This is a genomic window from Pseudophaeobacter sp. A-200-2, from assembly GCF_041008815.1.
In the GTDB taxonomy this organism is placed as follows: Bacteria; Pseudomonadota; Alphaproteobacteria; order Rhodobacterales; family Rhodobacteraceae; genus Phycobacter; species Phycobacter gallaeciensis_A.
Genome location: NZ_JAXGFU010000006.1, coordinates 171,390 through 277,761 on the forward strand (window position 1 = coordinate 171,390; position 106,372 = coordinate 277,761).

The following is a 106,372-nucleotide window of genomic DNA, read 5'->3' on the forward strand; positions in this document are numbered from 1 at the left end:
CCCTTCTGGGGGCCACGCTTCTATTGGCCGCCGACATGATCGCGCGGGTGATCATCACCCCGGCAGAGCTACCCATCGGGATCGTCACCGCCGTCCTTGGCGCGCCGGTCTTCCTGTGGATCCTTCTGAAACGCCGCGCGGGCCTTGGCCTTTGATCGGATAAATACATGCAAGCCTTTGAGATCACCGTAAAGCTGGGACAGCGCACCATCCTGCACGGGGTGGATTTTGCCGCTGAACCGGGACGCGTCACCGCCATCGTCGGCCCCAATGGCTCGGGCAAGACCACGCTTCTGCGCGCCATGACCGGCGAGATCGCCCATACGGGCCGGGTGCTGCTCAATGGGCAGGACACCACCACACTGAAACCCTGGGAGCTGGCGGCCATCCGCGCGGTGCAGCCGCAAAGCACCAGCATCGCCTTTCCCTTTACCGTGTTGGAGATCGTGCGGCTCGGCCTGAGCGCCGGTCTGTCGGCGGGCGAAACCGAGCTGCCGATGCAGGCGCTGGAGGCGGTGGATCTCGGCGGGTTTGCCGGGCGATATTATCAGGACCTGTCGGGGGGCGAGCAGCAGCGGGTGCAGCTGGCCCGCGTTCTGACGCAGGTCTGGCAGCCGGTGGTCGATGGCACCCCGCGCTGGCTGATCCTGGATGAACCGGTGGCGAGCCTTGATATCGGCCATCAGTTCACGGTGATGGATCTGGCGCGGCGCTATGCGGCGGCGGGCGGCGGCGTGGTTGCGGTGATGCATGATCTGAACCTCACCGCCATGTTCGCCGATCACGTGGTGCTAATGCAGGCGGGCCGCATCGCTGCCAAAGGTTCCCCGACAGAGGTGCTGACGGACCAGGCGCTCGCCGAGGTCTATGGCTGCCCGGTGCCGGTCAATACCACCCCGCCGGGCGGCATGCCCTTCCTGCTGCCACAGGCGCGAAAGGCGCCGGTTTTCGCCTGAGAGCAAGGCCCTGCCAAAATCAGGTCAGACCGAAACCCCCTCCAGCAGGGCGTCACGCTCGACCGCGCCCTTGCGGCCCTCCAGCACCACTTCACCCCGGCGCAGGACCACGAAGCGGTCGGCCAGCTCATAGGCGAAATCGAAGAACTGCTCGACCAGGATGATCGCCATGTCGCCCTGCGTGCGCAGGAGTTTGATGACCTCGCCGATCTGCTTGATGATATTGGGCTGGATACCCTCAGTCGGTTCGTCCAGCACCAAAAGCTTGGGCTTGGTGATCAGGGCGCGGGCAATGGCCAGCTGCTGTTGCTGCCCGCCGGACAGATCGCCACCGCGCCGGGCGAGGAAATCCTTCAGGATCGGGAACAGCTCGTAAATGTGGTCAGGGATGAAATGCTCTTCCTTCGGCAGGCAGGCAAATCCCGTCTCAAGGTTCTCCTTCACCGTCAAGAGCGGGAAGATATCGCGCCCCTGCGGTACATAGGCGATGCCCGCACGCGCCAGTTGATGCGCAGGCACCACGCCGATTTCCTGCCCGTCAAACGTCATGGTGCCGCCCGACCGCGGGTGGGTGCCGGTGACCGCCTTCATCAGGCTGGTCTTGCCGACGCCATTGCAGCCCATCACGCAGGTGACCTCGCCCAGATCGGCCTGCATGGAAATGCCATTCAGGATGCGGCTGCGGCCATAGTGGAGGGTGATATCTTTCAGATCCAGCATCGCTCAGCGCCCCAGATAAACATCGATGACTTCGGGATCGGAGGTCACGTGATCCAATCCCCCTTCTGCCAGCACCGCGCCCTCGTGCAGCACCGTGACCTTGCAATTGAGGCGCCGCACGAACTCCATATCGTGTTCGACGACGACCACCGCGCGGGTCTTGGCCGCCTCCACCAGCAGGTCGGTGGTATGTTCGCGTTCCTCCGGCGTCATGCCCGCCGCAGGTTCATCCACCAACAATAGCCGCGGCTCCTGCGCCAGAAGCATGCCGATCTCGAGCCACTGCTTCTGGCCGTGGGACAGCTCTCCGGCGATCCGGTCCAGTTGGTCCGCAAGGCCAACCTCTGCCGCCAGTTCCTCGACCCGCGCAGTGTCGGCGTCTGAGGCGCGAAACAGCAGCACCGCGATCACCCAGCGGTCCTTTTTCAGGGCCATCATCAGGTTGTCGCGTACCGACTGGTCCTCGAACACCGTGGGTTTCTGGAACTTGCGCCCGATCCCCTGCCGCGCGATCTGCGCCTCGTCCATGTCGAGGAGGGACAGGGATTTTTCGCCCCAGATCACTCGGCCCTCGTCTGGGCGTGTCTTGCCGGTGACGATATCCATGAAGGTGGTCTTGCCCGCGCCATTGGGTCCGATCACCGCGCGCAGCTCGGCCTCGGCGATCTGGAACGACAGGTTGTTGATCGCCTTGAACCCGTCGAAGCTGACGGAGACGCCGGAAACTTCGAGAAGCGTGCTCATGTCCGGTCCTTTCGCTGCAAGAGGTCAAAGAGGCCACCGATGCCTTTCGGCGCAAACAGCGTCACCAGGACGAAGGAGAGACCCAGGATCACCTGCCACCAGTCCACCCATTTGATGGTGTAGAACCCCAGCGGGATGTCAGGCGCCTGCCCGCCGGTGAACCATGTGGACACAAGCGAAACAAAGGCCGCGCCGATTACCGCGCCATAAAGCCGCCCGCGCCCGCCGATTGCGACCCAGACCGCCAGATAGATTGAGGCAACGGGGGCCATTTCCGCCGGGTTGATGATGCCCGCCTGCGGATAATAAAGCGCGCCCGCGATGGCGGCGATGCAGGCGGTGAGGGTAAAGACCGCCAGTTTGAAGGTCTCGACCGGGTAGCCAAGGAAGCGCACGCGGGCCTCGTTGTCGCGGATGCCGCGAATGACCGATCCGAACTTGCCCGACACAACCCAGGCCGCCAGCAGGTAGCCAAGACCCAAGGCAAGCGCCGAAGCCCAGAAGAACCACATCGAGACCTCTGCCTGCGGTGCCTCGACACCCGGCAGGTTTTGCAGGCCCGACAGACCGTTGTTGCCGCGCAGGCCGGAATCGTTCTGAAAGAGGTAAAGCGCCAAGGCCAGCGTCATTGCCTGCGTCAGGATCGAGAGATAGACGCCCGTGACCCGGCTGCGGAAGGCGAGCCAGCCAAAGATGGCCGCCAGAATGCCCGGCACCAGCACCACCAGCATCAGTTGTAGCACCAGACTGTCAGCAAACATCCAGACCATGGGGAATTCGCTGCTGCCGACCACGCCGAAGATCTGGCTGCCGATGCCATCGACCACCTCGGCCTCGGTCGGGGGGATGTCGCCCTGCGCCAATGCCTCGGTGACGATCAGGCGGGTACGCTCATACATTAGCCACATGCCGATCATGTAGCCGCCCAGCCCGAAAAAGGCGAAATGGCCCAGCGACAGGATGCCCGTGTAACCCCAGATCAAGTCCATCGCGATGGCAATCAGGCAGAGGCACAGCGTCTTGCCCAGCGTTTTCACAAAACTTGTGGGGATCAGCCCGGCCCCCGGCCCCTCGGCAAACACAGTCACCAAGAGGGTGAACAGCGCGAGGGTAGACAGGAAGACCAGAACGGATGGGTTCTTTGCAATGAATGACTGTCGCATGGGTCAATCCCCCGCCGCGCGGCCCTTGAGGGCGATGATCCCTCGTGGGCGGAACTGAATGAAGATGATGATGAAGATGATCATGTAGGTCTGCGCCGCCAGCGTGTTCGACGGGTTCAGCCACTCGATCCCCTTTTGCAGGGAGCCGATCATCGCCGCCCCGGCCAGGGTGCCGAAGATATTGCCGACACCGCCCACGACCACGGTCATGAAGCTTTGCACGATGTAATCCTGCCCAAGTTCCGACGTGACCTTGGCGAACAACCCAATGGCGACACCCGCGATCCCGGCAATGCCCGATCCCAGACCAAAGGTCAGCATGTTCACCCGTCCCGGATTGATCCCCATCGACGACGCCATGCGCGGGTTCTGCGTCACCGCGCGGGTCTCAAGCCCCAGCCGCGTGCGCCGCATGATGAAGAGGAACAGCGCCAGAAAGATCATCGCCAGCACGAAGATCGCGATGCGGATATAGCTGATCGACACCACGTCGTTGATCATCCAGGCCCCATCTAGCCAGCCGGGTGCCGTCAGCGGGCGGGCCTGCGTGCCAAAGATGTTCTTGGCAAGCTGCTGCAGCGCGATGGAGATCCCGAAGGTCGCCAGCAGGGTCTCAAGCGGGCGGTTATAGAGATGTCGGATCACCAGCCGCTCCATCGCGACACCGGCGGCAAATGTCACCGCAAAAGCCAGCGGGATGGCGACAAGGATCGAAACCGTATGATTGGGAATGATCTGCTGCACCACATAGCCCGTGTAGGCGCCCATCATGATGAACTCGCCATGGGCCATGTTGATGACCCCCATCAGGCCAAATGTGATGGCAAGGCCGATAGCCGCAAGGAAATAGATCGAGGCGAGCGAGATAGCATCAAGCCCCAGATCCACCGCCTGGTTGAGCGCAACCTTGGTGCCGATCGTCTCCAGCGCCTGTTCGGCGGCATCGGTCACGGCGGCAGAGGGCTCGGCGTAGGTTTCGAAGAACACATAATGGCTGAGAGCGATGGTAATCGCCTCTTCGCCCACGAAAGGGTCCACCTTCCCGTCCGAGGCGAGGCTGTCATATACCTTTTGCCGGATCATCTCGTTTGAAAGCTGCGCCAGCGGCACGCCCGCGACGCGTCCACCCTCGATATGCTCGGCGAGGGTCTGGCGCAGGGCATCGGCAGTGGTGCGCGCGGGCACGTGGCCAGCGGTAACCAGCATGTCATAGGCTTCATTGCGGGATATACCATCTTCGTCGGGCGTCAGGGTGCGGGCGATATTGCGGTCCTCGGGCAACCCCTCGGCAACCTCCACAGTAACCGCCACCAGCGGATTGAGGGCGGCGCGCACATCGACGCTGAGATCGTTCGAGACACCTTTGATCGCGTCGATCCGCTCTGCCTCATCGGCACCATAGGCGATGGTCAAAAGCCGCTCCAGCCGGGTTTTGCGGGCCTTCAGCGCCGGATCCTCCTCCCCCGGGATTGAGGCGCGCAGCGGCGCCAGCAGATCGGCGCCGGGGGCGCGTTCGATGGCCAGCAGCCCCTCGGCGCGGGTGGCAGGGTCAGGGTCGCTCAGTTGGAACTGCACCAGAGCGGTGGCGATCAGCGCCCGCACGCCGCTGTTGGGTTTCAGCTGTTTCAATTCTTTCTTGGGATATTCTCCGGCAAGAGTGCCGTCATCCGGGCTGCTGAGGGCATAGGTCCGTTTGGCGACTTCCTCGCCCACAAAGAACAGACCGTCCTCCTTGCGCTGCCAGATGTCCTTGTTCTGCCAGGCCTCCAGAAACCCGCGGGCCTGCGGCAGGCCACTGTCGGCAATCGCGGTGATCACCGGTCCGATGGAGGTGCGGGAACTTTTCTCGATCAGCGCCCGGTTTTCCTGCAGCAGCTGCTGCAGCGGCCCGTCCCCCGCCGGGGTCTGGGCAAGGGCGATCTGACACGCGCAGAACAGCGCGAGGCACGCAAGGAATAGTCGTTTCATATCGTTGAGATCCGCTCTGAAAGATCCGCCTTGCGTGACCCACATGGGCAGGCCGCGCGGCGCGTCTGCCGAGGCGGGAACCCAACAAGGGCCCCCGCCGCGACTCTGTCTTCAAGGGTAAGAAGATCAGTAGTTCGAAAGCGTCTGAACGCAGGTCTCGGTTTCGGTGTTGTACATACCGCAGCCAAGATCCTTCCAGTCGGACTTCAGAACCGCCGATTCCGGCAGGAAGTCGGTCCATGCATCGCCCGGCACCGGATCGGTGGCGGAGATGATATCGAACTGGCCGTCCTCCTGGATTTCACCGATCAGCACCGGCTTGGCCAGGTGGTGGTTCGGCAGCATCACGGCGGTGCCGCCGGTCAGGTTCGGGAATTCCTGCCCGTACATGGCGGCGCGCACGGCATCGACATCAGCGCTGCCTGCTTCGGTCACGGCGTTCGCCCACATGTTAAAGCCGATATAATGCGCTTCCATCGGGTCATTGGTGACGCGCTCTTCGCCCATCAGCTCTTTCCACTTGGCGACGAAGGCTTCGTTGGCCTCGGTGTCTGCCGACTGGAAGTAGTTCCAGGCCGCCAGGTGACCGACCAGGTTCGAGGTATCGAGACCCGAGAGTTCTTCCTCACCGACCGAGAAGGCCACGACCGGGATGTCATCGGCGGAAATGCCTGCCGCTGCCAGTTCCTTGTAGAAGCCGATGTTGGCGTCACCGTTGATGGTGGAGATCACACCGACCTTCTTACCGTCGGCGCCAAGCGCCACCACGTCGGCGACGATCTTGGACCAGTCGGAATGACCAAAGGGCGTGTAGTTCACGAAGATATCGCTGTCAGCGATGCCTTTGCCCTTGAGATAGCTTTCAAGGATGTTGTTGGTCGTGCGCGGGTAGACATAGTCGGTGCCCAGCAGCGCGAATTTCTCGACGCCCAGTTCCTCAAGGAAATAATCCGTGGCCGGGATCGCCTGCTGGTTCGGCGCAGCGCCGGTGTAGAAGACGTTCTTGGAGCTTTCCTCGCCCTCGTACTGGACGGGGTAGAACAGCAGGCCGTTCAGCTCTTCGATGACGGGCAGGACGGATTTCCGGCTCACGGAGGTCCAGTTGCCAAAAATCACGTCCACATCATGCACGGTCAGCAGCTCGCGCGCCTTTTCGGCAAACAGCGGCCAGTCGGAAGCGGGGTCAACAACGACCGCTTCCAGTTCGCAGCCCAGAAGTCCGCCTTTTTCGTTTTGATCGGCCACCAGCATCAGCATGGTGTCCTTCAGCGTGGTTTCGGAAATCGCCATGGTGCCGGACAGCGAGTGCAGAACGCCCACCTTGATGGTGCAATCCTCAGCAAGACCGGCGCTTGCGCTCAGGCCCAGTGCCAGCACGCTGGCCGCAGTTTTATTCAAGAAACTCATACTTCCCTCCAGACAGGGTCAGGCCCGTGCCATCTCTTCCCTTGCGAAAGAAGGGCGGCAGCACTAGGTCAGCCCCGCAACTGTTGTTGCAAATCGTGTGGCGGTCTAACCGAGGTCCAATTCGTATGGCCGCCACACTCCCACAGCCGATGCAGGTCTTGCGCCTCGGCCTCACTCAGGTTTCTGCACCGCGGCAAACTTGGCAAACGCTAGCCGCGGCGCATCCCTGCGGAATCCCCAAATGCACAAAAAGCAGGCGACCTTTTGCGGTATCGCCCATTTTTTGATCCTGAATGCTGGCGCTCCGCCCTTTTAGCGCCTGCAAAATGGTCATTGCGCCCGGCAAAGCGCACTCTTTGGGGCAGACGACAGCGTTCCGCCATGCGTCAGGGAGTGTCAAAGATCACCGAGGCCGCCATCATATCGCGCCAGACCGCCACCCCGGTTCCGACCGCACAGCCGCGCGCCGTGGGCCGCGCGCGGGTCTCGGTCCACCACAAGGACGGCGCGGTGCGCCTGAAGGATCTGCATCAGGCGGGCGCGATGAAGCTGCTGTTTCCGCAGGGCCGCCCGCACCCCGAGGCGGTGATGGTCAATACGGCGGGGGGAATCACCGGCGGTGATCGGTTTTCGGTTGCGGCCGCCGCGCTGGACAACAGCCGCCTGACGGTCACCACCCAGGCCGCCGAACGCGCCTATCGCGCCCAGCCCGGCGAGGTTGGACGCATGGAGACCCGGCTTGAGGTCGCCGCAGGCGCCCGCCTCAACTGGCTGCCGCAGGAAACCATCCTGTTCAACGGCAGCCGCTTTGCCCGCCGCCTGCGCGTGGATCTGGCCGCTGATGCGCGCTTTTTGATGGTCGAACCCGTGGTGTTTGGCCGTCTCGCCATGGGTGAGGCGCTGACCTCGGCCCGGTTCAGCGACCGGGTAGAGATCCGCCGCGACGGTCAGATGATCTATTATGACGGGGTCGAGCTGCGCGATGACATCGCCGCCACTCTGGACCGCCCTGCCGTGGCCGGGGGCGCCCGCGCAATGGCAGCGCTGGTCCTGGCCCATCCCCGCGCCGAAAGCTGGCTGGAGCCGCTGCGCGCGATGCTGCCGGGCACCGGCGGCGTGTCGCTGCTGGCCAAGGATCTGCTGGTCCTGCGGCTGCTGGCAGCGGATGGCTTCGACCTGCGCCAAACCCTTGTTCCCATTCTGGACCGCTTGCTGCCCGATGGCCTGCCGCGTGCCTGGAGACTGTGACAGAGAGACTGTGAGCCGATGAACCTGACCCCCCGTGAAAAAGACAAGCTGCTGGTAGCCATGGCCGCCGAAGTTGCCCGCAAGCGCCTGGCGCGCGGCGTCAAGCTGAACCACCCCGAAGCCATCGCCCTGATCACCGATGCGGTGGTCGAAGGGGCCCGCGACGGGCGCCCGGTCGCCGAGATGATGGAGGCCGGCGCCGCCGTCGTCTCACGCGATCAATGCATGGAGGGCGTGCCCGAGATGATCCACGAGGTTCAGGTCGAAGCAACCTTTCCCGATGGCACCAAGCTGGTGACCGTCCACAACCCGATCCGATAACACCCGACAGGAGAAACAGCATGAAACACCTGCCCGCTCTCGCATCCGCCATCGCGCTCACCGCTGGTCCGGCTCTGGCCCATGGCGGGGCACACCTGCATCCGCACGGCTCGGAAAGCTGGCTGCCCGTGATCCTGGCCGCACTCACCGTTGGCGGCGCTGCGGCGCTGGCCTACGTGCGGTCGCGCAAATGATCCCCGGTGAGCTGTTTCCTGCGGCGGGGGAGCTGACCCTGAACGATGGCACCGAAGCGGTGACGCTGATGGTTGCCAATACCGGGGACCGCCCGGTGCAGGTCGGCAGCCACTACCATTTCGCCGAAACCAATCCGGCGCTGGACTTTGACCGTACCGCGGCCCGGGGCATGCGTCTGGATATCGCTGCCGGCACCGCCGTGCGGTTCGAACCGGGCCAGCGCCGCGATGTGGCACTGATCCCGATCAGCGGCGCCCGCCGGATCTATGGTTTCAACCAAGAGATCATGGGGGATCTGTGATGCAGGAGGAAGGGCCTCGGCTGATCCTGGGTGGGCGCTGCTTCACCCGCCTATTCCCGCTCCCGCGCGTCACATCGCAGGTCTCGCGCTGTCCGAAACGTCGCAAACGCGCCCTCCCGTGGGGAGGGTCGGGCGCGGCCCGGCCTTGCGACCGGGCAGTCCCGTCAGCTCCTGAGATACGAGATTAACCGAGTCACCGCAGCGCGTGACCACCCGACCGGATAGGAACACCCATCATGCCCGCAAAACTTTCTCGCGCCGATTATGCCGCCATGTATGGCCCCACCACAGGGGACCGGCTGCGGCTGGCAGATACCGACCTGATCATCGAGGTAGAGCGTGACCTGATCACCGAAAGCGCGGGCGAAAATGCCCCGCGCTATGGGGAAGAGGTGAAATTCGGCGGCGGCAAGGTGATCCGCGACGGCATGGGACAATCCCAGGCCACCCGCGCGGCGGGCGCCGTGGACACGGTGATCACCAATGCGCTGATCGTCGATCACACCGGCATCTACAAGGCCGACGTCGGCCTGCGGGACGGGCGTATTCACAAGATCGGCAAGGCCGGCAATCCGGACACCCAGCCCGGCGTCGATATCATCGTCGGCCCCGGCACCGAGGTGATCGCGGGCGAAGGGCGGATCCTGACGGCGGGCGGTTTTGACAGCCACATCCATTACATCTGCCCGCAGCAGATCGAGGACGCGCTGCATTCCGGCCTCACCACCATGCTCGGCGGCGGCACCGGGCCGGCCCACGGGACATTGGCCACCACCTGCACCCCCGGTGCCTGGCACCTTGGCCGCATGATGCAGGCCGCAGATGCCTTTCCGATGAACCTGGCCTTTGCGGGCAAGGGCAACGCCTCGCAGCCCGCGGCGCTGGAAGAACAGGTGCTGGCCGGGGCCTGCGCGCTGAAACTGCACGAGGACTGGGGCACCACGCCGGCCGCCATCGATTGCTGCCTTGGCGTGGCAGACGCCATGGATGTGCAGGTGATGATCCACACCGATACGCTGAACGAATCCGGTTTCGTCGAACATACCGTCGCCGCCATGAAGGGCCGTACGATCCACGCCTTCCACACTGAAGGCGCCGGGGGAGGCCATGCGCCGGATATCATCAAGATCTGCGGCGAAGAGCATGTGCTGCCCTCTTCGACCAATCCGACGCGACCCTTCACCGTCAATACCATCGAAGAACACCTCGACATGCTGATGGTCTGTCACCACCTCGACAAATCCATCCCCGAAGACGTCGCCTTTGCCGAAAGCCGCATCCGCCGCGAGACTATCGCCGCCGAGGATATCCTGCACGACATGGGCGCCTTTTCGATCATCGCCTCCGACAGCCAGGCCATGGGCCGGGTGGGCGAGGTGCTGATCCGCACCTGGCAGACCGCCGACAAGATGAAGAAACAGCGCGGCCGCCTGCCCGAGGAGACCGGCGACAACGATAATTTCCGCGTCCGCCGCTATATCGCCAAATACACCATCAACCCGGCCATCGCCCATGGGATCAGCCACGAAATCGGCAGCATCGAGGAAGGCAAGCGCGCCGATCTGGTGCTGTGGAACCCCGCCTTTTTCGGCGTGAAACCCGAGATGGTGCTGATGGCGGGCACCATCGTCTGCGCCCAGATGGGCGATCCCAATGCCTCGATCCCGACCCCGCAGCCGGTCTATTCACGGCCCATGTGGGGCGCCTATGGGCGGTCAGTGGAAAACTCCGCCGTGACCTTTGTCTCTGAAGCCGCCCAGGCCAGCGGGCTGCGCGAAAAGCTGGGACTGGCAAAGCAGACCGTCGCCGTCACCGGCACCCGCGATATCGGCAAATCCGATCTGCGGCTCAACGCGGCCACGCCAAAGATCGAGGTGAACCCGGAGACCTACGAAGTGCGCGCCGACGGCGAATTGCTGACCTGCGCCCCCGCAACCGAGCTGCCGATGGCACAACGCTACTTTTTGTACTAAGGAGCGCAAAAAATGAGCATTTTCAGAACGTTGCACAGAGCGCATGGCAGCCATTCCAACTGGGGCCTAGCTAGGTCAGCATTCATGCCCTACCTTGGGTGTCACTGGGAGGAGATCACAACTCAAAAAGGAGTGACCTCCAATGGCATATGCCGCACAACACACCACCGCCTCCGCCAGCGGGAAATCCGTTCTGGCGATTCTGGCAGCACCCTTCGTCGCCTTTGGTCGCGTGATGATCGCGCTGGGCGAAGCCAACACCCGCAGCCAGAAAGTTCAGCGCCTGATGGCCATGAGCGATGCCGAGCTGGCAGAGCGTGGCCTGACCCGCGACAAGATCGTTCATCACGTCTTCTCGGACGTCTACTACATCTGATTCCCGGCACCGCCGGTCTCCAATCGCCGCGCCGGGGGCTGTCATGACCGCCCCCGCGCAGCTGCCCAGCCTGATCGCCCGCCAGTATCACGGTCACAGCCATCAGCCAGAGCCCCGGGACCGGGTGGTTCTGGATTACGAGGCACGGTTCCTGCGCCGCAAGGTTCTGAGCACCGAAACCGGTGCCCGGCTGCTGGTGGACCTGCCGCAGACGACCTCGCTGGATCACGGCGGGGTTCTGATTCTCGAAGACGGCGGAGAGATCGCCGTCACCGCCGCCCCCGAGGCGCTGCTGGAAGTGACAGCAGGCAACACGAGCGGCGCGGAATTGGTCCGGCTTGCCTGGCATATCGGCAACCGCCACACCCCCTGTCAGATCCAGCCCGAGCGCCTGCTGATTCAGCGCGATCACGTCATCCGCGCCATGCTGGAACGCCTTGGCGCCAATGTGCGCGAGGTTGAAGAGCCCTTCACGCCCGAAGGCGGCGCCTATGGGCACGGGCGCACCCATTCTCACGATCACGGTCATACGCATGATCATGGACATTCCCACGATCACAGCCACGGGCATGAGCATGATCACGGGCACAGCCATTCCCATGGCCACGATCACGCAGGCGGGCAGTCCCATGAGCATTGAACCCGGCGCCGTCCTTCTGATGCAGTGGCTCTCCCCGGCCTACCCGGTGGGCGCTTTTGCCTATTCGCACGGGCTGGAGGCCGCCTGCACCACCGGACAGGTTACCGATGGGACCGGACTGGCGGACTGGCTGGGCGATCTGCTGCTCTACGGCAGCGGGCGCAGCGATCCGATCATTCTATCAGCTGCTTACCGCGCAGCGGATGATGTGGCCCTGTCCGAAGTGGACATGCAGGCGCGGGCCTTTGCCCCGTCGCGCGAACGCCTGGCCGAAAGCCTCAATCAGGGGCGTGCCTTTTGCCAGACCACATCCGGTGTCTGGGGCGATACCCTGCCTGACCTCACCTATCCCAGCGCCATTGGCCGTGCGGCGCGCCTGCACGGGCTGTCGCTGGACCTGACGGCGCATATGTTCGTGCATGCCTTTGTCTCGAACCTTGTGGCGGCCGGGCAGCGGCTGTTGCCAGTGGGCCAGCTACAAGGCCAGCAGATCCTGACGGATCTCGGCCCGCTGATCCGGGAGGCCGCACAAAACGCCTGCGAGACGGATCTGGCGGCGCTGGCCGGGGCCAGCTTCGCCTCGGATATCGCCTCGATGACCCATGAAACCCAATACTCAAGGATCTTCCGCTCATGAGCAGTTTCAACGGACCTTTGCGCGTTGGTATCGGCGGCCCGGTCGGCGCGGGAAAAACCACGCTGACGGCGCAGCTGGCGCGCGCGCTGTCGCCGCATCACTCGATCGGGGTGATCACCAATGACATCTACACGCAGGAAGACGCCGAGGCACTGATGCGCATGCAGGTGCTGCCGCAGGACCGGGTGATCGGCGTCGAAACCGGCGGTTGCCCACATACGGCGATCCGCGAGGATGCCTCGATCAACTTGGCCGCCGTCGCCGAAATGCAAGAGCGCCACGCGGATCTGGAGATCGTGCTGATCGAGAGCGGCGGCGACAATCTGTCGGCGACCTTCAGCCCCGAGCTGGCCGATGTGACGCTTTATGTGATCGATGTGGCCGCAGGCGAGGAAATCCCTCGCAAGGGCGGCCCCGCCATCACCCGCTCGGACCTCTTGGTGATCAACAAGACCGACCTTGCGCCCTATGTGGGGGCCTCGCTTGAGGTGATGGAGCGGGACGCCGCGCGGATGCGGGGGGCGTTGCCCTTCGTCTTTGCCAGCCTGCGCCATGACAAGGGCGTGGCGGATATCGTCGCGCATCTGTGCAGCATCGGCGGCGTCCAGTCACCGCTGCTGTTGCAAGAAACCGCATGATCCGGGCGCGCAGGACAGAAGCTCCCGCGCCTGACCTCGCCTTTGAAAAAGGCGCGTTCCGTCTTGGGCCGGGCGCCGCGCTTTTGCGCGGCGCCCGGCCCAACTGCGAGGAGGTATTCAAAAATACCCCGCAGCAGGCGGGAGCATCCGCCGCGCCACCTGCAACACAAAGAGACCGATCCGATCTGCCGAATTGACGCAGCCACGGTGGCCTGAGATAACCCGTCCAAACCTATTGCGTGCGGACATATTTACGACTATCAACGTTAGCGCTAACGATTTGTACAATTCGCATATCCGGGACCGCGCCAAGAACAAGATCAGACTCTAATCAGACCACTTGCAAGGAACCTGTTGGAATGAGTGATATCTGGGCACAGCTGGCCCGACACAGAGCCGAAACCGCCAATACGCCGTTGCTGTCGCTGTTCGATGACGCGGGCCGGTTCGATGCTTTCTCTGCCGACAGTGATGACCTTCTCCTCGACTATTCCAAAACCTCGCTGGACCAAACGGCCCTGTCCCTGCTGATCGATCTCGCAAAGGAAACCGGTCTGCCGGATCATATCGACGCCATGTTCCGCGGCGAGCGGATCAACGCGACCGAGGGCCGGGCAGTTCTGCACACCGCCCTGCGCGCACCCACGGATCAGCAGATCCTGGTGGATGGCATAGATGTGGTGCCTCAGGTGCAGGACACTCTGCGCCGGATGGAAGCCTTTGCCGGAGCGCTGCGCAGCGGCGAGACGAAAACCGCGACGGGCGCGGCCTTTACCGATGTGGTCAATATCGGCATTGGGGGCTCCGACCTTGGCCCGGTGATGGCGACGCTGGCCCTTGCGCCTTATCACGATGGACCGCGCTGCCATTTCGTCTCCAACGTCGATGGCGCCCATATTGCCGATACGCTGAAGGATCTCGATCCTGAAACGACGCTGATCGTCATCGCCTCCAAGACCTTCACCACCACCGAAACCATGGCCAATGCCGAAACCGCGCTCAGATGGCTGCGCGCGGCACTGGGGGATGGCGCCACCGCGCATCTGGCGGCGGTCTCCTCGGCGCAGGACAAGACCGCCGCCTTCGGCATCCCGCCCGAGCGTGTGTTTGGCTTTGCCGATTGGGTTGGCGGGCGCTACTCCATGTGGGGACCGGTCGGCCTGCCGATCCTGATCGCCGTCGGCCCTGACAATTTCCGCGCCCTTCTGAGCGGCGCCGCAGCCATGGATGCGCATTTTCAGACTGCCCCGCTGACGCAAAACCTGCCGGTCCTGCTGGGGCTGATCGGGATCTGGCACAACAATATCTGCGGCTATGACAGCCGCGCGGTGCTGCCCTATGACCAGCGCCTGTCGCGCCTGCCCGCCTACCTTCAGCAGCTCGACATGGAAAGCAACGGCAAGGGTGTGACCCTTGATGGCGAACCGCTGACCCGCCATTCTGGCCCCGTGGTCTGGGGCGAGCCGGGCACTAACGGCCAGCATGCTTTCTATCAGCTACTGCATCAGGGCACCCGCGTGGTGCCTGCGGAATTCCTGATCGCCGCCGAGGGGCACGAGCCCGAGCTTGCCCATCAGCACCGGATGCTGGTGGCCAATTGCTTGGCCCAGTCCGAGGCGCTGATGCGCGGCCGCAGCCCGGAGGAAGCGCGCCAACTGGCCGCCGAACGTGGCTTCGAAGGCGCCGAGCTCAAACGGATGACAGCGCATCTGACCTTTCCCGGCAACCGCCCGTCGGTCACCATCGCTTACCCCCGGCTGACGCCCTTTGTGCTGGGGCAGATCATCGCCCTCTTTGAACACCGGGTCTTCACCGAAGGTGCGATCTGGGGGATCAACTCCTTTGATCAATGGGGCGTGGAACTGGGCAAGGAACTGGCGCTCAGCCTGATGCCGATTCTCGACGGCGCCGCCCCCACCGGCAAGGACGGCTCGACCCGGGGCTTGCTGGCAAAACTGACCTGAAGACCGGTCCGACATCAACCTGACCCGCTGCAAGGATCTGACAGACACATGGTTTCCCGCGTTATCCCCGTTCAGCCGTTCGACCTGGTCCTGTTTGGTGCCACCGGAGATCTGGCCCGCCGCAAGATCCTGCCGAGCCTGTTTCACCGCTTCCAGATCGGCCAGTTCAGCGACGATACCCGCATCATCGGCTCTTCGCGCGCCGATCTGGACCGGCCCGAGTTTCAAGAGCTGACCGCCGCCGCGATCCGCGAATTTGGCCAGCCCGGCGAGACCAACGAGGCGGATATCGCCGCCTTTATCAAGCTTCTGGATTATGTCGCGGTGGATGCGCGCGGCGATGGCGGCTGGGCCGAACTGGGCCAGCACCTGCGCGCTGATGTCACCCGCGCCTTCTACCTGTCGGTCGCCCCCAGCCTATTCACCGATATCGCAGACCGGCTCAGCGCAAGCGGCATGGTCACAGCCGAGAGCCGCATCGTGCTGGAAAAACCCTTTGGTCACGATCTGGCCTCAGCGCGGGAGCTGAACCAGGCGCTGCGGGCGCATTTCCAGGAAGATCAGATCTACAGGATCGACCATTATCTGGGCAAGGAAACCGTGCAGAACCTGATGGCCCTGCGCTTTGCCAACTCCCTGTTCGAACCGCTATGGAATTCCTCCCATATCGACCACGTGCAGATCACCGTCGCCGAAAGCATCGGGGTCGAGGGGCGCGGTGAATATTACGACAGGTCCGGCGCCATGCGGGACATGGTGCAGAACCACCTGATGCAGCTGCTGTGCCTCACCGCCATGGAGCCGCCAGCGCGCTTCACCCCGAACGCGGTGCGCGACGAGAAGGTCAAGGTGATCGAGGCGCTGGACCCGGTGGCCCCGGATGATATCGCCCGCGGCCAGTATCGCGGCCGCAACGGCGACAGCTACCGCGAGCATGCGGGAAATCCCGGCAGCACCACCGAAAGCTTCATCGCGATGAAGGTGCAGGTGGCGAACTGGCGTTGGGCCGGAACGCCCTTTTACCTGCGCACCGGCAAATGCCTGCGCGAACGGGTCTCCGAAATCGCTGTCTATTTCCGCGACCCGCCGCATAATATCTTCGAAGGCGCCGCAGGGGTGCACGGCAACGTGCTGGTGATCCGCCTGCAACCGGATGAAGGCATCACCCTGCGCACCACCATCAAGGATCCCGGCCCCGGCGGCATGCGCCTGACCGGCGCCAACCTCGATATGACCTTTGCCGACAGCCTGCCCGATGCGGGCCGCCCGCAGGACGCTTATGAGCGGCTGATCATGGATGTGATCCGCGGCAACCAGACCCTGTTCATGCGCGGGGACGAGGTCGAAGCTGCCTGGGCCTGGGCCGATCCAATCATCGCCAGCTGGGCCGACAGCGAAACCGCACCGCAGCGCTATGATCAGGGCGGCTCCGGCCCCGAGGATTCGCTGCTTCTGATGCACCGGGACGGGCGCCGATGGCGCAGCATCGGAGATTGACGCCCCTGCCCTCCACCGCCCCACAGCCCGCCCCGCGCAAGCCATTCGAAAGGCATCTGACATGAGCTTGAACCAGACACTCAAAGAGGTCACCGAACGGATCATCGCCCGCAGTGCGGAGACCCGCAGCGCCTATCTGGCGCGGATGCGCGCGGCACAAGGCAAGGGTCCGGCGCGGGCACATCTGTCCTGTTCCGGTCAGGCCCATGCCTATGCGGCGACCGGTTCGGATCAGGGCACGCTGGCCAGTGGCAGCGCCGGACATCTCGGGATCGTCACCGCCTATAACGACATGCTCTCGGCGCATCAGCCGTTTGAAACCTACCCCACGCTGATCCGCGATGCGGTCCGCGCCAGCGGGGGCACCGCGCAGGTCGCGGGCGGCGTGCCTGCCATGTGCGATGGCGTCACCCAGGGCGAGGCAGGCATGGAGCTGAGCCTGTTTTCCCGCGACACCATTGCGCTCGCGACCGGCGTCGCGCTGAGCCACAATGTGTTTGATGCGGCGGTCTATCTTGGCGTCTGCGACAAGATCGTGCCGGGTCTGGTGATCGGCGCACAGACATTCGGCCATCTTCCTGCAGTGTTCCTGCCTGCCGGGCCAATGACCAGCGGGCTGGCGAATGACGACAAGGCCAAGATCCGCCAGAAGTACGCCGCCGGAGAGATCGGCCGCGATGAACTTCTGAAGGCCGAGATGGCCGCCTACCACGGCCCCGGCACCTGCACCTTCTACGGCACCGCCAACACCAACCAAATGCTGATGGAATTCATGGGGCTACACCTGCCCGGATCCTCCTTCGTCAATCCTGGCACCCCCCTGCGCGAGGCGCTGACGGTGGAGGGCGCAAAACGGGCGCTTTCGCTCAGCGCGCTTGGCAACAATTATACGCCGGTCTGCGATGTGCTGGACGAAAAGGCCTATGCCAACGGCATCGTCGGGCTGATGGCCACCGGCGGATCGACCAACCTTCTGATCCACCTGATCGCCATGGCCCGCGCCGGGGGCGTGATCCTTGACTGGCAGGACTTTGCGGATCTGTCGGACGTGGTGCCGCTCCTGGCGCGGGTCTATCCCAACGGTCTGGCCGACGTGAACCATTTCCACGCTGCGGGCGGGCTTGGCTATATGATCGGGGAGCTCTTGAACGCGGGTTTCCTGCATCCCGACACCAAGACCATCGCGGGCACCGGGCTGGAACACTACACGCAGGAACCCTTCCTGACCGAGGATGGCCTGACCTTCCGCCCCGGCACCACAACATCGCTGAATGACGCGATCCTGCGCCCGGCACAGGCTCCGTTCCAGCAGACCGGCGGGCTGAAGCGTCTGACCGGCAGCCTGGGCACAGCAGTGATCAAGGTCTCCGCCGTGGCCGAGGAACACCACGTGATCGAGGCCCCCGCTCGCGTCTTCCACGATCAGGAGGAGGCCAAGGCCGCCTTCAAGGCAGGCGAGTTCACCGGCGATGTGATCGTCGTTGTGCGCTTCCAGGGCCCCAAGGCAAACGGCATGCCGGAGCTGCACAGCCTGACGCCCATGTTGGGCATTCTGCAGGGCAAGGGGCACAAGGTGGCGCTGGTCACCGACGGGCGCATGTCCGGGGCTTCGGGCAAGGTGCCCGCCGCCATCCACGTGGTGCCTGAGGCGCTGGACGGCGGCCCCATCGCCAAGATCAGGGACGGCGATATGCTGCGGCTCGATGCCACCACAGGCACGCTCGACGTGCTCACCCCCGGCGCGCTGGACCGCGAGGCCGCTACGGCGGATCTCTCCGCCTATCAGCACGGCACCGGGCGCGAGCTGTTTTCCCTGTTCCGCCAGGCCGTCACATCCGCCGATACCGGCGCCAGCGTTTTCGGAGACTGATCCCATGTCGATTTCACCAAAGGCAGCCAGCGCCCGCACCCGCGAGATCTGCCAGATGGCACCTATCGTTCCGGTTCTGGTGGTGCATGACGCCGCCCACGCGCGCCCGCTGGCCGAGGCGCTGGTGGCAGGCGGGCTGCCCGCGCTGGAAGTCACCCTGCGCACCCCGGCGGCCCTTGATGTCATCCGCGAGATGGCAAAGGTGCCCGGTGGCGTGGTCGGCGCAGGCACATTGGTCACCCCCGATGACGTTGCAGCAGCGGTCGAGGCTGGCGCGCAATTTGGCGTCTCGCCCGGCGCCACCGATCAGCTTCTGGACGCCTGTGAGGCCGCAGGCCTGCCGATGCTGCCCGGCGCCGCCACCGCCTCCGAAGCGATGCGCCTGCTGGAGCGCGGCTATGACATGCTGAAATTCTTCCCCGCCGAAGCCTCGGGCGGGGCGCCCGCGCTGAAAGCCATCGGCGCGCCGCTACCGCAGATCTCGTTCTGCCCCACCGGCGGCGTCAGCCCCGGCAATGCCCGCACCTACCTGTCGCTGCCCAATGTGGTCTGCGCCGGGGGCAGCTGGGTCGCCCCGGCAGACCTGATCGAGGCGGGCGACTGGGCCGGAATCACCGAACTGGCCCGCGCCGCGCGGCAACTGGCAGGCTGAGCTCCAGAACACCCACCGACAAAACAAGGAACCGAGAGCACCGGCCTTGACAGCCGGGGCCCGTTCCACGATGTATCGCAACCAATTCAGAATTGGTTGCGACCCTCATCTTGCCATATGATGACGGGCGCGCGGCCGGACTTCCGACAGCACCCGCCCTGTAGCGTTCACCACCAGAAAGACGATCTCTCATGTTTGAACTCGAAACCCTCCTCCCTCTGGTCGCCGTTGCAGCCGGCTCTGGCATCATCGGTGGTGTCCTTGCCGGCCTTCTTGGCGTTGGCGGCGGCATCGTCATCGTGCCCGCGCTTTACTTCGCCCTGTCGCTGACCGGGATGGAACCCGCGCTGACCATGCAGGTGGCGGTGGGCACCTCGCTGTCGACCATCGTCTTTACCTCGCTGTCCTCCGGCTATGGCCACTACAAGAAAGGCGCCATCGACATGGCGTTGCTGCGGCTCTGGGCACCGTCGATCCTTGTGGGCGTGGTTATCGGCGGCGTGCTGGGCGGTATCGTTTCGGGGCAGGTGCTGATCGCGGTCTTTGCCACCGTGGCCGTCATCGTCGCGCTCGACATGATCCTGCGCAAGGCACAGGACAGCGACACGCCGCGCAGTTTTTCCAAACCGGTCTGGGCCGCGCTTGGCGTTGTGGCCGGGTCGATTTCGGCGATGATGGGTATCGGCGGCGGCACAGTTTGCGTACCGATGCTGAACTTCCTTGGCTATGACATCCGCAAGGCCGTGGGCACCTCTGCCGCAATCGGCTTTATCATCGGGGTGCCGGGCGCGCTGATCTACATGGCGACCGGTTTCGGCTCCGAAGGTCTGCCGCCCTTCTCGCTCGGTTATGTGAACCTTCTGCTTGCGGCGGTGATCATCCCGCTCAGCACGACCTTTGCCCGGGTTGGCGTCAAACTGGCCCATAGCATCCCGCGCCGGGCGCTGCGCCTGTCCTTTGGGGTGTTCCTACTGATTACCTCCGCCCGGATGTTCAAAGACCTGTTTCTGGGTTGATCCGAGGCTGAACAGAGGCTGATCCTGCCATGACACCGCCCCCTGCCCCGCCTTCGGATACCGAGATCGCCGCGCGTCTGCGCCGAGAGATCGCCGAAGGCGCGCCGCTGAAAGATGGCCGCCTACCGCCCGAACGGGAGCTGGCACAGTGCCACGGCATCAGCCGGGCGCGGCTGCGGCGGGTGCTCGATCTACTGGCCGCCGATGGCACGATCTTCCGGCGCCGGGGACAGGGCACATTTGTGCTGCCGCCCCCGGCCACCGATGCCGCACGCCTGAAACCGCTGGCGCGGCGAGTGACTCCGGCCGAGGTGATCGAGGTGCGCCAGTCACTGGAACCCCGCCTTGCGGCGCTGGCCGCGACCCGCGCCACCCCGCAGGAGCGCGCGCAATTCGCCCAGATCGCCGCGGCCACCCAATCGGCAGAAGATCAGAGCAGCTATGATGCGGCAGATGATATCTTTCACTACAAGATCGCGGAAATGGCCCATAACGCGCTGTTCCTGACCATGTACGAGGCGATCCGCAGCGTACGCCAGGAGGCCAGCTGGATCCGCCCGCGGGCCGAAACCTATTCTGGCGCGGTATTCGAGATGCTGGCGCAGCAACACCAGGCGCTGGCCACCGCGATCATCGAAAGCGATGCACCGCGCGCGGCAGAAGCAATGAAGACCCACCTGCACAGCGTATCAGAAACCCTGTCGCGGGCCGATCCGGCACCCTGATCCGGGGCGTTTATCCAGCCTTTGCCAGCGCCGGACCAGCACCGCGCCAGCCCGGCAGCGTCTGATCCAGATATGCGGTCACTTCGGTCAACCCTGCAGCATCCAGCGCCACCTGCATCTGGCGCAAGACGCGGGGCAGGAAGTGCAGGTAGCCGGGTTTACCGTCGCGCTGATGCAGGCGCAGGAACACACCGGCAATACGGGTATGGCGCTGCGCCCCCAGCAGGTGATAGCGCCGGGTGATCGCATCAGCGCCCCCGGCGGCCTCCGGCGCGGCGGCAATGTAGCGTTCAAGCATTGCCTGCTCCAGCCCCGGTTCCAGATCGCGGCGCGCATCCTGCAACAGCGATACAAGATCGTATTCCGCAGGACCGGTCACGCCGTCCTGAAAATCCAGCAGTCCGCAGCGGCGCACTCCGTCGCGTTCGCTGAGCTCCATCAGGTTGTCGACGTGAAAATCGCGCAGCACCAATGTGCGCGGACCAGACAGCGACAGGGTCAGCGGCTCCCGCCACAGATCGTGGAACTCCGCGTCGAACGCCTCCGGGTCGATGTCCGGGCGCAGCGTCGGCGCGAACCAGTGGGAGAAGATCGACAATTCCTCCAGCAAGGTCGCCAGATCATACGCTGGCACCTGCACCGATGCGGCCTGCGGATGATGGTGCAGGTGCAACAGAGCATCCACCGCGAGGGCATAGAGCATGCTCTCGTCTCGCCCGGCAGCCAGCTGCACGCTATAGGTCTGGGTACCGAAATCTTCGATCAGGGCCAGGCCGGTGTCCGGATCGGCGCCATAGACCTGAGGCGCGCTCAGGCCCAGTTCTGTCAGATGCTGCGCGAGAGACACGAAACCGGCAAACCCCGCCGGATCACTCGGATCCTGCATCAGCATCCTGCCGCGCCCCTCCAGCCGCATATACCGCCGCGCCGAAGCATCGCCGGGCAAGGGCAGCAGGGTTGCATCCGCCTCTCCCTGCTTGGCCAGAAAGTCGGCGATGGTGGGATCCTGCTGAACGGAGGCAGAGGGCGGGGAAGACATCATAGGCAGGGCACCTGGCAGCAACAAAGGACGTGGGCCACAGGTCTGGAGGATTTTCGCCGCCCCGTCCAGCCATGCCGCCCGGTATGCGCGGTCAGCCCCTAGCCCTGTTTCACAAGCCCGTTCACAAAGCGCCGCACCAGCGGCGCCACCACCAGCACCACGCAGAAGGCCACAGGCCAGCTATAGAGCCAGGAGGTCAGCCAGGTATCAAAGGCCTGCGCGCTGAAACCGCGCGTCCTGAGCGTTGCCACCATAATCACGATGCCCGACATGATCCCGGACAACAGGAAGCCAAACAGAACAGGCGCGAAACGGGCGGGCAGCATGGAAGACTCCTTGTTCACATTCCGGCAGGAATATGTGGCAGCGAGCAACCAATTGCCAGACCGGGGCGCGGGATCGTAATCCCGCGTGAACGTACCTGGAGAATTCTGGTCAAAAAACGCTCAGAGCATCCAGCCGAGACTGTCTTCGGTGCGCAGCGTCGAAGGGGTGTATTCCGCGCTGACCCAGCCCTTGTAGCCGCTGTCGTCGATGGCTGCGAAAAGCTCTTCGAAGTCGACGGGACCGGTACCCGGCTCACAGCGCCCGGGTGCGGCGCCGATCTGCACGTGCACCACATGCTCCTTGAAGGTCTCCCAGACCTTCAGCGCATCGCCGTGGATCATCTGGGCGTGATAGGCATCGTACTGCAGCCCCACGTTCGGCCGGTTCACCGCCTGCAGAACCTCGGCCGCCAGATTATAGTCGTTCAGGAAGTAGTTCGGCTGGTCCCCGACATTCAGCGGTTCGATGGTGAACTGCTGCGTCGGCGCGCGATCCGCGGCCCACTGCAGGTTCTGGATAAAGGTCTGTTTCGCCAGATCCCCCGTCGCATAACCGGCCATGATGTGAATGGCGCCGGGGCGCAGGATCTCGGCGTAGCGCAGCACCCGGCGGATATCGCGCTGATACCGTTCCCCGCCGCCCGGCAGCGCCGCATAGCCGGGCATACCGCCAGTGTAATTCGGCGGCGGCGCGTTCATCAGCAACAGTTCCAGCCCGTTCGACACCAGCGCCCGCTGGGTTTCCTTGGCCGCCAGTTCATAGGGAAACAGGATCTCAACCGCGTCGAACCCGGCCCGAGCCGCCGCTGCGAACCGTTCAAGATAGGGCAACTCAGCAAAGAGCATTGAGATATTCGCGGCAAACCTTGGCATCGGAGCTCCTGTCGTTTGCCGCAGATTTAAGGCCTCGCAGACTCGGCGCCAAGGGCGGGAAAACGGTGCATTAAACGCAACCGCCACAATATTGCCACAAAATCGACTCTATTTTACCCAAAATGCCAGAACCTGCTAACGATAGCTTAATTCGCTCCCTGCGACGCGCCGGAAAGGCGGGAGTTCTGGGGCGGTTTCAGCCTTGATCCAGCTCTGCCGACGGGATGACCGGGAAGAATTCGCCAGATGACCACAGGCCGAACCACCCGTCATGATGGCTACCCAGTTCGACCAGCCGGTAAAAGCTCTTGCGATCGATCAGCGCCTCAAGCCCGGCCCGGATCATCACGTAAGGCGACGGCTCGCCAGTCTCTGGATCCTGCACCACCCGGATCGGATGGTCCGGCCCGGCCACGGCGCTGTCGCCGACATGAGTGGTAAAGGTCAGCACCTGATCCTCTCCCGCGCCGGAGGCTTCGAAATCGACTGCCACGAAAGGCGCATCATCCACGGTGATTCCGACCTTTTCGACCGGCGTCACCAGGAAATACTTGTCGCCTTCGCGTTTCAGGATTGATGAAAACAACCGCACCAGCTCAAACCTGCCGATGGGAGTGCCAAGGTAGAACCACGTCCCGTCCCGGGCGATGCGCATGTCCAGATCGCCGCAAAACGGCGGGTTCCACAGGTGGACCGGCGGCAATCCCTTGCCTTTCTTGGCCGCAGTGGCTGCGGCTGCTATGCCGTCGGCTGTCGGTGTCACGATGTTTTGTCCGCTCATTGTTTTTGCCATTTCCGTTGGGCGAGATACACTAAGACCATATATGCGCCGTGAAAGGAAAGTCATGTCCGAACCCGATGATCTGCTGGCCGACATCGAAGCGCTCGAAGCCAAGCTGCAACAGGCGCGGGAGTCGATCACCCGCCGTTTTATCGGCCAGGAGCGGGTCGTGGACCTGACCCTTGCCACTCTTTTGTGCGGCGGTCACGGGCTGCTCGTCGGACTGCCCGGCCTCGGCAAGACCCGGCTGGTAGAAACCCTGTCGACGGTGATGGGGCTGGATGGCAACCGGATTCAGTTCACCCCTGACCTGATGCCGGCGGATATCCTTGGCTCTGAGGTGCTGGACACCGCCGCCGATGGCAGCCGCGCCTTCCGTTTCGTGCCGGGGCCGGTGTTCTGTCAGCTCTTGATGGCGGATGAGATCAACCGTGCCAGCCCCCGGACCCAATCGGCGCTGCTGCAGGCGATGCAGGAACGCACGGTGACCGTCGCGGGTGAAGACCGGCCGCTTGGTACGCCCTTTCACGTGCTGGCCACCCAGAACCCGATCGAGCAGGAAGGCACCTACCCCCTGCCCGAAGCGCAGCTGGACCGGTTCCTGTTCCAGATCGACGTGCAATACCCCGACCGCAAGACCGAGCGGGACATCCTGCTGGCCACCACTGGTGCAAGCGAGGCCGAGGCGCATCAGGTCTTTACCGCCGATGAGTTGATCGCCGCCCAAAACCTGCTGCGGCGCATGCCGGTGGGCGACTCGGTGGTCGAGATGATCCTGGACCTGGTCCGCGCCTTCCGCCCCGAAGAACCGGGCGCCTCGCAGCGCGTCGTCGATACGGTCGCCTGGGGTCCGGGGCCGCGCGCGGCGCAGGCCCTGATGCTGGCGGTGCGCGCCCGCGCCCTGCTGCAGGCCCGGCTGGCGCCCAATGCCGAGGATGTGATCGATATGGCCCGGCCGGTTCTGACCCACCGGATGCAGCTCAACTTCTCGGCCCGCGCGCGGGGTGACAGCCTGGCCGATCTGATCGACAGCACCGCTGCCGAGCTGACCCGCACCGGAGCCGCCGCGTGACCCAACCCGCCGCCTCTGACGCGTCTTCTCCCGTCGCCCCGGCCGCAGATCTGCGCCACCGGGCCGAAGGGGAGGCCAGCGCCCTGCCGCCGCTTCTGGTCGATGCGCAGATGCTGGCAGGTGCTGTCCTTTTGGGGGAACACGGGCGGCGGCGCGCCGGAACTGGCGATGATTTCTGGCAATACCGTCCCCTGCAACAGGGCGACAGCCGCCGCATGATCGACCATCGGCGTTCGGCCCGGGGTGATGTGCAATTCGTGCGCGAACGGGAATGGCAGATCGCCCAGACGGTGCATGTCTGGACCGATCTTGGCGCCTCGATGCGGTTTTCCTCCAGCCCCGAATTGCCGCAAAAGATCGACCGCGCGCGCCTGCTGGCGCTGGCGGTGTCGGTCCTGATGCTACGCGGCGGCGAACGCGTGGGCCTCACTGGCGGTAGATTGCCCCCGCGCAGCGGCAAGGCCCAGATCCTCCGTCTGGCCGAGATGCTGAGCCGCGAGGACGACGCCGATTACGCACCGCCCGAGCACCGCGCCATGGTGCCCCATGCCCGCGCCCTGTTCATCTCGGATTTCCTTGGCCCCTTTGACGAATTGCAGCTGGCACTGAGCAAGGCCGCCGACCGCGGCGTGCGCGGGGTGCTGTTGCAGGTTCTGGATCCAAACGAGGAAAGCTTTCCCTTTGCCGGGCGTACCCGGTTTCACAGCATGACCGGCGGGCTGGTGCATGAAACGCTGAAGGCCTCGGCTCTGCGTGATCGCTATCTGGACCGCATGGCCGAACGGCGAGACGCGCTGGAAGCGCTGTGCCGCACCGCAGGCTGGCGGCTGGGTCTGCATCACACAGGTGACAGCGCCCAGGCTGCTCTGATGTGGCTCTATCACGCGCTGGAAAGGTCCTCCGCATGACCCTGATTGCCGGTATCGGATTTGCCTATCCCTGGCTGCTGCTGGGCCTGCTGGCTCTGCCGATCCTGTGGCTGTTGCTGCGCGCTGTGCCGCCTGCACCGCGGCGGCAGGCCTTTCCCGCCGTGACCTTGCTTTTGGGCCTTGGCGATGACGAAAGCCTGTCCGACCGCACCCCATGGTGGCTGCTGCTGCTGCGGATGCTGGCGCTGGCGGCAGCGATCATCGGTCTGGCCGGTCCGGTGCTGAACCCGGAAGAGCGCGACAGCGGCAGCGGACCGCTGCTGGTGGTGCTGGATGCCACCTGGGCCGGGGCTGATGGCTGGGAGGAGACCCGCGATCAAATCACCGCGCGGCTGGAGGAAGCCGGGCGCAGCGACCGCACCGTCGCCGTCCTGCGGCTGAGCGATCCGCAACCGCTACAGTTCCTTGCCGCCAGCGACTGGGCTCGGCAGGTCGCCGGCCTCACCCCCAATCCCTGGCAACCGGCCCCGGATCAGGTGGATCAGGCACTCACGCATATTGCCGAAGCCACAGAAGGCTTTGACACGCTCTGGTTCAGCGACGGATTGGACTATCCCGGGCGGGAGCAGCTGACCGAGGCGCTGGCGGCCCGCGGCGCCCTGCAGGTGCTGGAGCAGCCCGGCGCCGCCTTTGCGCTGGCACCGCCCAGCTATGCCGATGGCGCGCTGGAACTGACGGTGGAGCGTAGCCTGCCCGGCCCGGCACGGGATATGCTAGTGCAGGCCCGGGGCCGCGATCCCGGCGGCACCCTGCGCAGCCTCGCTCAGGCCACCGCCCGTTTCGATGCAGGCGTCACAAACGCCAGCGTCCGCCTATCCTTGCCGTCCGAGTTGCGCGCCCGGATTACCCGGTTTGAACTGGCAGGCCAGCGCAGCGCCGGAGCCGTGGCCCTGGCCGATGACGGGTTGCGCCGCCGCGAGGTCGCGCTGATCGCCTCGGAAAGCGAAGACGAGGGCCTCGCGCTGCTGTCGCCGCTGCACTACCTCCGTCAGGCACTGGCGCCCACGGCGGACCTGCTGGAAGGCGCGCTCAGCGATCTGCTGCCCGCCAACCCCGATGTGATCATCCTCGCCGATGTCGCCCGCCTGCCCCCGGCGCAGGAACAAGCGGTGATCGACTGGGTCGAGGAAGGCGGGCTGCTGGTGCGCTTCGCCGGCCCCCGGCTGGCCGCCAGCGATACCGCCCGCAGCGAGGAAGAACCGTTGATGCCGGTGCGCCTGCGGCTTGGCGGACGCAGCATCGGCGGCGCCATGAGCTGGGGTGAGCCAAAGACGCTGGCGCCTTTCGAGGATGACTCTCCCTTTGCCGGGCTGCGCACGCCAGAGGAGGTCACCGTCTCAGCGCAGGTGGTAGCCCAGCCCGACCCCTCCCTTGCCGACCGGGTGATCGCCGCCCTTGGCGATGGCACCCCGCTGGTCACCCGCAAGCCGCTGGGACAGGGGCAGGTGGTGCTTTTCCATGTCACCGCCAATGCCGAATGGAGCAGCCTGCCGCTCTCTGGCCTGTTCGTGCAGATGCTGGAACGGCTAGCGGTCTCCTCCGCCGTCGGCACGCCCGAGGCAACCAGCCTGGAAGGTACCGTCTGGCGGCCCGTTTCCGTGCTGGATGGATTTGGCCGCAGCCGCGAGGCAGGCACCCTGCCCGGCGTGCAGGGTCCCGATCTGGTCGCCGCCCCGGCAGGCCCGGCTCTGCAACCCGGCCTGTATGATGGCGGCAATCAGACCCTCGCACGCAACGTTCTGCGCGCGGGCGACAGCCTGACGGCGGCGTCCTGGCCTGCCTCGGTTCCGGTTTCCGGCTACAGCGCGGCGCAGGAGCGCCCGCTTGGCGGCGCCTTGCTGGGGCTTGCCCTTGTGCTGCTGGCGCTTGATGTTCTTGCGACCCTGCTGGTCTCTGGCCAGTTGGCGCAACTGCGGCGCAGCACCGCCCTCGTACCCTTGCTCGCAACAGCAGCTCTGGCACTTGGCGCCCTGTCGCCACGCCCGGCCCTGGCGCAGGAAAGTGGCGCCGCCGATCCGGTCGCGCTTGCGGCCGAGCTGACCCTGGCGCATGTGCTCAGCGGCAATGCAGAGGTAGACCGGATCGCCCGGGCCGGTCTGCAGGGCCTGTCGGACACGCTGTTCTTCCGCACCTCGGTCGAGCCATCAACGCCCGCAAGCGTCGATCTGGAACGGGACGAGCTGGCGTTCTTCCCGCTGCTTTACTGGCCGGTGACGGCGGATCAGAAAATGCCCTCGGCCGCGGCCTATACAAGACTCAACGCCTACCTGCGCAGCGGTGGTATGATCCTTTTTGACACCCGCGATTCCGATCTGGCTGCCGTCGGCGCCACCAGCCCCGAAGCGCGCCGCCTGCAACAGCTGGCGCTGGGGCTGGATATTCCGCCGCTGGAGCCGCTGCCGCCGGACCACGTGCTGACCCGCACTTTCTACCTGCTACAGGACTTCCCCGGCCGCCATCCGCGCGGGCCGCTTTGGGTCGAAGCCGCGCCGCCCGATGCAGAGCAAGACGAAGGCATCCCCTTCCGCACGCTTAACGACGGGGTGACGCCGGTGGTGATCGGCGGCAACGATTGGGCCTCGGCCTGGGCGGTGGACAGCAATGGCCGCCCACTGCGCCCGGTCGGGCGCGGCTATGCCGGTGAGCGTCAGCGTGAGTTGTCGCTGCGCTTTGGCGTCAATCTGGTGATGCATGTGCTGACCGGCAATTACAAATCCGATCAGGTCCATGTTCCGGCGCTGCTGGAACGGCTGGGGCAATAGGGGCCACGACGATGACGCAGACGATCCTGTTCGACCCGCTGCTGCCCTGGCCCGTGATCTGGGCGCTCACCGCCGTGACGGTGCTGGGCCTAGCGCTGGCCATCTGGGCGCGGATGCGCGGCTGGCTGCTGCGCGCGGGCGCCGCCCTTGGCCTGCTGGCAATGCTCGCTGGGCCAGTGGTGCAGAACGAAAACACCGCCCCCTTAAGCGATATCGTGGTGGTGGTCGCCGATAAAACCGCCAGCCAGAGCCTGCCTGCCCGGCCCGAGCAGATGGCCGAGGCCGAAGAAGAGCTGAGACAGGCGCTAGAGGCCCGCCCCAATACCGAAACGCGCTGGATCACCCTGCCGGATGCCGCCGATGACAGCGGCACCGCCCTGATGCAGGCGGTTTCCGATGCGCTGGCCGATGCACCGCGTGGCCGGATCGCCGGGATCATCGCCCTGTCGGACGGTCAGATCCACGATGCCGATCAGGCCCCCGACCTGCCTGCGCCGCTGCACCTGTTGCTGACCGGCAAAGACAGCGACTGGGACCGCCGCCTTGTGGTGCGCAACGCGCCCGCCTTTGGCATCATCGGAGAACCCGTCACCCTGACGCTGCGGATCGAGGATCAGGGCGCCGCGCCCGACGCCGCCGCAACCGCGCCGCTGGAAATTGCGATCGATGGGGCCGAACCGAAACGGTTTACCCTGCCGGTCGGTGTCGATTTCGAACTGCCCATCGCCCTGCCGCATGGCGGGCGCAACGTGATCGAATTCTCGGTACCCGAAGCTGCCGGAGAGCTGACCGCCCGCAACAACACGGCGCTGATCCAGATCAACGGCGTGCGGGACCGCCTGCGCGTGTTGCTGGTGTCCGGAGAACCGCACCCCGGCGGGCGCACATGGCGCAACCTGCTGAAATCGGATAGCTCGGTGGACCTGGTGCATTTCACCATTCTGCGCCCGCCGGAAAAACAGGACGGGGTGCCGGTGGATGAGCTGAGCCTCATCGCCTTTCCCACGCGCGAATTGTTTCTGGAGAAGATCGACGATTTCGACCTGATCATATTTGAGCGCTACAAACGACGCGGCATCTTGCCTGCGATTTATCTCGACAATGTGGCCGATTACGTGGCCAAGGGCGGCGCCGTTCTGATCGCGGCGGGGCCGGATTTCGCCAGCGCCGCCAGCATCTACCGCAGCCCCCTGTCGGCGGTCCTGCCCGCCAGCCCCACGGCGCGGGTCTTTGAACAGCCCTATCTGCCCCAGGTCACCGATCTTGGCGCCCGCCACCCTGTCACCTCGGGACTGAAACGGGAGAGCACAGACGGGACGTGGGGCCGCTGGCTGCGCCAGATCGATCTGCAGGAACCGCAGGGACATGTTCTGATGGAGGGGGTCGAGGACCGGCCGCTGCTGGTGTTGAACCGCGAAGGCGAGGGACGCGTGGCGCTGTTGGCCTCGGATCATGCCTGGCTCTGGAGCCGGGGCTATGAAGGCGGCGGGCCGCAGCTGGAACTGCTGCGCCGCCTGGCCCACTGGATGATGAAAGAGCCGGAGCTGGAGGAAGAGGTTCTGACCGCCGAGGCCACCGGCCAGAAGATGCAGATCACCCGGCGCACGCTGCAGGACAGCATCGGCGCCGTCACCATCACCGCGCCGGATGGGTCCGAGACGGTACTGGACCTGCAGGAACGGGCCCCCGGTGTCTGGCAGGGCAGCTATACGGGCGCCGAGATCGGCCTGTACCACCTCAGCGAAGGCGACGCCTCAGCCGTCATCGGGCTGGGTCCGGCGGCGCCCCGGGAGTTCGGCGAAACCGTCGCCACCGGCGAGGTGCTGCGCCCGGTGGTCGCCACAGCGCGGGGCGGTATCCTGCGGCTGGAGGACGGTCTGCCGCGTCTGCGCGATGTGCGCGAGGGGCGCCCGGCCGCCGGACGTGGCTGGATCGGTCTGACCCCGCGCGAGGCCTATGAAACCCTGTCGGTGTCACAGCATCCATTGCTGCCTGCCTGGCTGGTGCTGCTGGTTATTGCCGCGCTGATCACCGCGGGCTGGCTGCGCGAGGGACGCGGATGACCCGGGCCGCAGATCTGCTATCAGTCGATTTCGATCGCGGCCCGGGCCGAGCGGCCCGCCGCATCGACCACCACAAGATCGGAAAAACCAAGGCCGGGACTGGGGATTTCGAACTCCCGCGCCTGCTGCCCCTGCAGCACCGGTTTTCCATCCGCCAGCACCACGAAAGGCGCAGTGCCGCCGCGCAATTTAACCTGCAGCCCGCCGCCCTCCAGCGCCAGCCGGGCGCCATTCGGGGGGAACAGCATCTGCGGCGCATTCTCTGCCGGTTCGAATACCGCGTCCCGTGCCCGGAAGCGGCGCAGCGGCGCGGGCAATTCCGCCGCCGACAGGATCAGGGTCGCGGCGGGCGGCGGTGGCAGCGCGTCAAAATCGGGTTTTAGCAGACCAAAGGCCTCGAACAGCACCGGCGCTGCCAGATCACCGCCAAAGGCCCCCGGCACTGGCGTGCCATCCGCCCGGCCCATCCAGACGCCGATCACATGGCGTCCGTCCCAGCCCAGCGCCCAGGCATCGCGGTGACCATAGGACGTGCCGGTCTTATAGGCCAGAACACCGGCCCGTGCCCCGGGTGGCGGCGCCAGCCCACGCAGCACATCGCCCAGCTGCCAGGCCGCCACGTCCGATATCATCCGGGGGCGATCCTGCTGCGACGCCCCCCGCAGCACCCGCAGCGCCGGTCCCTGCCCGCCCGCGGCCAGCCCGGTATAGATCTGCACCAAATCCTGCAACGAGGTGCCAAGCCCGCCAAGGCTGATCGCCAGCCCCGGTTTGCCAGCGCCGGGCAATCGGGGGCTGGCACCACCCCGGCGCAGGGCCGCCATCAGATGTGCCGCCCCCAGCTCGCGGGTCAGCTTTACCACCGGGATATTCAGGGACAGCTGCAACGCCTCGCGCACCCGCAGATCGCCACGAAAGACTCCATCAAAATTCTGCGGCGCGTAGCCGTCGAAATCCACCGGACCGTCATGGATCAGTGTCTCGGGGTGCACCAGCCCGCGATCAAAGGCCAGCCCGTAGACCAGCGGTTTCAGCGTCGAGCCTGGAGAGCGCAGCGCCTGTGTCATATCGACAAATCCCTGCCGCCCCTGATCGGCGTACCCGGGGGATCCGACCGAGGCGAGCACCTCTCCGCTCTGGTGGTCCACTACCATCAGCGCCGCCGAGAGCCGCGCGCCGCTGCGCCGCGCCGCCGCCTGTACCAGCTGCTCCATCCGCTGTTGCAGATCGGCCTGCACCGTCAGGGACAGGCGCCGGGCGCCGGGATTTGCGGACAGGGTGCGGTCAGCCAGATGCGGTGCCAGCCGGGGCATCGCAGCCATCTGCCGGGGCAGGCGTGCCTTGGTTGCGATCTCGGCGCTTTCGCTGTCCAGAACACCATCAGCAACCATCCGCGACAGCACCTGCGCGCGTGCTTGTCGCGCGGCCTCGGGCGCCCGATCCGGGCGGCGGCTTTCCGGGGATTGCGGCAGCGCCACCAGCAACGCCGCCTCTGCTGCAGTCAACCTTCGCGGTTCCTTGCCCAGCCAGACGTAACTGGCGGCCCGCAGCCCTTCGATATTGCCGCCATAGGGCGCATGGGTAAGATAGAGCGTCAGGATCTCAGCCTTGCTGAGGCGTCGCTCCAGCGCCAAGGCCACCCGGATCTGCCGCAGCTTGCCGGACCAGCGCCCGGTCGAGCCATCCTCCAGCAGACGCGCCAGCTGCATCGTCAGCGTCGAGCCGCCCGAAACCACCCGGCCATGCCACAGCGCCTGCCCACCCGCACGCATCAGTGCCAGAACATCCACCCCCGGATGCGACCAGAATCGGCGGTCCTCATAGGCGATCAGCATCTCGGTGAACCGGGGATCCACCTGATCGAGCTGCAGCGCCATGCGCCAGATGCCATCCCCAACCGGGTAGACCCGCAGCAGGCGGTCCTCGCGGTCCATTACCTCGACCGAGGTTTCGGCAAGGGTCAGGGGCAACTCGGTATCGGCGACCCAATCGTCGAACAGACGCCAGCCGATGCCCAGCAGCAGTGCAAGCGCGGCAACGGCCCACAGCCCCCGCCGCCAGAAGGTCGGACCACGGGCATATTCACCGCGCGCTGACCGAGTGGTAAGCGCGCGCAAGTATGCCCGCCAACTGCCGGTCACCGGATCTGCACGCGGCCTGCGGCGGTGCGGGCGCGGTAGGCCGGACGGTACATATCCTCGACCGAAGCTGCCGGGTGATGGAAGCTGCCCGGCGTCACAGCCCGCGTGACATAGGCCAGCGTCACGGTTTCGGTGCCGCCGATATCTACCGCTGCCAAGAAGCGGTCAGAGCGGAACTCTGCATGGGTTGCCTGATCCAGCTTCAGCCAATCGAGATCGCGCAGATCGCCAGAACGCAGCAGGTTCGGATTGTCGATCTCAAACCCCGCCGGAAGAGGATCATCCACCATCAGCCGGGCACCGGTGCCTTCATGCGGCACCACGCTCAGCACGGTCACGAAACGCGCCCCGGTTTCAAAGCTCAGCTCCGCGATCGGTTCGCCCTCCAGCGTGTAATAGCTGCGGTTCAGCGTGTAGCCATAGCCGCCCGCCTCGGGAGCGACTACGGGCACGCCAAGGGTTGTCAGGGTGATCTCGGTGCTGCGTCCCGAAGCTGCTGAAATGGATTTCCCCATGCCTGCCGCGCTGCCATCCAGCACCTCGACGAAAGGCCCGGCAACGCTTTGACCGTTGACCAGCAGACCGCTGTCTTCGGGGCTGGAGACCAGCGCCTGCGCCGCCAGCAGGGTCCATGCGGCCTCCTGCGTGGACATTCGGCTGCCATCCTCGGTCACCCGGGCCATCAGGTATTCCTGACTGACCGCTGCACTTCCGGCCTCACTTGCCAGCGCCAGGACCGCGGCGGCATCGCGGCGATGGGTGCCGTAGTCGACCCGCCAGACCGGGGTTTCCGCGCCGCTGCGGCCCAGCATCTGCGCCGCCCGCCCGAACATGCGGTCGGCGCGGGGCTGATCGCCATAGGCCGCCAGCGCAGCGCCCAGCTGCGCCGCCGCCAGCGGGGTGGCAAAATCGCCTGCCTTCACATCCGCATAGTAGCGCAGATCGCCCATGGCGGCGGCGCCTTCGCGGGCCAGCACCATCAGCGCATAGGCAATGTCCTCGCCTCCATTGTCGAAATTGGGGGCGTAGTTGATCCGGTTGCGCAGATTGTCCATCGCCTGGGCAAAGGCCTGATCGGGCACCGCATAGCCCTGCGCCCGGGCGCGGGACAGGAAATCGCTGGCATAGGCATCAAGCCAGAAATCACCGCTTTCGGCGCGCCACAGGCCAAAGGCACCGTTACTGGCCTGCCGCGTCAGCACCTTGCGGATCGCCGCATCAATGCGCGCCTTCACAGCCGGTCCATTGCCCAGCCCCGCCGCCTCGGCCACCGAAGAGAGATAGAGCAGCGGCATCGCCGTCGAGGTCACCTGCTCGGTGCAGCCATAGGGGTAGCGATCCAGCTGCGCCAGAAGACCGGGCACGTCGAACTTGGCCAGAGGCCCGGCAGAAAGCACCGCCCGCGCCGAGCCGGGCCGCAGCCCGGCAAAGACGTCGGCGCTGAACTGGAAACTGTCGCCGCCCGATAGCCGGAAGCGTCGGGTCTGCGCCACGACGGGATCATTGGCCCGCACCGGCATTCGCAGCCGCTGCACCAACGGCAGCCCAGCGGGCGTCGTAAGGGTCAGCTCGATCTCGGGATCGCCCACAGCCTGCGCCGACAGCGGCAATTCAAGCACCGCCTTGCCCTGCTCGGTCAGCGTCACCGCGCCCGGCAGGGGGCCAAGCTCCAGCCCCGTGCCGATGGCACGCGCCGACAGGGCCATCTCGCCCGCCGGTCCATCCGCATGCACGATTTCAATCCGGGCGCGACTGCTATCGCCCGGCGCAAGGAAACGCGGCACGGTCGCGGTCACCACCACCGGATCACGCACCAGCATGTCTGCCTCGGCCTGTCCCACGGCACGCGGCGACCAGGCCACTGCCATCAGCCGCACGGTGCCGTTGAAGGCAGGCAGATCGATTGGGAACAGCGCCTCGCCATTGGCGTCCAGCTGCAAGGGGCCAGAGAAGACCGCCACAAGATCCTGCGTCGGCGGTGGCGATTGCATGCGCATGCCGTTATCCGCATCACCGCCCGACCGCACCTGCCCCATCGCGCCATTTCCGGGATCAATCAGACGCCCGTAAAGATCGCGAAGCTCCATCCCCAGCCGCCGCTGGCCGTGATAATGGGCGGCGGGATCGGGGCTTTTGAAACCGGTGAGGTTGAGAATGCCGAGATCAACAGCAGCAACCGTCAGCCAGACCTCTTCGCCCGCTGCGGCGCCATCAACCCGAACCCGGGCCGTTTCGGTGCCGCGCGGGCGGGCGACCTCGGGGACGTCGATGTCAACCGACAGCTCCTGCCCCGGCTGAGTCACGCTGGCATGCGCCAGACCCAGCGCCCGCGCGGGTGTCCGGCTGGCCTTGCCCGTGACGGGCTGCAGCACGGTTGCCGTCACATAGGCGCCGCTGCCCCAGGCTTCGGTCACTGTGAGGGGGATCGTGCTTTCGCCTGCGGGCACTTCGACGGCCATGCGGTCAATCAGATGGTTGGACACCACCGAGATCAGCGCCGTTCCCCCAGCCCGGGGTACGATACGCAGGCGGGCGGTGTCACCGGGCTGATAACTTTCCGCATCCAGCGACAGCTCCAGCCGGTCCGGGGTCGCGGCGCTATCCGCCGGGGCATACCAGCCCGCGTAGAAATCCAGCGCCGCCGTCACCGGCGTGCCATCCAGACGTTCGATGACCAGCTCATAACGGCCCCACTCCACCGGCTCGGACAGGTTCACCGGTTCCTGCCCCAGCGTTGTCTCGCCGGTGGCGATGCGGGTGCGGCGGGTGGTCGGCTCCCAGTTCCAGTTGCCGTAAAGCTGATACCACTGATAGCGCGTTTCGACCCGGTTCAGGGTCCATTTCACCTGCATAGACAGGGGTGTGAGGTCAGGGTTGAGGGCGATCACCTCGAACCCGGCTTCGCTGCCCTCGCCCACCACATCATCGAACAGGGGACGAATGCCGATCACCGGAGTTGCGGGCCGCACCGGCAAGGTCAGCTCGCGCTCGACCGGGCGGGCGGCGCCATCCATGACGCGGGTCACGATGGTCGCCTGCATCGGTTTGCCTTCGGATGCCGCCGCTGGCAGCGACACCACGACCGAGGCCTGCCCCGCCGCATCCGTTTTATCGCCGCCAAAGTAAGAGCGCTGCGGGCTGCCGGGCGCATCATAGCGGCCAAAGCGATACCCCGGCCACTCCGCAACCGTATCGCTGGCGCTGAGCCGCAGATCGCCGTCGATAGTCAGCCCTGACCCCGGCGCGCCGAACAGGTAGCGGGCCGAGATATCAAGCTGCGCCGCCTCGCCCGGCACCAGTGCCGCAGCATTCGCGACAGTCTGGGTGAAGTCGATGCGTTCGGGCAGGAAATCCTCGACCAGGAGCTGCCGGGTGGCCAGCGCAGGGGCCTTGGGATCCGTTTTCAGGTCCAGACGCCAGGTGCCGCGCGGCGCAGACTGACCGATCGGTAAGTTGAACACATGCCCCCCGGCCTGTCCGCCGTCTGATACCTGACGGCTGTACTCCACCCCATCGGGGCGGTGCAGGATTGCGGTCAGCGGCAGGTCGGTAATGGCGCGGGCACCACTATCGCGCGTCAGGGCGGTGACATGGATCACCTCCCCCGCCCTATAGGCACCGCGATCCGTTGCCAGGAAGACATCCACCGGCCCCGGCGCGGGACGACCTTCGACCCCGCGATCCGACAGATCGAACGCTGCATCCTTCAGAGATAGAAAGGAAAAATCTTCTTCCCCCTGCTGCGCCATGACCATTGCCGGGGCAGCGGCGCCGCGCCCGCGCGACAGGCCTGGATCAAACCGGACATAGCCAGTGGCATCGGTCCGCGCCGTGGCTAGAACCGCGTTTGCATTTGAAATCAGCGTCACTTCGACATCCGCACGCGGCTTGGCGTCGGTGAGACCCTGCACCTGAACATGCAGCCCGTCCGCGCCGGACATGGTGCTGAGGCCCAAGTCCGTCAGCACAAACCACTGGGTCGCGCCGGGGTCCTCATACGGGTCGGCGCCGGGCACACGGGCCGTCAGCGCATAAACCCCTACCGGCCGGTCAGCCAACACATCGACAAGCGGAATCCGGGTGGTCATATCCTGGTTCAGCGCATCCTGAACGCTGGCCGTACCGGTCCAGACCTCCTGCCCGATGTCCGAGGCAAAGTATTCATCCTGCCAATGGGACAGCGGGCGGCCGAAATAACCTTCCTGCAAGGTGCGCAGCAGGTTGCGGTCGCTGACCTGCCGCAGTTGCAGCGCGACTTCGCGAAGGTTCACGGTCTCCACCGGCAGCGCCACCTGATCAGATTTCGCCAGTACATAGGCCCGGCCCGGGAAACGGACCGATGGGGTGCGGTCGCGCACGTAATGGGTCAGTTCGACCTCTTTGCTCAGGACCTCACCACTGGCCGCAGGCAGACCGCGCCGCAAAGCGATTCGGTAACGCTCGCCATGTTCGGCGCCATCGAGGCAAAGCTGACGGCCACTGGCTTCGGCAGCCAGTTCCGCCCCGGCCCCTTTGACGTAATCGCCATAATCCACACCGCTGCGAGCCAGATCTTCGGAGAACTCCACGCAGATACGCGGCGTGGCGCTGTCGCTTTCTACCGTGCTGTCGGTGACGCGGAAGCCATATTTTCCGATAGCCTCATCCAGCAGCGCCGCAGTGTCGGCACGGGGCGCAAGATCCTGCGCCAGACGCAGCACCGAAATCATGTCGCGGCCACGCCCCAGACTTTCCAGCGCCCGCCCGGCCGTCACCAAAGCCTCGGCCTGCAAAGGCGCAGCCTCGGCCCGCAGGTATCCGTTCAACGCCGCAGCCAGCGCCTGCTGACGTTTGGCGTTCTTGTTCTGCTTGCTCTGGTCTGCGATTCGCAGCCACAGGGCGGAAACCTCGGTCCACAGGGCCGGATCATCGTTCACAGCGACTGCCGCGCTGAGCCAGCCAAGCGCGCTTTGTACCCCGCCTGACCGCGCCTGACCGCGCCCGGCGCGGATCATATCTTCCAGGGTTTCACCGCGGGATGGGTAGCGCAGACCAATCTCCCGGGCCTGCCGTAATGCCGCCTGCAGATCGGCGGGGCGCAGACGATCCAGCCGCCCTGCCCGTTCGGAGGCCGCCGCCTGCTGCGCCGCAGATATTGGGCGTTTCAGCGCCGAAATCGCACCGGTGTAGGGCGTGGCCTCTTTCATTTCGGACTTTGGAAAACAGGCGTTTGCCTTGTTGTTATAGGAAAATCCGGCACAGGCCTGCTGCGCGCTGCAGGCCCTTTGGCAGGCGTTCAAATCCGTATCGAAAAGGGCCTGCAGATCGGATCCGTAATAGTCAGTATCCGCAAAGGACTGGTACCGCACCTGTGGCAAAACGCGATCCGGCCCCGCCTGCACCGACGCTGCAAAAAAACCGAGAAATGAAAGCAAAACAATAAGAAACCGATCCAACATGGCACCCTCCGAACTGAGGTTAAGCTTGCACGCACTTAACGCCATAGCAAGGTTTCCCGTCGTAACACCAATCATGGCCAATTTGCCGCCCGAGTTCAGGCTCGGAGTAAACACGCCATTTAATTGAGGATGGAGCTAGCAGGGATGAACCTTGCCGAGAAACTCGCTGAGGAACGCCGGGCACGCCTGGCGGCAGAGCGGCTGCTTGAACTGAAGCAGGCCGAGCTGACCGCAGCGAATCGCAAACTCGGGCGTCACGCGCTGGCTCTGACCCGGCAGATCGGCGTGACCCAGGCCGAAGTCGCCAACGTACGCGACGAAAACGCCAAGGTGAAATCCGACCTCAGCATGGCCAACGAAAAGATCGAAAAGGCCGAACGTCGGCTGTGGCATTCGATCCAGGCCTTTCAGGACGGCTTTGCCTTCTTTGATTCCGACAGCAAGCTGATCGGCGCCAACACTGCCTATCTGAACATCTTTGACGGGCTGGAGGAAATCACCCCCGGAGTCTCCTATGTGCGGATCCTTCAGATCCTGACAGACGAAGGTCTGGTCAATACCGAAGAGCTCAAGCCGGATCACTGGCGGTCGATGATGACCGATCGCTGGATGTCCCTGAAACCAGAACCCATCGTGATCCGGATGTGGGACGACCGTTATCTGCGGCTGTTCGATCAGCGCGGACAGGGCGGCGATGTGGTCAGCCTTGCGCTCGATATCACCTCCTCGGTCCGTTACGAGGAAGAGCTGCGGGCCGCCCGCGAACGCGCCGAATCCGCCAACCGCGCCAAATCCGCCTTCCTCGCCAATATGTCCCACGAGATCCGTACGCCGATGAATGGCGTCATCGGCATGGCCGAACTTCTCAGCGACACCGAGCTGAGCGAGGAGCAGCGTCTTTACGCCAATACGATCAAGAACTCAGGCGAGGCGCTGTTGGTCATCATCAACGACGTGCTCGATTATTCCAAGATCGAAGCGGACAAGCTGGCACTGCACCCCGAGGCCTTTGACCTGGAGCGCAGCATCCACGAGGTGGTCATGCTGCTGCAACCCACGGCCCGGGACAAAGGCCTGGCGATGCTGGTGGATTACGACATCTTCCTACCGACCCGTTTCATCGGAGACCCCGGCCGTATTCGTCAGGTTCTGACCAACCTGGCCGGCAATGCGCTCAAGTTCACCAAGGAAGGTCATGTCACCCTCCGGGTCACCGGTGTAACCAACCCGGACGAGAACCTGTGCTGGATTCATGTCACCATCGAAGACACCGGCATCGGCATTCCTGCGGAGAAGATCGAGCACATCTTTGGCGAGTTCAACCAGGTCGAGGATGAGCGCAACCGCAAATTCGAAGGCACCGGTCTGGGCCTTGCCATCTCCAAACGTCTGATCGGCATGATGCGCGGCGAGATCTGGGTCGAAAGCGAGGAAGGCCAGGGATCCTGTTTCGGTTTCCGCCTGCCGCTTCCGATTCCGCAAGGGGCGCATACCTCGGTTCCCGAGATGACACCCGGCCTGAAGCGGATCCTGCTGGTCGACGATCTGCAGCTCAACTGCGAAATTCTGCAACGCCAGCTGAAACTGCGCGGCATCGATGTGACCACCGCCCATACCATCGCTGACGCCATGGATGCGATGGCCGCGGACATCGATCTGGTGATCTGTGAACATGGCCTGCCTAGCGGTGGCGGCGTGCAACTGGCCCGTGATCTGCGCAACGGCAAATGGAACGACGTGCCCCTCCTACTGCTCAGCTCCAACCCGCACACGGTGCAGGACGCCGACGTAGAAGAGCTGAAGCTATATATTCTGCAAAAGCCCACGCCGCGGGATGAGCTGTTTGAAAAGCTAAACGAGATCGCGGCCGCCCTGCCTGGAGCGCAGCCTGCAGCGCCGGACGCGGAACCGGGTGCCGCCCCCGGGGAGTTGACCCTGGAAGAGGCCTATGCCGCCGACAACGCCAAGGTGGTGTCCCCCGACGGTGAAGGTGCTGTTCTGGACCAATCCGAAGATCTGGCCTCGGCCCCCCGGCAGATGCGGGTTCTGGCAGCCGAGGACAACAAGACCAACCAGCTGGTGTTCCGCAAGATGGTCAAACATATCAATATCGACCTGCGCTTTGCCAATAACGGGGTCGAGGCCGTTGCGGCCTATCAGGACTTCGAACCGGACCTGATCTTCATGGATATTTCCATGCCGGTGATGGATGGCAAGCAGGCCACCATGGAAATCCGCAAGATCGAAGAGGAAACAGGCCGTCACGTGCCCATCGTCGCCCTGACTGCGCATGCCATGGCTGGCGATTCCGAAGGCATCCTGGCGGCGGGCCTGGATCATTATCTGACCAAACCTCTGCGCAAGGCGCTGATCCTCGAACGTATCGGTGAATACGCCCCGCAGGATGCCCAGCCGATCGATCTAAGCCCAGCCGCCTGATCCACCTCCACGACAGCGCCATGCAGATACCTTGTAGCTGCGAACGGCTCTGGGGCGGCACAAATGGGGCGGGCGGAGCTCAGCCGCGCAGGAACACCGGCTTGTCCGGCTCCGACAGCTCCGGTTTGTAGACGTAACCTCCGGTGTCGAAATCCTTAAACGCCTCGGCATCGTTCAAACGGTGCTGGATGATATAGCGCGCCATCGCACCGCGGGCCCGTTTGGCATAAAAACTGACGACCTTTGGCGTGTCGTTCTTCATCTCCATGAAGACAGGCGTGATCACCTTCGGCTTCAGCGCTTTCAGATCCACCGCGCCGAAATACTCCTGGCTGGCGCAGTTCACCAGAATATCGCTGCCTGTTTCTTCGGCCTGGCGGTTCAGGGCTTCGGCGATCTGGCTGCCCCAGTATTCATAAAGGTTTTTGCCGCGTTCGTTTTTCAGCCGCGATCCCATCTCTAGCCGGTAGGGCTGCATCCCGTCCATCGGCCGCAGCACCCCGTACAGCCCCGACAGAATGCGGAAATGATCCTGGGCCCAGGCCATTTCCTCGGCATCGAGCGAGGCGGCCTCAAGCCCCTGATAGGTATCGCCAGCAAAAGCCAGCGCGGCAGGGCGCAGGCTATCGGTGGCCGGGTTTTCCTCAAAGCTACGGAAGCGGTCGTAGTTCAGCTTGGCCAGATCCTCGCTGATATGCATCAGCTTCATCAGCTCGGCCACCGACAGCTCCCGCGCCACGGCGTTGAGACGCACCGCGTCCTCCTGAAAGGCAGGCGCGGTCATTTCCATGTCGCGCTCTTCCCAGTCCAGTTTTTTCGCAGGGGAAACCACTACCAGCATCTGTCATCCTCGCTCTGTTCTGGGCCAGACTTAGCCCGCGCCGCGCAAGACGTCCAGAAACGCCGCCGCGAAACGTTCCGCGCGGCGCTCCCCCAGAAGCCGCTCCAGCCCCGCCTCATCGCCCGGGCGCATCTGGGCCACCTTGGCCAACAGCGAGGCCGAGCAGCTGAGCGGTTTCAGCGTGCCGCATTCCCCCCGCGCCAGCTGCCCCTGCGCCTCCAGCAATGCATCATAGAGCGACCCCGCCCCGTCCCGTGTCGCCAGTTTGCGCCGCTGCGGGTGCATCTGTTCCACTGCGCCGGTGATCACGCTCAGGAAGTCATCGCCATAGCGGTCCAGTTTTTTGGCGCCGACGCCGCTGATGCGTGCCATCTGATCCAGCGTTTCGGGCCGCTGCTCGGCCATCTCGATCAGGGTGCGATCCGGGAAAATCACATAGGCAGGCACCTTCTGCGCCTCGGCCAGCGCCCGGCGCTTTGCCTTCAGCGCCGACAAGAGCGGTGCGTCCTCATCCGAGACCAGCGCCTTCACTGCCGGACGCCTGTCAGCAGTCTTGATGGTATCCTTGCGCAACTCGATCCCGGCCTCGCCGCGCAGCACCGGCAGGGCCGCATCCGTCATGCGAAGCGCGCCGTGTCGCTCGGGGTCCGGGCGCACCAGATCGTGCCCCATCATCTGCCGGAACACCGCCTGCCACTGGCCCTTGGCGTATTCCTTGCCGCAGCCAAAGACCGACAGCTCATCATGGCGTTTGGCCCGCACCCGGTCGGTTTCGGTCCCGCGCAGGATGTCGATCAGATGCCCAGCGCCATAGGTTTCCTGCGTGCGCAGGATCGCCGACAGCGCCTTGCGCACCGCCGTGGTGCCGTCAAAGACCTCCACCGGATTGTCGCAAAGATCGCAGTTGCCGCAGGGCTCTGCCGTTTCGCCGAAATAGGACAGAAGGTTCTGACGGCGGCATTTCAGCGCCTCGGCCAGCCCCAGCAGGGCGTTCAGCCGCGCATGATCCGCAGCGCGGCGTTCCGGCGGCGCCATGCCTTCATCGATCTGGCTGCGGCGCAGGCGGATGTCCTCGGGCCCGAACAGGGTCAGGGTTTCCGCAGGCGCGCCATCGCGGCCCGCGCGGCCGATTTCCTGATAATAGGCCTCGATGCTTTTGGGTAGATCCGCATGGGCGACCCAGCGGATGTCGGGCTTGTCGATGCCCATGCCAAAGGCCACCGTCGCCACCACGATCAACCCGTCCTCGCGGGCAAAGCGGGTTTCCACGATGCGCCGGTCCTCGGCCTCCATGCCACCGTGGTAGTGACAGGCCACATGGCCCTCTTCGCGCAGCGCGGCGGCCAGCGCCTCGGTCTTGGCCCTTGTGCCGCAATAGACGATACCGGACTGCCCCTTGCGGGCGGCAGCAAAGCCGAGGATCTGACGGCGCGGGCTGTCCTTGGTGCCAAAGGCCAGATGGATATTGGGCCGGTCGAAGCCGCGCAGGAAGGCGCGCGGCGCCTGTCCATCGAACAGCTTCTGAACGATCTCTTCCTGGGTTTCCTGATCCGCCGTCGCGGTAAAAGCCGCCAGTGGCACGCCCAGCGCCTGGCGCAGCTCGCCGATGCGCAGGTAATCGGGACGGAAATCATGGCCCCACTGGCTGACGCAATGCGCCTCATCCACCGCGATCAGGCTGACGCCGATGCGCCGCAGCATCCCCATCGCCGCCCCCGAAGCGAGCCGTTCCGGCGCCATGTACAAAAGCTTCAGCCGCCCCGCCTCGATCGCCTCCCAGACAGCCTCGGTCTCTTCCTCGGTATTGCCCGAGGTGAGCGCACCGGCGGCAACCCCAGCTTCCTGCAAGGCGCGCACCTGATCACGCATCAGGGCGATCAGCGGCGAGATCACCACCGTGACCCCATCGCGCATCAGGGCAGGCAATTGGAAGCACAGGGATTTACCGCCACCCGTCGGCATGATGGCCAGAACGTTTTCGCCTGCGGTCACCGCATCGACGATCTCTTCCTGTCCGGGGCGGAAGGCATCAAAACCGAAAATATCGCGCAGCAGCGGGGTCGCCTGTGGCAGGTCTGTCGTCTGCGTCATCAAAGGGAGGGCCTCAAGGGAGTGTCTGCTCGGATTTGGCACACAATCCCACAGGAGGAATCGGGCGGCAAGAGGCCGCCCAGTTAAATCACCGGTCTAATCCGCGAACATGGCGCACCGAACAGGCGCTGCCCGGCCTCACGGCCAGGCCAGACCGGATCAGTAGAACATCATCATGTTGTTCTGGATGATGATGCGCAGCGCATAGACCGCGATCAGCACCAGAAGCGGCGCCAGATCGATCCCCTGCATATTGGGCAGCAGGCGGCGGATCGGCGCGTAAAGAGGCTCAAGGATGCGGTTGAGACCATACCAGATCTGCGCCACGAACTGCTGGTTCAGGTTCAAGACCTGGAAATTGATCAGCCAGCTCATGATCACATGCGCGATGATGAAGAACCAGACGATGTCCAGGATCAAAAGCAGAATTTGAAACAGCGATAACATCCTATTCCCCTATGTTAGCCAGCGTAACAGGTAAGCAGCCGGGTGCAGATGCGCAAGGCTTCCGCGAGGTTGCGGTTGACGGGCGGTAAATGGGTGGCAACACGGGCACATCGCAAAGGAAAGACCGCCCATGTTTCCCATCGTCCGCCTGCTGAAAGATCTGTTTGTCGCCAGCCGCATGGACCCCCTGCCGCTCACGGCCGTGCACCGCTCCAGCCATATCTGCTGGCCCTGGGATCTGGATATCTGGCTGGAGCTGAACAACGGCCGCGCGATGACCCTTTATGATCTGGGGCGCACCATGCTGGCGCAGCGCGTCGGGCTGATCGGCGCACTGCGCCAGAACCGCTGGGGAATGACCGTGGCGGGCACCTCGGTGCGCTTCCGCCGCCGTATCCGGGGCTTTGAACGTTTCGAGATGCGCAGCCGCGCCGTGGCCTGGGACGACAAGTTCATCTATCTGGAGCAATCCATGTGGAAAAAGAACGGCGAATGCGCCAGCCACGTGATGCTGCGCACCGCCGTCACGGATGCAAAGGGCATCGTCCCCCCGACAAAGGTGCTGGCGGCCGTCGGTCAGGGGGACGCCGAAACCCCGACAATGCCCGAGTGGATCGCAGCCTGGTGTCAGGCGGATGCCACACGCCCCTGGCCACCGATGGCTGAGACGCAGGATGGGCTTGCTTCGTAATGCCAGCACCTGTCTTATCGGCAACAACAAAAGGTCGGGGGGATGGGCGACATGGCTGAGGTGTCACAGAAAAAGCGGATCTGGGGGTGGTGGTTCTTTGATTGGGCCAGCCAGCCCTATCACACGCTGCTTGTAACCTTTGTCTTTGGCCCCTTCTTTGCCGCCGTTGCCGCGCAGCATTTTCTGGGCCAGGGGCTGGCCGAGGAAGCCGCCAAGGCGCAGGCGCAGACGATCTGGTCCATCGGCATGACCGTCACCGGGCTGCTCATCGGCTTTGGCGCGCCATTTCTGGGCGCACTGGCGGATATTTCGGGGCGCAAGATGCCCTGGATCATGGTGTTTTCCATGATGTACCTGATCGGCGCCTGGGGACTTTGGTACATGGATCCGGCAGGCAGCAACCTGTGGTGGATGCTGATCAGCTTCGGCTTTGGCTTTATCGGCGCTGAATTCGCCCTGATCTTCGTCAACGCGCAATTGCCGTCGATGGGCAGCAAGGAAGAGGTCGGCGCCATCTCCGGCTCCGGTTTCGCCTTTGGCTATCTTGGCGGGGTGATCGCGCTCTTTATCATGCTGCTGCTCTTCGTGGAGCAAGGCAACGGCAAGACCCTGATCGGGCTTGATCCCATTCTGGGGCTTGATGCCGAAGCAAAAGAGGGGACCCGCGCCGTCGGCCCGGTGACCGCCATCTGGTTCGCCGTCTTCATGGTTCCCTATTTCCTGTGGGTGCATGACAACCACGCCACTGGTCAGCGTGGCAGCATGGGCCGGGCGGTTCGGATGGTAATCAATCTGGTGGCCGGGCTGCGCCACCGCGCCAGCCTGACCAGTTACCTCGTCTCCTCGATGCTTTACCGAGATGCGCTCAACGGGCTTTATGCGTTCGGCGGTGTCTATGCGAGCCTGGTTCTGGACTGGTCGATCACCAATATCGGCATCTTTGGCATCATCGCCGCGATCTCGGCGGCCCTGTTCAGCTGGCTGGGCGGCAAGGCGGACAAACGCCATGGTCCCAAGCCGGTGATCATCGTCGCCATTCTGGTGCTGACGCTGGTCTGCATTACCGTGGTCTCCATGTCGCGGGAGCAGTTCTTTGGCGTCGCACTATCCGAAGGTTCCTCCCTGCCCGATGCCGTATTTTTTGGCTGCGGCGTTCTGATCGGCGGTTTCGGCGGAATCCTGCAATCCGCCAGCCGCAGCCTGATGGTGCGCCACACGGATCTCGCCAAAGCCACGGAAAGCTTTGGACTTTATGGACTTTCCGGGCGCGCGACTGCTTTCCTCGCGCCCGCGCTGATCGGCATTGCAACCACAATCACCGGCAGCGCCCGACTTGGTATCACTCCCGTCATCGGACTTTTTGTTCTAGGCTTGATTCTGTTGAAATGGGTTGAGGCCGAGGGAGACCAGACGTGAGACTGCTGTTTGCAACGCTTGTCGCGATTGCCGGGCTGATCGGGCCAGTTGCGGCGGAAACCCCGGCCAAGCAACTGTTCGGCGCCAAGGCGGTCGGATCCCAGCAACGGCCTGCACCGCTTGGCTCTTATGCCAAGGGCTGCGTCGCGGGGGCCGTGCAACTGCCGGAAACCGGCCCGACATGGCAGGCCATGCGCCTGTCGCGCAACCGCAACTGGGGCCACCCCGAGACCGTCGATTTCATCCGTGACCTTAGCACATTCGCGGCCCGGCAACCGGGCTGGAAGGGGCTTTATATCGGTGACATCAGCCAGCCGCGCGGCGGCCCGATGCTGTCCGGCCACCGCAGCCACCAGATTGGCCTTGATATCGACATCTGGATGCGTCCGCCGGACCGGCTGAACCTCAGCCGCGCCCAGCGCGAAAAGGTCTCCTCGATCTCCATGCGCCGGGCCAAGGGCGCCTTTGTGAACCGTGACTGGACCCGTCAGCATCACGAGATCCTCAAGGCCGCCGCCAGCGACAAACGCGTGGCGCGGATCTTTGTCTTTCCCGGCGCCAAGGTGCAGATGTGCAAGGATGCCAAGGGCGACCGGCGCTGGTTGCGCAAGATCCGCCCCTGGTGGGGCCATCACTATCATTTCCACGTGCGGCTCAACTGTCCACGCGGCGCACGCGGCTGCGTCGATCAGAACCCGCCCCCGCGCGGCGATGGCTGCGCCGATGCGCAGAAATGGGTCGATGACATCCTGAACCCGCCGCCGCCCAAGCCGCGCGATCCCAATGCGCCAAAGCCCAAGCCGCGCCGCGACTACACGATGAAGGATCTGCCCCGGCAATGCGCCGCAGTCCTGCAATCAGATTAAGCCTTGCCCTCATGGCTGCAGCTGCGCTGGCCGTGGCGACCTACGCAGGCGCCCGCGCCGGGCGGGTGTCGGCTGAGGCACGGCTGATCGGCAGCTATACCTGGGCGCCCCTGGCGCAGCCCGAAAAACCATGGTTCGGCGGCTTTTCAGGCATTGAGATGGGCAAGGACGGCCGCTCCATGATCCTGCTCAGCGACCGGGCGCATCTGGTGAGGGCCCGGATCAATCGTACAGAGGACAGGATCACCTCGGCGCGCGTCACCAAAAGACGCAGCCTGCGAGCCTCGACCGGGCGTATCCTGCAAGGGCGTATCGTCGACAGCGAAGGGCTGGCCGTTGCCCCCGATGGCAGCCTTTATATCTCCTTCGAAGGGGTGTCGCGCGTGGCGCATCACCAGCGCGGTGGCAGCCGGGCGGAAGTCCTGCCCCGCCCCAACGCTTTCCGGCAGATGCCCGCCAACAAGGCGTTGGAGGCGCTGGCCATAGACGGCGCCGGTCACCTCTACACTCTGCCGGAAAACGCCCCGGACAAGGACGGAAACCTGCCGGTCTGGAAGTGGGACGGCAGTGAATGGAGCCAGCCCTTCAGCCTGCCCCGGCGTGGAAGGTTCATGCCGGTGGGGGCGGATTTCGGCCCCGACGGGCGGTTCTACCTGCTGGAGCGGAACTTCCTGTTCTTCGGCTTCCGCAGCCGCCTGCGGCGCTGGGATATCACCGAGGACGGGCCGCAGAACGAAACCACCCTTTTGCAGACCGCGCTCGGCACGCACGATAATCTCGAAGGGGTGTCAATCTGGCGCGACGCAGCGGGGGGCTTGCGCGCAACGATGGTCTCTGACGATAACTTCCTGTCAGTGCAGCGCACCGAACTGGTGGAATACAGCCTACCCGATTGACCCCGGTTGCTGCCGCATGCCACCGCGCAAAAGGACGCGCCTGCAGCGTGCCCTGCACGCTGCCCGGCCCAACGGGCGGGGGGACATCTGTGATGTCTCACCGGCGGGCGGGAGCCTCCCCTGTCTTGCCAATAGCGTCAAAAAGGACTAACTGGCCCGATCCTTAGCGCAATCGCCCTGCGCCGGGCACATTCCACAAGTCTCCGCTACCTTGCCAAAACGGACCAGTTACATGACACGTTCCTATTTTCCCGGCATTCTTGCCATGGCCGCCGTCGTTGTGGCCTCCAACATCCTGGTGCAATTCCTGTTCGGCCAATGGCTGACCTGGGGTGCCTTCACCTATCCCGTCGCCTTTCTCGTCACCGACGTGATGAACCGCGTCTATGGCAAGGGTCCGGCGCGCCGGGTGGTTCTGGCCGGTTTCGTCGTCGGGGTGATCTGCTCCCTGATCGGCACTCAGATCATGGGCGAATTCGGCCCGCTGGTGACCCTGCGCATCGCGATTGGCTCGGGCCTTGCCTTCCTCACCGCGCAATTACTGGATATCTCGGTCTTTTCCGCCCTGCGGGGTGGCAAATGGTGGCGTGCGCCGCTGGCCTCGACCCTGGTTGGCTCCAGCGTCGATACCGCGATCTTCTTTTCCGTGGCCTTTTCCGACACGCTCAGCTGGATCGAACCGGCCAATGACGTCTCTTGGGCCGGTGAAATGCTGCCGCTGCTGGGCAGCGGTCCGGTGGCGCCGCTCTGGGTCTCGCTCGCCCTGGCAGACTGGATGGTGAAACTGGCGCTGGCGCTGCTGGCGCTGATCCCCTTCCGGCTGATCGTCAAACGGCTCACTGCGGTCCCCACCCTGTAGGGATCGCCCAAAAGGGCCACCTGCCAAGAAATCAGACACGCTTCGCCGCCTTTTCCCAATTGCCGCAATTTTTGTTTGGCAGATCGGAAATTCCGTGCAACGCTCATTTGTAACGGAAATAGAAATGTAAAGGAGGTGATCCAGTGTCAAGAAAGGTATTGGAGCAAGGTGTTGGAACAACCGGAGGGTCCGCCTGCTGAGGCAGCCCTTTGCTGTGTGGTCCTATCGGCTGGCCTGCAAGATGCAGATCTAACCGACCCGACCTCCTGACAACTTTCGAAGGGCCGTCCCGCAAGGGGCGGCCCTTTTACCTTGCCGCCTTTTACCTTGCCGCAAGCCGCTGTAGGCTCTGCCCGTTATGATACGGATCGACAACGACATCGCCCTGCAGGACTGGGAAATCACCGAAAGCTTCATCCGCGCCTCTGGGCCGGGTGGGCAGAACGTGAACAAGGTGGCCACCGCCGTCGAACTACGCTTCGAAGCCGCGCGCTCGCCCTCGCTGACACCGGCGGTCAAGGCGCGCCTGAAACGTCTGGCCGGGCGGCGCTGGACCAAGGAAGGCGCCATTATCCTGCATTGCGACGAAACCCGCTCGCAGCAGCGCAACCGCGATATCGTGCGCGACAGGCTCGTTGATCTGGTGCGCCAGGCACTGGTGGCGCCGAAACGGCGGATCGCCACCAAACCGACACGCGGCTCGGTGCGCCGCCGCCTGGAGGCCAAGAAACAGCGCGGCCAGATCAAGGCCGGCCGTGGCAAGATCGACCCGGACTGATCTCGCATTGCACCTGCCCAAATCGCTGTTAAAGCTATCAAAACGAGATTTGGGAGATAACGAATATGCGGCTTGCAGGAAAAACAGCGATTGTCACGGGTGGTGCCTCGGGATTTGGCGCGGGCATTGTAGAAAAGTTTCTGGCCGAAGGGGCCAAGGTGATGATTGCGGACATCAACGGGGATGCCGCAGCCGCCATGGCGGCGGATCTGGGCCCGAATGCCATCGCGCAGGCGGTCGACGTTGCGGACGGTGCATCGGTCGATGCCATGGCAGAGGCCGCCCTGACCGCCTTTGGCCAAGTGGACATTCTGGTCAACAATGCCGGTGTCACCCACTTGCCGACCCCACTGGATGAGGTGTCAGAGGAAGATTTTGACCGGGTGTTCAACGTGAACATGAAATCGGTCTACCTGACCGCCCGCGCCCTGGTGCCGCACATGAAGAGCCGCAAAACCGGCGCCATCCTCAATGTTGCCTCCACGGCTGGCGTGTCGCCGCGCCCCAACCTCAACTGGTACAATGCCTCAAAGGGCTGGATGATCACCGCGACCCGTACCATGGCGGTGGAGCTGGCCCCCAGCGGCGTACGCGTCAACGCGATCAACCCGGTGGCCGGTGAAACGCCGCTGCTGAAATCCTTCATGGGCGAGGACACTCCCGAGGTGCGCGCCAAGTTCCTGTCGACCATCCCGCTGGGCCGGTTCTCCACGCCCGAGGACATGGGCAATGCCGCCTGTTTCCTGTGCTCGGACGAGGCCAGCATGGTCACCGGTGTCGCCATGGAAGTGGACGGCGGTCGCTGCATCTGACCCCGCGCAATTACCACTCGAAAACGACACGTCAGGAGAGCCGCCATGCGTCCCGGACCCCGCAACCTGATCACCGACGTGCCCGGCCTGCTGGTCGGCAATGCAGCGGATGATGACCTGAAATCAGGCACCACGGTGCTGACGGCCCAGGACGGCCTGACGGCCTCGGTTCACGTCATGGGCGGGGCCCCGGGCACGCGGGAAACCGATCTTCTGGCGCCCGACAAATCGGTCGCCAAGATCGACGCGCTGGTGCTGTCGGGCGGCTCTGCCTTCGGCCTTGATGCCTGTTCCGGCGTGGTGGATGCGTTGCGCGCGGCGGGCCGGGGATTCCGGCTGGGACCGGCGGTGATCCCGCTGGTGCCCGGCGCCATCATCTTTGACCTGCTGAACGGCGGCAACAAGGACTGGCAGGACAACCCCTATCGCGCCCTTGGCCGCGCCGCGTTCGAGGCCGCAGGTGAGGAGTTTGCCATCGGCACCGCCGGGGCAGGCACCGGCGCACTGACCGCCATGGTCAAGGGCGGGCTTGGCTCGGCCTCCTTCGTGCTCGACAGCGGTGTCACCGTTGGTGCCCTTGTCGCGGCCAACCCGATGGGCGCCGTGACCACGCCGGGGGATCGCCATTTCTGGGCCGCCCCGTTTGAGGTGGATGGCGAGTTCGGCGGTCTGGGACCGGACCCGAGGGGTGGATTGGGTCAGGCGCTGAACAGCCGCAAGATGCAGACCATGCGGGCGCAGGCCGGGGCCGAACCAATCCCCGAGGAGCGCGGCAACACCACCATTGCAATCGTCGCCACCGACGCCGATCTGACCAAGGCGCAGTGCCAGCGCATGGCCACCGCCGCCCATGACGGCATTGGCCGTGCCACCGTTCCGGCCCATGCGCCGGGCGATGGCGATCTGGTCTTTGCCGCCACCACCGGCGCCCGCCCTCTGGCATCGCCCGAGGCCGAGCTGGGCCAGATCGGCCATGCTGCGGCGCTGTGCCTCAGCCGGGCCATCGGCCGTGCGATCTATAACGCTGAGCCCGCCGACGGCGACCTTTTGCCCTGCTGGAGCGGGGCATCCGGCACCCCGTCGCAGTAGCAAGATCACGCGAACTTGGGGCGGCGCGTCAAAACGTCCATTGACTATGCGCGCCAAAGACCTCGTATTCCCTACAGCCAACTCAAATTGGAGCAAGCATATGAAACGTCTGATGTCCGCCGCCGTAATTGGCCTTCTCGCCGTCCCCGCCTTCGCCGAAGGCGATGCCGCCAAGGGCGAAAAGGGATTCAAGAAATGCAAATCCTGCCACATGGTCGTCTCGGACAGCGGCGAAACCATCGTCAAGGGCGGCAAGACCGGGCCGAACCTCTGGGGTGTCGCTGGTCGTCCGGCAGGCAGCTACGAAGGGTTCAAATACGGTAGCGACATGACCGCCGCCGGTGAAGCAGGCCTGGTCTGGACCGAAGAGAACTTTGTCGCCTTCACCCACGATCCTCGTGCCTTCCTGCGCGAATATCTGGACGACAGCGGCGCGAAATCGAAAATGTCCTTCAAGCTGAAGAACGGTGGCGAAGACATCTACGCCTTCCTGGCCTCGCACGGACCCGCCGCCTCTGAATAAGCGATAGGCGCGGATTTAATCACTACAGGCCGCGGCCCAAGGGGCGCGGCCTTTCGCGTAATTGCGCTTGATCGTGTTTGCGAATAACGAATTGAAGATGCGGTGAGCGGACCCTTGTCCAAAGCCGCTGACGGGAATTGAAACGGACCTGAACCCGCGATGACTCATCCGATCCCGGCCTGGGTGAACGGCGAACTGACACCGGTTGAAAAGCTTGCGGCCCATGAACAAGGGCTGAAGCACAAGGCCGTGTCGGTCTTCGTGGTCAAAGGCACCGAAATCCTGATGCAGCGCCGCGCCATGGGCAAGTATCACACCCCCGGCCTGTGGGCGAACACATGCTGCACCCATCCGATGTGGGATGAGGCCTCCTCTGCCTGCGCCGTGCGTCGCATGGGCGAAGAGCTGGGCATTACCGGCCTTTACCCCGAATTCCGCCACCAGCTGGAATACCGCGCCGATGTCGGACACAGCATGATCGAACACGAGGTGGTCGATGTCTTTCTGGCCCATGCCCATCGGCCGCTGAACCTGGAGCCCAATCCGGACGAGGTGATGGACACGCGCTGGATCGACTATCACGACCTGATCGCAGAGGTGCAGCGCCACCCCGACCGGTTCACCCCTTGGCTGAAGATCTATCTTGGCAACTACGCCGATGTCATCTTTGGCCCCGATCTGATCATCGCCGCCCAGGATTGAGCCTGCGCTGAGCCTGCAAAGTCCCGGCGCCCCGGCCTGTGCCTTCGGGGTGAGTCAGCGCGCACTTGCTCTGATCAGATGAAGCATGTTTTCTAGGGCACCAGACCGAACAGGAGAAACGCGGAATGACCCTTCTCATCGCAGGTGGCGGTATTGCCGGCCTGACACTTGGATTGACGCTGCACCAGATCGGTGTGCCCTTTCACATCTGCGAATCCGCGCCCGAGCTGAAACCGATGGGGGTTGGCATCAACCTGCAACCCAATGCGGTGCGGGAACTCTTGGATCTGGGGCTGGAAAAGGAACTGGACGCCATCGGCGTGCGCACCCGGCAGCTGGGGTTCTACACCAAGCTGGGCAAGACGATCTGGGAAGAACCGCGCGGCATGGATGCGGGCTATGCCTGGCCGCAGTATTCGGTGCACCGCGGCGCCCTTCAGATGATGCTTTATGAGGCGCTGGTGGCCCGCGCCGGGGCAGAATGCATTTCGACCGATGCCCGCGCCACCGGCTTTGAAACCACACCCGAGGGCGCCGTGCTTTTGCTCGACGATGGGCGGCGTCTCAAGGGACGGTTGCTGATTGCGGCCGACGGCATCCACTCGGCCCTGCGCAAACAGATGTACCCGAACGAAGGCGAGCCGATCTGGAACGGCCGGATCCTGTGGCGCGCCACGACGCAGGCCCCGGTCTGGAGCGGTGGCGGCGCCATGGTGATGATCGGCCACAACGCCCTGCGCATGGTGGCCTATCCGATTTCGGACCCCGGCAACGACGGTCTGGCAACGATCAACTGGATTGCCGAGAAAAGCTTTGATCCAAGTGCCGCCTGGAAGAAGGAAGACTGGAACCGCGCGGCGGATATCGAGGATTTTGTCGGCGATTTCGAGGACTGGAAATTCGACTGGATCGACGTACCCGGCCTGATCCGCGGCGCTGATGTGGTTTATGAATACCCGATGGTGGACCGCGATCCGTTGCCGAAATGGACCGACGGATCAGTGACGTTGATGGGCGATGCGGCGCATCCGACCTATCCTGTCGGCTCGAATGGGGCGAGCCAGGCCATTCTTGATGCCCGCCTGATCGGCGCCGAACTGCTGCGGCACGGGCTGACCCCTGCCGCGCTGGAAGCCTATGAGGCGGCGGTGCGCCCGCTGACCACCAACGTCGGCCTCGCCAACCGCAGCGCCGGCGGACCGGATGCGGTGCTGCAGATGGTCGAGGATCTCTGTGGCGGCGATTTCGAGACCGTCGAGGATGTGATCCCCATGGAGGATCTGGCCGCCCATGCGGCGAAGTACAAATCCATCGCCGGCTTCAGCATCGAGGAGCTGAACGCCCGTCCCCGCACGATTGCCGAAGGCGCGCAGCTGGACTGAACCACCTCGGCTGCTACAGGGGCGCTCCCGCCGCTTTTCCGTGTCATCAAAGATGACGCGGTCTGCGTTGGGCCCGGCGGCGCACGATGTGCGCCGCGACAGGTTTTGCTGAGAAGCGTTTCAGGGGCAAGTCTGCCCTGAAAGCGCCTGTTCCAGTTTGGGACTGCGCCGAGTCGCCTCAAGGGTGCCCCCGCCTGCGGCGGGGCCGCTCGAGCGGCCCTTGACCCGAAACGGCGCGGGTTTTGACCCGCAGGATCAGACGCCGATCACCGCCTGCACCGCCCGTTTCCAGCGACCGTAGGCGGTCTCTCTCTGGTCCGCCTCCATCGCGGGTGTGAACTGGCGGTCCCGGGCCCAGGTTGCGGCAAAGCCGCTCTGGTCGGGATAAAGACCGGCCTTCATGCCCGCCAGCCAGGCCGCGCCCAGCGCCGTGGTTTCCTGCATTACCGGCCGGTCCACCGGGGCGCCGAGGATGTCCGACAGGCTTTGCATGGTCCAGTCGCTGGCGCTCATCCCGCCATCGACGCGCAGGGTGACGCTATCTTCGGCGGCCTCCTGCCAGTCGGCGCGCATCGCCTCCCACAGATCGCGGGTCTGATAGGCGACGCTTTGCAATGCGGCACGGGCGAACTCCGCCGGGCCGGAATTGCGGGTTAGACCAAACATGCCACCGCGGCAGTCAGGTTCCCAATAGGGCGCGCCGAGGCCAGTGAAGGCCGGCACCAGGATCACGTCCTGCCCGGGGTCTGCCGAGGCTGCCAGACCGCCGGTTTCCTGCGCCGAGCCGATGATGCCCAGCCCGTCGCGCAGCCATTGCACCGCTGCGCCCGCGATAAAGATCGATCCTTCCAGCGCATAGGTCGGCTGGCCATCCAACTGATAGGCGATGGTGGTCAGCATCCGGTTGCGGGATTCAACCGGCGTCGCGCCGGTATTGAGCAGCGCAAAACAACCGGTGCCATAGGTGGATTTCATCATGCCGGGCTGGAAACAGGCCTGACCGATGGTGGCCGCCTGCTGATCCCCCGCCACGCCGAGGATCGGGATTTCAGCGCCGAAATGCTCGGCCGCAGCGATGCCGAAGTCTGCGGCGCAATCTTTCACTTCGGGCAGCATCTGCATCGGCACATCCAGAACCTCGCTGATCTCGGCGCTCCAGCCACCTTTGCGGATGTCATACATCAGCGTGCGCGCAGCATTGGTGGCATCGGTCACATGGGCGGCGCCGCCGGTCAACCGCCAGATCAGGAAACTGTCCACGGTGCCGAACATCAGCTTGCCCTCGGCCGCGCGGCTGCGGGCGCCGGGCACGCTGTCGAGGATCCACTTGACCTTGGTGCCGGAAAAATAGGGATCGAGCAGCAGACCCGTCGTCTTGTGTACCAGATCGCCATGCCCGGCGGTACGCAGCTCTTCGCAGATCGCCGAGGTGCGGCGGTCCTGCCAGACGATGGCCTTGTGGATGGCCTGGCCGGTTTCCCGATCCCAGACCACCGTGGTTTCGCGCTGATTGGTGATGCCGATGGCGGTGATATCAGATGCCGAAATGCCCTGTTCCGCGATCACCCGGCGGCAGACCTCCAGCGTAGAGGACCAGATCTCCTCGGGGTCGTGTTCCACCCATCCCGCCTGCGGAAAATACTGCGGGAACTCCTGCTGCGCGGTATGGGCGACCTGCATCTCCCCGTCGAACAAAATCGCCCGCGTCGAGGTCGTGCCCTGGTCGATCGCCAGAATAAAACTCATCTCCTGCCCTCTCTCCTGTCTTCTGAGGGCAGACTTTAGACGCAAAAGTGTTAGCGCGACCAGACCCGACTAATCACTTAGTTGCGGAACCGCGATATTGTCGATCAGCCGCACCCCATCGAGCCATGCCGCCACCAGGAGCCGCGCGGGCCGGGTTGGGGTTTGCAGCGGTGCCAGAGTGTCAGCGCAGCGCAGGTCCAGATATTCGATCTCACCAAAACCCGCGGCCTGCAGGGCGGCGCGCGCCTCTGGCTCGATCTGGTCGAAGGTTTCCCCGGCAGCCAGTCGATCCGCGCAGCCCGTCATGGCGGGATAAAGCCGACCGGCCTTGTCCAAAGCCTCCGCTGACAGGCGCATATTGCGCGAGGACATGGCAAGACCAGAGTCTTCGCGTACGGTGGGGCAGCCTACGACTTCGATCGGGATATCGAGATCCCGCGCCATGCGGCGCACCACCATCAGCTGCTGAAAATCCTTTTCGCCGAAAAACGCCTTGTGGGCGCCGGTCTGCAGGAAAAGCTTGGCCACAACGGTGGCGACACCATCGAAATGTCCAGGCCGGAATGTGCCCTCCAGAACGTCTGTGATACCTTCGACCGAGACCGAGGTGGCATAGCCATCGGGATAGATCTGATCGGGGTCCGGAACATAGACCACATCGACATCAAACGGCGCGAGTTTTTCGGCATCCGCCCGTTCGGTGCGCGGGTATTTGGCCAGATCCTCGGGGCTGTTGAATTGCCTCGGGTTCACGAAAATGGTCACGATGACCCGGTCGCAGGTAGCCTTGGCTGCCTCGACCAGCGACAGGTGACCGGCGTGCAGGGCGCCCATCGTGGGCACGACACCGACGAGTTCACCAGCGCGAATCCAGGTGGCATGTTGTTCGCGCAGATCCGCAAGGCGGCGCAGAATAGGAACAGTCATCGTTTTGGTCAGTCCTTCTTGGCGCCGGGCGCCGCATCCGCGAAAACATGTTCAGCCGCCGGGAAGCTACGGCTGCGCACCTCGGTCGCGTACTCCTTGATCGCGGCCTCGGCCATGGGGGCGAGATCGGCGTAGCGTTTGACGAATTTCGGTTTGAAGGCGGCGAACATGCCCAGCATGTCATCCAGCACCAGAACCTGCCCGTCGCAGCCTGCCGAGGCGCCGATACCAATAGTCGGAATGGCGATCTCTGCGGTGATCTGATCGGCCAGGACCTGCGGCACCTTTTCCAGCACCACGGCAAAGGCGCCAGCGTCGGTCACGGCGTGGGCATCGGCAATCACCGCCTCTGCCTGCTCATTGCGGCCCTGCACCTTGTAACCGCCCAGCGTGTTGATCGACTGCGGCGTCAGACCGATATGCGCCATCACCGGGATGCCGCGTTTGACAAGAAACCGGATGGTCTCGGCCATCTCGACCCCGCCTTCCAGCTTGACCGCGCCAGCACCGGTTTCGCGCATCAGCCGCGCCGCATTGCCAAAGGCCTGTGCCGGGCCTTCCTCGTAGCTGCCAAAAGGCATGTCGATCACCATCAGCGCCCGTTTCAGCCCCCGCGCCACCGCCTGACCGTGCAGGATCATCATCTCCATGGTGACGCCCAGAGTCGAGGGCAGCCCATGCAGCACCATTCCGACACTGTCCCCCACCAGAACGAAATCGCATGTGTCATCCATCAGCCCCGCCATCGGGGTGGTATAGGCTGTCAGGCTGACGATGGGATCCTGGCCCTTTCGGGCGCGGATATCTTCGGCCGTGATGGCCTTGATCTGGAGGTTCGCGCTCATTTTCTTCCCACGTTGGTTTTGGGTTGCGGAGGGGTATCATTTCGCACCCGCAGCATCCAGTGCGCGAAATGTCTCCCCCCTTGTCTCTTTCTGCCTCAACGCCAAAACGCGACAGGCTCTTGATTAACACTGCAAAATCAGGACAGACTTCTGGCAAGCCCGCCAACAAGGGCGTGTTTCCAACATCAGGGAGTTTCAAAGTGACATTCAGATCCATCCTCTTTGCCGCCGGTTCCGCGCTGGCGCTGAGCACCGCAGCCGCATGGGCCAAAGACAGCGTCACCATCGGTCTGCAGCTGGAACCGCCGCATCTGGACCCGACCAGCGCCGCTGCCGGGGCCATCGATCAGGTCCTCTACTCCAACGTCTTCGAAGGTCTGACCCGCTTCATGGGGGATGGCTCGGTTGTGCCCGGTCTCGCCAAAAGCTGGGACATTTCCGAGGACGGTCTGACCTATACATTCCACCTGCACGACGGCGTCACCTTCCATGACGGCACCACCATGGACGCCGAAGACGTGAAATTCAGCCTGGACCGCGCCCGCGCCGAAGACAGCACAAATGCGCAAAAGGCGCTGTTCTCGGACATCGCAGATGTCACCGTGGTTGATCCGATGACCGTCAAAGTCACGCTGAGCCAGCCTAACGGCAGCCTGCTGTTCAATCTGGCCTGGGGCGATGCCGTGATCGTGGCGCCGGAAAGCATCGAGGACATCAAGACCGCGCCGATGGGCACCGGTGCCTTCAAATTCGCAGGCTGGGTGCAGGGCGACCGCATCGATCTGGAAAAGAACGCCGATTACTGGGGCACCCCCGCGAAACTGGACAAGGCCACCTTCAAGTTCATCTCGGATCCCACCGCCGCCTTTGCAGCCGTGATGGCCGAGGATGTGGATGCTTTTTCCGGCTTCCCCGCGCCCGAGAACCTGCCGCAGTTCGACGCCGATCCGCGGTTCCAGGTTCTGGTCGGTTCGACCGAGGGGGAAACCATCCTGTCGACCAACAACAAGCAAGCGCCATTTGACAATGTGAAGGTGCGCGAGGCGCTGGCCCATGCCATCGACCGTCAGGCCATCATTGACGGCGCCATGTTCGGCTATGGCACGCCCATCGGCACCCATTTTGCGCCGCACAACCCGGCCTATGTGGATCTGACCGGTCAGTCCGCCTTTGATCCGGAAAAGGCCAAGGCGCTGCTGGCCGAGGCCGGTCTGCCGGACGGATTTGAAACCACCCTGCACCTGCCGCCGCCCTCTTATGCCCGCCGTGGCGGTGAGATCATCGCCGCCCAGCTGGCAAATGTCGGCATCAAGGCCGAGATCATCAACGTAGAATGGGCGCAGTGGCTGGAAACCGTCTTCCGCGGCAAGAACTTTGGCCTGACCATCGTCAGCCACACCGAGCCGATGGACATCGGGATCTATGCCCGCCCGGAATACTACTTCCAGTATGACAATCCGGACTTCCAGCAGCTGATGACCGACCTGAACGGCACCACCGATCCCGATCAGCGGACCGCGATGCTGCAGCAGGCGCAAAAGATCATCGCCGACGACTACGTCAACGGCTACCTGTTCCAGCTGGCTTCTCTCAGCGTGGCAAAGGCTGATCTTCAGGGCCTTTGGGCCAATGCGCCGACACAGGCGACCGATCTGACTGCTGTCAGCTGGGACGAATAAGCCCTGCCAATCTACCCCAACAAAGGGCGCGCTGCGGCGCGCCCTTTTTCATGCCCGCACCGTACTTTCACCTCTCCGCCGGCCAGTGGCTCGGACCAGACGGATTCGCATATCGAATCGTGAATGCCCTGAAGAAAAAATGGCTTTGATGTCTACTGCTTAGCTCGGATTCCGCACGCTTCACGACGGCTGCGCGTTAGCCGCACAAAAGATGACCGAATTGGCAATTTTTCACGGCCAGATCACAAAAATAATAGCGCCAGTTTCACCCTCTGCGCTGCTTGCTCTGGACCGATCCCTCTGCTGATTCTAGCCTGTGTCACAATGATACAATATTCTTTCAAACGACTGCTTTCGCTGTGCCTCAGTCTGGCTGTAGCCTCTATCGTGATCTTCGCGGTGATCGAAATCGCGCCCGGCGATCCGGCGTCCTTCATGCTGGGCATCAACGCCCAGCCTGACACCGTGGCGGCCCTGCGCAGTGAGCTGGGGCTCGATGAATCGAAGCTGCACCGCTACCTGACCTGGATCGGCGGCATGCTGACTGGCGATTTCGGCACATCTTATACCTACCGCACCCCGGTGGCCGAGATGATCGCCGACCGGCTGTGGGTATCGCTGCCGCTGGCGCTTTATGCGCTGGCGCTGTCGACGCTGATCGCCTTTCCCGCCGGGATCTATGCTGCTGCACGGCGTGGGAAACCCGGAGACATGGCGGTGATGGGCGCAACCCAGCTGGGCGTCGCCATTCCGAACTTCTGGTTTGCGATGCTGCTTGTGCTTGTCTTTGCCATCAACCTGCGCTGGTTCAGCGCCGGGGGCTTTGGCGGCTGGGAAAACGGCATCTGGGCCGGGATGAAATCCCTGACCCTGCCCGCCATCGCGCTGGCCCTGCCGCAGGCGGCCATTCTGGCGCGGGTGATGCGCTCCGCCCTGCTGGACATTCTGGGCGAGGACTTCATGCGCACCGCTCGTGCCAAGGGTCTGACCCGCAGGCAGGCGCTGTGGCGGCACGGGCTGCGCAACGCGATGATCCCGGTGCTGACCATCATCGGTCTGCAGTTTTCCTTTCTGCTGGCCGGGGCGATCATTATCGAACAGGTGTTCTACCTGCCCGGCCTTGGACGGCTGGTGTTTCAGGCGATTTCCTCGCGCGATCTGATCGTGGTGGAATCGGTGGTGATGCTTCTGGTCTTTGCCGTGATCACCGTGAACTTTCTGGTCGATCTGGCCTATGCGCTGGTCGATCCCCGGCTGAGGAGCCGCACATGAGCCGCAGTCTGTTCCTTGGCATATTCCTGTCCTCGCTGGTGCTGCTGGCGGCGCTGCTGTCGTTCGTCTGGACGCCCTTTGACCACACGGCGATGGCCATCCCGGACAAGTTGCAGCGGCCGAACGCCGTGCACTGGCTGGGGACCGATCACTTCGGACGCGACATCTTTTCGATGATCATGGTGGGCGCGCGCACCTCACTGGCGGTGGCGCTGGTGGCGGTCGGCATCGGCATGGCGATCGGTATCCCGCTGGGGCTGACGGCGGCGGCGCGCAAAGGCTCTGTTCTGGACGAGCTGATCATGCGCGGCAACGATCTGGTCTTTGCCTTTCCGTCGCTAGTGATCGCGATCCTGATCACCGCCATCTTTGGACCCGGCGCCATCAACGCAATCATCGCCATTGGCATTTTCAACATCCCGGTCTTTGCCCGCATCACCCGGGGGGCGGCGCTGTCGCTCTGGCAGCGGGAATTCATTCTCGCGGCACAGGTTGCGGGCAAGGGCGCAGCGCGGATCTCGGCCGAGCATATCCTGCCCAACGTGGCGAACCTGCTGATCGTGCAGGGCACCATCCAGTTCAGCCTTGGCATTCTGGCCGAAGCGGGCCTCAGCTATGTCGGCCTTGGCGCGCAGCCGCCGACCCCCAGTTGGGGACGCATGCTGGCGGATGCACAGACCATGGTCAGCTTTGCCCCGCATCTGGCCATCATTCCCGGATCGGCCATCGTGCTGACTGTGCTTGGCCTCAACCTGATGGGCGACGGGCTGCGCGACTGGCTGGATCCCAAACTGCGGGAGACCCGCACATGACATCGCTTTCCCACATATCCGCAATGGCCATGTGCCCGGCACAGCCGGGCCGCGCCCGACCCTCCCCCCGGGAGGGCGCATTGCGCCCACCCAGGCTCGGGCGCTCCCCTTGGTGTGATCTTATGGAAGGACGCCAGACGTGAGCCTGCTGAATATCACCGACCTGTCGCTCTCCATCGGCAGCCACCCGATCCTGAAGAACGTGACCCTTTCGGTCGCTGCCGGAGAGATCGTCGCCGTCACCGGCGAAAGCGGCTCCGGCAAATCCATGACCGCCTTTTCCGTCATGCAACTGCTGCCCGAGCGGACCACGATCCAGGGGCAGATCCTGCTGGAAGACACCGATCTGACCCGGCAAAGCGAAGCGCAGATGTGCGCCCTGCGCGGGCAATCCATCGGCATGGTCTTTCAGGAGCCGATGACCGCGCTCAACCCGGTCAGGACGATTGGCGATCAGGTGATGGAGACCATCCTGATCCATGGTGCGATGACAAAACAAGAGGCCGAACAACGCGCCCGCGACATGCTCGACCGGGTCGGCCTGCCTGCGGATCGCTTCCCGCTCAGCCGCTTCCCGCACGAGCTGTCCGGTGGTCAGCGCCAGCGGGTCGTCATCGCCATGGCCATCGCCCTGCGCCCGAAACTGCTGATCGCGGATGAGCCGACAACTGCGCTGGATGTAACCACCCAGGCCCAGATCCTGGACCTGCTGAAGGATCTGGTGCAGGAATTCGGCATGGGGCTGCTGATCATCACCCACGATCTGGCCGTGGTGGCCGATCTGGCCGACCGGATCGTCGTCATGCGCCATGGCGAGGTGGTCGAAACCGGGGAAACCAACTGGCTGCTGCACAATATGAGCCACCCCTATACCCGGATGCTCTTCGCCGCTTCCTCGCATCAGGTCACCCTGCCAACGGCGCCGGAGCCGAAACCGCTGCTGGAGGTAAAGGGCGCCGTACGTGACTACCGCCTGCCGCGCAAATCACCCTTTGTCCCGCAGCAGCATTTCCGCGCCGTGAACGAGGTCTCCTTTACCCTGAACCGCGGCGAGCGGCTGGGCCTTGTCGGGGAATCGGGCTGTGGAAAATCGACCCTGACACGGGCGATTCTAGGGCTAGAGCCGCTTCAGGGCGGTGAGATCCTGCTTGATGGGAAGCCGATTTCGGCCGGTCACGCGGCCGAGGCGCGCCGTAAGATGCAGGTGGTGTTTCAGGATCCCTTTGGCAGCTTCAACCCGCGTCATCGGGTCGACCGGCTGATCACCGAACCCTTCTACAGCCAGCCCGATGCCCCCAGCGGCAGCGCCCGCACCGATCTGATCGCGGAGACCCTGACCGCCGTCGGCCTGGGGCCGCAGGATGCGAACAAATACATTCACCAGTTCTCCGGCGGTCAGCGCCAGCGCATCGCCATTGCCCGCGCTCTGATCACCCGGCCCGAGCTGATCCTGTTCGACGAAGCGGTTTCGGCCCTTGATGTCTCTGTCCGTGCGCAAATCCTCGACCTGCTGGCCGAGCTGTGTGAGGCCTATGAGCTCACCTACCTGTTCATCAGTCACGATCTTTCGGTGGTGCGCACAATCACCGATCGCTGCCTGGTGATGCAGAAAGGCCAGATCGTCGAGGAAGGCGCCACCGAAGAGGTGCTGTCGGCGCCCCGGCATCCCTATACGCAGGCCCTGATTGCCGCCGCCCCTGTTCTGCCCGACCTGACGCAGGGAGCGGCATGAGCCTGACACTGTCCCTGATTCTGCCAAAGGAGCATGCGGTTCTGACCAGTGTTCTGGCGGGGTATTTCGAAGAAACCGCAAGCCAGGCCCGGATCGACCCGGGCGACAGGGCACGGCAGATGCTGCACCGCAAGGATGTCACCGCCTTCTGGGTGCTGAATGCCGGGAAGCGCATCGGCTTTGCCCTGGTTCTGAACCTGCCCGACGACCGGCGCGAGCTGTCCGAGTTTTCGATCTTTGCCCCGCATCGCCGCCATGGCTTTGGCCGGGTGGCTGCACAGATCCTGTTTCAGGAGTTTCCGGGGCGCTGGCGGATGGGCATTTCGGCCCAGTCCCCGTCGGCCCTGGCCTTCTGGGGCACCTGTCTGAGCGTCCTGCCCGGGGTTACCGAGCTGCGCGAGGGCGCACCCTTTACCGAGTTGCAAAGCAAAAGCTATTCCTTCCAGATTACAGGACCCACTCATGACTGAAAAAAACAATATCTGGTTCGATCCCAGTTTCTGCCTGATCGGCGGCAGCTGGCAGGCCTCGGCAAGCGGGGAGACCCTGCCGTTGATCAATCCGTCGAACGGCAACGAACTGTGCCGGATCGCCCGTGGCGGCGCCGAGGACATCGACGCCGCCGTGCGGGCTGCCGAAGCGGCGCTAGACAGCGGTTGGGGCCAGATGCCCGCATTGGAGCGTGGCCGTATCCTGTGCCGCATCGGCCAGCTGGTGCTGGAGCGGGTGGATGAGTTGGCGGCGCTGGAAGCAATGGATGTCGGCAAACCCCTGACCCAGGCCCGTGCCGATGCGGTGGCGCTGGCGCGCTACTGCGAATTCTACGGCGGCGCTGCGGACAAGGTACACGGGGAGACCATTCCCTATCTGGACGGCTACACCGTCTATACGCTGCGCGAACCGCATGGGGTCACCGGCCATATCGTGCCCTGGAACTACCCGATGCAGATCATCGGCCGCTCGGTTGGCGCAGCGCTGGCGATGGGCAATGCCTGCGTTCTGAAACCGGCCGAGGAAGCCTGCCTGACCGCGCTGGCCTTTGCCCAGCTGGCGCTGGATGCGGGCCTGCCCGACGGGGCGCTGAACGTGGTGCCGGGACTGGGCGCCGAAGCCGGCGCGGCTCTCACCGCGCATCTAGGCGTGCATCATATCTCTTTCACCGGCTCGGTGGCCACCGGCGCCCTGGTGCAGCAGGCCGCAGGCAAGAACGTGGTGCCGGTGACGCTGGAGCTTGGCGGGAAATCCCCGCAGCTGGTGTTTGACGATGCTGATCTGGATGCAGCGTTGCCGTTTCTGGTGAACGCGGGCATTCAGAACGCCGGCCAGACCTGTTCTGCCTCCTCGCGCATTCTGGTGCAGCGCGGCGTCTATGAAGAGGTCAAGACCCGCATGTCAGCCGCCTATGCAGAGCTGACCGTAGGACCGGCCCCCGAAGACCTGCGTCTGGGGCCGCTGATCTCGGCCCGGCAGAAGGAAATCGTCGAAGGCTTCCTGGCCAAGGGCGCGGATCTGACCGTGGCCGCGCAGGGGGTGATCGTCGACGGCGCGCCCAAGGACGGTGCCTATGTGCGCCCGACCCTGTTTGCCGATGTGCCCGCCGATCACCCGCTGGCGCGGGAGGAAATCTTTGGCCCGGTGCAGGTGATGATCCCCTTTGACACCGAAGAGGAAGCCGTAGAGATCGCAAATTCTACCGACTACGGCCTCGTGGCCAGCGTCTGGAGCAGCGATGGCGCCCGCCAGATGCGGCTGGCAAAGAAGCTGCGCGCGGGTCAGGTTTTCCTCAACAACTATGGTGCCGGGGGCGGTGTGGAGCTGCCCTTTGGCGGTGTCGGCAAATCCGGCCATGGCCGAGAGAAAGGCTTTGAAGCGCTTTATGGCTTCTCCCAGCTGAAAACCGTCGCTGCCTATCACGGCTGACACAGCCCAACAGAAGAGGTTATGCGCTGCGCTTTGCGCATCGCGAGGCCGCAGGCCGCGCCTTCGGCGCGGCCTGCGGGGCCCAAGGGGAAGACTTGCATGCTCCATGCGAGCCTTCCGCGCGGGAGCCACCGCCTCCGTTAGAAGCGCTTCAGACGATGACGTCGATGCGTTCCTGTTCGCCCACGCCGAATACCCGCTTGTAACGGGCGACTTCATCCGCCGGTCCCATCGCCTTTTCGGGATTGTCCGACAGTTTCACCGTGGGGCGACCATTGGCGCTGACCGCCTTGCAGACCAGCGAGAACGGCGCCAGCGCGTCATCCGGCACCAGCCCCCGGAAATCATTGGTCAGCAAGGTGCCCCAGCCGAAGGACACCTTAACCCGGCCCGCGAACTGCGCGTGCAGCTCGGCGATCTTGTCCACGTCGAGACCATCCGAGAAGATCACCCGTTTCTGTTTCGGATCCTCCCCGCGGTCCTGCCACCATTTGATCGCGACCTCGGCGCCCGCAGCGGGATCGCCGCTGTCGATGCGGATCCCGGTCCAGCCTGCCAGCCAGTCCGGCGCGTGCTCCAGAAACCCCTTGGTGCCATAGGTGTCGGGCAGGATGATGCGCAGGTTGCCGTCGTGTTCATCATGCCAATCCGACAGCACATCATAGGGCGCGCGGGCCAGATCCTCATCCGTTTCGGCGAGGGCGGAATAGACCATCGGCAGCTCATGCGCATTGGTGCCGATCGCCTCGACCTCGCGACGCATGGCGATGAGGCAATTTGAGGTCCCGGTGAACTTCGGTCCCAGCCCCTCCATCATCGCCTGCACGCACCAGTCCTGCCACAGGAAGCCATGCCGCCGCCGGGTGCCGAAATCGGCAATCGACAGCCCGTCGATCTTGCGCAAGGCTTCGATCTTTTCCCACACGCGGGTCATGGCGCGGGCATAAAGGACCTGCAATTCGAACCGGCCCATGTCGTTCAGAACCGCGCGCGAACGCAGCTCCATCAGCACCGCCAACGCCGGGATCTCCCACAGCATGACCTCGTGCCATTTGCCTTCGAAGGTCAGCTCGTACTGATCGCCCTTGCGCTCCAGATGATAGGGCGGCAGACGCAGGCCTTCGAACCACTCCATGAAATCGGGGCGGAACATCTGGCGTTTGCCGTAGAAGGTGTTGCCGCGCAGGAAGGTGCTTTCGCCGCGGGACAGCGACAGCGACCGGATGTGATCCAGCTGTTCGCGCAGCTCGCCCTCGTCGATGAGCCGGGCCAGCGGCACCTGCGACGACCGATTGATCAGCGAAAAGGTGACCTGGGTGTCCGGCTTGCTGCGGAACACCGACTGGCACATCAGCAGCTTGTAAAAATCAGTATCAATCAATGACCGGATGATCGGATCGATCTTCCATTTGTGATTGTAGACGCGGGTTGCAATATCCACCGGCGGCCTCGCTCCGTTGTTTCACAACGTGATAGGGCAGGCCCACGCCCGGAGCAAGGAAATCAGCCTGCGCGCAGGTTGTGTCTGTGGCCCCCGTGGGTCAGCAAGACATCGATCAATTGTTTGCGGTTGATCGGTTTGGTGAGGAATTCGTCCATGCCCGCCGCCAGGCAATCCGCCTTGTCGGTGTCAAAGGCGTTGGCCGTCAGGGCGATGATCACCGGCTGGCGGATCTGCAACGCCCGGATTGCCCGGGTCGCTTCGAGACCGTCCATGACCGGCATGCTCATATCCATCAGGATGATATCGGGCTGAAAAGACTGGGTCAGTTCCAGCGCTCTGGCGCCATCCTCGGCCAGTTCGATCTCCACCGGGAAATCCTTGAGGAACTTCTGGACCAGGATCTGATTGACCTTGTTGTCCTCCGCCACCAGCAGACGCAATCCGTTCAGCGCCGCGGGCACCTCTTCGTCAACAACGGAGGCGCCACAGGCCTGTTGGGCAGCGGCGGCAGGATCTTTCGCTTCCTGGAAGGGCAGGCGCACCGTGAAACAGGATCCCTGCCCCGGCTCAGATGCGACGGTGATTTCCCCGCCCATGGCCACTGCGAGGCGACGCGAGATGGCAAGCCCGAGGCCGGTGCCGCCAAAGCGGCGGCTGATAGCGGCGTCTGCCTGCGAGAACCGTTCGAAGATCTTGCTCAGCATGTCCTTGCTGATCCCGATCCCGGTGTCGGCGACATGTATGGTGATGTCCCGGCCGCTGTCGCTGTTTTCCGCCATCAGCGTGACCTTGACCTGGCCGGTCTCGGTGAACTTGATGGCGTTGCCAACCAGATTGGTCAGGATCTGGCCAAGCTTGCGGTCATCGCCATTCAGCAACGCCGGAACGGTATCATCGCACTCAAAGACCAGCTTCAACCCCTTGGCATCGGCCTGCGACTTCAGCAGGCGGATGGTGTTTTCACAGCAGCGGCGGGCATTGAAATCCACGGCATCAAGGGACACCTCGCCCGAGTTCAGCTTGGACAGGTCAAGGACATCGTTGATCAGATCCAGCAACGTCCGGGCCGAGCTAAGGATGGTATCCGCATAGAGCTTCTGATCTTCATCCAGGTCGGTGTCTTCGAGCAGCTGCGCCATGCCGATCACCCCGTTCATGGGGGTGCGGATTTCGTGGCTCATGGTGGCAAGGAATTCGGATTTTGCCCGCGCGCCTTCCTCGGCGGCGAGGCGGGCCTTTTCCAGCTTGGCGGCGTATTCCTTGGACTCGGTGATATCGCGTTCTACCGCGATATAGGTGGTGACGGCGCCGGTATCGTCCCGCATCGGCACCTGATTGGTCTCCAGCCAAAGCGTTTTCCCGTCCCGCCGCTGGTTCAGCACCTGTACCCTGAAGGGCTCCTCCTTCTTGCGCCCTTCGACAATGACGTCAAGGCTCGCCGGGTCGGTGTCCGGGTGGTTCAGAAGATCACCGGGCTGACGGCCGATCGCCTCTTCCGCGCGCCATCCCGTGATCCGCGTGAAGGCATCGTTGACCCAGATGATATTGCCGGTCTTGTCCATCAGCATGACACTGTCATTGGCGTGACGGGCCACCAGCGCCAGCCGCTGGGTCTCAAGTTGCTGCGCATAAAGGCGCTGATAGGCGGTCTCCAACTCCTGCCGCTGAAGGGCCTGGGCCAGCAGGCTGCTGCGGGTGCGGTGGAAACCGCGCGTGGTAAAGGTCAGCAGCCAAATCAGCGAGCCAAAGAATACCAAAAGCCCGGCGAAATGAAGCTGCGTGTCCGTGCTGCTGCCGCGCAGCACCGGCCCCCGCACGATAAGTATAAGGATAGGCGTCGCCGTATAGATCGCCAGACGGAAGAACACCGCGATCCGGTGGAAGGGAAACAGCAAGCCTGCGTTGATCGCCGCACTGGTCAGCAGGGCAATGGAAAACAGCTGGTCATGCCGTTCCGAAAACTCCGGCGACCCTGCATCCACATAAACGGACCAGAGCGGCGCCGTGGCAGCGATGGCAACGCCAATCCCGTGAAGGGCTGCGGTCGCGGAACTGACGCTCCGCACCCGTTTTTCAGCGGCGGCATCCCGGCGCAGGCGATTGCGGGCCTGATGCAGATACCAGCAGTCCAAAAGGTCGGGGAGCATCGACGCCAGAAAGCTGAGAAGAGCGACAACAGGCAAGATAAGATAGGCCAGCGCAAGGGACACCAGCACCGCAAACACAAGGCGCGACTTGAAACCCTTGATGCGCCCTCTGGAATAGCGATCAAACAAGCCGGCCGAGCTATACTTCTGGTAGTGGCTTGTCAGCGGTCCATTACCAGACATGCGCTGCTCATTCATCGTCTATCCTTGCGCGTGTCAATCCGCTCTTTGAATTAACGAAACTCCCTTTAAGAAACACTAAGCAGGTCCCTGGCCCAAATGGACACCCGCCTCCCGCATGTCCTTCAAGGCTGTATTGAGCGATCCCTCCAGATCGATGGCACGGCAGGCCGAGAGATCAACCCGGACATCAAATCCCAGTCGCGCGGCATCCAGCGCCGAAAAGGCAACGCAGAAATCCGTTGCCAGGCCTACCAGCGTCAGATCCATCAAGTCCCGATTGCGCAGGTATCCTTCAAGCCCGGTCGGCGTGGTCTTGTCGTTCTCGAAAAAGGCCGAATAGCTGTCCACTGCCGCACGAAACCCTTTACGGATGATCAGATCCCCGTCCTGCCGCAGATCCTTGTGAAAGGCAGCGCCGGGGGTACCCTGCACACAGTGATCGGGCCACAGAACCTGCGGTCCATAAGGCATCTCGACCACGCCAAAGGCAGATTCTCCGGGATGGCTGGAGGCAAAGGAGGAGTGTCCCGCCGGGTGCCAGTCCTGGGTCAGGATGACCGCATCATAGCGATCCATCATGGCGTTGATCGGAGCGGTGACCTCTTCGCCGCCGGCCACTGCAAGCGCACCACCAGAGCAAAAGTCATTCTGAACATCTATAACGATCAAAGCACTGGGCATGAAACTATCCTGTCTCGTTTCACAAGGCGTAGGGCGCAGCATCTGTTGCGTCAATCCCCGCGCCCACTGCGGGGCGAAGCATTCCGACATGCTGCCTGATCGGCAACGCGACCAATTACCACGCTGAAAAGCCGGGCCGTCACGACAGCCTGTCTTGCAGGATTTTCGGACTCTGGTGTAAAGGGCTGGCTATGTACACCATCGCTGCCCTGTATCACTTCACCCGCTTTTCCGACCCCGACGCTTTGCGGGGGCCGTTGCTGGATCTCTGCCTCGGACAGGAGGTCAAAGGCTCTCTGTTGCTGGCGCGTGAGGGGATCAACGGCACAATTGCCGGCCCGCGCGCCGGGATCGATGCCGTGCTGGCGCATATCCGCGCCCTGCCCGGATGCAGCAATCTGGAGTGGAAAGAAGCGACCGCCACCGATGCGCCCTTTGGACGGATGAAAGTCCGTCTGAAAAAAGAGATCGTGACCATGGGCCAGCCCGATGTGGACCCCAAGGCCCGCGTCGGAAACTACGTCGAGCCGGAAGACTGGAACGATCTGATTCGCTCGGACGATGTGGTGGTGATCGACACCCGCAATGACTACGAGGTGGCGATTGGCACTTTCGAAGGCGCGATCGACCCCGAAACCAGCAGTTTCCGGGAATTCCCCGCTTGGTGGGAGGCCAACAAGGACCGTTTCCACAACAAGCGGGTTGCGATGTTCTGCACCGGCGGGATCCGCTGCGAGAAGTCCACCAATTTCCTGCTGGGTCAGGGCGTAGAGGATGTCTACCACCTCAAAGGCGGCATCCTGCGTTATCTGGAAGAGGTTCCGGAACAGGACAGCAGCTGGCAGGGGGAGTGCTTTGTCTTCGACAACCGTGTCTCTGTCGGGCACGGGCTGAAGGAAGGTCCGCATGAGCTGTGCCACGGCTGTCGTCGCCCGCTGCTGCCCGAGGACAAGTCGCGCCCCGAGTACGAGGCCGGGGTCTCCTGTCATATGTGCATCAATGAGACCAGCGAGGCCGACAAAGCCCGGTTCCGGGAGCGGCAGAAGCAAATGCAACTGGCCCGGGCGCGCGGGGCGGATCATCTGGGCACGATTGCCCTTTAAGGTGGACCGTTCTGTAAACCTTCAGAAATAAGCCTTAAAGCAGAATAGTTTCCTCCACGATACCGCTCTTGGTGGAATTTTAATCTTGCATTCTCTTCACGACTTTTTCATTTTATTTAATTGTAGCCAGCGACTCCTATCAAGGCTTGCGTATTTCAAAGCTCGATCGCTGGTGCTTGTGCCATTTTGCACAGTCAATTTTAGAAATGTTGAGATGAGGTGATTTCGATGATCAATTGCTCAGCCGAGCTGCTGCACCGTCCAGAGGAAGCGGCCAATATTAAACTTGGAAAAGTATCGATCCCCAGCCTGTTCCGCGACCTGCCCGAAGCCGTCATCGTAGCGGATGAAAACCGCCGCATCGTCTGGGCCAACAATGCCGCGTTGAGTATGTTTGGCCACACCATCGATCAGATGGTCGGCCACAGCACCGCCATTCTTTACCCCACTGAAGAAGGCTACCTGTCCGCAGGCGCGGCACATTTCAATCCATCCGGATCCGCAGAGCAACATAATTACGAAAGCAACTATTTGCGATCAAATGGAAAAACCTTTTTAGGCGAAACAACAGGTGGCCCAATTCGCGATTCCCGTGGCGTCGTTCTGGGGTATTTCGGTATTACCCGCGACATTTCAAAACCGCGCGCTTTTGACGAATTGCTCGCCAGGCTCTATCAGGTTTCTTCGGATCAAGAGCTTGAGACCAATGAAAAGATCCGTGAAATTCTCAAAATGGGTTGCGCCCATTTTCAAACGGATTCGGCTTTAGTTAGCTGGGTTCACGGCGAAGACTACACCGTGCTCTACAGCTATTCCCAGATCGCGGAAATCGAACGCGGCAGCCGGTTCAAGATCGCCGATTGCTGCTGCGCACGCGCGATGGAGGCCAATGGCCCGATTGCCTGCAGCTCAGCTCAAGAGGTCGGAGACGCACCCCACCCCTGTTACAGTCTGTTTGTTCTTGAAACCTATATCGGGGTACCGTTGGTGGTCGATGGCGAACGGTTCGGCACGGTCAACTTCACCTCATCAGAACCGCGCACGCCCTTTGAGAGCAGCGATCTGGAGCTGATCAAGATGTTTGCGGCTTGGATTGCCCAGCAGCTGAGCATCGAAAAGGCGACAAACCAGTTGCTCGAAATCAGCTGATCGCCCACCCCGCGACACGCGGGCTTCGTCAGCCGACATATAGACCGGCTGACGGAACGCAATTCTGTGGATGTAGGACACCGCGTAACCGTGCGCATTCCGCTTTTGATCGTTGAAGAAAATCGTCGGTTCAGGCCCAATAGTTTGCGCACTATCCGCCCAAAGTCTTGCGCGATTTGCCCATAATGTTGCGCTTCCCGCGTGCCGCTCGCCGTCAACGTGTCAATCGGCACGCAATCTTGACCCTCTATCGGCGTGCAAAAATGACCCCCTGCTGTGCCCTCGGGTAGCTGGCCCGATGCGGTGTAGCCACCACACAGCGCAGCCGTATCGGGCCAGGGAGGCTTGGATTATTCCCTGGTCTTGAAGCGCCAGCTCTCATTGCCGGTTTCGACGATCTCACAATGGTGGGTAAGGCGGTCGAGGAGCGCAGTGGTCATCTTGGCGTCGCCAAAGACGGAGGGCCATTCACCGAAGTCGAGATTGGTAGTCACGATGACCGAGGTGCGCTCGTAGAGACGACTGATGAGGTGGAACAGCAACTGGCCGCCGGTCTGCGCGAAAGGAAGGTAGCCAAGCTCGTCAAGGATTAAGAAGTCGAGGCGGCACAGCAGGTCAGCCGTGCGCCCCTGCCGATCAGCACGAGCTTCGGCATCAAGCTTGTTCACCAAGTCCACGTCGTTGAAGAACCGTCCTCGTTTGCCTCGCCGGATGCACGCCCGAGCGATGCTCACAGCAAGGTGGGATTTGCCGGTCCCGGTGCCGCCGATGAGCACAACATTGCGCTGCTGTTCAAGGAAATCCCGGCGGTCAGGTCGCGCACCAGCGTCTCGTTGACAGGCGTGCCCTCGAAGCTGAACTCGTCGATCTCTTTCGCCAGAGGCAGCTTGGCGATGGTCATCTGGTATTTGATCGAGCGCGCCTGCTTCTCGCTGATCTCGGCGTTCAGCAGGTCACCGACGATCTGCTGCGGTTCATGCTGCCTCTTCACCGCAGCGGTGATGATCTCATCGTAGGCGGCCTTCATGCCGTAGAGTTTTAGCTGGCTCATCGCGTCCAGCACCTGCGATCTTTCCATGGTTGGGTCTCCTGAGGCTGTCGTAACGTTGGCAATCGTCCACGGGCTGGCAGGTCAGTCGCAACGCGTCCGGCGTATCAATGGTCAACGGCGGCGGCGGTTCACGATGCCGGGCCAAGATGTTGATGACGACTGAGGCGGCGGGGGCCCCTTCGTTCAGGGCTTCGGCACAGGCAGCATCCACGGCATCCAGCCCGTCGGTTGGGATCATGCTCAGGATCTGAACCATCTGGCGGTCACCATTCGGCACCTTGCCAAGCTTGCGCTGCACTCGCCTGATCGCGGGCGGCAACTCCCAGTCCTTGAACGGCGCTCCGTTCCTGAGGGCACCGGGTTTGCGGGCCAGCACCGGAATGTAGTGCAGCGGGTCGTAGATGGCTTTGTCGCGGCCGAAGGACCGGGCATGTTGCCCCACGATCTTGCCGTCCTGCCAGAACTCGACCCGCCCGGCATAGGCGCGGATCTCGACAGGGCGACCAACAGCGCGGCCATCCACATAGTAGCGGTTCTTGTCGAAGCGAACGAGACAGGTCTTCGACACGGACGCCGGCACGGCATGGAAGCCGTCGAAAGGCCCGACATAGGGCACCAGGCTCGCGCGCTCTTCCTCGAATAATTCCCAGATTGTCCGGTCACGCAGTTCCGGATGCGGATGGGACTTGGCCCAAGCCACACAGCGGTCCTCGAGCCAGGCGTTGAGCTCGGCATAGCTCTTGAACTTCGGTCTGGGCACGAAGAACCGTCGCCTGACAACCCCAACCTGGTTCTCGACTTGTCCCTTCTCCCAGCCAGAGGCAGGTGTGCAGGCGACCGGGTCGACCAAGTAGTGCCCGCACATCTGCTGGAACCGGCGGTTGTAGGCGCGCTCGCGGCCGACGAAGATCGTGTTCACCGCGGTCTTCATGTTGTCGTAGATGCCCCGCGCGCAGGCTCCGCCGCAGAAGGCGAAGGCCTTGTCGTGGGCGTCGAAGACCATCTCCTGCGTCTCGCGCGGGTAGGCCCGGGCGAACAACATCCGGCTGTGGCAAAGCCGGACATGCGCCACCTTCACGGTTGTCGTCGCTCCATCGATCACCACAATCTCGTGGCTCCAGTCGAACTGGTAGGCCTCGCCTGGGTCGAAGATCAGCGGCACATAGGCAGCGGCCGAGGCCTCCTGTTCCTCCTTGGACCACGTGGCCGCGTATCGCCGGACCGCATCATAGCCGCCATCATATCCTTGGGCCCGGAGTTCCTCGAAGATGCGGATGCGGGTCAGCCGCTCGCGCTTGGGCTTTCGGGCGTTGGCCGCCAGCATCTCGTCGAGCATGCCTTTCCATGGCCCGATCTTCGGCTGAGGCTGGATCGTGCGTTCATACGTCATCTTCGTCACGCCGGATCGGATCACCTTCCGCACCGTATTCCGCGAAACCCGTAGTTCCCGGCAGATCTGCTTGATTGACTTCTTGTCCTGAAAATACGCCCGACGGATCTTCGCAATCGTCTCCACAACCAACATCCCACACTGTGCTCCCCGATGACCTCGGGGGCATCATCCACATCAGTGTAAGGGGGTCATTTTTGGACGCCGATCACCCCGCTACGGGGTCAATTTTGCATGCCTGTTCACAGGCAGTGCTTCCGCCATGATCTGCCCACTGCCAGAAATGACTGCCAGCATGACCCCAAAAGCACTTTGGCCCAGTCAGGATGCAAGCATCAAGCCGTGATATGGCCTCGTTGCCCTTTTCAAATCCGTATGTCAATTTTCAGGAGATCCGAAATGTCGACCGCTATCGTGCGCTGAATTGCGACCTGGCTTTCGCCACTTGGTCCCGCTCCAACTCTCCCCAAAGCTTGGGCAAACCGTTCAGGCAGTGGTCGCGCTGCATCCGCTTCGCGGACCAGATCGTTGTGAATTCCGGGAATCACGCCATCAGGCTTCGCAGCGGCGAAACCTTCTCGGGTGTAGGCTTTGCCGGACTTGTCGAACATGGTGATGTCACCGTCAGCCGATACCTCCATAATTTTGCCCTGAGTGCCGTGGGAAATCGTAAACCCGGCAACTTGGGAACTACCGTCTTCGCTGGTCGCAATGGCCTGGCCCGTGAAACTGAACATCCGTGACAAAGAGGCAGTCGCACGATCCACCTGAAGCTGTGCTTCTGCACGCATTTCAGTCAAGCTGCCGATACTGTCTTGGTGGCCTCTCAATAGAGCAGCGAGTTGCTCAACATCGCCGGTTCCTGCGTCAAGCTGGGCTTGTAGAGTTGCCGCTTTTTCCTGCGAGGACTTGAGCATGGCGTCATACCTCACAAGGGTCTGACTCTGCTCTAACAGGGCAGTGCCTGCATGATAAGCGTTGGCTGTGGCCGATCTACGATCAGGGAAGTTGGCATCAACGATCACCACATTACCCCCCTCAGATGCGGCCTTTGATCCTACAAAAACTCCGTCCTGCAAGAGACGACTGTCTTCTGGCGCATGGGCTGATCGCACCGGCTTCAGGACTTTGGTGTCAAATGGGCTAAGCGATCCGTCCCGCAGGCCGTCCGCTTCAGTACGGGCAGCTTTAGCAAAAGATACCATTTCTGAAGTAATGGATGATGCAGAGGTCGATGGGGACCCGGTCGACACGATGTTACCAGACTTTGCTTGGATGGATACGCCTGCATCGTTCTGGTTTGCCAAGCCGTTTGCGGGTTTGGCAACCGGATTGGTCAGCAAAGACAAAGCGGTGGACGCTGAAGAAATATTCGACATAAAACTAAACCTAAGGGTGATTAATTGCTTGAATGAATATTGCTTTAGGTTGTTTTTAAAAACCTTAACGCCCAGCGTTTTCATCGCCTGATGTTTAGGGGCAGGATGCATTGATTTTCAACGCGCTGCGTGATTCACGGCTCGGAAAACGGAGCGGTGACATGAGCGACCTTTACTGGCTGACCGACGAGAAGATGGCCAAACTTGCCCCTTTCTTCCCGAAGTCACACGGCAAGCCACGGATTGATGACAGACGGGTGTTGAGTGGGATTATCTTCATCAGTCGTAATGGGTTGCGCTGGCGGGATGCGCCGCGGGAATATGGTCCGCACAAGACGCTGTACAGCCGATGGAAGCGTTGGAGCGAAAAAGGCATCTTCGCGCAGATGATGGTCGGCCTGGCGGCCGAACACGGCGAGGAAAAGACCGTGATGATCGACGCGACCTATTTGAAGGCACATCGCACTGCGACCAGCATGGCCGCGAAAAAGGGGGGCGTGGACGCCTGATCGGTCGGACCAAGGGCGGCATGAACACCAAACTGCATGCCATCTGCGATAGCCAAGGGCGGCCGCTCAAACTGTTCGTCACCGCCGGCCAGGTCAGCGACTACATCGGCGCGCGGGCGCTGCTCAGCAGCCTGCCAAAGGTCGACTGGTTGCTCGGGGATCGTGGCTATGACGCCGACTGGTTCAGGGACGCGTTGAAAGACAAAGGGATACGCGCCTGCATCCCCGGCAGAAAGCAACGCAAGCCCCCGGTCAAATACGACAAGCGCCGATACAAACGACGTAACCGCATCGAGATCATGTTCGGCAGGCTCAAGGATTGGCGGCGTGTAGCGACACGCTATGACCGCTGTCCCAAGGTATTCCTCTCAGCCATCGCCCTCGCTGAAACCGTCATTTACTGGTTATGAATCCTGACCCTAGCGTGTTCAGCCAAATCGGGTTCATTGTCTGGCCAGGCTCGAAGCACTCAAAGAAACGTCCCCCGTCTCGGGGATATTTCTCTGCAGTTTTCGTTACCTCGCCATCCTCAATCTTTTCGATCCGATCAACCATCGTTTGCGCTCCCCGCCAAAGGAACCGTCGCTACACCATCCGGAAGGATCCTCAAACCAAAACCGATGACACTCACTCAAATCTCAAGGTCCGCTTGCCGAAGGCTGCGCCGCAGCGCTACGAAACCTCACAGACGGCAGCTAAGGGCCGTTTTGGCATCTGAGAACGATTGTTTGCCGAAAGATTTGACGGACCGTGTAGCATCCCGGACCGAGAAATGCTTGATGGAAGCAAACAGCCACCGGGTTTCTGCATGACGGGTTCAGATGACGTAGAAGTTCAGGCGCATCAGCGCGAGGTTCAGAGACTGCTGGGACGGTGCATGCTGCGGTTACAGCAGTATGAGCGGCAACTCAAAGCCATGGCGGCCTATCATAAAATCTCGGGGTCAGCCGAGGACTTGACGAAAGCTCAGGACGCAAGAAACGACAACACGGCCCGCAAGACGCTCGGGGCCGTGGTTGGTGACCTCCTTGGTTCCTACATTTTCCCCGCTGACGAGGATCTTATAGAAACGGAAGATGCCAGTTCTCCGAAAAACTCGGACTGGTTCTCAATGCGGATAAGACTTGGCGTGTCACAGGTGGATTATGCTAAGATCGAGAACGATCTCAAAGAACTGGTACTGCTGCGGAACAACCTCGTACACCACTTCATCGACCAGCATGATCTATGGAGTGCTGAGGGATGCCGCACCGCCCAGGATGCCTTGCTTGACGCGTACAGCCGCATCGAGCAAAATCTCGCGCAACTGAGGGATTGGGCTGAAACCATGGTCCGGTCACGGACGGCACTCGCAGGAGCCTTGAAGTCAGAGGTCATGCAAGAATGGTACATCTATGGCGTCGCTCCGCTCAGCGAGATCGACATCCAAAACGCAGGTATCGTGCGCCTGTTGCGTGAAGCATTGAACGCGTTGGCTGTCGATGGCTGGGCGCCCGTCGAGGAGGCAGGCGCCTGGATTTCTCGCCGTCACTCATCTGTATCCCCTGAGAAGTATGGATGCAGAAGTTGGCGGCAGGTCATCCATGAGGTTTCCATCTTCGAACTTCGGTACCTTGAACCGAATGGCCGACGCGCTGCTTGGTATCGGGAAAAGACAAGGTCCGGGATCTCAGGATAACTGATTTTGGCCTCGTCAAACGTCCGCTTTGGTGAAATCGCGGCGCAGAAACTGACTTTCCTATGAACGACAGGTATGGGCCGTGAATGGCGGTGCCCCAGGTCGTTGATCACATGGACGCTGCGCTGCGTCCAAGGTCGGCTTCGAGCCCATTCTGCCGGATGCTGCGAGCTGCATGAACGACAGCTTCCAGTTGATTTAAATGTGTGTATCATCTCTCGTAATTTTCAAAACGCTTATTAAGACCGGGACGACTTAATGAAAGAAAGCAGCAGGCGCGTGCCCTGGATCCTCGCCTTGGGAATGTTTGTCATAGGCACAACGTCACTTAGCATCTTGGGTTTAGGACCGGCGCTGACGCGCGACCTAGCCGTGGACCCAGCAGACGCAGGATGGCTCGTGACGGCATTCGCCGCAACCTTTGCTTTGGCCGCACCCCTCGCGCAATTCACCCTCGGACGGCGTTTCACGCCTCGAAGGCTCATCCTCGCAGGATCGAGCATTCTAGCAGCCTCACTGATCTGGTCGGCGCTGGCAACGTCATTCGACGCGCTTCTATTTACGCGCGTAGCGTCAGCACTTGGTGGTGCTCTGATTGCTCCAACTAGCGCCGCACTTGCTATCTCTTTGGTACCAGTGGACCGGCGCGGCGCAGTCTTAGCCACAGTCTTTGCGGGGTTTACCCTCGCAACCGTTGCAGGCGTGCCGATTGCGACATGGCTCACACTGTTGCTTGGGTGGCGTGGCGCCCTTGCGGGAGTAGGTTTTGCCGCGCTCCTATTCGTTGCTTTGGCAGCTATTTACATGCCGCGGGACACAGGCAGGGTAAGTGCTGCAAAGACACAAGCATCAGAAGGATTGAACATCATTGCGCCAGCACTACTGCTTCTGGGGACGGTGGGAATGCTATCAGCGCAATTTGTCATCTATGCCCTGATGGGGGAATTGCTAGGTCAGCAGTTTGGTGTCAGCGAAAGCGGCCTTCCAATCGCAGTTCTCCTCTTCGGCATTCTCGGTGTCGCGGGAAATGCTGTAGCAGGAGCGCTATCTGATCAGGTTGGGCCCAGTCGACTGGTTTGGGTGAGTTTCGCTGGTCTTGCTGCGTTTCTGGCCCTATTGATTTTTGATCTGGGGCCATATTGCGGCGCGATAATTCTCGCAGGATGCGCCTTTATGGGCACCTTGTTTGCAACGCCGCAACAAAGCCGCCTTGTGGGATTGGTGTTCGAGGAACAGCACGGCTTCATCCTCGCGTTGAACTCTTCCGCAAGTTACCTTGGCATCGCATTTGGTTCAGGAATGGCAAGCGCGCTCGCCATCAATATTGGGTTTTGGGCGCTGCCTGTCGGTGCATTGGGTCTGCTGGCAGCAACAGCCGCGCTGACTGTTGCATTCAGTGCTATCAAGAGATGAGAACGCGTCAAGGCCGAAGGCTTGTGTGGCCGTCGAATAGGAAAGCGGACATTGGCGCTTCAGCAGAGAATTGGAAACCTTGTCCGCGTTCCCGCCTTTCGAAGTGGTCGGCGGCTGCGCCTGCGGCGAAGGTCAGCTCTTCCTTGTGCGCCTGCGGCATGGATCGCTCGCCACGTCGCCAGATCCGCCGACTTTGCAAAGGTCGCTATCTGCGCTTCGCCGCCGTTCGTGATCAGCGCAGCGAACTTCCGCTTCCGCCCATAGAGGCATAGATCGACCGAAAGGGGCGACGCTCCGCGCCGCCGCGCAAACCTTTGGGCAAATCGCGCAAACTTATGGGGGGGCGCGCACGAATATGCGCGATCCTACAGTGGATCAGAAGTCCAGGTTTTCCACGCTCAGCGCGTTTTTCTGGATGAATTCGCGGCGCGGTTCGACCACATCACCCATCAGCTTGGTGAACAGATCGTCGGCCTCGACCATGTCGTCCACGCGCACCTGCAACAGGGTGCGGGCGTCCGGGTCCAGCGTGGTTTCCCACAGCTGATCCGGGTTCATCTCGCCCAGCCCCTTGTAGCGCTGCAGCGACAGGCCTTTTTCACCCTCTTCCAGAATCGCCTTCAACAGCTCCAGCGGACCGTGGATCAGCTGGCTGCGCTCTTTGCGTACCAGCGTCGCGGTCTGGCCGTAGATCTCCTGCAAGCTTTGGGTAAAGCTGCCGGTCTTGCGCGCCTCACCCGAACGCAGCATCGGACCATCCAGCGTGCGGACCTCCTCAACGCCGCGCAGGATGCGGGCCAGACGGATACCGTGATCCTGGGTGATGCGCCCCTGCCAGCCCTTTTCATACTCCAGTGCAATCAGGTCGAGCCGCTTGGCAACCCTGTCGGCAACGCCCTGCAGGTCGGCATCCACCGCGCCGGGAACAAAGGCACCTGCAACGGCAGCCTGCTCCAGAATATGGCGAGGGTAATGGGTCGGGAAGGCATCGATGACACGACGCAGCTGACGCGCCTCATCCACCACGCGGGCCAGATCCTGCCCGACGATCTCCTCTCCCGATCCCAGTTTCAGAACCGCGCCTTCAACGCCTTGGTGGATCAGGTAGTCATCCAGCGCCGCCTGATCCTTCAGGTAGACCTCGGATTTGCCACGGGCCACCTTATAAAGCGGCGGCTGGGCGATATAGAGATAGCCGCCCTCGATCAGCTCGGGCATCTGGCGATAGAAGAAGGTCAGCAGAAGCGTCCGGATATGGGCGCCGTCCACGTCCGCATCGGTCATGATGACGATCTTGTGGTAGCGCAGTTTGGAGATGTCGAACTCATCGCGGCCAATACCGGTGCCCAGCGCCATCACCAAGTTACCGATCTCCTGGCTTCCCAGCATCCGGTCAAAGCGCGCGCGCTCCACGTTCAGAATCTTACCGCGTAGGGGCAGGATTGCCTGCGTCTGGCGGTCGCGACCCGTCTGAGCAGAGCCCCCGGCGGAGTCACCCTCGACGAGGAAGACTTCGGTTTTCGAGGGGTCTTTCTCGGAACAGTCCTTCAGCTTGCCGGCGAGGAAGTTCACATCCATTGCCGTCTTGCGCCGGGTCAGCTCGCGCGCCTTGCGGGCGGCTTCGCGGGCCAGGGCGGCTTCGATGATCTTGCCGACAATTTCCTTGGCCTGGGTCGGGTTTTCCTCGAACCACTCGGCCAGTTTCTCGTTCACCAGGCTTTCCACCACCGGGCGAACCTCGGAGGAGACCAGTTTGTCTTTGGTCTGAGAGGAGAACTTGGGATCAGGCACCTTGACCGACAACACACAGGTCAGACCTTCGCGGGCGTCGTCACCGGTGAAAGAGACCTTCTCCTTCTTGGCGATCCCGGAAGACTGCGCGTAGTTGTTGATGGTCCGCGTCAGCGCACCGCGGAAGCCCGCCACATGGGTACCGCCATCGCGCTGTGGAATGTTGTTTGTAAATGGCAGCACGGTTTCATGGTAGCTGTCGTTCCACCACATCGCCACTTCGACGCCGATGTCGTCCTTTTCACCCACGATATAGATCGGGGCATCCATGACCGGGCTTTTCGACCGGTCGAGGTACTTGACGAATTCCTTCACACCGCCTTCGTAGAACAGCTCAGTCTCAAGCCGCTCGGCCGGGCGTTCATCGATCAGGATGATCCGCACACCAGAGTTGAGGAAGGCAAGTTCCCGCAGACGCTTTTCCAGCGTTTCAAAGGAGTATTCGAGGTTCGAGAACGTGTCGGTCGACGCCAGGAAGCGGACCTCGGTACCGGTACGGTCACCGCAGTCGCCCACGACCTCAAGGTGTTTGGCCGTGTCGCCGCGCTCGAACCGCGCGATATGCTCCTTGCCATTGCGCCAGATGCGCAGCTCCAGCCAGTCGGACAGGGCGTTCACAACCGAAACACCCACGCCGTGCAGACCGCCAGAGACCTTGTAGGAGTTGCTATCGAATTTGCCGCCCGCGTGCAGCTGGGTCATGATGACCTCGGCCGCCGAGACGCCCTCTTCGGCGTGGATATCCACCGGAATACCGCGCCCGTTGTCGCTGACAGAAACACTGGAATCGGCGTGAATTTTCACCGTCACGGCGTCCGCGTGGCCCGCCAGTGCCTCGTCGATGCCATTGTCGACGACCTCATACACCATATGGTGCAGGCCCGATCCATCGTCGGTGTCCCCGATATACATGCCGGGGCGTTTGCGAACCGCCTCCAAGCCTTTGAGAACTTTGATGGAATCCGCACCGTATTCGGCGGGGGCGTGCTCGTTTCCGGACATTCGCGCGTTCCTGTTTTTGCTTTCAGATTTTATACGCAGTCCGGGGGGGAATGTCACGCGCACGCGCCCCTTTTATTCTTGGATTCAAGCGGCTTTTGCCCCCAGACCGGCGACTTTTTGCAGCCAGCCCTCGACCTTCTTGCCCTTGGCATCCGTGGCAGGCGCAAAGGAGGAGAACCGGGTCGGCTTCACACCGACAAAGCCAAGGATCTGACGGCTGATGATTTTCTTGATCGCATTGCTGTAAATCAGCCTCAGCAGCAGTGGGGGCGTATCCGATGTCAGCAGCACCCGGGCGGTCTTGCCGGTCAGCATCGGTGCCGGAACTCCCATCATGTTCGGGTTGCGCGTGTCGAAAGTCCGACCGGGCAGTAGCGCGCGATCAAAGACGCCTTTCAGCTTGGCCGGGATCGCACCCCACCACAGCGGCGTTGCCACCACCACGTGATCGGCCCACTCCAGATCTGCAAGGAAGGCTTCCAGATCCGGCTCCAGCGGCTTGGGGTTCTTATAACCGCCCTGCCCGTAATCCATGTCGAACTGCATAGCAGAGATATCGTGATAGCGCACCGCGTGACCCTTGGCCTTGGCCGAGGCGGCATAGGTATCGCACAGCGATTTCGACAGCGAGGTTTCACCGGGGTGACCATTCAGGACGATGATTTTCTTGGTGGACATCTGACACTTCCTACAACTAAATTGACCTTGGTCAGTTTATTGACTCAATAAATGACCCTGGTCAATATTTAAATTGACCAGGGTCACATTTTCTTGATGAGGACGCAGATGCCGCGACAGCCCCAGAAACGCCGACTAGAAACCCGTGCCAAACTGCTGGAGGTCACAGCCGAGCTTGTTGCGACCGAAGGTTACAGCGGTCTCAAAGTTGAAGACGTTGTAAACCGCGCAGGCGTGGCCAAGGGCACGCTGTTTTCCCACTTCCGAGACAAGGACGGACTGCTCGCGGTGCTGATCGGGGCCGAGGTGATGCGCCATCTTGACCAGATGGAGGAAAAGGGGGCTCCAGACAGCCGCGAGGCCCTGCTGGAACGTATCGCACCCCTGCTGGAGTATGTGGCCGGAGACCGGGTGATCTTTGATCTGCTGCTGCGTTATTCAGGATCCACCGGCACCGAAACGGATGAGGTCGTGACCGAAGGCTTTTATCGCCAGATCGCCATCTGGGGCGATTGGATCGCGCAGCTGCAACAGGCAGGACTGGTGCGCGACGATTACCCGGCGCAATTCCTGGCCGAAGGCATTCAGGCCTTTCTCAATCAGGTGATCGCGATCTGGTTCTGCATGTCCAGCCCCAACGAACAGACGCCGCTGGACGCGCTGCGCCCCTTTCTGGAGGCCTGGTTGGCGCCGCAGGCCTGACCCGGGGCCAACAAGGCGTCAGGAAAAGGGAATGATCAGCCCGACGCAGATCAAGAGGCCGCCGGACACCAGATTGACCTTCTTCAGCGCTGATGGCGAGGACAGCAGCGCCCGCAACCGGTGGACCAGCGCCGCCAGTATCAGGTTGCCCATCAGCGGCACCAGAAAGGACAGCGTCACGATCACTGCCACATCCACTTTCGTGACAGCGGAAAGATCAAAGAACCCCGGCAGCAGCCCCATGTAGAACAGGATCGCCTTGGGATTGCCCAGAATAACGGCAATCCCGGCCATGAACCCAGCCCAGGTGCCGGGGCGGAGCAAAGCGCTGTTTTCCTGAATGCGCGCGCCCGCGTGGCGGATAAGGGTGATGCCCATGAACAGGAACATCAGGCAGGCGACCCAGCGCAAGGCAGTCATGATGCCAGCGAACTCGGACACCAGCCAGGACATGCCCGCAACAGCCACCAGCGGCCACAGGATATCGCCACAAGCCACCCCCAGCGCCAGTGGCCAGGTAGCATGAAACCCGCCGGACACCGCCCGCGCCAGCAGCGCCAGCCAGACCGGACCCGGGGTGAGGAACAGAACGAACAGCCCGCCCGCATAAAGCACCAGATCCCAGATCGACAGGGTCATGACCGCACCTCTACCTTTGATCCGCCTTCGCCCTCGGTGATTTCCAGCATCTGGGCACGACCACCCATTTCTGCAAACAGCTCTGCCTCGGTCCCCGTCATCCAGGCCTGCGCCCCCAGCGCACAGATCTCATCATAAAGCGCGGCGCGGCGGGCCGCGTCCAGATGCGCTGCGACCTCGTCCAACAACACGATCGGCGGCGCCCCTTCGCGCCCCGCAAGCGCACGGGCATTGGCCAGAATCAGCGAGACCAGCAGCGCCTTCTGCTCTCCGGTGGAACAATCGCGGGCCGGTACGCCCTTGGCCGCATAGGTTCCGATCAGATCGGTACGATGGGGGCCGACCAGCGTGCGCCCCGCCGCCAGATCACGGAACCGGCTTTCGGCCAGCGCCTCGCGCAGGTCCTCTGCGCTTGCGGGCATGGTGCCTTCCGTCTGGATCAACTCCAGTTCAGCCACGGGAAAGGCGGTTTCGGCGGCCGCCTGCGCCTCTTGCAGCAGCGACACCGCCGCAATACGCGCGGCGCTGATGCGGTGGCCGGTCTCGGCCATCTGCGTTTCCAACACCCGGTACCAGGCCGGATCGCGGTTCTGGTCTTTCAGCAGGCGGTTGCGTTCGCGCATCGCCTTTTCATAGGCCAGCGTCGCCTCGGCATGCGAAGGGTCAAAGCTGAGCACGATGCGATCCAGAAACCGGCGACGGCCCTCGGCGGCTTCGATCCACAGGCGATCCATAGCAGGGATCAGCCAGACCACGCGGCAGATCTGCCCCAGTGCGATCTGGTTGGAGGCCTTATTGTCGATCCTGACCTGACGGGCATTGCCGCCTTCGGACCAGGTTTCCACCTCGTAGGACTGCGTCGGCGCCTGCAAGGTCGCCTTCAGTTTCCACCCCAGCGCCTCTGGGCGGCGGGTCATTTCCGCAGCGCTGGCGCGGCGCAGGCCGCGGCCTGGGGAAAACAGCGATACCGCCTCAAGGATATTGGTCTTACCCGCCCCGTTTGGCCCGAACAGCGCCACCGGCCGCCCATCCAAATGCAGTTCCGCCCGCAAATGCGAGCGGAAGTGAGACATGGTCAACTCTGTCAGGGCAAGCACTTAGGGCGCCCCTTTCCTGATAGTGAGAACCCTATGCCGGGTCCGTAGCGCCGGATCCGTGCCGTCAGACGCGCATCGGCATGACGACGTAAACCGCGCTTTCGTCATTGCCTTCGCGCATCAGGGTCGGATCGCCGGAAGAGTTGAACAGGAACACCGCGTTTTCCCGGTCCACCTGGCTGGCGATCTCCAAGAGATACTTGGCGTTAAAGCCGATTTCCAGGCGCTCGTCGCTGTAGGCAACCGCCAGCTCTTCCTCGGCTGCGCCGCTGTCGGGCGCGTTGACCGACAGGATCAGGCGATCTTCTTCCAGCTGCAGCTTGACCGCGCGGGAACGTTCCGAAGAGACGGTGGCGACCCGGTCCACAGCCTTGGCGAATTCGGCTGCATCCACTTCCAGACGGCGGGTGTTCCCCACCGGAATGACGCGGGTGTAATCCGGGAAGGTGCCGTCGATCACCTTAGAGGTCAGGGTGATGTTCGGGGTGGCAAAGCGAACCTTGGTTTCGGAGACGGAGACGGCGATGTCCATCTCGTCATCGTCAAGCAGCTTGCGCAGCTCACCCACGGTTTTACGCGGCACGATCACGCCCGGCATATCCTCGGCGCCCATCGGCAGCGGCGCATCGATCCGCGCCAGACGGTGACCATCGGTCGCCACGCAGCGCAGCGCCTTGCCGCCTTCGGAGCTGTCGGCCACATGCATGTAGACGCCGTTCAGGTAATAGCGGGTTTCTTCGGTCGAAATCGCAAATTTCGACTTGTCGAACAGGCGACGCAGCATGGCCGCGTTGGCGGTGAAATTCGAATGATACTCAGACGAGGCCATTACCGGGAAATCTTCGCGCGGCAGGGTCGCCAGCGAGAAGTTCGACCGGCCTGCCTCGACCGTCAGGCGGCCTGTGGCGGCATCGGCCGTCAGGGTCACGAGCGCGCCATCGGGCAGTTTGCGCACAATTTCATGCAGGGTGGTCGCAGCCACGGTGGTCGCCCCGGCGCGCTCAACCTGCGCGGGGGCCTTGTCGACCACTTCGATGTCCAGATCGGTGGCGCGGAACTGGGCGGTATCGCCCTCGGCTTCGATCAGCACATTGGCGAGGATCGGAATGGTGTTTCGCCGCTCTACGACCGATTGTGCCTGGGCCACAGCCTTGAGAAGCGTGCCGCGTTCGATGCTGATCTTCATGTCCCTTGTCCTTTTTGTCTTGCCTCAGGCAGTGGCCGGGATAAGCAAATTAGCGGTTTACCCCTGCCATACAAGGCTTTTTATCGACTTCTCCAAGGGAAAGGAGGCAGCGTCAAGGGGCCTGTGATCGGCAGGGCGCAGAACACCGTCAAACGTTGCCCGCTGGCATACAAATGGCACCCCGGTCCTGCATGGAAAAACGGCCCCGGATTTCCGGGGCCGCATTGTCACGTCTCGGTCGGATCGCGCTTACGCCTCCAGGGAGCGGCGCAGCATTTCGACGTCTTCGGCGATCTGGCCGTCGGTCGTCTTCAGCTCTTCAATCCGTTTCACACCATGCATCACGGTTGTGTGGTCACGCCCGCCAAAACGGCGGCCGATTTCCGGCAGCGACCGGCTGGTCAGCTGCTTGCACAGATACATCGCCACTTGCCGCGGCCGCGCATAGGAACGCAGGCGCTTGGGGCCGATGATATCCGACATGCGGATGTTGTAGTATTCCGACACCTTGCGCTGGATCTCTTCGACGGTGATTTTACGCTCCGAGGCGCGCAGCACATCGGCCAGACAGTCTTGTGTCAGATCCATGTCGATCTCGCGCCCAACGAGCGAGGCAAAGGCAAAGAGACGGGTCAGAGCGCCTTCGAGAACACGCACGTTGGTCGAGATGCGATGCGCCAGGAATTCGAGCACGCCATCAGCGATTTCAAGGCCCGGATAGGTTTCGCGGTGCTGCTGCACCTTGGTCTGAAGGATGCCGAGACGCAGTTCGTAATCGGTGGGATGCAGATCCACCACCAGACCACATTGCAGACGCGATTTCACGCGGTCCTCAAGATCCTTAATCTCACCCGGGGCACGGTCCGCCGAAATGATGATCTGCTTGTTCTGGTCCACCAGCGCATTGAAGGTATGGAAGAATTCTTCCTGCGTGGAATCCTTGCCCGCGATGAATTGCACGTCATCCACCATCAGCACGTCGACCGAGCGGAACAGGTGTTTGAAGTCCATCATCTTGCGTTCGCGCAGCGCCTGCACAAAGCGGTACATGAACTGTTCCGCCGACAGATAAAGCACGTTCAGCTGCGGGTTCTGTTCTTTCAGCTCCCAGGCGATGGCGTGCATCAGGTGGGTTTTACCCAGACCGACGCCACCATAGAGCACCAGCGGATTGAAGGTCACCGGACCACCCTCGGCCACGCGGCGCGCAGCGGCATGGGCCAGTTCGTTCGGTTTGCCGACAACAAAGCTGTCAAAGGTAAACCGCGGATCCAGCGGTGCCGCCTGCAAGGCATCCAGCCCGTCACGCGATGACGAAGACGACGCAGCCGCATCCTCGGTCCGCGCAGCAGCGCCTGCCTGAGCAGTACTCGCCTCGGCCATTTCGGCAAAGGGTTCAGCGGCCCGTTCCGTCTGCCGCACCGGGCGGGCAGGTGAGTTGGCAGCCACCTTAAACGCAAGCCGCTGTACCGATTCACCGGACATGCTGAGCTCGTGCAGAATCAGATCTGCAAAGTTCTGGCTGACATAGTTCCCCATGAAGTTCGTCGGGACATGAAAGACCGCGACGCCTTCATCGACCGAACTGAATTCAAGCGGCTCGATCCAGGTGGTGAAATTGTTTTGACCGACTGTCTTGAGCAATCGTTGTCTGAGCTGTCCCCATTTTTCTTCCGTCATGCTACGCCTCACGCGTCCCCAAAAGCAGCGGCCATTTTCGACCTATCGTTTCATCAAGCCTCCCCGTCCGGAGGCGCGTTCACACACAGGACATTCGGTGCGTGCCGGTCAGACCAGACGCAGTACCCATGTCGGGCGGTACGGATCCTGAAACACACACAAAATCCTTCGACCGCCGCACAACACGCGTTGAGTCGATATGCACCAAAATCGAAACAAGACCATGTGCCAGATCATCTGGCACGGCTCTGGTATCAGACCACTGCGATCTGGCATGACCGCAATATATCTGAGCCCTGGAAGTGATCTTAATGCCCGTTAAGATCACCGCGAGCAGCCTGTCCCCCAGCGAGTGAATCGCTGTATTAGTGGTAGCAATTTGTGGGGGGAAGCGGCAACGAAACTATGATGTTGACTCGTGCTTTGGCCGCAAAGAATCTCTCGCGCCTGCAGCACTGGCTTAAGAAGCGATCAAAAAAGAAAGGCACCGCAAATCGCGATGCCTTCCGTAAAAAACCCACCAATGGCAGATTTCAGATTTCTTAAGATTTAACCCAGCGCTTTGACGCGGGCGGCCAGGCGGGACACTTTCCGCGAGGCGGTGTTCTTGTGGTAGACGCCTTTGGTCACGCCGCGCATCAGTTCGGGCTGGGCTGCGCGCAGAGCTGCGGTTGCTGCCTCTTTGTCGCCGGATGCGATTGCTTCTTCAACTTTACGCAGGAAGGTACGGATGCGCGAACGACGGGCTTTGTTTACAGCAAAACGCTTTTCGTTCTGACGGGCGCGTTTCTTTGCCTGGGGCGAATTTGCCATGGTGTCTGACCTTTGTATCGAGTTCGTGTTTTTCAATAGACGCAATGCCAGCCGAACCCGGATCCGACCACCGGTGTGATTCTAGCCTAGGCGGGCTGCACGCGCATGTATGGCGGAGGTCTATACAGAGGCTGCCGAACCTTGGCAAGGCCAATAGACGTTAGGCCGGTTTTCAAAAAGAAAGGGCAGACCGCGCCTGCCCTTTCGCGTTCATATCAGCACGGGCGGCTTACTTGTCGCGGAATTGCGCTTCGCGCTTTTCAAGGAAGGCCGCCATGCCCTCTTTCTGATCTTCGGTGGCGAACATCGAATGGAAGACGCGGCGCTCGAACAGCATGCCTTCGCTCAGCGGCAGCTCGTAAGAGCGGTTCACGGTTTCCTTGACGGCCATCGCGGTCAGTAGGGATTTCTCGGCGATCTTCTGAGCTGCGCCCATCGCTTCTTCGATCAGCTTCTTGCCGGGTACAACGCGCGACACCAGACCTGCGCGCTCAGCTTCTTCGGCGGTCATGAAACGACCAGTCAGGTTCATGTCCATGGATTTGGATTTGCCCACGAAACGCGTCAGACGCTGGGTACCGCCGATACCGGCGATGACGCCGAGGTTGATTTCGGGCTGACCGAACTTGGCCGAATCTGCCGCGATGATGAAATCGCAGAGCATCGCCAGCTCGCAGCCACCGCCCAGCGCATAGCCGGATACCGCGGCAATGATCGGCTTGCGGACGGCCGTGATGCGATCGTTCACAAAAGCAAAGAGATTGGTCGAGAACACCTCGGTGAAGCTCATCGAAGACATCTCTTTGATGTCGGCGCCTGCGGCAAATGCCTTTTCCGAACCGGTCAGAACGATGCAGCGCACCTTGTCGCTGGCGTCGGCCTCTTCCAGGGCGGCGCAGAGTTCAGTCAGCAGCTCTTGATTGAGCGCGTTCAACGCTTCGGGTCGGTTCAGCTTGATGAGGCAAACGTGGTCCTTCACTTCGACGTTGATCGTCTCATAGGCCATGGGTATCGCTTTCGATTGTTCCGTTCAGAAACGAGTCATTATCACGAGACATATCTCGTTCAAGCTATCTTTGGCACTTGCCACAGTAGAAAGACGATCGCCCGGATTGGGTGATTCTCGCAATGGTTCCGCCGCATCCCTCCCGCCGACACGGCTCTCCCTCGCGGCCGTAGACATCAAAGGCATGCTGAAAATATCCAAGTTCTCCATTGGCTTGCCGGAAATCTTTCAGCGAGGAGCCACCGGCGCGAATGGCATCTTTCAACACGGTGCGGATGATCGGCACCAGCGCCGCCACGCGCGGCGCGGCAATCTGCCCTGCCTTTCTTTTGGGCGAGATCCCGGCCCGGAACAGCGTTTCGCAGACGTAGATATTGCCCAGACCGGCGATGATTCCCTGATCCAGAAGCGCCGATTTCACCGGCGTGTTGCGTCCTTTGAAGGCAGCGGTCAGGTGATCTTCGTGGAAATCATTGCCAAGCGGCTCAGGCCCCAGCACCGACAGCAGCTTGTGCTGCTCTGCCGTGGAGGTCTCCAAGAGATCCATCGCCCCAAACCGGCGCGGGTCGTTGAAGGTGATGCGCGCACCATTGTCCATGTCCAGCACTACATGGTCGTGCTTCTGGGCCTGCGGATGTTCATGTACGAAACGCCCCAGCGGATCCCCCGAGACCGTCATGCGGCCCGACATACCCAGATGCACCAGCAGGGTTTCCCCCGTATCGAGATCGGCCAGGATGTATTTCGACCGGCGTCTCAGTGCATTGACTCGGGCTCCGGTCAACCTCTCCGCCATGCGATCGGGGAAGGGCCAGCGCAGATCCGGGCGGTTCACTGCAGCCCGCGTGATCACCGCGCCTTCCATTGCAGGCGCCAAACCTTGGCGCACCGTCTCGACCTCTGGCAATTCTGGCATTACATCGCTCCTGACACTTTAGATGCATGGGCCGCATTGTGCCCGACCGCAAGCGCCCTATAACTGGGACGAACCTAGGAAAACGGCAAGCCGCATGAGCGATACAAACGACACCACCACCCATTTCGGCTTTGAAACCGTTCCCGAGCGGGAAAAGGCGGGCCGCGTGCAGGGCGTCTTCAACTCTGTTGCCTCGAAATACGACGTGATGAACGACGTGATGAGCGTCGGCATCCACCGCATCTGGAAGGATGCGATGATGGACTGGCTGGCGCCGCGCCCCGGTCAGCGTCTTCTGGACGTGGCAGGCGGCACCGGCGACATTTCCTTCCGCTTCCTGAAACGCGCCGGGCACGGGCATTCCACCGTGTTGGATCTGACCCAGCCAATGCTGGAGGAAGGCCGAATGCGCGCAGAAGCCGCCCAGATGGCCGACAGCTTGGATTGGGTCACAGGCGATGCCATGGCGCTACCGTTCAAGGACAATACCTTTGACGTCTACACGATTTCCTTCGGGATCCGGAACGTCACCCGCCCGCAAAAGGCGCTGGAGGAAGCCTACCGCGTGTTGAAACCCGGTGGCCGCCTGATGGTGCTGGAATTCTCGCAGCTCCCGAATGACGGCATGCAGAAGCTTTATGATCTATACAGCTTCAACGTCATCCCCCGGATGGGCAAGCTGATCGCCAATGACTACGACAGCTATCAGTATCTGGTCGAATCGATCCGCAAATTCCCCGACCAAGAGACCTTCCTGCAAATGGTGAAGGACGCCGGGTTCGCAAACGCCAAATACCGCAACCTGTCCCTGGGCATCGCGGCGCTGCACTCCGGCTGGAAGATCTGATCCATGCGCGGTCCCCACAACATTATCCGCCTGATCCGCACCGGCGCCACGTTGGAGCGTACCGGCGCCATGAACGTGGTACTGGACGCCTTTGAAGCGCCAAAGCCGCTGCGCATCCTGGCGCATACCCTTGGCTGGCCATTCAAATGGCTGGGCTACAAGGGCGATCCACAGATGCCCGCCGCGACCCGCGCTCTGACCGCGCTGGGACCGGCCTACATCAAGTTCGGACAGGTCCTGTCCACCCGCCCCGATGTGGTGGGCGATGATCTGGCCCAGCAGCTTCGCGTCCTACAGGACAAATTGCCCCCCTTCCCGCGCGAAGTTGCGATGGCCGAAGTGGCAAAAGAGCTGGGCCGACCGGTGGATGAGGTATTTTCCGAGTTCAGCGAGCCGATTGCCGCCGCATCAATCGCGCAGGTACATCGGGCACGGCTGGCAGATACCGGAGAATACGTCGCCGTAAAGGTGCTGCGCCCCGGCATTGAACGCGCCTTCCGCAAAGACGTGGACGCCTTCTATTTCGCAGCGCGCATCGTCGACCTTTTCGCCCCTGGCGCCCGGCGACTGCGCCCCATGGATGTGATCGAACATTTCGATGGCGTGGTACAGGGTGAGCTGGACCTGCGCCTGGAAAGCGCCGCCGCCTCGGAATTTGCCGCCAACACCGGACAGGACGAGGGCTTTACCCTGCCGCCGGTTCAATGGAACCACTCGGCGCGCCGGGTGATGACGCTGGGTTGGGCCGATGGTGTGCCGCTGGGTGACAATGACGCCATCGATGCGGCGGGCCACGACAGGCAGGTACTGGGCGCACGGGTGCTGACCCTGTTCCTGCAACACGCCCTGCGCGATGGCTTCTTCCACGCCGACATGCACCAAGGCAACCTAAAGGTCGCCGCCAATGGCGATATCATCGCCTATGATTTCGGGATCATGGGGCATATCGACGAATACACCCGCCGGGTCTACGCCGAGATCCTGTTCGGCTTCATCAAGCGCGATTACAAACGTGTCGCCGAGGTGCATTTCGAAGCCGGCTATGTCCCCGCCGACCGCGACGTGGATGAATTCGCCCGCGCCCTGCGCGCGGTCGGGGAGCCGATCTTTGGCATGGACGCCAGCCATATCTCCATGGGCCGCCTGCTGAATTATCTTTTCGAGGTGACCGAGCGGTTTGGCATGGAAACCCGGACCGAGCTGATCCTTTTGCAACGCACCATGGTCGTTGTTGAAGGTGTCGCCCGCTCGCTGGATCCGCATATCAACATCTGGGAAGCCGCCCGCCCCGTGGTCGAGGATTACATCAAGAAATCCATCGGCCCGCGCGCGGTGGCGTCGGATCTGCTCAGCACGGCCCGGGTGATGGCCCGCTTTGGCCCGCGCCTGCCCGCGCTGGTGGAACGAGCGCTTGTCGCGCAGGTTCAGGACACAGAGGCGCACCCGCGCAGCTCCTGGGGCTGGCTTGCACCGGCGATTATCGGGGCTGGTGCAGGTGGTCTTTGTGTGGGGCTGTTGGCGCTTGCTCTCTGAACACGGTCGGCTCCGGCAAATCACGCAAAAAGCCGAAACCATAGGGCCGTGAAGATGCCCAAAATCCGCAACTGGTCGAAAATCAGAGGGGGGCGTCGACCCAAACCGTCAAGTGTTTTCGCTTTCCGTCCTTGGCCTGAAGCGAAACGGCTCCCACCCCCTCGCTGAACCTAGAACCGCAGCCGACCATAAATGGCGCTGCGCGACCAGATGAGCTGGAGTAGTTGCCTTTGCAACGGAATTCGACCTCCCCCAGCGCATAAATCGGATATGCGGCTTGAGGTCTATTAAGTTCCCTGACAGCAACATTCGCCGGACCAATGTCCAGAACCAGTTGCTTACCGTAGTGAGAAAAAAGCTTCGCTTGCGCTCTTTTTCCGCCACTGCAGGAGATAAAACCATCGTGGACGTCAGCTCCGCGAAAATACGGGATCTCTCCTGAACAAATAACCGTTCTTCTTGAAGTCCGGAATTCAGCTTCAGGCGTTCCTTCGAAACTTGGCGAGAGAACCTTTCCATCACCAGTCGTGACAAGAACGGGTTGAACAGTGTTCTCTTGGTTTCTACCCAACTGCGCTGCAGCCGCTACTGGGTAGACCAAGGGGGCGACCAGAACATTTGACGCAGTCAATCCCGCTGCGCCAGCGGTCTCTTGATCACAACCGACACAGAGAGACGCCGCGAACATCGATAAAGCCCTCAAAACTCTGTTCGAAAGTGCACCTATCAAAACACCGCTCCATCGCGTCCACCGGACTCGGAGACTAGGCGCGCCACATGGTTTTGTAGTTGAGGTAAATCAATATCAGCAGAAACGACCAAAAGCAGCACAGCAGTATTTGCAGGCTGGCCGCGGCAAGCAAGAACAAGGTCTCCCGCGCGGATTTGCCCTCCTGTTGGAGGTCTGCCCCCTGAAACCCGGCGCGCGTGGACCTGCCACACGCGCCAGTTATCGCTTATCAGAGACGTTCGATCGCCAGGGCGATGCCCTGACCGCCGCCGATGCACATGGTGATGAGGCCCAGCTTGCCGCCAGTGCGCTCCAGTTCATACAGCGTCTTGATGGTGATCAGCGCGCCGGTGGCGCCAACCGGGTGGCCCAGTGCGATGGCGCCGCCATTCGGGTTCACCTTGGCTGGATCAAGTCCCAGTTCCTTGTTCACAGCCAGCGCCTGCGCGGCAAAGGCTTCGTTGGATTCGATCACGTCGAAATCGCTCGCCTTCAGGCCGGTTTTCTTCAGCAAGTTCTGCACCGCAGGGACCGGGCCGATGCCCATCACCTCGGGGCGCACACCAGCATGGGCGTATCCGACGACCCGCGCCTTGGGCGTGAGACCGGCTTTTTCAGCCGCCTCGGCCCGCGCCAGAACCAGCGCCGCTGCACCATCATTGATGCCCGAGGCGTTGCCCGCGGTCACACGGCCATCCTTCTGGAACACCGGACGCAGACCGGCCAGCGCCTCCATCGAGGTTGCCTTGGGGTGTTCGTCCACCTCAAACGGCACCATGTCGCGCTTGACCTTGACCTCAACCGGCACGATCTGGCTGGAGAAATGCCCCGCCTCGATCGCAGCTGCCGCGCGGGTCTGGCTGGTCATCGCGAATTCATCCATCTGCTCGCGGGTGACGCCGTGTTCATCCGCCACATTTTCCGCAGTGACTCCCATGTGTCCGGTGCCAAAGGGGCAGCTCAGCGCGCCCAGCATCATGTCCAGCGACTTCACATCGCCCATCTTCTGACCCCAGCGCGCCGACGGCGTGATGAAGGGGCTGCGCGACATGTTCTCGGCGCCGCCGGTCAGGGCGTAATCCGCATCACCCAGCATCAGCGACTGGATACCCGACACGATGGCCTGCGCACCCGATCCGCACAGGCGGTTCACGTTCATCGCCGGGGTGCCGTTGGGAACACCTGCCTGCATTGCTGCGACACGGGACAGGTACATATCGCGCGGTTCAGTGTTGATCACATGGCCAAAGACCACGTGGCCGATCTGTTCCGGGGCCACGCCCGAACGCTCCAGCGCCGCCTTGGAAGCCACGGTGGCCAGGTCGATGGGGGCAGTGTTCGCCAGAGCGCCACCAAAGGTGCCAATGGCGGTCCGGGCGCCGTCCAGGATCACGATATCGGTCATTTTTCTCTCCTCACGAGTCAGTTGCGCGCATTATGCAGATGCAGCATCCGCTGTCTTGTCAAACGTACCGTCATTGACAAATCAAGACGCAAACCGCACGGTTCCGTTATGCCGGAAAACACAGACGATATCCTGACATTACTGCCATCGCGCCTGAAAGAGGCCCGCCGCGCCAAGGGCCTAAGCCTAGAAGCCGTGGCGAACCTGTCGGGCGTCTCGCGCTCCATGGTCAGCCAGATCGAGCGCGGCGAATCCAGCCCCACGATTGCCACCTTATGGAACCTGACGCGGGCGCTGCAGGTGGATTTTGCCGGGCTGCTGGACGCCGCTGACAAGGCGGACCGGATCGAGGTGCTGCGCGACGGTGATGTGCCCACCATCGACAATATGGGGCAAGGCTGCCGGATCCGCATCCTCTCCCCGCCCGAGGACGCAGGCGGGCACGAGGTTTACGATATCCTGCTTGATGCGGGCGGCGCGCTGGACAGCCAGCCGCACGGACGCGGAACGGCCGAGCATCTGACGGTGCTGGAGGGCGACATCACTGTCACATCTGGCAGCGCCCATATGCGCCTGCACGCAGGGGACACCGCGCGCTATGCCGCCGATATACCCCACAACATCACCGCACCAGATAGCGCCGCGCGGGTCTTTCTGATCGTCAAGAACGGCTGAACCCGATCCGGAACCGATCCTGTTGGCCGGTCGCGCATGCGGCAGGCACGCCCCTGCCCACCCCACGGCGGGCGCTGAGCACATCGATGCCATCCGGTCATTAGATTCCAATACCATCTCATTCCAAAATTCCAGTTTCACGGATATTTTTCCGCCATTAAGAATTTCCCCTATTTGGGAATCGAATCCGTTATGGTAGACACACTTCCGACGTAGAAGGAGATTCCCCATGTCCAATGCCTTTTTGACAGATATCGCCAAGACCCTGGACGCGATCGAAGCCGAAGGTCTGACCAAGCGGGAACGAATGATCACCTCCCCACAGGGGGGCGAAATCACGGTGGGCGACCGCGAGGTCATCAACCTCTGCGCCAACAACTATCTGGGACTGGCGGATCACCCCGATCTGATCTCCGCCGCCTGCAATGCCATGGATGACAAGGGGTTCGGTATGGCCTCGGTCCGCTTCATCTGCGGCACCCAGGACATCCACCGCGAGTTGGAACAGAAGCTGGCCAAGTTCCTGAACAAGGATGACGCCATCCTCTTCGCCGCCTGTTTTGATGCAAATGGCGGGCTGTTCGAACCTCTGCTCGGCCCCGAGGATGCCATCATCTCGGACAGCCTCAACCATGCCTCGATTATCGACGGGGTGCGCCTGTGCAAAGCGAAACGCTATCGCTACCTCAACAGTGACATGAATGATCTGGAGGCCTGGCTGAAACAGGCCCGCGAGGACGGCGCGCGCCATATCATGATCGCCACCGATGGCGTCTTTTCGATGGATGGCTACCTGGCCAAACTGCCCGAAATCCGCGCGCTCGCGGACAAATACGACGCCGTGGTGATGGTGGACGATTGTCACGCCACGGGGTTCATGGGGCCGAATGGCGCCGGGACGCCGGATCATTTCGGTGTCGATGTGGACATTCTGACGGGAACTTTGGGCAAAGCACTTGGGGGGGCCATCGGCGGTTATATCGCCGGGCCGCAGCCAGTGATCGACCTGCTGCGGCAGCGGGCGCGGCCCTATCTGTTCTCCAATTCGCTGCCGCCCTCTATCGTTGCTGCCGGAATCGAGGCGCTGAACCTTGTCGAACAGGGCGCGGACCTGCGCGCACGCCTGTTCGAGAACACCCGGTTCTGGCGCGCGGGGCTGGAAAGCCTAGGCTTTGATCTATTGCCGGGCGAGCATCCCATTGTGCCGGTGATGCTGGGCGAGGCGCAGCTGGCGCAGGACATGGCGGCGCAGCTTTTTGACGAAGGCGTCTATGTCTCTGGCTTCTTCTTCCCGGTGGTGCCGCGCGGCCAGGCGCGTATCCGCACCCAGATGAACGCGGCCCTGACGCGCGAAGAACTGACCCGCGCCCTTGCCGCCTTTGGCAAGGTGGGCAAATCGCTGGGAGTGATCTCATGACACGGCCTGACAGGATACCGAACACCATGAAGGCCCTGGAAAAATCCAGACCCGAAGAGGGCCTCTGGATGGTCGAGGCCCCGGTGCCCGAGATCGGCGCGGATGATGTGCTGATCAAGATCAACAAGACCGGCATCTGCGGCACCGATCTGCATATCTGGAGCTGGGACGACTGGGCGCAACGCACTGTGCCCGTCCCGCTGATCACCGGGCATGAGTTCGCCGGGGAGATCGTCGAGCTTGGCAGCAACGTGACGGATCTGAAGATTGGTCAACGCTGCTCGGGCGAAGGGCATCTGATCGGTCATCACTCGCGCCAGTGGCGGGCTGGCAAGTTCCATCTGGATCCCGAAACCCGCGGCATCGGCGTCAACGAACAGGGTGCCTTTGCCGAGTATCTGCGCCTGCCCGCCTTTAACGTGGTGCCTTTGCCGGATGAAATCCCGGATGACATCGGCGCGATTCTGGACCCTCTGGGCAATGCGGTTCACACCGCGCTCAGCTTTGATCTGGTGGGGGAGGACGTGCTGATCACCGGCGCCGGACCTATCGGCATCATGGCCGCAGCGGTTGCCCGCCACGTTGGTGCGCGCCATGTGGCGATCACCGATGTGAACCCAGCGCGGCTGGCCCTTGCCGCAAAGGTCGCGGATGTCCGTGCCGTGAACGTGGCTCAGGAAGACTTGCAAGACGTCATCGCGGAACTGGGCATGACCCAGGGCTTTGATGTCGGGCTTGAGATGTCAGGAAACCAATCCGCGCTTGATCAGATGATCGAAGCACTGGTGATGGGCGGCAAGATCGCGCTTCTTGGCATTCCGCCCGGAAAATCCCCGGTCGACTGGAGCCGCATCGTCTTCAAGGCGATCACCCTGAAAGGGGTCTACGGGCGCGAGATTTTCGAGACCTGGTACAAGATGATCGCCATGCTGCAAAACGGCCTCGATATCTCGGAAATCATCACAAACCGATTCGGAATAGATTCGTTCAAAGATGGCTTTTCGACCATGAAATCCGGTCAGTGCGGCAAGGTGATTCTAGACTGGACTTGACCAAACGGCGCGGACAGAACAACGCTCAAAATCATGCGCAACACCCAATAAAACAACAAAAAACCGCCCTATCAAGGGGCGGTTTGCAATCTGGTCAAGCGCGATAAATTGGCGTGACTGGCGCTAAAACATGTCATCCCAGAACCGAGAAGAAAAACAGAATAAAACTCGTAAAGTAGCGTCCAGCCACAGTTCACTATTAGCACACTTCTCTGTGATTTGCGACGAAAAGCGCTGGGATTCTGCGTAAAAAACGCGGTTCTTTTGGTTAGGCGGAGCCTATGCTTTTGCGCCCCTGATCGCTCAGCAGCCAGCAGTCCTTTCCTTCGAAGACGGCAGCACTCAGCGGGCGGCCAAAGCCTGCGCCGCTGTCCAGATTGACACGGTTGCCGCGATGCTCAGCGCTTGGGACATGGGTGTGGCCATGCACCACCAGCCAGGGGTGTCGGCGGGTGTCGTCGAGGAATTCATGCCGGATCCAGATCTTGTCATCCTCGGTCTGCGCCTGCAGCGGCACGCCGGGACGGATGCCCGCATGGACGAACAGCAGCTCGCCCTGTTCATGGTGGCTGGGCAGGGCCGCCAGAAAATCCCGGTGGCGCTCCGGCACGGCGGCGCGCGCTTCTTCGTGCACCTCGTGGATACGCGCCCGTTCCGGAACATCTACCCCGTAAGAGGCCAGCGTCTGCACCCCGCCGATCTTCTCGTGCAGCCAGTGATAGCCGACCAGCAGTCGGGCATCGTTGCGGGGATAGTCCTCCATGAACATCGAGAACATGCGGTCGTGGTTGCCCATCAGGCAGGTCCAGTTCTTGCCCGCCGCCTGCCCTTCGATCAGCAGATCCAAGACACCCCGGCAATCCGGCCCGCGATCCACGTAATCGCCAAGAAACACCACCTGAGCATCGGGACCACCATCCGCCGCGATCCGCTCCAGCGCCTCTTCCAGCATCTCGCGCTGTCCGTGAATGTCTCCTATGGCGTAGATCGGCGCGGGCATGGGCATCTCCTTGGCTGCGATACGGAATAGATGGCCGATGCACCGCCCTACCACAAGGGGCAGCCTGTGGGACGCCGAAGGTTAGCCGCGAATGACGCCCCCTGCCCGGTGGCGCAGCGCGGGAAATATGTGGATCGAAAACCGGAAACCGATCACAGTTGTCGCCACCTGCCGCAACCGATCCGCCATTCAAGGCGGGCATGGGATGATACGGCAGGCGTTTTTGGTGAGTTCAAGGGGGACGATCAGATGAAAGGTATTTCATCCGCATTTTTCATTGTCGCGGTCTGCGCGGCGCTTGGGGGGATGGTCTGGGGCATCCAGATGGCCGCGACGGGCGATCACGTCCTGTCGCCCGCGCATGGGCATCTCAACCTGATCGGCTGGGTCAGCTTTGCGATCTTCGGCTTTTACTATCATCTGGTGCCAGCCGCGGATCAGGGACTGCTGCCAAAGCTGCATTTTGCGCTGTCTGCCGCCGGGCTGGGCCTGATCGTGCCGGGCATTGCCATGGCCATTGCCAGTCACAATGAAATGCTGGCCAAGCTCGGCTCGGTGCTGACCCTGGCGGGGATGTTGGCGTTTTTTGTGGTCGTGCTGCGGTCGATCCGGAAATAACCGGCACGCAGACCAACGGAACATGAAAAAGCCGCCCCCAAGTGAAGGGGCGGCTTCTCCGATTTCAGGCCATAAGGCAGGTTATTTGACGTCGAATTGCAGCGGCTTGATCTGGTTGAACAGGCCGGTTTCGGCCAGTTTGGCGCGCGCCTCGGCCGGGACCAGACCGTCGACATACAGGAGCGCGATCGCTTCACCACCAGCCACAGCGCGGCCCAGGGTAAAGTTCGCGATGTTGACGCCGTGATCGCCCATGGTCTTGCCCAGGGTACCGATGATGCCCGGCACGTCGTTGTTGGTGGTGTAGAGCATGTGCTCACCCACTTCGGCGTCGATGTTGATGCCCTTGATCTGGATGAAGCGCGGCTTGCCATCCGAGAACACGGTACCCGCGATGGAGCGTTCACGCGTCGGGGTCGCCACGGTCACCTTCACGTAGCCTTCGAATGCGCCGGACTGTTCCTGGTTGGTGGTCGAGACTTTGATGCCGCGCTCCTTGGCGATCATCGGGGCCGAGACCATGTTCACATCCGGGTTGATCGACTTCATGATCCCGGCAATCAGCGAGCAGTTCAGGGCCTCAAGGTTCATCTCGGACGCGCAGCCATCATAGAGGATGTTGATCGCCTTGATCGGCTCGTCATCGGTCATCTGGCCGATGAAAGCGCCCAGATGTTCGGACAGCTTGATCCAGGGACCCATGACCTTGGCTTCTTCAGCCGTCACCGAGGGCATGTTGAGGGCGTTCTCGACGGCGCCGGTCAAGAGGTAGTTCGCCATCTGCTCGGCCACCTGCAGGGCGACGTTTTCCTGCGCTTCGGTGGTGGCGGCGCCCAGGTGCGGGGTGCAGACCACGTTGGGCAGATTGAACAGCACGTTGTCCTTGGCTGGCTCTTCCGAGAAGACGTCAAAGGCCGCACCGGCAACGTGACCGGATTTCAGTGCTTCCGCCAGTGCCTCTTCATCGACCAGGCCACCGCGGGCACAGTTGATGATCCGCACGCCCTTCTTGGTCTTGGCGAGGTTTTCAGCCGACAGGATATTCTTGGTCTGATCGGTCAGCGGCACGTGCAGGGTGATGAAGTCGGCGCGGGACAGCAGTTCGTCCAGCTCGACCTTTTCGACACCCATCTTGTCGGCCTTCTCCTGACCCAGGAAGGGGTCATAGGCAACGACTTTCATCTTGAGGCCACGGGCACGGTCACAGACGATGCCGCCGATGTTGCCCGCACCGATGACGCCCAGGGTCTTGCCGGTGAGTTCAACACCCATGAACTTGGATTTTTCCCATTTGCCCGCGTGGGTAGAGGCGGAGGCTTCGGGGATCTGGCGAGCAACGGCGAACATCATCGCGATGGCGTGTTCGGCGGTGGTGATCATGTTGCCAAAGGGCGTGTTCATCACGATCACGCCTTTTTTCGACGCGGCTTCCTTGTCGATGTTGTCGGTGCCGATACCGGCGCGGCCGATCACCTTGAGGTTGGTGGCGTTCTCGAGGATCTTCTCGGTGACCTTGGTGGCCGAGCGGATGGCAAGACCATCGTAGTTGCCGATCACCTCGGCCAGCTTGTCCTTGTCCTTGCCAAGGTCGGGCTGAAAGTCGACCTCGATGCCGCGATCACGGAAGATCTGAACGGCGGCTTCGGAGAGTTTGTCGGAAATGAGTACTTTGGGGGCCATGTCTGGTGGTCCTTTGTGCGGGGGCCTGTGGAAAGGCCGTCAATTTTGAACGAGGGAAGCGTCCGACCCTGGTGGGTGCAAAGCGCCCTCCTGGAGGAGGGTCGGGCGCTGCCCGGCGGTGCCGCCGGGCGAAGTCACTTGATCAGCCTTGCGCGGCAATCTCGGCCTCAAAGGCCCATTCGAGCCAGGGCAGCATGGCCTCGATATCCGAGGTTTCGACCGTGCCACCGCACCAGATCCGCAGACCGGCAGGCGCGTCACGATAGGCGCCGATGTCCAGCGCGATGTTTTCCGCTTCCAGGCGTTTGGCCACGGCCTTGGCAAAGGCAGCGCCGTCCTTGATGCGGTCATCGGTGAACTTCAGGCAGACCGAGGTGTTCGACAGGGTCGCCGGATCCTTGGCCAGGAAATCGATCCAGTCGTGCAGTTCGACAAAATCGGCAACCGCCTTGGTGTTGGCATTGGCGCGGTTCTGCAGCCCTTCAAGACCGCCAACCGAACGCGCCCAGTCCAGCGCGAAGAGGTAGTCTTCGACCGCCAGCATAGAGGGCGTGTTGATGGTCGCACCGGAGAAGATACCGTCGATCAGCTTGCCGCCCTTGGTCAGGCGGAAGATTTTCGGCAGCGGCCATGCGGGCGTGTAGCTTTCCAGGCGCTCAACCGCGCGCGGGGAGAGGATCAGCATGCCGTGGGCCGCTTCGCCGCCCAGCACCTTTTGCCAAGAGAAGGTGGTCACATCCAGCTTGTCCCAAGGCAGATCCTGCGCAAAGGCAGCCGAGGTGGCATCGCAAAGGGTCAGACCTTCGCGGTCCGCCGGGATCCAGTCGCCATTCGGGACGCGAACACCCGAGGTGGTGCCGTTCCAGGTAAAGACGACGTCATTGGCAAAATCGACCGAGGCCAGATCGACGATCTCGCCGTAGTCTGCGGTCTTGGCGACGGCATCCAGTTTCAGCTGCTTGACCACATCGGTGATCCAGCCGGAGCCGAAGCTTTCCCAGGCGAGCATCTCAACGCCGCGGGCGCCCAGCAGGCTCCACATGGCCATTTCCATGGCACCGGTGTCCGATGCGGGCACGATGCCGATCTTGTAATCAGCGGGGATCCCCAGAACTTCGCGGGTGCCTTCGATGGCAGCCTTCAGCTTGTCCTTGCCGACAGCGGCACGGTGCGAGCGGCCCAGAGGCGCATCTGCGAGTTTGGTCAGATCGAATGTGGGGGGTTTGGCACAGGGGCCCGAGGAAAAACGCGGATTGGCCGGCCGCGTAGCCGGTTGCTGGTTAGCCATTGATGCTATCCTTCCAGATAAATGCCCCTCGTTGGGGAGGGGTGTCCCACGGACGGAGCTAAGGCCTGCCGCGCGGCCGCGCAATACGCAAAACGACAGATTGCGGCGATCTGGCGCGCAATTGCGACCCCTCCTGACGCCTTTCGGAAACTTTCCACCCCGGATCGGCACCCGATCCGCCCCGTACAGGCTCTGTCATTGCGGCGAGGTATGGGATGCTGTTGTCTGTCTCCATGGTGTTTCGAATCGGATTTCGCGGATGAGCAAACTGGCGCTGGTGACCTATTCCTTTGCGCTGCTGCTGATGGTGGGCTGGCTGCTGACCGCCGGTCAGGCCGTGCTGCTGCCGATCCTCGTGGCCGTGATCGCCGTCTACATCCTGACCACCGCCGCCGAGGTTCTGGCCGATGTGCCAGGGTTCGGCCGACTGCCCCGTACTGCGCGGCGGCTGCTGGTGCTGCTGGCCATCCTTGCCGCCTTCATGGTGCTGGCCTCCTTCATTACGGCCAGCGCCACGGCGATCTCTGCCGCCCTGCCGCAATACGCCGCCAATCTCGATAAGCTGCAGCACGATTTCCTGACCTATCTCGGCGTCGACGAGGTGCCCAGCTGGGCCAACCTGGGCGAAAGCCTGCTGGACCTGATCGACGCCACCACGCTGATGCCCGCGATGCTTGCCACCATCAGCAACGGCGGCACCCTGATCGTCAGCGCCGCGCTATACGCCGTGTTCATCCTGACGGAACTGGACCGGCTGCCGGAAAAGACCCTGATGGCGATGCGCGAGCCGGAAGATGCCGAGCGCACACTGGAGCTGGCCCGCAAGATCAACGACAAGATCGGCGGGTATCTGGCAGCAAAGACGCTGGTGAACGTCATTCTGGGGCTGGTGTCCTATGCGATCCTTCTAATGCTGGGGATTGCCCACCCGGCCTTCTGGGCGATCCTGATCGGGCTGCTCAATTACATTCCCTATATCGGCTCGATCATCGCGGTGTTCTTTCCGGTCACCATCAGCCTGATCCAGTTCGGCTCCTTCGGCCACGCGGCGCTGGCGCTGGTGACGCTGATGACGCCCCAGATGATCATCGGTTACTACGTTGAGCCGAAATACCTTGGGCATTCGGTCAACCTCAGCCCGTTCTCGGTTCTTCTGGCGCTGGCGCTCTGGACCGAGCTTTGGGGCATGACCGGCGCCATTCTTGCGGTGCCACTGACCGCGATGGTGATGATCATCCTCGCGGAAATCCCGACCACCCGCTGGCTGGCAGTGCTGATGTCCCAGAACGGCAAGATCTGACCCCCCAGCACATGCAGGCATGCGCGATTGGCCGCAGGGGCTGGCCCCGGCGATCCCGCCTCGCTATGACATGCCGCAATTCACCCTGTTCCTGTCTCTCCCCCGCTCCGGAGCCTGCCTATGTATACCGTCACCCTGCTTTGCAATCCTGCGGCGCCCTGCCTTGAGGCGACCCTGGTCGAGTCCCTGCGCAATGCCTGGGGCGGCGGCGAGGCCCAGTGGCTGGCCCCCGACGTGGCCGCCGAGTTTGTGCTGGAAACCCTGCCGGACAACCAATGGGACGTCTGGCAGGATCTGCAGAACATGGCTGTCGATCTGGTCATCCAGCCGACCGAGGGACGCCGCAAACGCATGCTGCTGGCGGATATGGATTCCACCATGATCCAGCAGGAATGCATCGACGAGCTGGCAGAGGTTGCTGGCGTCGGGGAGCGGGTGAAAGACATCACCGCCCGCGCGATGAACGGCGAACTCGATTTCGAAGGTGCTCTGACCGAACGGGTCGGCCTGCTGAAGGGCCTGCCCGAGGGCATGATCACCGAGGTTCTGAACACCCGCATTACCCTGATGCCGGGCGGGGCAGAGCTCGTCGCCACGATGAAGGCAAACGGCGCCTATACGGCGCTGGTCTCGGGCGGGTTCACCGCCTTTACCGCGCGGGTCGCGGGCCAGCTGGGCTTTGACGAAAACCGCGCCAATACCTTGTTGACGGCAGAGGGCACACTGACCGGGGATGTGGCCCGCCCGATCCTGGGACGCGAGGCCAAGGTCAACGCGCTGGAAGAGATCACCGCCCGGCTGGGTCTGACTGAGGCGGAGGTGATCGCCGTCGGGGATGGTGCTAATGATCTTGGCATGCTCAGCCGTGCGGGCGCAGGCGTTGCGCTGCACGCCAAGCCGTCGGTGGCGGCGGAATGTGATATCCGGATCAATCACGGGGATCTCACTGCGCTGCTTTATGTGCAGGGCTATGCCCGCAGCGATTTCCAGGCCTGATAGACGTGCTCGACCTATTGCCCGGCTTTGAGGTCGGGATCGAAACCCTTCTGCTGTTGATGACAGCCGGGTTTCTTGCCGGGTTCATCGATGCCGTCGCCGGGGGCGGCGGACTGATCACGGTTCCCGTGCTGCTGATCGCGGGAGCCAACCCGGTCACAGCCCTGGCCACCAACAAAATTCAGGGCCTGTTCGGCGCCGCCACCGCCGCCCTGTCCTATGCCCGCGGCGGTCATGTGGACCTGCGTCGGCAGGGGGGGGCAGCGCTGATCGCCTTTGTCGCAGCGATCGCCGGGGCGCTTCTGGTCTCGGTTCTGCCGACAGAGTGGATCCGGATGATCCTGCCACTGCTGCTTATCGGAATCGCGGTCTTCTTTGCCACCAAGAAGGGGCTTGGCGATATCGACCGCGCGCGCCGCCTGTCACCTGCCTTGTTCGCAGGTACCATGGTGCCGCTCTGCGCAGCCTACGATGGGCTGCTGGGACCGGGTGCGGGCAGTTTCTACATGCTCGCCTTCGTGTCGCTGGCGGGCTACGGCATTCTCAAGGCAACGGCCCATACCAAGCTGCTGAACCTCGCCTCGAACGCCGGGGCGCTGGTCGCCTTTGCCTTTGTCGCGACGCCCTGGTGGATGACCGGACTGGCCATGGGTCTTGCGCAGATCGCAGGGGCGCGGCTGGGCGCCGGGCTGGCTCAGAAGATTGGCGCTCGGTTGATCAAACCGCTGCTGGTTCTGACTTCGGTGGCGCTGGCGATGAAACTGATCTTCGACATGCTCTAAAGGCAGAACCCCGGGCCGACGAGAAGGCGCGCCATATAGCGTCCGGGCCTCTCCCGCGCCCACAGGTGCAACGGCCCTGGTGCCGTCACCCCATGACGGCCTTGGGCGTGGCGCCGCGCCACGCGCGGCGCCCCGCCCCACCGGAGGGCGGCTGTTGAAAAGCGGTACCACGGGGGGGTGGCCGCCCCTGCGCGTCAGCATGCCCGGTC

At 62.7% G+C, this 106,372-nt stretch carries 90 protein-coding genes and 1 pseudogene (1 of these 91 running past the window's edge); 54 read left to right on the forward strand and 37 right to left on the reverse strand.

What is annotated here, in order from left to right:
- Window positions 1-155, forward strand: the 3' portion of a protein-coding gene (locus tag SM766_RS11055; protein WP_368947816.1) for a FecCD family ABC transporter permease. It extends 949 nt beyond the left edge of the window; the window shows 155 of its 1,104 coding nt (coding positions 950-1,104); its start codon lies beyond the left edge, outside the window; the stop codon is at window positions 153-155.
- Window positions 156-167: 12 nt separating this feature from the next.
- A complete protein-coding gene (locus tag SM766_RS11060; RefSeq protein ID WP_368947817.1) occupies window positions 168-956 on the forward strand; it encodes a heme ABC transporter ATP-binding protein in 789 nt (262 codons plus the stop codon).
- 24 nt (window positions 957-980) lie between these two features.
- Here the strand turns inward: SM766_RS11060 and urtE are convergent, their stop codons facing one another.
- The 5 genes from urtE to urtA all read right to left on the reverse strand — a co-directional run bounded on the left by urtE (window position 981) and on the right by urtA (window position 6,958).
- Window positions 981-1,676, reverse strand: coding sequence for an urea ABC transporter ATP-binding subunit UrtE (urtE, locus tag SM766_RS11065; RefSeq protein ID WP_065272259.1), 696 nt, complete (start codon window positions 1,674-1,676; stop codon window positions 981-983).
- Window positions 1,677-1,679: 3 nt separating this feature from the next.
- Window positions 1,680-2,420, reverse strand: a complete 741-nt coding sequence (gene urtD / locus SM766_RS11070) for an urea ABC transporter ATP-binding protein UrtD (RefSeq protein ID WP_274829481.1) — start codon at window positions 2,418-2,420, stop codon at window positions 1,680-1,682.
- Window positions 2,417-3,583 carry an urea ABC transporter permease subunit UrtC gene (gene urtC, locus SM766_RS11075; protein ID WP_368947818.1) on the reverse strand — a complete coding sequence of 389 codons (1,167 nt, stop codon included), beginning with the start codon at window positions 3,581-3,583 and terminating at the stop codon, window positions 2,417-2,419. The genes urtD and urtC overlap by 4 nt, the downstream gene beginning before the upstream one ends.
- A gap of 3 nt (window positions 3,584-3,586) precedes the next feature.
- The gene (gene urtB / locus SM766_RS11080) at window positions 3,587-5,551 is read right to left on the reverse strand and encodes an urea ABC transporter permease subunit UrtB (RefSeq protein WP_368947819.1); all 1,965 of its coding nucleotides are present in this window, start codon (window positions 5,549-5,551) and stop codon (window positions 3,587-3,589) included.
- Window positions 5,552-5,677: 126 nt separating this feature from the next.
- Entirely contained in the window at window positions 5,678-6,958 is a 1,281-nt protein-coding gene (gene urtA, locus SM766_RS11085; RefSeq protein WP_065272255.1) for an urea ABC transporter substrate-binding protein, read from the reverse strand.
- Between the two features lie 393 nt (window positions 6,959-7,351).
- Between urtA and SM766_RS11090 the strand changes: the two genes are divergently transcribed.
- The 15 genes from SM766_RS11090 (at window position 7,352) to SM766_RS11160 (ending at window position 21,011) form a co-directional block, all read left to right on the forward strand.
- The gene (locus SM766_RS11090; RefSeq protein ID WP_342456375.1) at window positions 7,352-8,206 is read left to right on the forward strand and encodes an urease accessory protein UreD; all 855 of its coding nucleotides are present in this window, start codon (window positions 7,352-7,354) and stop codon (window positions 8,204-8,206) included.
- A gap of 18 nt (window positions 8,207-8,224) precedes the next feature.
- Window positions 8,225-8,527 (forward strand): urease subunit gamma, encoded by a 303-nt coding sequence (locus SM766_RS11095; protein ID WP_065272254.1) that lies wholly within the window; start codon window positions 8,225-8,227, stop codon window positions 8,525-8,527.
- 20 nt (window positions 8,528-8,547) lie between these two features.
- Entirely contained in the window at window positions 8,548-8,721 is a 174-nt protein-coding gene (locus SM766_RS11100) for a hypothetical protein (RefSeq protein WP_165832673.1), read from the forward strand.
- On the forward strand, window positions 8,718-9,023 hold the full coding sequence (locus SM766_RS11105; RefSeq protein WP_274829477.1) for an urease subunit beta: 306 nt from the start codon (window positions 8,718-8,720) through the stop codon (window positions 9,021-9,023). Before SM766_RS11100 ends, SM766_RS11105 begins: the two co-directional genes overlap by 4 nt.
- A gap of 236 nt (window positions 9,024-9,259) precedes the next feature.
- The gene (ureC, locus tag SM766_RS11110) at window positions 9,260-10,996 is read left to right on the forward strand and encodes an urease subunit alpha (protein WP_274831601.1); all 1,737 of its coding nucleotides are present in this window, start codon (window positions 9,260-9,262) and stop codon (window positions 10,994-10,996) included.
- A 142-nt stretch (window positions 10,997-11,138) separates the two neighbouring features.
- Window positions 11,139-11,372, forward strand: a complete 234-nt coding sequence (locus SM766_RS11115) for a hypothetical protein (RefSeq protein WP_368947820.1) — start codon at window positions 11,139-11,141, stop codon at window positions 11,370-11,372.
- A gap of 43 nt (window positions 11,373-11,415) precedes the next feature.
- On the forward strand, window positions 11,416-12,012 hold the full coding sequence (ureE, locus tag SM766_RS11120) for an urease accessory protein UreE (protein ID WP_065272250.1): 597 nt from the start codon (window positions 11,416-11,418) through the stop codon (window positions 12,010-12,012).
- Window positions 12,002-12,649, forward strand: coding sequence for an urease accessory protein UreF (locus SM766_RS11125; RefSeq protein ID WP_274829473.1), 648 nt, complete (start codon window positions 12,002-12,004; stop codon window positions 12,647-12,649). The genes ureE and SM766_RS11125 overlap by 11 nt, the downstream gene beginning before the upstream one ends.
- Window positions 12,646-13,287, forward strand: a complete 642-nt coding sequence (gene ureG, locus SM766_RS11130; protein WP_065272248.1) for an urease accessory protein UreG — start codon at window positions 12,646-12,648, stop codon at window positions 13,285-13,287. The genes SM766_RS11125 and ureG overlap by 4 nt, the downstream gene beginning before the upstream one ends.
- Window positions 13,288-13,646: 359 nt before the next feature.
- Window positions 13,647-15,251 (forward strand): glucose-6-phosphate isomerase, encoded by a 1,605-nt coding sequence (gene pgi / locus SM766_RS11135; RefSeq protein ID WP_368947821.1) that lies wholly within the window; start codon window positions 13,647-13,649, stop codon window positions 15,249-15,251.
- A 48-nt stretch (window positions 15,252-15,299) separates the two neighbouring features.
- Window positions 15,300-16,748 carry a glucose-6-phosphate dehydrogenase gene (gene zwf, locus SM766_RS11140; RefSeq protein ID WP_368947822.1) on the forward strand — a complete coding sequence of 483 codons (1,449 nt, stop codon included), beginning with the start codon at window positions 15,300-15,302 and terminating at the stop codon, window positions 16,746-16,748.
- Window positions 16,749-16,809: 61 nt separating this feature from the next.
- Window positions 16,810-18,618, forward strand: coding sequence for a phosphogluconate dehydratase (edd, locus tag SM766_RS11145; RefSeq protein WP_347508145.1), 1,809 nt, complete (start codon window positions 16,810-16,812; stop codon window positions 18,616-18,618).
- A gap of 4 nt (window positions 18,619-18,622) precedes the next feature.
- Window positions 18,623-19,270 (forward strand): bifunctional 4-hydroxy-2-oxoglutarate aldolase/2-dehydro-3-deoxy-phosphogluconate aldolase, encoded by a 648-nt coding sequence (locus tag SM766_RS11150; RefSeq protein ID WP_274835410.1) that lies wholly within the window; start codon window positions 18,623-18,625, stop codon window positions 19,268-19,270.
- 191 nt (window positions 19,271-19,461) lie between these two features.
- Window positions 19,462-20,286, forward strand: coding sequence for a sulfite exporter TauE/SafE family protein (locus SM766_RS11155; protein ID WP_368947823.1), 825 nt, complete (start codon window positions 19,462-19,464; stop codon window positions 20,284-20,286).
- A 29-nt stretch (window positions 20,287-20,315) separates the two neighbouring features.
- Complete coding sequence (locus SM766_RS11160) at window positions 20,316-21,011, forward strand: FadR/GntR family transcriptional regulator (RefSeq protein WP_368947824.1); 696 nt, start codon at window positions 20,316-20,318, stop codon at window positions 21,009-21,011.
- Window positions 21,012-21,021: 10 nt separating this feature from the next.
- Here the strand turns inward: SM766_RS11160 and SM766_RS11165 are convergent, their stop codons facing one another.
- The 4 genes from SM766_RS11165 to SM766_RS11180 all read right to left on the reverse strand — a co-directional run bounded on the left by SM766_RS11165 (window position 21,022) and on the right by SM766_RS11180 (window position 24,033).
- Window positions 21,022-22,053 (reverse strand): aminoglycoside phosphotransferase family protein, encoded by a 1,032-nt coding sequence (locus SM766_RS11165; protein WP_368947825.1) that lies wholly within the window; start codon window positions 22,051-22,053, stop codon window positions 21,022-21,024.
- 98 nt (window positions 22,054-22,151) lie between these two features.
- The gene (locus SM766_RS11170; RefSeq protein ID WP_065272240.1) at window positions 22,152-22,379 is read right to left on the reverse strand and encodes a DUF2798 domain-containing protein; all 228 of its coding nucleotides are present in this window, start codon (window positions 22,377-22,379) and stop codon (window positions 22,152-22,154) included.
- 120 nt (window positions 22,380-22,499) lie between these two features.
- Window positions 22,500-23,252, reverse strand: coding sequence for a hydroxypyruvate isomerase family protein (locus SM766_RS11175; protein WP_065272239.1), 753 nt, complete (start codon window positions 23,250-23,252; stop codon window positions 22,500-22,502).
- A 196-nt stretch (window positions 23,253-23,448) separates the two neighbouring features.
- Window positions 23,449-24,033, reverse strand: a complete 585-nt coding sequence (locus SM766_RS11180; RefSeq protein ID WP_368947826.1) for a DUF1285 domain-containing protein — start codon at window positions 24,031-24,033, stop codon at window positions 23,449-23,451.
- A gap of 64 nt (window positions 24,034-24,097) precedes the next feature.
- Between SM766_RS11180 and SM766_RS11185 the strand changes: the two genes are divergently transcribed.
- From SM766_RS11185 to SM766_RS11200, 4 genes are read left to right on the forward strand one after another with little or no spacing between them, the layout of a single operon-like run.
- Window positions 24,098-25,105: an AAA family ATPase gene (locus SM766_RS11185; protein ID WP_274829463.1), complete on the forward strand. Its 1,008-nt coding sequence runs from the start codon at window positions 24,098-24,100 to the stop codon at window positions 25,103-25,105.
- Window positions 25,102-26,013: a DUF58 domain-containing protein gene (locus SM766_RS11190; RefSeq protein ID WP_368947827.1), complete on the forward strand. Its 912-nt coding sequence runs from the start codon at window positions 25,102-25,104 to the stop codon at window positions 26,011-26,013. The genes SM766_RS11185 and SM766_RS11190 overlap by 4 nt, the downstream gene beginning before the upstream one ends.
- Entirely contained in the window at window positions 26,010-28,796 is a 2,787-nt protein-coding gene (locus SM766_RS11195) for a DUF4159 domain-containing protein (RefSeq protein WP_368947828.1), read from the forward strand. The genes SM766_RS11190 and SM766_RS11195 overlap by 4 nt, the downstream gene beginning before the upstream one ends.
- Window positions 28,797-28,807: 11 nt before the next feature.
- A complete protein-coding gene (locus SM766_RS11200) occupies window positions 28,808-30,859 on the forward strand; it encodes a hypothetical protein (RefSeq protein ID WP_368947829.1) in 2,052 nt (683 codons plus the stop codon).
- A gap of 20 nt (window positions 30,860-30,879) precedes the next feature.
- Here the strand turns inward: SM766_RS11200 and pbpC are convergent, their stop codons facing one another.
- Together pbpC and SM766_RS11210 are read right to left on the reverse strand one after the other, a co-directional pair.
- Entirely contained in the window at window positions 30,880-32,907 is a 2,028-nt protein-coding gene (pbpC, locus tag SM766_RS11205) for a penicillin-binding protein 1C (protein WP_490363355.1), read from the reverse strand.
- A gap of 89 nt (window positions 32,908-32,996) precedes the next feature.
- The gene (locus tag SM766_RS11210) at window positions 32,997-38,438 is read right to left on the reverse strand and encodes an alpha-2-macroglobulin family protein (protein ID WP_368947830.1); all 5,442 of its coding nucleotides are present in this window, start codon (window positions 38,436-38,438) and stop codon (window positions 32,997-32,999) included.
- 144 nt (window positions 38,439-38,582) lie between these two features.
- Here SM766_RS11210 and SM766_RS11215 point away from each other — a divergent pair, with 144 nt between their 5' ends.
- Complete coding sequence (locus SM766_RS11215) at window positions 38,583-40,877, forward strand: response regulator (RefSeq protein ID WP_368947831.1); 2,295 nt, start codon at window positions 38,583-38,585, stop codon at window positions 40,875-40,877.
- Window positions 40,878-40,956: 79 nt separating this feature from the next.
- On the opposite strand, the gene yaaA is transcribed toward SM766_RS11215, so the two are convergent.
- The 3 genes from yaaA to SM766_RS11230 all read right to left on the reverse strand — a co-directional run bounded on the left by yaaA (window position 40,957) and on the right by SM766_RS11230 (window position 44,256).
- A complete protein-coding gene (gene yaaA, locus SM766_RS11220) occupies window positions 40,957-41,718 on the reverse strand; it encodes a peroxide stress protein YaaA (RefSeq protein WP_368947832.1) in 762 nt (253 codons plus the stop codon).
- A gap of 30 nt (window positions 41,719-41,748) precedes the next feature.
- Entirely contained in the window at window positions 41,749-43,809 is a 2,061-nt protein-coding gene (gene recQ / locus SM766_RS11225) for a DNA helicase RecQ (RefSeq protein ID WP_368947833.1), read from the reverse strand.
- Between the two features lie 159 nt (window positions 43,810-43,968).
- A complete protein-coding gene (locus SM766_RS11230) occupies window positions 43,969-44,256 on the reverse strand; it encodes a YggT family protein (protein ID WP_065272230.1) in 288 nt (95 codons plus the stop codon).
- 130 nt (window positions 44,257-44,386) lie between these two features.
- Here SM766_RS11230 and SM766_RS11235 point away from each other — a divergent pair, with 130 nt between their 5' ends.
- The 11 genes from SM766_RS11235 (at window position 44,387) to SM766_RS11285 (ending at window position 54,270) form a co-directional block, all read left to right on the forward strand.
- Complete coding sequence (locus SM766_RS11235; RefSeq protein WP_274831618.1) at window positions 44,387-44,947, forward strand: acyl-CoA thioesterase; 561 nt, start codon at window positions 44,387-44,389, stop codon at window positions 44,945-44,947.
- 51 nt (window positions 44,948-44,998) lie between these two features.
- The gene (locus SM766_RS11240; protein ID WP_065273671.1) at window positions 44,999-46,363 is read left to right on the forward strand and encodes an MFS transporter; all 1,365 of its coding nucleotides are present in this window, start codon (window positions 44,999-45,001) and stop codon (window positions 46,361-46,363) included.
- Window positions 46,364-46,368: 5 nt separating this feature from the next.
- Window positions 46,369-47,229, forward strand: a complete 861-nt coding sequence (gene mepA, locus SM766_RS11245) for a penicillin-insensitive murein endopeptidase (protein ID WP_368947869.1) — start codon at window positions 46,369-46,371, stop codon at window positions 47,227-47,229.
- Complete coding sequence (locus SM766_RS11250; RefSeq protein WP_368947834.1) at window positions 47,202-48,125, forward strand: esterase-like activity of phytase family protein; 924 nt, start codon at window positions 47,202-47,204, stop codon at window positions 48,123-48,125. The genes mepA and SM766_RS11250 overlap by 28 nt, the downstream gene beginning before the upstream one ends.
- Window positions 48,126-48,357: 232 nt before the next feature.
- Complete coding sequence (locus SM766_RS11255) at window positions 48,358-48,984, forward strand: queuosine precursor transporter (RefSeq protein WP_368947835.1); 627 nt, start codon at window positions 48,358-48,360, stop codon at window positions 48,982-48,984.
- A gap of 358 nt (window positions 48,985-49,342) precedes the next feature.
- Window positions 49,343-49,762 carry an alternative ribosome rescue aminoacyl-tRNA hydrolase ArfB gene (gene arfB, locus SM766_RS11260; protein WP_274829541.1) on the forward strand — a complete coding sequence of 140 codons (420 nt, stop codon included), beginning with the start codon at window positions 49,343-49,345 and terminating at the stop codon, window positions 49,760-49,762.
- A gap of 65 nt (window positions 49,763-49,827) precedes the next feature.
- Window positions 49,828-50,574 (forward strand): SDR family oxidoreductase, encoded by a 747-nt coding sequence (locus SM766_RS11265; RefSeq protein ID WP_274829451.1) that lies wholly within the window; start codon window positions 49,828-49,830, stop codon window positions 50,572-50,574.
- A gap of 45 nt (window positions 50,575-50,619) precedes the next feature.
- Window positions 50,620-51,663 (forward strand): P1 family peptidase, encoded by a 1,044-nt coding sequence (locus tag SM766_RS11270; RefSeq protein WP_274867784.1) that lies wholly within the window; start codon window positions 50,620-50,622, stop codon window positions 51,661-51,663.
- Between the two features lie 100 nt (window positions 51,664-51,763).
- On the forward strand, window positions 51,764-52,186 hold the full coding sequence (locus SM766_RS11275) for a c-type cytochrome (RefSeq protein WP_274867785.1): 423 nt from the start codon (window positions 51,764-51,766) through the stop codon (window positions 52,184-52,186).
- Between the two features lie 159 nt (window positions 52,187-52,345).
- Window positions 52,346-52,888, forward strand: coding sequence for an isopentenyl-diphosphate Delta-isomerase (gene idi, locus SM766_RS11280; RefSeq protein ID WP_065272222.1), 543 nt, complete (start codon window positions 52,346-52,348; stop codon window positions 52,886-52,888).
- Window positions 52,889-53,013: 125 nt separating this feature from the next.
- Complete coding sequence (locus SM766_RS11285; protein ID WP_368947836.1) at window positions 53,014-54,270, forward strand: flavin-dependent oxidoreductase; 1,257 nt, start codon at window positions 53,014-53,016, stop codon at window positions 54,268-54,270.
- Between the two features lie 255 nt (window positions 54,271-54,525).
- On the opposite strand, the gene glpK is transcribed toward SM766_RS11285, so the two are convergent.
- The 3 genes from glpK to panB all read right to left on the reverse strand — a co-directional run bounded on the left by glpK (window position 54,526) and on the right by panB (window position 57,788).
- Window positions 54,526-56,016 (reverse strand): glycerol kinase GlpK, encoded by a 1,491-nt coding sequence (glpK, locus tag SM766_RS11290; RefSeq protein ID WP_368947837.1) that lies wholly within the window; start codon window positions 56,014-56,016, stop codon window positions 54,526-54,528.
- A gap of 69 nt (window positions 56,017-56,085) precedes the next feature.
- Window positions 56,086-56,943: a pantoate--beta-alanine ligase gene (gene panC / locus SM766_RS11295; RefSeq protein ID WP_368947838.1), complete on the reverse strand. Its 858-nt coding sequence runs from the start codon at window positions 56,941-56,943 to the stop codon at window positions 56,086-56,088.
- A gap of 8 nt (window positions 56,944-56,951) precedes the next feature.
- The gene (panB, locus tag SM766_RS11300) at window positions 56,952-57,788 is read right to left on the reverse strand and encodes a 3-methyl-2-oxobutanoate hydroxymethyltransferase (RefSeq protein WP_368947839.1); all 837 of its coding nucleotides are present in this window, start codon (window positions 57,786-57,788) and stop codon (window positions 56,952-56,954) included.
- Window positions 57,789-57,988: 200 nt separating this feature from the next.
- On the opposite strand from panB, the gene SM766_RS11305 reads away from it, so the two are divergent.
- From SM766_RS11305 to SM766_RS11330, 6 genes are all read left to right on the forward strand, one after another.
- Window positions 57,989-59,467, forward strand: a complete 1,479-nt coding sequence (locus SM766_RS11305) for an ABC transporter substrate-binding protein (RefSeq protein ID WP_368947840.1) — start codon at window positions 57,989-57,991, stop codon at window positions 59,465-59,467.
- Window positions 59,468-59,791: 324 nt separating this feature from the next.
- Window positions 59,792-60,739, forward strand: coding sequence for an ABC transporter permease (locus SM766_RS11310; RefSeq protein ID WP_065272216.1), 948 nt, complete (start codon window positions 59,792-59,794; stop codon window positions 60,737-60,739).
- Window positions 60,736-61,551, forward strand: coding sequence for an ABC transporter permease (locus SM766_RS11315; RefSeq protein WP_368947841.1), 816 nt, complete (start codon window positions 60,736-60,738; stop codon window positions 61,549-61,551). Before SM766_RS11310 ends, SM766_RS11315 begins: the two co-directional genes overlap by 4 nt.
- Before the next feature lie 139 nt (window positions 61,552-61,690).
- Entirely contained in the window at window positions 61,691-63,283 is a 1,593-nt protein-coding gene (locus tag SM766_RS11320; RefSeq protein WP_368947842.1) for an ABC transporter ATP-binding protein, read from the forward strand.
- Window positions 63,280-63,753: a GNAT family N-acetyltransferase gene (locus SM766_RS11325; protein ID WP_368947843.1), complete on the forward strand. Its 474-nt coding sequence runs from the start codon at window positions 63,280-63,282 to the stop codon at window positions 63,751-63,753. Before SM766_RS11320 ends, SM766_RS11325 begins: the two co-directional genes overlap by 4 nt.
- On the forward strand, window positions 63,746-65,203 hold the full coding sequence (locus SM766_RS11330; protein ID WP_368947844.1) for an aldehyde dehydrogenase family protein: 1,458 nt from the start codon (window positions 63,746-63,748) through the stop codon (window positions 65,201-65,203). Before SM766_RS11325 ends, SM766_RS11330 begins: the two co-directional genes overlap by 8 nt.
- Window positions 65,204-65,354: 151 nt before the next feature.
- On the opposite strand, the gene pncB is transcribed toward SM766_RS11330, so the two are convergent.
- From pncB to pncA, 3 genes are all read right to left on the reverse strand, one after another.
- Entirely contained in the window at window positions 65,355-66,644 is a 1,290-nt protein-coding gene (gene pncB, locus SM766_RS11335) for a nicotinate phosphoribosyltransferase (RefSeq protein WP_274831632.1), read from the reverse strand.
- A 62-nt stretch (window positions 66,645-66,706) separates the two neighbouring features.
- Window positions 66,707-68,977, reverse strand: a complete 2,271-nt coding sequence (locus tag SM766_RS11340) for a PAS domain-containing hybrid sensor histidine kinase/response regulator (RefSeq protein ID WP_368947845.1) — start codon at window positions 68,975-68,977, stop codon at window positions 66,707-66,709.
- A 75-nt stretch (window positions 68,978-69,052) separates the two neighbouring features.
- Window positions 69,053-69,658, reverse strand: coding sequence for a bifunctional nicotinamidase/pyrazinamidase (gene pncA, locus SM766_RS11345; RefSeq protein ID WP_368947846.1), 606 nt, complete (start codon window positions 69,656-69,658; stop codon window positions 69,053-69,055).
- A 191-nt stretch (window positions 69,659-69,849) separates the two neighbouring features.
- Between pncA and trhO the strand changes: the two genes are divergently transcribed.
- Both trhO and SM766_RS11355 read left to right on the forward strand, forming a co-directional pair.
- Window positions 69,850-70,761, forward strand: coding sequence for an oxygen-dependent tRNA uridine(34) hydroxylase TrhO (gene trhO / locus SM766_RS11350; protein WP_368947847.1), 912 nt, complete (start codon window positions 69,850-69,852; stop codon window positions 70,759-70,761).
- 228 nt (window positions 70,762-70,989) lie between these two features.
- Window positions 70,990-71,910, forward strand: a complete 921-nt coding sequence (locus SM766_RS11355; RefSeq protein WP_368947848.1) for a GAF domain-containing protein — start codon at window positions 70,990-70,992, stop codon at window positions 71,908-71,910.
- Window positions 71,911-72,260: 350 nt separating this feature from the next.
- Here SM766_RS11355 and istB read toward each other — a convergent pair.
- From istB to SM766_RS11370, 3 genes and pseudogenes are all read right to left on the reverse strand, one after another.
- A pseudogene (gene istB, locus SM766_RS11360) lies at window positions 72,261-72,988 on the reverse strand (IS21-like element ISPkr1 family helper ATPase IstB).
- Complete coding sequence (istA, locus tag SM766_RS11365) at window positions 72,918-74,486, reverse strand: IS21 family transposase (protein WP_368947849.1); 1,569 nt, start codon at window positions 74,484-74,486, stop codon at window positions 72,918-72,920. Before istA ends, istB begins: the two are co-directional and overlap by 71 nt.
- A 230-nt stretch (window positions 74,487-74,716) precedes the next feature.
- Complete coding sequence (locus SM766_RS11370) at window positions 74,717-75,841, reverse strand: hypothetical protein (protein ID WP_368947850.1); 1,125 nt, start codon at window positions 75,839-75,841, stop codon at window positions 74,717-74,719.
- Between the two features lie 50 nt (window positions 75,842-75,891).
- Here SM766_RS11370 and SM766_RS11375 point away from each other — a divergent pair.
- The 3 genes from SM766_RS11375 (at window position 75,892) to SM766_RS11385 (ending at window position 79,330) form a co-directional block, all read left to right on the forward strand.
- A protein-coding gene (locus SM766_RS11375) for an IS5 family transposase (RefSeq protein WP_368947851.1) occupies window positions 75,892-76,649 on the forward strand; the annotation gives its coding sequence in 2 pieces (ribosomal slippage) (window positions 75,892-76,216 and window positions 76,216-76,649; 759 coding nt in all).
- A gap of 362 nt (window positions 76,650-77,011) precedes the next feature.
- The gene (locus SM766_RS11380) at window positions 77,012-77,917 is read left to right on the forward strand and encodes an OST-HTH/LOTUS domain-containing protein (RefSeq protein ID WP_368947852.1); all 906 of its coding nucleotides are present in this window, start codon (window positions 77,012-77,014) and stop codon (window positions 77,915-77,917) included.
- Window positions 77,918-78,175: 258 nt separating this feature from the next.
- A complete protein-coding gene (locus tag SM766_RS11385; RefSeq protein WP_368947853.1) occupies window positions 78,176-79,330 on the forward strand; it encodes an MFS transporter in 1,155 nt (384 codons plus the stop codon).
- Window positions 79,331-79,705: 375 nt separating this feature from the next.
- Here the strand turns inward: SM766_RS11385 and gyrB are convergent, their stop codons facing one another.
- Together gyrB and SM766_RS11395 are read right to left on the reverse strand one after the other, a co-directional pair.
- Window positions 79,706-82,123, reverse strand: a complete 2,418-nt coding sequence (gene gyrB, locus SM766_RS11390; RefSeq protein WP_065272206.1) for a DNA topoisomerase (ATP-hydrolyzing) subunit B — start codon at window positions 82,121-82,123, stop codon at window positions 79,706-79,708.
- A gap of 84 nt (window positions 82,124-82,207) precedes the next feature.
- The gene (locus SM766_RS11395; RefSeq protein ID WP_274831645.1) at window positions 82,208-82,801 is read right to left on the reverse strand and encodes an NAD(P)H-dependent oxidoreductase; all 594 of its coding nucleotides are present in this window, start codon (window positions 82,799-82,801) and stop codon (window positions 82,208-82,210) included.
- Between the two features lie 108 nt (window positions 82,802-82,909).
- On the opposite strand from SM766_RS11395, the gene SM766_RS11400 reads away from it, so the two are divergent.
- Complete coding sequence (locus SM766_RS11400; protein ID WP_274831646.1) at window positions 82,910-83,503, forward strand: TetR/AcrR family transcriptional regulator; 594 nt, start codon at window positions 82,910-82,912, stop codon at window positions 83,501-83,503.
- An 18-nt stretch (window positions 83,504-83,521) separates the two neighbouring features.
- Here SM766_RS11400 and SM766_RS11405 read toward each other — a convergent pair whose 3' ends face one another.
- From SM766_RS11405 to mutM, 7 genes are all read right to left on the reverse strand, one after another.
- Window positions 83,522-84,142, reverse strand: coding sequence for a LysE family translocator (locus SM766_RS11405; protein WP_368947854.1), 621 nt, complete (start codon window positions 84,140-84,142; stop codon window positions 83,522-83,524).
- Window positions 84,139-85,239, reverse strand: a complete 1,101-nt coding sequence (gene recF, locus SM766_RS11410) for a DNA replication/repair protein RecF (RefSeq protein ID WP_274829429.1) — start codon at window positions 85,237-85,239, stop codon at window positions 84,139-84,141. Before recF ends, SM766_RS11405 begins: the two co-directional genes overlap by 4 nt.
- A 64-nt stretch (window positions 85,240-85,303) precedes the next feature.
- Window positions 85,304-86,425: a DNA polymerase III subunit beta gene (gene dnaN, locus SM766_RS11415; protein ID WP_065272201.1), complete on the reverse strand. Its 1,122-nt coding sequence runs from the start codon at window positions 86,423-86,425 to the stop codon at window positions 85,304-85,306.
- Between the two features lie 249 nt (window positions 86,426-86,674).
- Window positions 86,675-88,105, reverse strand: a complete 1,431-nt coding sequence (gene dnaA / locus SM766_RS11420) for a chromosomal replication initiator protein DnaA (protein ID WP_065272200.1) — start codon at window positions 88,103-88,105, stop codon at window positions 86,675-86,677.
- 549 nt (window positions 88,106-88,654) lie between these two features.
- Window positions 88,655-88,918, reverse strand: coding sequence for a 30S ribosomal protein S20 (rpsT, locus tag SM766_RS11425; protein WP_065272199.1), 264 nt, complete (start codon window positions 88,916-88,918; stop codon window positions 88,655-88,657).
- 229 nt (window positions 88,919-89,147) lie between these two features.
- A complete protein-coding gene (gene acuK, locus SM766_RS11430; RefSeq protein ID WP_065272198.1) occupies window positions 89,148-89,924 on the reverse strand; it encodes an acryloyl-CoA hydratase in 777 nt (258 codons plus the stop codon).
- Between the two features lie 64 nt (window positions 89,925-89,988).
- The gene (mutM, locus tag SM766_RS11435; RefSeq protein ID WP_368947855.1) at window positions 89,989-90,840 is read right to left on the reverse strand and encodes a bifunctional DNA-formamidopyrimidine glycosylase/DNA-(apurinic or apyrimidinic site) lyase; all 852 of its coding nucleotides are present in this window, start codon (window positions 90,838-90,840) and stop codon (window positions 89,989-89,991) included.
- Between the two features lie 94 nt (window positions 90,841-90,934).
- Between mutM and ubiE the strand changes: the two genes are divergently transcribed.
- Window positions 90,935-91,687, forward strand: coding sequence for a bifunctional demethylmenaquinone methyltransferase/2-methoxy-6-polyprenyl-1,4-benzoquinol methylase UbiE (gene ubiE / locus SM766_RS11440; RefSeq protein ID WP_065272196.1), 753 nt, complete (start codon window positions 90,935-90,937; stop codon window positions 91,685-91,687).
- A gap of 3 nt (window positions 91,688-91,690) precedes the next feature.
- Complete coding sequence (gene ubiB / locus SM766_RS11445) at window positions 91,691-93,220, forward strand: 2-polyprenylphenol 6-hydroxylase (RefSeq protein ID WP_368947856.1); 1,530 nt, start codon at window positions 91,691-91,693, stop codon at window positions 93,218-93,220.
- A gap of 82 nt (window positions 93,221-93,302) precedes the next feature.
- Here ubiB and SM766_RS11450 read toward each other — a convergent pair whose 3' ends face one another.
- Both SM766_RS11450 and SM766_RS11455 read right to left on the reverse strand, forming a co-directional pair.
- Window positions 93,303-93,908 carry a hypothetical protein gene (locus tag SM766_RS11450; protein WP_274844549.1) on the reverse strand — a complete coding sequence of 202 codons (606 nt, stop codon included), beginning with the start codon at window positions 93,906-93,908 and terminating at the stop codon, window positions 93,303-93,305.
- 271 nt (window positions 93,909-94,179) lie between these two features.
- Window positions 94,180-95,355, reverse strand: a complete 1,176-nt coding sequence (locus tag SM766_RS11455) for an acetyl-CoA C-acyltransferase family protein (RefSeq protein WP_368947857.1) — start codon at window positions 95,353-95,355, stop codon at window positions 94,180-94,182.
- Window positions 95,356-95,463: 108 nt separating this feature from the next.
- On the opposite strand from SM766_RS11455, the gene SM766_RS11460 reads away from it, so the two are divergent.
- The 3 genes from SM766_RS11460 (at window position 95,464) to tdh (ending at window position 98,499) form a co-directional block, all read left to right on the forward strand.
- A complete protein-coding gene (locus SM766_RS11460; protein WP_274835441.1) occupies window positions 95,464-96,030 on the forward strand; it encodes a helix-turn-helix domain-containing protein in 567 nt (188 codons plus the stop codon).
- A gap of 229 nt (window positions 96,031-96,259) precedes the next feature.
- On the forward strand, window positions 96,260-97,447 hold the full coding sequence (locus SM766_RS11465) for a glycine C-acetyltransferase (RefSeq protein WP_368947858.1): 1,188 nt from the start codon (window positions 96,260-96,262) through the stop codon (window positions 97,445-97,447).
- A complete protein-coding gene (gene tdh, locus SM766_RS11470) occupies window positions 97,444-98,499 on the forward strand; it encodes an L-threonine 3-dehydrogenase (protein ID WP_368947859.1) in 1,056 nt (351 codons plus the stop codon). The genes SM766_RS11465 and tdh overlap by 4 nt, the downstream gene beginning before the upstream one ends.
- A gap of 268 nt (window positions 98,500-98,767) precedes the next feature.
- On the opposite strand, the gene SM766_RS11475 is transcribed toward tdh, so the two are convergent.
- On the reverse strand, window positions 98,768-99,499 hold the full coding sequence (locus SM766_RS11475; RefSeq protein ID WP_368947860.1) for a metallophosphoesterase family protein: 732 nt from the start codon (window positions 99,497-99,499) through the stop codon (window positions 98,768-98,770).
- A 249-nt stretch (window positions 99,500-99,748) separates the two neighbouring features.
- Here SM766_RS11475 and SM766_RS11480 point away from each other — a divergent pair, with 249 nt between their 5' ends.
- On the forward strand, window positions 99,749-100,117 hold the full coding sequence (locus tag SM766_RS11480; RefSeq protein WP_368947861.1) for a hypothetical protein: 369 nt from the start codon (window positions 99,749-99,751) through the stop codon (window positions 100,115-100,117).
- 81 nt (window positions 100,118-100,198) lie between these two features.
- On the opposite strand, the gene serA is transcribed toward SM766_RS11480, so the two are convergent.
- Together serA and SM766_RS11490 are read right to left on the reverse strand one after the other, a co-directional pair.
- Complete coding sequence (gene serA, locus SM766_RS11485; RefSeq protein ID WP_368947862.1) at window positions 100,199-101,797, reverse strand: phosphoglycerate dehydrogenase; 1,599 nt, start codon at window positions 101,795-101,797, stop codon at window positions 100,199-100,201.
- A 142-nt stretch (window positions 101,798-101,939) separates the two neighbouring features.
- Window positions 101,940-103,085 carry a phosphoserine transaminase gene (locus SM766_RS11490; RefSeq protein WP_274829416.1) on the reverse strand — a complete coding sequence of 382 codons (1,146 nt, stop codon included), beginning with the start codon at window positions 103,083-103,085 and terminating at the stop codon, window positions 101,940-101,942.
- Between the two features lie 259 nt (window positions 103,086-103,344).
- Between SM766_RS11490 and SM766_RS11495 the strand changes: the two genes are divergently transcribed.
- The 3 genes from SM766_RS11495 (at window position 103,345) to SM766_RS11505 (ending at window position 106,163) form a co-directional block, all read left to right on the forward strand.
- A complete protein-coding gene (locus SM766_RS11495) occupies window positions 103,345-104,385 on the forward strand; it encodes an AI-2E family transporter (RefSeq protein ID WP_368947863.1) in 1,041 nt (346 codons plus the stop codon).
- A gap of 120 nt (window positions 104,386-104,505) precedes the next feature.
- Complete coding sequence (gene serB, locus SM766_RS11500; RefSeq protein WP_368947864.1) at window positions 104,506-105,381, forward strand: phosphoserine phosphatase SerB; 876 nt, start codon at window positions 104,506-104,508, stop codon at window positions 105,379-105,381.
- A gap of 59 nt (window positions 105,382-105,440) precedes the next feature.
- The gene (locus SM766_RS11505; protein WP_368947870.1) at window positions 105,441-106,163 is read left to right on the forward strand and encodes a TSUP family transporter; all 723 of its coding nucleotides are present in this window, start codon (window positions 105,441-105,443) and stop codon (window positions 106,161-106,163) included.
- The last annotated feature ends 209 nt before the right edge of the window (window positions 106,164-106,372 follow it).

Excerpts from the sequence above, each read along its gene's own strand:
- SM766_RS11270 (WP_274867784.1), top strand. The coding sequence starts at position 50,620 with ATGCGTCCCGGACCCCGCAACCTGATCACCGACGTGCCCGGCCTGCTG.
- SM766_RS11460 (WP_274835441.1), top strand. The coding sequence starts at position 95,464 with ATGCCGGAAAACACAGACGATATCCTGACATTACTGCCATCGCGCCTG.
- SM766_RS11315 (WP_368947841.1), top strand. The coding sequence starts at position 60,736 with ATGAGCCGCAGTCTGTTCCTTGGCATATTCCTGTCCTCGCTGGTGCTG.
- istA (WP_368947849.1), bottom strand. The coding sequence starts at position 74,486 with ATGTTGGTTGTGGAGACGATTGCGAAGATCCGTCGGGCGTATTTTCAG.
- pncA (WP_368947846.1), bottom strand. The coding sequence starts at position 69,658 with ATGCCCAGTGCTTTGATCGTTATAGATGTTCAGAATGACTTTTGCTCT.
- pgi (WP_368947821.1), top strand. The coding sequence starts at position 13,647 with ATGAGTGATATCTGGGCACAGCTGGCCCGACACAGAGCCGAAACCGCC.
- ureC (WP_274831601.1), top strand. The coding sequence starts at position 9,260 with ATGCCCGCAAAACTTTCTCGCGCCGATTATGCCGCCATGTATGGCCCC.
- SM766_RS11060 (WP_368947817.1), top strand. The coding sequence starts at position 168 with ATGCAAGCCTTTGAGATCACCGTAAAGCTGGGACAGCGCACCATCCTG.
- SM766_RS11400 (WP_274831646.1), top strand. The coding sequence starts at position 82,910 with ATGCCGCGACAGCCCCAGAAACGCCGACTAGAAACCCGTGCCAAACTG.
- SM766_RS11475 (WP_368947860.1), bottom strand. The coding sequence starts at position 99,499 with ATGCCCGCGCCGATCTACGCCATAGGAGACATTCACGGACAGCGCGAG.
- urtB (WP_368947819.1), bottom strand. The coding sequence starts at position 5,551 with ATGAAACGACTATTCCTTGCGTGCCTCGCGCTGTTCTGCGCGTGTCAG.
- tdh (WP_368947859.1), top strand. The coding sequence starts at position 97,444 with ATGACACGGCCTGACAGGATACCGAACACCATGAAGGCCCTGGAAAAA.
- SM766_RS11255 (WP_368947835.1), top strand. The coding sequence starts at position 48,358 with ATGACACGTTCCTATTTTCCCGGCATTCTTGCCATGGCCGCCGTCGTT.
- SM766_RS11355 (WP_368947848.1), top strand. The coding sequence starts at position 70,990 with ATGATCAATTGCTCAGCCGAGCTGCTGCACCGTCCAGAGGAAGCGGCC.
- SM766_RS11450 (WP_274844549.1), bottom strand. The coding sequence starts at position 93,908 with ATGTTCGCGGCGTCTCTCTGTGTCGGTTGTGATCAAGAGACCGCTGGC.
- rpsT (WP_065272199.1), bottom strand. The coding sequence starts at position 88,918 with ATGGCAAATTCGCCCCAGGCAAAGAAACGCGCCCGTCAGAACGAAAAG.
- ureG (WP_065272248.1), top strand. The coding sequence starts at position 12,646 with ATGAGCAGTTTCAACGGACCTTTGCGCGTTGGTATCGGCGGCCCGGTC.
- SM766_RS11330 (WP_368947844.1), top strand. The coding sequence starts at position 63,746 with ATGACTGAAAAAAACAATATCTGGTTCGATCCCAGTTTCTGCCTGATC.
- SM766_RS11325 (WP_368947843.1), top strand. The coding sequence starts at position 63,280 with ATGAGCCTGACACTGTCCCTGATTCTGCCAAAGGAGCATGCGGTTCTG.
- SM766_RS11240 (WP_065273671.1), top strand. The coding sequence starts at position 44,999 with ATGGCTGAGGTGTCACAGAAAAAGCGGATCTGGGGGTGGTGGTTCTTT.
- SM766_RS11285 (WP_368947836.1), top strand. The coding sequence starts at position 53,014 with ATGACCCTTCTCATCGCAGGTGGCGGTATTGCCGGCCTGACACTTGGA.
- SM766_RS11405 (WP_368947854.1), bottom strand. The coding sequence starts at position 84,142 with ATGACCCTGTCGATCTGGGATCTGGTGCTTTATGCGGGCGGGCTGTTC.
- glpK (WP_368947837.1), bottom strand. The coding sequence starts at position 56,016 with ATGAGTTTTATTCTGGCGATCGACCAGGGCACGACCTCGACGCGGGCG.
- recQ (WP_368947833.1), bottom strand. The coding sequence starts at position 43,809 with ATGACGCAGACGACAGACCTGCCACAGGCGACCCCGCTGCTGCGCGAT.
- edd (WP_347508145.1), top strand. The coding sequence starts at position 16,810 with ATGAGCTTGAACCAGACACTCAAAGAGGTCACCGAACGGATCATCGCC.
- SM766_RS11210 (WP_368947830.1), bottom strand. The coding sequence starts at position 38,438 with ATGTTGGATCGGTTTCTTATTGTTTTGCTTTCATTTCTCGGTTTTTTT.
- SM766_RS11095 (WP_065272254.1), top strand. The coding sequence starts at position 8,225 with ATGAACCTGACCCCCCGTGAAAAAGACAAGCTGCTGGTAGCCATGGCC.
- SM766_RS11455 (WP_368947857.1), bottom strand. The coding sequence starts at position 95,355 with ATGACCGATATCGTGATCCTGGACGGCGCCCGGACCGCCATTGGCACC.
- SM766_RS11105 (WP_274829477.1), top strand. The coding sequence starts at position 8,718 with ATGATCCCCGGTGAGCTGTTTCCTGCGGCGGGGGAGCTGACCCTGAAC.
- SM766_RS11125 (WP_274829473.1), top strand. The coding sequence starts at position 12,002 with ATGAGCATTGAACCCGGCGCCGTCCTTCTGATGCAGTGGCTCTCCCCG.
- SM766_RS11265 (WP_274829451.1), top strand. The coding sequence starts at position 49,828 with ATGCGGCTTGCAGGAAAAACAGCGATTGTCACGGGTGGTGCCTCGGGA.
- SM766_RS11385 (WP_368947853.1), top strand. The coding sequence starts at position 78,176 with ATGAAAGAAAGCAGCAGGCGCGTGCCCTGGATCCTCGCCTTGGGAATG.
- panC (WP_368947838.1), bottom strand. The coding sequence starts at position 56,943 with ATGACTGTTCCTATTCTGCGCCGCCTTGCGGATCTGCGCGAACAACAT.
- SM766_RS11505 (WP_368947870.1), top strand. The coding sequence starts at position 105,441 with ATGACAGCCGGGTTTCTTGCCGGGTTCATCGATGCCGTCGCCGGGGGC.
- SM766_RS11170 (WP_065272240.1), bottom strand. The coding sequence starts at position 22,379 with ATGCTGCCCGCCCGTTTCGCGCCTGTTCTGTTTGGCTTCCTGTTGTCC.
- zwf (WP_368947822.1), top strand. The coding sequence starts at position 15,300 with ATGGTTTCCCGCGTTATCCCCGTTCAGCCGTTCGACCTGGTCCTGTTT.
- urtE (WP_065272259.1), bottom strand. The coding sequence starts at position 1,676 with ATGCTGGATCTGAAAGATATCACCCTCCACTATGGCCGCAGCCGCATC.
- SM766_RS11490 (WP_274829416.1), bottom strand. The coding sequence starts at position 103,085 with ATGGCTAACCAGCAACCGGCTACGCGGCCGGCCAATCCGCGTTTTTCC.
- SM766_RS11370 (WP_368947850.1), bottom strand. The coding sequence starts at position 75,841 with ATGCATCCTGCCCCTAAACATCAGGCGATGAAAACGCTGGGCGTTAAG.
- gyrB (WP_065272206.1), bottom strand. The coding sequence starts at position 82,123 with ATGTCCGGAAACGAGCACGCCCCCGCCGAATACGGTGCGGATTCCATC.
- acuK (WP_065272198.1), bottom strand. The coding sequence starts at position 89,924 with ATGGCCTATGAGACGATCAACGTCGAAGTGAAGGACCACGTTTGCCTC.
- SM766_RS11340 (WP_368947845.1), bottom strand. The coding sequence starts at position 68,977 with ATGTCTGGTAATGGACCGCTGACAAGCCACTACCAGAAGTATAGCTCG.
- SM766_RS11195 (WP_368947828.1), top strand. The coding sequence starts at position 26,010 with ATGACCCTGATTGCCGGTATCGGATTTGCCTATCCCTGGCTGCTGCTG.
- mutM (WP_368947855.1), bottom strand. The coding sequence starts at position 90,840 with ATGCCAGAATTGCCAGAGGTCGAGACGGTGCGCCAAGGTTTGGCGCCT.
- SM766_RS11200 (WP_368947829.1), top strand. The coding sequence starts at position 28,808 with ATGACGCAGACGATCCTGTTCGACCCGCTGCTGCCCTGGCCCGTGATC.
- SM766_RS11310 (WP_065272216.1), top strand. The coding sequence starts at position 59,792 with ATGATACAATATTCTTTCAAACGACTGCTTTCGCTGTGCCTCAGTCTG.
- SM766_RS11250 (WP_368947834.1), top strand. The coding sequence starts at position 47,202 with ATGCGCCGCAGTCCTGCAATCAGATTAAGCCTTGCCCTCATGGCTGCA.
- trhO (WP_368947847.1), top strand. The coding sequence starts at position 69,850 with ATGTACACCATCGCTGCCCTGTATCACTTCACCCGCTTTTCCGACCCC.
- SM766_RS11155 (WP_368947823.1), top strand. The coding sequence starts at position 19,462 with ATGTTTGAACTCGAAACCCTCCTCCCTCTGGTCGCCGTTGCAGCCGGC.
- SM766_RS11495 (WP_368947863.1), top strand. The coding sequence starts at position 103,345 with ATGAGCAAACTGGCGCTGGTGACCTATTCCTTTGCGCTGCTGCTGATG.
- ureE (WP_065272250.1), top strand. The coding sequence starts at position 11,416 with ATGACCGCCCCCGCGCAGCTGCCCAGCCTGATCGCCCGCCAGTATCAC.
- ubiE (WP_065272196.1), top strand. The coding sequence starts at position 90,935 with ATGAGCGATACAAACGACACCACCACCCATTTCGGCTTTGAAACCGTT.
- SM766_RS11235 (WP_274831618.1), top strand. The coding sequence starts at position 44,387 with ATGTTTCCCATCGTCCGCCTGCTGAAAGATCTGTTTGTCGCCAGCCGC.
- SM766_RS11480 (WP_368947861.1), top strand. The coding sequence starts at position 99,749 with ATGAAAGGTATTTCATCCGCATTTTTCATTGTCGCGGTCTGCGCGGCG.
- SM766_RS11165 (WP_368947825.1), bottom strand. The coding sequence starts at position 22,053 with ATGATGTCTTCCCCGCCCTCTGCCTCCGTTCAGCAGGATCCCACCATC.
- urtD (WP_274829481.1), bottom strand. The coding sequence starts at position 2,420 with ATGAGCACGCTTCTCGAAGTTTCCGGCGTCTCCGTCAGCTTCGACGGG.
- urtC (WP_368947818.1), bottom strand. The coding sequence starts at position 3,583 with ATGCGACAGTCATTCATTGCAAAGAACCCATCCGTTCTGGTCTTCCTG.
- SM766_RS11175 (WP_065272239.1), bottom strand. The coding sequence starts at position 23,252 with ATGCCAAGGTTTGCCGCGAATATCTCAATGCTCTTTGCTGAGTTGCCC.
- idi (WP_065272222.1), top strand. The coding sequence starts at position 52,346 with ATGACTCATCCGATCCCGGCCTGGGTGAACGGCGAACTGACACCGGTT.
- dnaA (WP_065272200.1), bottom strand. The coding sequence starts at position 88,105 with ATGACGGAAGAAAAATGGGGACAGCTCAGACAACGATTGCTCAAGACA.
- SM766_RS11100 (WP_165832673.1), top strand. The coding sequence starts at position 8,548 with ATGAAACACCTGCCCGCTCTCGCATCCGCCATCGCGCTCACCGCTGGT.
- panB (WP_368947839.1), bottom strand. The coding sequence starts at position 57,788 with ATGAGCGCGAACCTCCAGATCAAGGCCATCACGGCCGAAGATATCCGC.
- SM766_RS11465 (WP_368947858.1), top strand. The coding sequence starts at position 96,260 with ATGTCCAATGCCTTTTTGACAGATATCGCCAAGACCCTGGACGCGATC.
- serB (WP_368947864.1), top strand. The coding sequence starts at position 104,506 with ATGTATACCGTCACCCTGCTTTGCAATCCTGCGGCGCCCTGCCTTGAG.
- arfB (WP_274829541.1), top strand. The coding sequence starts at position 49,343 with ATGATACGGATCGACAACGACATCGCCCTGCAGGACTGGGAAATCACC.
- dnaN (WP_065272201.1), bottom strand. The coding sequence starts at position 86,425 with ATGAAGATCAGCATCGAACGCGGCACGCTTCTCAAGGCTGTGGCCCAG.
- SM766_RS11160 (WP_368947824.1), top strand. The coding sequence starts at position 20,316 with ATGACACCGCCCCCTGCCCCGCCTTCGGATACCGAGATCGCCGCGCGT.
- serA (WP_368947862.1), bottom strand. The coding sequence starts at position 101,797 with ATGGCCCCCAAAGTACTCATTTCCGACAAACTCTCCGAAGCCGCCGTT.
- SM766_RS11215 (WP_368947831.1), top strand. The coding sequence starts at position 38,583 with ATGAACCTTGCCGAGAAACTCGCTGAGGAACGCCGGGCACGCCTGGCG.
- SM766_RS11115 (WP_368947820.1), top strand. The coding sequence starts at position 11,139 with ATGGCATATGCCGCACAACACACCACCGCCTCCGCCAGCGGGAAATCC.
- SM766_RS11395 (WP_274831645.1), bottom strand. The coding sequence starts at position 82,801 with ATGTCCACCAAGAAAATCATCGTCCTGAATGGTCACCCCGGTGAAACC.
- SM766_RS11275 (WP_274867785.1), top strand. The coding sequence starts at position 51,764 with ATGAAACGTCTGATGTCCGCCGCCGTAATTGGCCTTCTCGCCGTCCCC.
- urtA (WP_065272255.1), bottom strand. The coding sequence starts at position 6,958 with ATGAGTTTCTTGAATAAAACTGCGGCCAGCGTGCTGGCACTGGGCCTG.
- SM766_RS11180 (WP_368947826.1), bottom strand. The coding sequence starts at position 24,033 with ATGAGCGGACAAAACATCGTGACACCGACAGCCGACGGCATAGCAGCC.
- yaaA (WP_368947832.1), bottom strand. The coding sequence starts at position 41,718 with ATGCTGGTAGTGGTTTCCCCTGCGAAAAAACTGGACTGGGAAGAGCGC.
- SM766_RS11150 (WP_274835410.1), top strand. The coding sequence starts at position 18,623 with ATGTCGATTTCACCAAAGGCAGCCAGCGCCCGCACCCGCGAGATCTGC.
- SM766_RS11380 (WP_368947852.1), top strand. The coding sequence starts at position 77,012 with ATGCTTGATGGAAGCAAACAGCCACCGGGTTTCTGCATGACGGGTTCA.
- ubiB (WP_368947856.1), top strand. The coding sequence starts at position 91,691 with ATGCGCGGTCCCCACAACATTATCCGCCTGATCCGCACCGGCGCCACG.
- SM766_RS11230 (WP_065272230.1), bottom strand. The coding sequence starts at position 44,256 with ATGTTATCGCTGTTTCAAATTCTGCTTTTGATCCTGGACATCGTCTGG.
- SM766_RS11185 (WP_274829463.1), top strand. The coding sequence starts at position 24,098 with ATGTCCGAACCCGATGATCTGCTGGCCGACATCGAAGCGCTCGAAGCC.